Annotated in this window: 109 protein-coding genes, 2 tRNA genes and 5 pseudogenes (2 of these 116 only partly in view); 96 read left to right on the forward strand and 20 right to left on the reverse strand. The window is 42.0% G+C overall.

Annotated elements, in window-relative coordinates; genetic code table 11:
• Together ACGG81_RS05210 and ACGG81_RS05215 are read left to right on the forward strand one after the other, a co-directional pair.
• Positions 1 to 1,065, forward strand: partial view of a DUF4091 domain-containing protein gene (locus ACGG81_RS05210; protein ID WP_016439213.1) — the 3' portion only. The gene continues 624 nt to the left of window position 1, outside the view; the window shows 1,065 of its 1,689 coding nt (coding positions 625-1,689); its start codon lies beyond the left edge, outside the window; its stop codon occupies positions 1,063 to 1,065.
• Positions 1,066 to 1,299: 234 nt separating this feature from the next.
• Positions 1,300 to 2,619 carry a uracil-xanthine permease family protein gene (locus ACGG81_RS05215; RefSeq protein WP_390109960.1) on the forward strand — a complete coding sequence of 440 codons (1,320 nt, stop codon included), beginning with the start codon at positions 1,300 to 1,302 and terminating at the stop codon, positions 2,617 to 2,619.
• Positions 2,620 to 2,721: 102 nt separating this feature from the next.
• On the opposite strand, the gene ACGG81_RS05220 is transcribed toward ACGG81_RS05215, so the two are convergent.
• A complete protein-coding gene (locus ACGG81_RS05220; protein WP_270196268.1) occupies positions 2,722 to 4,050 on the reverse strand; it encodes a hypothetical protein in 1,329 nt (442 codons plus the stop codon).
• Between the two features lie 281 nt (positions 4,051 to 4,331).
• Here ACGG81_RS05220 and ACGG81_RS05225 point away from each other — a divergent pair, with 281 nt between their 5' ends.
• The 6 genes from ACGG81_RS05225 (at position 4,332) to ACGG81_RS05250 (ending at position 12,390) form a co-directional block, all read left to right on the forward strand.
• Entirely contained in the window at positions 4,332 to 5,507 is a 1,176-nt protein-coding gene (locus ACGG81_RS05225; protein WP_016440204.1) for a M20 family metallopeptidase, read from the forward strand.
• A 14-nt stretch (positions 5,508 to 5,521) separates the two neighbouring features.
• Positions 5,522 to 6,919, forward strand: coding sequence for an MFS transporter (locus tag ACGG81_RS05230; protein ID WP_117501360.1), 1,398 nt, complete (start codon positions 5,522 to 5,524; stop codon positions 6,917 to 6,919).
• A 269-nt stretch (positions 6,920 to 7,188) separates the two neighbouring features.
• On the forward strand, positions 7,189 to 7,491 hold the full coding sequence (locus ACGG81_RS05235) for a metal-sensing transcriptional repressor (RefSeq protein ID WP_016439208.1): 303 nt from the start codon (positions 7,189 to 7,191) through the stop codon (positions 7,489 to 7,491).
• Positions 7,492 to 7,502: 11 nt separating this feature from the next.
• Positions 7,503 to 10,049 (forward strand): heavy metal translocating P-type ATPase, encoded by a 2,547-nt coding sequence (locus tag ACGG81_RS05240; protein ID WP_390109964.1) that lies wholly within the window; start codon positions 7,503 to 7,505, stop codon positions 10,047 to 10,049.
• Between the two features lie 55 nt (positions 10,050 to 10,104).
• Positions 10,105 to 11,229: a 16S rRNA (cytosine(1402)-N(4))-methyltransferase RsmH gene (gene rsmH / locus ACGG81_RS05245; protein WP_009262720.1), complete on the forward strand. Its 1,125-nt coding sequence runs from the start codon at positions 10,105 to 10,107 to the stop codon at positions 11,227 to 11,229.
• A 39-nt stretch (positions 11,230 to 11,268) separates the two neighbouring features.
• Positions 11,269 to 12,390 (forward strand): aldo/keto reductase, encoded by a 1,122-nt coding sequence (locus ACGG81_RS05250; protein WP_320852403.1) that lies wholly within the window; start codon positions 11,269 to 11,271, stop codon positions 12,388 to 12,390.
• 123 nt (positions 12,391 to 12,513) lie between these two features.
• Here ACGG81_RS05250 and ACGG81_RS05255 read toward each other — a convergent pair whose 3' ends face one another.
• On the reverse strand, positions 12,514 to 13,194 hold the full coding sequence (locus ACGG81_RS05255) for a hypothetical protein (RefSeq protein ID WP_009262718.1): 681 nt from the start codon (positions 13,192 to 13,194) through the stop codon (positions 12,514 to 12,516).
• A 70-nt stretch (positions 13,195 to 13,264) separates the two neighbouring features.
• Positions 13,265 to 13,945 (reverse strand): DUF4004 family protein, encoded by a 681-nt coding sequence (locus ACGG81_RS05260; protein WP_390109968.1) that lies wholly within the window; start codon positions 13,943 to 13,945, stop codon positions 13,265 to 13,267.
• A 222-nt stretch (positions 13,946 to 14,167) separates the two neighbouring features.
• On the opposite strand from ACGG81_RS05260, the gene ACGG81_RS05265 reads away from it, so the two are divergent.
• The 10 genes from ACGG81_RS05265 (at position 14,168) to ACGG81_RS05310 (ending at position 24,346) form a co-directional block, all read left to right on the forward strand.
• Positions 14,168 to 14,252, forward strand: a tRNA-Leu gene (locus tag ACGG81_RS05265).
• A 71-nt stretch (positions 14,253 to 14,323) separates the two neighbouring features.
• Positions 14,324 to 14,408, forward strand: a tRNA-Leu gene (locus tag ACGG81_RS05270).
• A 204-nt stretch (positions 14,409 to 14,612) separates the two neighbouring features.
• Positions 14,613 to 16,115, forward strand: coding sequence for a polyphosphate:AMP phosphotransferase (pap, locus tag ACGG81_RS05275; RefSeq protein WP_390109970.1), 1,503 nt, complete (start codon positions 14,613 to 14,615; stop codon positions 16,113 to 16,115).
• Between the two features lie 12 nt (positions 16,116 to 16,127).
• Positions 16,128 to 17,135 (forward strand): deoxyguanosinetriphosphate triphosphohydrolase, encoded by a 1,008-nt coding sequence (locus ACGG81_RS05280; protein WP_016439203.1) that lies wholly within the window; start codon positions 16,128 to 16,130, stop codon positions 17,133 to 17,135.
• 71 nt (positions 17,136 to 17,206) lie between these two features.
• Positions 17,207 to 18,982, forward strand: a complete 1,776-nt coding sequence (gene dnaG / locus ACGG81_RS05285; RefSeq protein WP_390109973.1) for a DNA primase — start codon at positions 17,207 to 17,209, stop codon at positions 18,980 to 18,982.
• A gap of 37 nt (positions 18,983 to 19,019) precedes the next feature.
• A complete protein-coding gene (rpoD, locus tag ACGG81_RS05290) occupies positions 19,020 to 20,132 on the forward strand; it encodes an RNA polymerase sigma factor RpoD (protein ID WP_008976133.1) in 1,113 nt (370 codons plus the stop codon).
• A gap of 16 nt (positions 20,133 to 20,148) precedes the next feature.
• Positions 20,149 to 20,865, forward strand: a complete 717-nt coding sequence (locus ACGG81_RS05295) for a tRNA (adenine(22)-N(1))-methyltransferase (RefSeq protein WP_390109976.1) — start codon at positions 20,149 to 20,151, stop codon at positions 20,863 to 20,865.
• Between the two features lie 21 nt (positions 20,866 to 20,886).
• Positions 20,887 to 21,666 carry a Nif3-like dinuclear metal center hexameric protein gene (locus ACGG81_RS05300; RefSeq protein WP_009262712.1) on the forward strand — a complete coding sequence of 260 codons (780 nt, stop codon included), beginning with the start codon at positions 20,887 to 20,889 and terminating at the stop codon, positions 21,664 to 21,666.
• A 13-nt stretch (positions 21,667 to 21,679) separates the two neighbouring features.
• Positions 21,680 to 23,374, forward strand: coding sequence for a nucleoside kinase (locus ACGG81_RS05305; protein ID WP_390109979.1), 1,695 nt, complete (start codon positions 21,680 to 21,682; stop codon positions 23,372 to 23,374).
• A 12-nt stretch (positions 23,375 to 23,386) separates the two neighbouring features.
• Positions 23,387 to 24,346: a glycerophosphodiester phosphodiesterase gene (locus tag ACGG81_RS05310; RefSeq protein WP_009262710.1), complete on the forward strand. Its 960-nt coding sequence runs from the start codon at positions 23,387 to 23,389 to the stop codon at positions 24,344 to 24,346.
• 92 nt (positions 24,347 to 24,438) lie between these two features.
• Here ACGG81_RS05310 and ACGG81_RS05315 read toward each other — a convergent pair whose 3' ends face one another.
• The 6 genes from ACGG81_RS05315 to aroC all read right to left on the reverse strand — a co-directional run bounded on the left by ACGG81_RS05315 (position 24,439) and on the right by aroC (position 31,134).
• Positions 24,439 to 25,335, reverse strand: coding sequence for an RluA family pseudouridine synthase (locus ACGG81_RS05315; protein WP_016439198.1), 897 nt, complete (start codon positions 25,333 to 25,335; stop codon positions 24,439 to 24,441).
• Entirely contained in the window at positions 25,335 to 27,212 is a 1,878-nt protein-coding gene (locus ACGG81_RS05320; protein ID WP_009262708.1) for an extracellular solute-binding protein, read from the reverse strand. Before ACGG81_RS05320 ends, ACGG81_RS05315 begins: the two co-directional genes overlap by 1 nt.
• The gene (locus ACGG81_RS05325) at positions 27,209 to 28,042 is read right to left on the reverse strand and encodes an ABC transporter permease (RefSeq protein ID WP_008976126.1); all 834 of its coding nucleotides are present in this window, start codon (positions 28,040 to 28,042) and stop codon (positions 27,209 to 27,211) included. The genes ACGG81_RS05320 and ACGG81_RS05325 overlap by 4 nt, the downstream gene beginning before the upstream one ends.
• Positions 28,014 to 29,087 carry an ABC transporter ATP-binding protein gene (locus tag ACGG81_RS05330; RefSeq protein WP_008976125.1) on the reverse strand — a complete coding sequence of 358 codons (1,074 nt, stop codon included), beginning with the start codon at positions 29,085 to 29,087 and terminating at the stop codon, positions 28,014 to 28,016. Before ACGG81_RS05330 ends, ACGG81_RS05325 begins: the two co-directional genes overlap by 29 nt.
• Positions 29,088 to 29,149: 62 nt before the next feature.
• Positions 29,150 to 29,689: a helix-turn-helix domain-containing protein gene (locus ACGG81_RS05335; RefSeq protein WP_016440220.1), complete on the reverse strand. Its 540-nt coding sequence runs from the start codon at positions 29,687 to 29,689 to the stop codon at positions 29,150 to 29,152.
• 344 nt (positions 29,690 to 30,033) lie between these two features.
• On the reverse strand, positions 30,034 to 31,134 hold the full coding sequence (gene aroC / locus ACGG81_RS05340) for a chorismate synthase (RefSeq protein ID WP_390109986.1): 1,101 nt from the start codon (positions 31,132 to 31,134) through the stop codon (positions 30,034 to 30,036).
• 117 nt (positions 31,135 to 31,251) lie between these two features.
• Here aroC and ACGG81_RS05345 point away from each other — a divergent pair, with 117 nt between their 5' ends.
• From ACGG81_RS05345 to ACGG81_RS05360, 4 genes are all read left to right on the forward strand, one after another.
• The gene (locus tag ACGG81_RS05345) at positions 31,252 to 33,141 is read left to right on the forward strand and encodes a L,D-transpeptidase family protein (protein ID WP_390109989.1); all 1,890 of its coding nucleotides are present in this window, start codon (positions 31,252 to 31,254) and stop codon (positions 33,139 to 33,141) included.
• Positions 33,142 to 33,158: 17 nt separating this feature from the next.
• A complete protein-coding gene (tgt, locus tag ACGG81_RS05350; RefSeq protein ID WP_008976121.1) occupies positions 33,159 to 34,292 on the forward strand; it encodes a tRNA guanosine(34) transglycosylase Tgt in 1,134 nt (377 codons plus the stop codon).
• Between the two features lie 94 nt (positions 34,293 to 34,386).
• Positions 34,387 to 34,692 carry a preprotein translocase subunit YajC gene (gene yajC, locus ACGG81_RS05355; protein ID WP_008976120.1) on the forward strand — a complete coding sequence of 102 codons (306 nt, stop codon included), beginning with the start codon at positions 34,387 to 34,389 and terminating at the stop codon, positions 34,690 to 34,692.
• Between the two features lie 163 nt (positions 34,693 to 34,855).
• Positions 34,856 to 36,193, forward strand: coding sequence for a polysaccharide deacetylase family protein (locus ACGG81_RS05360; RefSeq protein WP_390109992.1), 1,338 nt, complete (start codon positions 34,856 to 34,858; stop codon positions 36,191 to 36,193).
• A gap of 136 nt (positions 36,194 to 36,329) precedes the next feature.
• Here the strand turns inward: ACGG81_RS05360 and ACGG81_RS05365 are convergent, their stop codons facing one another.
• Positions 36,330 to 37,502 carry a ribose-phosphate pyrophosphokinase gene (locus ACGG81_RS05365; protein ID WP_009262702.1) on the reverse strand — a complete coding sequence of 391 codons (1,173 nt, stop codon included), beginning with the start codon at positions 37,500 to 37,502 and terminating at the stop codon, positions 36,330 to 36,332.
• A 224-nt stretch (positions 37,503 to 37,726) separates the two neighbouring features.
• Between ACGG81_RS05365 and ACGG81_RS05370 the strand changes: the two genes are divergently transcribed.
• The 4 genes from ACGG81_RS05370 (at position 37,727) to ACGG81_RS05385 (ending at position 42,100) form a co-directional block, all read left to right on the forward strand.
• Entirely contained in the window at positions 37,727 to 39,043 is a 1,317-nt protein-coding gene (locus ACGG81_RS05370) for a DUF512 domain-containing protein (RefSeq protein WP_207666980.1), read from the forward strand.
• Between the two features lie 62 nt (positions 39,044 to 39,105).
• Positions 39,106 to 40,434, forward strand: a complete 1,329-nt coding sequence (der, locus tag ACGG81_RS05375; RefSeq protein ID WP_390109996.1) for a ribosome biogenesis GTPase Der — start codon at positions 39,106 to 39,108, stop codon at positions 40,432 to 40,434.
• A gap of 2 nt (positions 40,435 to 40,436) precedes the next feature.
• Positions 40,437 to 41,084 carry a glycerol-3-phosphate 1-O-acyltransferase PlsY gene (gene plsY / locus ACGG81_RS05380; RefSeq protein ID WP_009262700.1) on the forward strand — a complete coding sequence of 216 codons (648 nt, stop codon included), beginning with the start codon at positions 40,437 to 40,439 and terminating at the stop codon, positions 41,082 to 41,084.
• 2 nt (positions 41,085 to 41,086) lie between these two features.
• Entirely contained in the window at positions 41,087 to 42,100 is a 1,014-nt protein-coding gene (locus ACGG81_RS05385) for an NAD(P)H-dependent glycerol-3-phosphate dehydrogenase (RefSeq protein WP_008976114.1), read from the forward strand.
• Positions 42,101 to 42,297: 197 nt separating this feature from the next.
• Here ACGG81_RS05385 and ACGG81_RS05390 read toward each other — a convergent pair whose 3' ends face one another.
• Positions 42,298 to 42,909: a formate/nitrite transporter family protein gene (locus ACGG81_RS05390; protein ID WP_390109999.1), complete on the reverse strand. Its 612-nt coding sequence runs from the start codon at positions 42,907 to 42,909 to the stop codon at positions 42,298 to 42,300.
• 141 nt (positions 42,910 to 43,050) lie between these two features.
• Here ACGG81_RS05390 and spoIVA point away from each other — a divergent pair, with 141 nt between their 5' ends.
• The 13 genes from spoIVA to ACGG81_RS05455 all read left to right on the forward strand — a co-directional run bounded on the left by spoIVA (position 43,051) and on the right by ACGG81_RS05455 (position 58,531).
• Complete coding sequence (gene spoIVA, locus ACGG81_RS05395; RefSeq protein WP_009262698.1) at positions 43,051 to 44,523, forward strand: stage IV sporulation protein A; 1,473 nt, start codon at positions 43,051 to 43,053, stop codon at positions 44,521 to 44,523.
• A 150-nt stretch (positions 44,524 to 44,673) separates the two neighbouring features.
• On the forward strand, positions 44,674 to 45,369 hold the full coding sequence (locus tag ACGG81_RS05400) for a response regulator transcription factor (protein WP_009262697.1): 696 nt from the start codon (positions 44,674 to 44,676) through the stop codon (positions 45,367 to 45,369).
• Positions 45,359 to 46,402 carry a sensor histidine kinase KdpD gene (locus ACGG81_RS05405; protein ID WP_270665984.1) on the forward strand — a complete coding sequence of 348 codons (1,044 nt, stop codon included), beginning with the start codon at positions 45,359 to 45,361 and terminating at the stop codon, positions 46,400 to 46,402. Before ACGG81_RS05400 ends, ACGG81_RS05405 begins: the two co-directional genes overlap by 11 nt.
• 33 nt (positions 46,403 to 46,435) lie before the next feature.
• Entirely contained in the window at positions 46,436 to 47,119 is a 684-nt protein-coding gene (locus tag ACGG81_RS05410; protein WP_008976103.1) for an ABC transporter ATP-binding protein, read from the forward strand.
• On the forward strand, positions 47,106 to 49,718 hold the full coding sequence (locus tag ACGG81_RS05415) for an ABC transporter permease (protein ID WP_390110004.1): 2,613 nt from the start codon (positions 47,106 to 47,108) through the stop codon (positions 49,716 to 49,718). The genes ACGG81_RS05410 and ACGG81_RS05415 overlap by 14 nt, the downstream gene beginning before the upstream one ends.
• 66 nt (positions 49,719 to 49,784) lie before the next feature.
• Positions 49,785 to 50,018: a hypothetical protein gene (locus tag ACGG81_RS05420; protein WP_035102568.1), complete on the forward strand. Its 234-nt coding sequence runs from the start codon at positions 49,785 to 49,787 to the stop codon at positions 50,016 to 50,018.
• Entirely contained in the window at positions 49,990 to 50,670 is a 681-nt protein-coding gene (locus tag ACGG81_RS05425) for a response regulator transcription factor (protein WP_390110007.1), read from the forward strand. The genes ACGG81_RS05420 and ACGG81_RS05425 overlap by 29 nt, the downstream gene beginning before the upstream one ends.
• Positions 50,667 to 51,590, forward strand: a complete 924-nt coding sequence (locus ACGG81_RS05430) for a sensor histidine kinase (protein ID WP_390110345.1) — start codon at positions 50,667 to 50,669, stop codon at positions 51,588 to 51,590. Before ACGG81_RS05425 ends, ACGG81_RS05430 begins: the two co-directional genes overlap by 4 nt.
• A gap of 130 nt (positions 51,591 to 51,720) precedes the next feature.
• A complete protein-coding gene (locus ACGG81_RS05435; protein ID WP_009262690.1) occupies positions 51,721 to 52,416 on the forward strand; it encodes an ABC transporter ATP-binding protein in 696 nt (231 codons plus the stop codon).
• Positions 52,403 to 54,928 carry an ABC transporter permease gene (locus ACGG81_RS05440; protein ID WP_009262689.1) on the forward strand — a complete coding sequence of 842 codons (2,526 nt, stop codon included), beginning with the start codon at positions 52,403 to 52,405 and terminating at the stop codon, positions 54,926 to 54,928. Before ACGG81_RS05435 ends, ACGG81_RS05440 begins: the two co-directional genes overlap by 14 nt.
• A gap of 100 nt (positions 54,929 to 55,028) precedes the next feature.
• Positions 55,029 to 55,787 carry an ABC transporter ATP-binding protein gene (locus tag ACGG81_RS05445; RefSeq protein WP_390110011.1) on the forward strand — a complete coding sequence of 253 codons (759 nt, stop codon included), beginning with the start codon at positions 55,029 to 55,031 and terminating at the stop codon, positions 55,785 to 55,787.
• Positions 55,774 to 57,873 carry an FtsX-like permease family protein gene (locus ACGG81_RS05450; protein WP_009262686.1) on the forward strand — a complete coding sequence of 700 codons (2,100 nt, stop codon included), beginning with the start codon at positions 55,774 to 55,776 and terminating at the stop codon, positions 57,871 to 57,873. Before ACGG81_RS05445 ends, ACGG81_RS05450 begins: the two co-directional genes overlap by 14 nt.
• Positions 57,874 to 58,117: 244 nt before the next feature.
• Positions 58,118 to 58,531, forward strand: a complete 414-nt coding sequence (locus tag ACGG81_RS05455) for an EamA family transporter (RefSeq protein ID WP_009262685.1) — start codon at positions 58,118 to 58,120, stop codon at positions 58,529 to 58,531.
• Positions 58,532 to 58,600: 69 nt separating this feature from the next.
• Here the strand turns inward: ACGG81_RS05455 and ACGG81_RS05460 are convergent, their stop codons facing one another.
• Positions 58,601 to 59,521 carry a helix-turn-helix transcriptional regulator gene (locus ACGG81_RS05460; RefSeq protein ID WP_009262684.1) on the reverse strand — a complete coding sequence of 307 codons (921 nt, stop codon included), beginning with the start codon at positions 59,519 to 59,521 and terminating at the stop codon, positions 58,601 to 58,603.
• A gap of 8 nt (positions 59,522 to 59,529) precedes the next feature.
• Complete coding sequence (locus ACGG81_RS05465; protein WP_009262683.1) at positions 59,530 to 59,904, reverse strand: ArsR/SmtB family transcription factor; 375 nt, start codon at positions 59,902 to 59,904, stop codon at positions 59,530 to 59,532.
• Between the two features lie 178 nt (positions 59,905 to 60,082).
• Here ACGG81_RS05465 and ACGG81_RS05470 point away from each other — a divergent pair, with 178 nt between their 5' ends.
• The 15 genes and pseudogenes from ACGG81_RS05470 to ACGG81_RS05540 all read left to right on the forward strand — a co-directional run bounded on the left by ACGG81_RS05470 (position 60,083) and on the right by ACGG81_RS05540 (position 68,667).
• Positions 60,083 to 60,301 (forward strand): cation transporter, encoded by a 219-nt coding sequence (locus ACGG81_RS05470; protein ID WP_004799061.1) that lies wholly within the window; start codon positions 60,083 to 60,085, stop codon positions 60,299 to 60,301.
• Between the two features lie 99 nt (positions 60,302 to 60,400).
• Entirely contained in the window at positions 60,401 to 62,287 is a 1,887-nt protein-coding gene (locus tag ACGG81_RS05475) for a heavy metal translocating P-type ATPase (protein ID WP_009262682.1), read from the forward strand.
• Positions 62,288 to 62,298: 11 nt separating this feature from the next.
• Complete coding sequence (locus ACGG81_RS05480; RefSeq protein ID WP_270458493.1) at positions 62,299 to 62,598, forward strand: helix-turn-helix transcriptional regulator; 300 nt, start codon at positions 62,299 to 62,301, stop codon at positions 62,596 to 62,598.
• 283 nt (positions 62,599 to 62,881) lie between these two features.
• On the forward strand, positions 62,882 to 63,415 hold the full coding sequence (locus tag ACGG81_RS05485; RefSeq protein ID WP_016439183.1) for a hypothetical protein: 534 nt from the start codon (positions 62,882 to 62,884) through the stop codon (positions 63,413 to 63,415).
• A 50-nt stretch (positions 63,416 to 63,465) separates the two neighbouring features.
• A complete protein-coding gene (locus tag ACGG81_RS05490) occupies positions 63,466 to 63,945 on the forward strand; it encodes a hypothetical protein (RefSeq protein ID WP_016439182.1) in 480 nt (159 codons plus the stop codon).
• A gap of 75 nt (positions 63,946 to 64,020) precedes the next feature.
• A pseudogene (locus ACGG81_RS05495) lies at positions 64,021 to 64,603 on the forward strand (GyrI-like domain-containing protein).
• Between the two features lie 103 nt (positions 64,604 to 64,706).
• The gene (locus ACGG81_RS05500; RefSeq protein WP_016439179.1) at positions 64,707 to 65,282 is read left to right on the forward strand and encodes a hypothetical protein; all 576 of its coding nucleotides are present in this window, start codon (positions 64,707 to 64,709) and stop codon (positions 65,280 to 65,282) included.
• Positions 65,283 to 65,360: 78 nt separating this feature from the next.
• Positions 65,361 to 65,774 (forward strand): DUF6560 family protein, encoded by a 414-nt coding sequence (locus tag ACGG81_RS05505; protein ID WP_016439178.1) that lies wholly within the window; start codon positions 65,361 to 65,363, stop codon positions 65,772 to 65,774.
• Between the two features lie 68 nt (positions 65,775 to 65,842).
• On the forward strand, positions 65,843 to 66,283 hold the full coding sequence (locus tag ACGG81_RS05510) for an ASCH domain-containing protein (protein WP_016439177.1): 441 nt from the start codon (positions 65,843 to 65,845) through the stop codon (positions 66,281 to 66,283).
• Positions 66,284 to 66,305: 22 nt separating this feature from the next.
• Positions 66,306 to 66,758 carry a GNAT family N-acetyltransferase gene (locus tag ACGG81_RS05515; RefSeq protein WP_016439176.1) on the forward strand — a complete coding sequence of 151 codons (453 nt, stop codon included), beginning with the start codon at positions 66,306 to 66,308 and terminating at the stop codon, positions 66,756 to 66,758.
• A 120-nt stretch (positions 66,759 to 66,878) separates the two neighbouring features.
• Complete coding sequence (locus tag ACGG81_RS05520; protein ID WP_016439175.1) at positions 66,879 to 67,232, forward strand: hypothetical protein; 354 nt, start codon at positions 66,879 to 66,881, stop codon at positions 67,230 to 67,232.
• A gap of 82 nt (positions 67,233 to 67,314) precedes the next feature.
• Positions 67,315 to 67,602: a hypothetical protein gene (locus ACGG81_RS05525; RefSeq protein WP_390110018.1), complete on the forward strand. Its 288-nt coding sequence runs from the start codon at positions 67,315 to 67,317 to the stop codon at positions 67,600 to 67,602.
• On the forward strand, positions 67,599 to 67,697 hold the full coding sequence (locus ACGG81_RS05530; RefSeq protein WP_270196677.1) for a hypothetical protein: 99 nt from the start codon (positions 67,599 to 67,601) through the stop codon (positions 67,695 to 67,697). The genes ACGG81_RS05525 and ACGG81_RS05530 overlap by 4 nt, the downstream gene beginning before the upstream one ends.
• A 17-nt stretch (positions 67,698 to 67,714) precedes the next feature.
• Positions 67,715 to 68,296 (forward strand): hypothetical protein, encoded by a 582-nt coding sequence (locus ACGG81_RS05535; protein ID WP_320852386.1) that lies wholly within the window; start codon positions 67,715 to 67,717, stop codon positions 68,294 to 68,296.
• Entirely contained in the window at positions 68,296 to 68,667 is a 372-nt protein-coding gene (locus ACGG81_RS05540; RefSeq protein WP_270196679.1) for a hypothetical protein, read from the forward strand. The genes ACGG81_RS05535 and ACGG81_RS05540 overlap by 1 nt, the downstream gene beginning before the upstream one ends.
• A 134-nt stretch (positions 68,668 to 68,801) precedes the next feature.
• On the opposite strand, the gene ACGG81_RS05545 is transcribed toward ACGG81_RS05540, so the two are convergent.
• From ACGG81_RS05545 to ACGG81_RS05575, 7 genes are read right to left on the reverse strand one after another with little or no spacing between them, the layout of a single operon-like run.
• Positions 68,802 to 69,386 carry an ANTAR domain-containing response regulator gene (locus ACGG81_RS05545; protein ID WP_270196680.1) on the reverse strand — a complete coding sequence of 195 codons (585 nt, stop codon included), beginning with the start codon at positions 69,384 to 69,386 and terminating at the stop codon, positions 68,802 to 68,804.
• Positions 69,387 to 69,418: 32 nt separating this feature from the next.
• Positions 69,419 to 70,630, reverse strand: coding sequence for a glutamine synthetase family protein (locus tag ACGG81_RS05550; RefSeq protein WP_390110022.1), 1,212 nt, complete (start codon positions 70,628 to 70,630; stop codon positions 69,419 to 69,421).
• Positions 70,631 to 70,648: 18 nt separating this feature from the next.
• Positions 70,649 to 71,371, reverse strand: a complete 723-nt coding sequence (locus ACGG81_RS05555; RefSeq protein WP_390110024.1) for a glutamate synthase — start codon at positions 71,369 to 71,371, stop codon at positions 70,649 to 70,651.
• A 1-nt stretch (position 71,372) separates the two neighbouring features.
• On the reverse strand, positions 71,373 to 72,620 hold the full coding sequence (locus ACGG81_RS05560) for an NAD(P)/FAD-dependent oxidoreductase (protein WP_016439169.1): 1,248 nt from the start codon (positions 72,618 to 72,620) through the stop codon (positions 71,373 to 71,375).
• Between the two features lies 1 nt (position 72,621).
• Positions 72,622 to 73,056 carry a 4Fe-4S dicluster domain-containing protein gene (locus ACGG81_RS05565; protein ID WP_016439168.1) on the reverse strand — a complete coding sequence of 145 codons (435 nt, stop codon included), beginning with the start codon at positions 73,054 to 73,056 and terminating at the stop codon, positions 72,622 to 72,624.
• 5 nt (positions 73,057 to 73,061) lie between these two features.
• Entirely contained in the window at positions 73,062 to 74,567 is a 1,506-nt protein-coding gene (locus tag ACGG81_RS05570; protein ID WP_117576265.1) for a glutamate synthase-related protein, read from the reverse strand.
• Positions 74,567 to 75,661 carry a class II glutamine amidotransferase gene (locus ACGG81_RS05575; protein ID WP_016439166.1) on the reverse strand — a complete coding sequence of 365 codons (1,095 nt, stop codon included), beginning with the start codon at positions 75,659 to 75,661 and terminating at the stop codon, positions 74,567 to 74,569. The genes ACGG81_RS05570 and ACGG81_RS05575 overlap by 1 nt, the downstream gene beginning before the upstream one ends.
• Before the next feature lie 218 nt (positions 75,662 to 75,879).
• Between ACGG81_RS05575 and ACGG81_RS05580 the strand changes: the two genes are divergently transcribed.
• The 42 genes and pseudogenes from ACGG81_RS05580 to ACGG81_RS05790 all read left to right on the forward strand — a co-directional run.
• Positions 75,880 to 76,071, forward strand: coding sequence for a hypothetical protein (locus ACGG81_RS05580; RefSeq protein WP_016439165.1), 192 nt, complete (start codon positions 75,880 to 75,882; stop codon positions 76,069 to 76,071).
• Between the two features lie 379 nt (positions 76,072 to 76,450).
• Complete coding sequence (locus tag ACGG81_RS05585; protein ID WP_270472720.1) at positions 76,451 to 78,547, forward strand: glutamine synthetase III; 2,097 nt, start codon at positions 76,451 to 76,453, stop codon at positions 78,545 to 78,547.
• 178 nt (positions 78,548 to 78,725) lie between these two features.
• Positions 78,726 to 79,773, forward strand: a pseudogene (locus ACGG81_RS05590) (ammonium transporter).
• Between the two features lie 380 nt (positions 79,774 to 80,153).
• Positions 80,154 to 81,734: an asparagine synthase B gene (gene asnB, locus ACGG81_RS05595; RefSeq protein WP_120091413.1), complete on the forward strand. Its 1,581-nt coding sequence runs from the start codon at positions 80,154 to 80,156 to the stop codon at positions 81,732 to 81,734.
• 205 nt (positions 81,735 to 81,939) lie between these two features.
• Positions 81,940 to 82,416 carry an Hsp20/alpha crystallin family protein gene (locus ACGG81_RS05600; RefSeq protein WP_016439162.1) on the forward strand — a complete coding sequence of 159 codons (477 nt, stop codon included), beginning with the start codon at positions 81,940 to 81,942 and terminating at the stop codon, positions 82,414 to 82,416.
• Positions 82,417 to 82,719: 303 nt separating this feature from the next.
• On the forward strand, positions 82,720 to 84,003 hold the full coding sequence (locus tag ACGG81_RS05605) for an O-acetylhomoserine aminocarboxypropyltransferase/cysteine synthase family protein (protein WP_270665972.1): 1,284 nt from the start codon (positions 82,720 to 82,722) through the stop codon (positions 84,001 to 84,003).
• A 19-nt stretch (positions 84,004 to 84,022) separates the two neighbouring features.
• Positions 84,023 to 84,802: pseudogene (locus ACGG81_RS05610) on the forward strand (PLP-dependent cysteine synthase family protein).
• 19 nt (positions 84,803 to 84,821) lie between these two features.
• A complete protein-coding gene (locus ACGG81_RS05615; RefSeq protein WP_016439159.1) occupies positions 84,822 to 85,223 on the forward strand; it encodes an RrF2 family transcriptional regulator in 402 nt (133 codons plus the stop codon).
• A gap of 172 nt (positions 85,224 to 85,395) precedes the next feature.
• Positions 85,396 to 86,115 (forward strand): phosphoribosylaminoimidazolesuccinocarboxamide synthase, encoded by a 720-nt coding sequence (gene purC, locus ACGG81_RS05620; RefSeq protein ID WP_120091418.1) that lies wholly within the window; start codon positions 85,396 to 85,398, stop codon positions 86,113 to 86,115.
• A 5-nt stretch (positions 86,116 to 86,120) separates the two neighbouring features.
• Entirely contained in the window at positions 86,121 to 87,557 is a 1,437-nt protein-coding gene (purB, locus tag ACGG81_RS05625) for an adenylosuccinate lyase (protein WP_390110033.1), read from the forward strand.
• A gap of 15 nt (positions 87,558 to 87,572) precedes the next feature.
• A complete protein-coding gene (locus tag ACGG81_RS05630; protein ID WP_320852374.1) occupies positions 87,573 to 88,850 on the forward strand; it encodes an adenylosuccinate synthase in 1,278 nt (425 codons plus the stop codon).
• Between the two features lie 13 nt (positions 88,851 to 88,863).
• A pseudogene (guaA, locus tag ACGG81_RS05635) lies at positions 88,864 to 89,947 on the forward strand (glutamine-hydrolyzing GMP synthase); the annotation flags it as partial.
• Positions 89,948 to 89,970: 23 nt separating this feature from the next.
• A complete protein-coding gene (locus tag ACGG81_RS05645) occupies positions 89,971 to 91,578 on the forward strand; it encodes a CTP synthase (RefSeq protein WP_251390378.1) in 1,608 nt (535 codons plus the stop codon).
• A gap of 27 nt (positions 91,579 to 91,605) precedes the next feature.
• Complete coding sequence (locus ACGG81_RS05650; RefSeq protein WP_330679208.1) at positions 91,606 to 92,889, forward strand: SIS domain-containing protein; 1,284 nt, start codon at positions 91,606 to 91,608, stop codon at positions 92,887 to 92,889.
• Between the two features lie 24 nt (positions 92,890 to 92,913).
• Positions 92,914 to 94,332 (forward strand): amidophosphoribosyltransferase, encoded by a 1,419-nt coding sequence (gene purF / locus ACGG81_RS05655; RefSeq protein ID WP_117576259.1) that lies wholly within the window; start codon positions 92,914 to 92,916, stop codon positions 94,330 to 94,332.
• A 20-nt stretch (positions 94,333 to 94,352) separates the two neighbouring features.
• Positions 94,353 to 95,453: a glutamine-hydrolyzing carbamoyl-phosphate synthase small subunit gene (carA, locus tag ACGG81_RS05660; RefSeq protein WP_016439150.1), complete on the forward strand. Its 1,101-nt coding sequence runs from the start codon at positions 94,353 to 94,355 to the stop codon at positions 95,451 to 95,453.
• A complete protein-coding gene (gene carB / locus ACGG81_RS05665; RefSeq protein WP_117576258.1) occupies positions 95,437 to 98,619 on the forward strand; it encodes a carbamoyl-phosphate synthase large subunit in 3,183 nt (1,060 codons plus the stop codon). Before carA ends, carB begins: the two co-directional genes overlap by 17 nt.
• Before the next feature lie 198 nt (positions 98,620 to 98,817).
• Positions 98,818 to 99,090, forward strand: coding sequence for a hypothetical protein (locus tag ACGG81_RS05670; protein WP_120091431.1), 273 nt, complete (start codon positions 98,818 to 98,820; stop codon positions 99,088 to 99,090).
• Between the two features lies 1 nt (position 99,091).
• Positions 99,092 to 100,279, forward strand: coding sequence for an LL-diaminopimelate aminotransferase (locus ACGG81_RS05675; protein ID WP_016439147.1), 1,188 nt, complete (start codon positions 99,092 to 99,094; stop codon positions 100,277 to 100,279).
• Positions 100,280 to 100,296: 17 nt separating this feature from the next.
• Positions 100,297 to 101,025 (forward strand): NAD(+) synthase, encoded by a 729-nt coding sequence (gene nadE / locus ACGG81_RS05680; protein ID WP_270672002.1) that lies wholly within the window; start codon positions 100,297 to 100,299, stop codon positions 101,023 to 101,025.
• Between the two features lie 616 nt (positions 101,026 to 101,641).
• Positions 101,642 to 102,946, forward strand: a complete 1,305-nt coding sequence (gene ltrA, locus ACGG81_RS05685) for a group II intron reverse transcriptase/maturase (protein ID WP_270665968.1) — start codon at positions 101,642 to 101,644, stop codon at positions 102,944 to 102,946.
• Between the two features lie 455 nt (positions 102,947 to 103,401).
• Complete coding sequence (locus ACGG81_RS05690) at positions 103,402 to 103,554, forward strand: hypothetical protein (RefSeq protein ID WP_270665967.1); 153 nt, start codon at positions 103,402 to 103,404, stop codon at positions 103,552 to 103,554.
• Complete coding sequence (locus ACGG81_RS05695) at positions 103,541 to 104,269, forward strand: recombinase family protein (RefSeq protein ID WP_270665966.1); 729 nt, start codon at positions 103,541 to 103,543, stop codon at positions 104,267 to 104,269. Before ACGG81_RS05690 ends, ACGG81_RS05695 begins: the two co-directional genes overlap by 14 nt.
• A complete protein-coding gene (locus ACGG81_RS05700; protein ID WP_270665965.1) occupies positions 104,270 to 104,803 on the forward strand; it encodes a hypothetical protein in 534 nt (177 codons plus the stop codon). It abuts the gene before it with no gap.
• Positions 104,804 to 105,106: 303 nt separating this feature from the next.
• The gene (locus tag ACGG81_RS05705) at positions 105,107 to 105,271 is read left to right on the forward strand and encodes a hypothetical protein (RefSeq protein ID WP_016439144.1); all 165 of its coding nucleotides are present in this window, start codon (positions 105,107 to 105,109) and stop codon (positions 105,269 to 105,271) included.
• A gap of 30 nt (positions 105,272 to 105,301) precedes the next feature.
• Positions 105,302 to 105,953, forward strand: a pseudogene (locus ACGG81_RS05710) (hypothetical protein).
• A 278-nt stretch (positions 105,954 to 106,231) separates the two neighbouring features.
• Complete coding sequence (locus tag ACGG81_RS05715) at positions 106,232 to 107,071, forward strand: tyrosine-type recombinase/integrase (protein WP_120091263.1); 840 nt, start codon at positions 106,232 to 106,234, stop codon at positions 107,069 to 107,071.
• Positions 107,072 to 107,073: 2 nt separating this feature from the next.
• Positions 107,074 to 108,225 carry an IS91 family transposase gene (locus ACGG81_RS05720; protein ID WP_390107600.1) on the forward strand — a complete coding sequence of 384 codons (1,152 nt, stop codon included), beginning with the start codon at positions 107,074 to 107,076 and terminating at the stop codon, positions 108,223 to 108,225.
• A gap of 324 nt (positions 108,226 to 108,549) precedes the next feature.
• Positions 108,550 to 108,723, forward strand: a complete 174-nt coding sequence (locus ACGG81_RS05725) for an HD domain-containing protein (protein ID WP_390110044.1) — start codon at positions 108,550 to 108,552, stop codon at positions 108,721 to 108,723.
• 37 nt (positions 108,724 to 108,760) lie between these two features.
• On the forward strand, positions 108,761 to 109,321 hold the full coding sequence (locus tag ACGG81_RS05730) for an HD family hydrolase (protein WP_270665964.1): 561 nt from the start codon (positions 108,761 to 108,763) through the stop codon (positions 109,319 to 109,321).
• A gap of 54 nt (positions 109,322 to 109,375) precedes the next feature.
• A complete protein-coding gene (locus ACGG81_RS05735) occupies positions 109,376 to 109,645 on the forward strand; it encodes a DUF5963 family protein (protein WP_155882744.1) in 270 nt (89 codons plus the stop codon).
• A gap of 52 nt (positions 109,646 to 109,697) precedes the next feature.
• Positions 109,698 to 110,027 carry a hypothetical protein gene (locus ACGG81_RS05740; RefSeq protein WP_016439140.1) on the forward strand — a complete coding sequence of 110 codons (330 nt, stop codon included), beginning with the start codon at positions 109,698 to 109,700 and terminating at the stop codon, positions 110,025 to 110,027.
• Between the two features lie 19 nt (positions 110,028 to 110,046).
• Entirely contained in the window at positions 110,047 to 110,802 is a 756-nt protein-coding gene (locus tag ACGG81_RS05745) for a hypothetical protein (RefSeq protein ID WP_120091443.1), read from the forward strand.
• 47 nt (positions 110,803 to 110,849) lie between these two features.
• The gene (locus ACGG81_RS05750; RefSeq protein WP_016439137.1) at positions 110,850 to 111,245 is read left to right on the forward strand and encodes a hypothetical protein; all 396 of its coding nucleotides are present in this window, start codon (positions 110,850 to 110,852) and stop codon (positions 111,243 to 111,245) included.
• Between the two features lie 152 nt (positions 111,246 to 111,397).
• A complete protein-coding gene (locus ACGG81_RS05755) occupies positions 111,398 to 111,754 on the forward strand; it encodes a DUF3592 domain-containing protein (RefSeq protein ID WP_390110049.1) in 357 nt (118 codons plus the stop codon).
• 53 nt (positions 111,755 to 111,807) lie between these two features.
• The gene (locus ACGG81_RS05760) at positions 111,808 to 112,326 is read left to right on the forward strand and encodes a ClbS/DfsB family four-helix bundle protein (protein WP_390110051.1); all 519 of its coding nucleotides are present in this window, start codon (positions 111,808 to 111,810) and stop codon (positions 112,324 to 112,326) included.
• A 24-nt stretch (positions 112,327 to 112,350) separates the two neighbouring features.
• Positions 112,351 to 112,824 (forward strand): hypothetical protein, encoded by a 474-nt coding sequence (locus ACGG81_RS05765; protein ID WP_390110054.1) that lies wholly within the window; start codon positions 112,351 to 112,353, stop codon positions 112,822 to 112,824.
• Positions 112,825 to 113,042: 218 nt separating this feature from the next.
• Positions 113,043 to 113,789 carry a MerR family transcriptional regulator gene (locus tag ACGG81_RS05770; protein WP_390110056.1) on the forward strand — a complete coding sequence of 249 codons (747 nt, stop codon included), beginning with the start codon at positions 113,043 to 113,045 and terminating at the stop codon, positions 113,787 to 113,789.
• 133 nt (positions 113,790 to 113,922) lie between these two features.
• Positions 113,923 to 114,438 carry an MBL fold metallo-hydrolase gene (locus tag ACGG81_RS05775; RefSeq protein WP_336304821.1) on the forward strand — a complete coding sequence of 172 codons (516 nt, stop codon included), beginning with the start codon at positions 113,923 to 113,925 and terminating at the stop codon, positions 114,436 to 114,438.
• 103 nt (positions 114,439 to 114,541) lie between these two features.
• On the forward strand, positions 114,542 to 114,703 hold the full coding sequence (locus tag ACGG81_RS05780; protein WP_336304822.1) for a DUF6440 family protein: 162 nt from the start codon (positions 114,542 to 114,544) through the stop codon (positions 114,701 to 114,703).
• Between the two features lie 30 nt (positions 114,704 to 114,733).
• The gene (locus ACGG81_RS05785; protein WP_336304823.1) at positions 114,734 to 115,165 is read left to right on the forward strand and encodes a hypothetical protein; all 432 of its coding nucleotides are present in this window, start codon (positions 114,734 to 114,736) and stop codon (positions 115,163 to 115,165) included.
• 66 nt (positions 115,166 to 115,231) lie between these two features.
• Positions 115,232 to 115,343, forward strand: the 5' portion of a protein-coding gene (locus tag ACGG81_RS05790) for a TfoX/Sxy family protein (RefSeq protein ID WP_120105189.1). 209 nt of this gene lie beyond the right edge of the window; 112 of the gene's 321 nt are visible here — the first part of the coding sequence; its start codon is at positions 115,232 to 115,234; its stop codon lies beyond the right edge, outside the window.

A 115,343-nucleotide genomic window follows, 5' to 3' on the forward strand; every position in this document is an offset into this window, starting at 1 on the left:
AAATATATTCAGACGATGCGGCGGATGCACCAGAATGTGTTTTTTATTCAGTTGGATGAGAAGTGTGTGACTGCAAGAAAGCCGTATCAGTTTGATTTTGAATATCTGACACCAGAGATTGAAGCGTTTTTTGAAGCGGGAATGCAGTATATGGAACTTGGAGTGCTGCTTGATCGAGGGAAAAAGTCGGATGGCATGCCGGATATGTATACAGAACATTTTACATGTGCGATGGCGAAAGATGTTCCATTTGAGACACTGGAAGGGTATGAACTGACTGTGACCTTTGTAAAAAGTCTTGCAAACTATCTGACAAAACATGGATGGGAGAAACGAGTATTGTTCCATATCCACGATGAACCAGACATTCATTATCAGACGCAGGAAGTATTGGAAGCACGCAAGAGACAGTATTATCTTGCAGCCGGAATTTTAAGAAAATATATTCCGGGGATCCGGATCATTGAAGCAGTGGATTCGGCAGAATTCAGAGGTGGAATTGATATCTGGGTTCCGGGTACTGCCGGATATGAGAAGAAAAAGGAAGAGTTTGACACATTGATCCGTCTTGGAGAAACTGTATGGACGTATGTCTGCTGTGGACCGGAAGGACATTGGCTGAACAGATTTCTCGATTTTGCATTGCTCAAAGGCAGAATGCTGTTCTGGGGATGCGCAAAAAATCGGATTTCCGGATTCCTTCACTGGGGACTGAATCAATTTCCAGGGGAGATGAATCCCTATGAGGGAACGAGTTGCCCGAACCATACGGGAATCGGCACGAATTTTCCATGTGGAGATTCTTTCCTGATCTATCCTGGAAAGGAAGGACCAAGGATGGGAATGCGTCTGGAGGCACAGCGGCGTGGTGCAGAAGATGCTGCATTGTGGCAGATGTTAAGGAAAGTGGATGAAACAGCTCATGACAGACTGCTGGGAAGCGTTTTTACAAATAATTATACATACAAAGATAGTCCGGAGTTGTTTGCCAAAGTGTATGAGGAACTACTTAGTGCACTTCAGAATGCAAAACAGAAAAATACAGATGAAAGATCCAAAGGATAATGGAGCTGAAAATATGTAAAATATGAAAAAGGAACATTGACAACTGCATGGCGTATTTTTTATAATGAAGATAAAAAAGAAACAGCATTCATGCTTACAGAGCGCGTCCGGATATCCGGGTACGCTCTAAGTTGCTGTATGGGTGAAAAAATCAGAGCTATTTTGCCTGTCGAAACCTGTCGTAAGAAGGTTTGAAAAGCACGTTTGTAAGCGAATGGAAGGAGAAAACTACAAATGAAAACAGAAAAGAAGTACGCATCTGTATTTGAGCTGAACGGTGTTCCTAAATTGACACAGGCGTTTCCGCTTGCACTTCAGCACGTAGTAGCGATGATCGTAGGGTGTGTGACACCAGCCATCGTGATTGCAGAGATGGCAGGGCTAAATGAGGGTGACAAAGTAATCTTTGTCCAGGCAGCATTGTTCATCGCGGCGGTTTCCACACTGATTCAGCTGTTCCCGCTTGGAGGCAGAATCGGTTCAGGACTTCCGGTGATTATGGGGGTGAGTTTTGCTTATCTGCCAAGTATGCAGGCGATCGTTGGTAATTTTGATATTGCTACGATTCTTGGAGCACAGTTGATCGGAGGAGTTGTGGCGATCTTTGTTGGAATCTTTGTGACAAAATTAAGGAAGTTGTTCCCGCCTTTGATCACCGGAACGGTTGTCTTTACAATCGGTCTGTCGCTCTATCCGACTGCAGTGAAATACATGGCGGGCGGACAGTCTTCCCCAAACTATGGGGCATGGCAGAACTGGCTTGTGGCATTTCTTACACTGGCTGTGGTTGTAGCACTTAATCATTTTGCAAAAGGAATCCTGAAGCTGGCATCCATTCTGATCGGAATGATTGTCGGATATATCATATCCGGATTTTTTGGTATGATTGATTTTTCAGCAGTGCAGGGTGCAGGGATTTTTCAGATTCCAAGACCGATGTATTTTGGAATGAAATTTGAAACGTCGGCAGTTATGACTCTGGTGATTCTTTTCATTATTAACTCAGTGCAGGCCATCGGAGATCTTTCTGCCACAAGTGGGGGAGGATTGGACAGAGAACCTACAGACAAGGAGCTTTCAGGGGGAATCATTGGATATGGAATTACGAATATTTTAGGTTCTTTCTTTGGAGGGTTGCCAACTGCGACGTTCAGCCAGAATGTTGGAATCGTGGCAACAACAAAGGTAGTAAACCGTGTAGTGTTAGGACTTGCAGCAGGGATTATCCTGCTGGCAGGATTTGTTCCAAAGTCCTCGGCGCTTCTTACAACGATTCCGCAGTGTGTACTTGGAGGAGCGACCATTTCGGTATTTGCGTCCATCGCCATGACCGGAATCAAGTTAGTGGTACAGCAGCCGCTGACCTATCGCAATACTTCGATCGTAGGACTTTCGGTTGCACTCGGTATGGGAATCACACAGTGTTCGGATGCGCTGGCACAGCTTCCAGCATGGGTCACAACAGTATTTGGAAAATCTCCGGTTGTTGTGACAACGATTGCTGCAATCTTGCTGAATGTGATCTTGCCGAAAGATAAGGAAGCAGGGAAATAAACTGTTTTAAGTCTTTCAAAAAAGAACCGGTCAGGATTCAAAAATGAATGAATACGATAAAAATGTAAGGACACCATTAGGTGTCCTTATTTTTGTATGAAATCATAATGTTTCAGAGTTAAAATGAAGTTCATAAACTTTTACAGGTCGTCCTTTGGAGGTGGAAGAATGACTGTATACCATAGTGGCAGCACCTCCTTTTTCCAACTGATTTAAAATACGGTTGGCATTTCTTAAGGTGACACCGAGGTGTTCTGAGAGATCCTGAGAGGTCATCTTATTTGTCCCGGTAATTTGAAGGATGGTATTTAATTTTTGAATGGTCAGAGTAGATAATTTACATTGTTCGGCAATCCGGTATAGCTGCTCGGACATGGTTTTCTGGATTGTAACGCAGTGGCTGCGGTTAAGGGGGCCGATTAGATTCCCATTTTCATCAATGACAAAACTGCCTTTGGCATAGAACGATTCCTTTAAGGCGGCCTCCGCGTGACTGCGGGCTTCTGTGATATTTTTCCCGATTCCATATCCGACTGATACCGGGAAGCCGTAGTCCTCTTTTAATCGGACGCTCAGAAAGGAAGTCTGAAAGTGGTCAGTTAAGTAGTTAATATATTTGGCACTTGTAAATAACTGGAAGCCGGTTGGTGTTTCCTGAAAAATCATATCCAGCGCAAGTTCAGCTTTTAAAGCATACAACGCAGTCTTTAACTGAGCGCGGTCTTTTTCACCAATCTCTGAGGAAGTTCCAGAGATGGTAATTGCAGCAGGGAGGTTTTCGCGGAAGAAAGACAGTTCAATTTGTGCAAGAAGTGTTTCTACCAGTGATTGAAAGACTTCTTTTTCCGGATAGCAATAGATATAAGGGATGTTATGCTGTTCTAGAACCGGAATAATGCTGCTGTATTGGCAGATTAGAAGATCAAACTGATTTTGTTCCCATAGTCGGATTATTTTCTGGGAAGTTTCTTCTTCGATGGAGGAGAGCCTGCCAATGTCCAGAGTTGCAAGCCAGTTGTCTACTGCAGTATTGGTACTTGGAAAATCCATATCATGGAGAAAATATGAAACGGTAGCGTTTTCCTGAATTGGGAGAAGAAAATCAAAAATTACCCGGTCTGTGCGGAGAGTTCTTTGTTCCACAAAATGTTTTAACAGCAGTCGATACATAGAAACCAGATCGGAACCGAAAGAAACCGCGGGTTTCCTATGATCAGGAAGTGCTTTTTCCAAAGCGGCAAGCGCTGCTTTTCCGCTTAACATAAAACCATCAGAGGTAGATTCATATTGTTGATAGATCTGTTTGATATCTTGAAAGCACTTGTATTCTACGATTTCCACATCGCAGTCGAGAGGAAGTTCATCAATTATGTGCTGTACGAAAACGTGCAGAAACTTACTTGTGATAATAATAATTTTTCGCTTGTTCATCATGGAAATCCTTTCGTTTTTGAAGTGTAAAAATGAGGTGATGTAAAAAGTTACATCTCCTAGAAAAGGAAATATCCTATGCTTTATTTTACAAGATAGGAAATTGGAGTGCAAGACTGTTTTGAAAAATGAGAGAAGAATACAGATGTAAAAATCAACAAAAAATATTGACTTATATAGAAAATACTGATACAATTCAACATACAAAGTATTCCATAAGTATTCCATAAATATTCTTTATATCTTCTAAAAAGATATAATAAAAATGAGGAGGTCAGGATATGGATTTTTTTAAGAGAGCAGCAGAATTACAGGAAGAAACGGTGGAAAACCGAAGGTATCTTCATCAAAATGCCGAAGTGGGGCTGGAGTTGCCAAGAACAAAGAAGTACATCATGGAGAAATTAAGAGAATATGGAATGGAACCGCAGGAATGTGGACATGGTGTTGTGGCAATGGTTGGCAAAAAGACAAAAGGGAAAGTCATTCTTTTGAAAGCGGACATGGATGCATTGCCGATGGAAGAACGGAGTGGACTTCCGTTTGCTTGTCCGACAGGGACAGAAGCACATACTTGCGGACATGATCTTAATTCGGCGATGCTGTTGACAGCTGCACGAATGTTAAAAGAGCAGGAAGAGGAGTTGGAAGGAAGAGTAAAAATTGTGTTTGAACCTGCGGAAGAAATTTTTAAAGGCGGAAAAGATATGATTGCCGCAGGCGTTTTGCAAAATCCAGAAGTGGACGCTGCATTGTCCTTCCACATTGGACCGGGGGGACCTCCGGGAGGGTATTTCTTCAATAAAGATGGTGCGACAATGGCATCCTGTGATGGATTCCGAATTAAGATTGCCGGTGCAGGGGCACACGGTGCATATCCACATCTGGCAAAAGATCCTTTGAATGCTGCAGTGAAGATTTATGAGGCTCTTCAGGAAGTTGTGGCGCTGGAGTGTGATCCGGCAGAAACGTGTACATTGACAATTGGTCATATGCAGGCAGGAACTGTTTTTAATATTATTCCGGATACGGCAGTGATGGAAGGAAGCATTCGCACAATGTCCAGAGAGATGAGAAAGCTTCTGGTGACAAGAATGAAAGAAATTGTGAATAAAACTGCGGAAATGTTCCATGTAGAAGCGGAAATAGAAATGCTGTCAGAAGTTCCTCCGCTAATCTGTAATCAGAAATTGGCAGATGAAATGTTGGGATATTTAGATCAGGTACCGGTACCGAATAAATATTCTGTTCCAGGAGTAAAATCAAGTGCTTCTGACGATTTTGCAGAGATTACAGAGCGTGTACCGGGTGTTTATATGTTCCTGGCAGGAGGATTTGCAGATCGCGAAGCAGGAGTAAGCCATAGTCCGGAAGTACAATTTAATGAAGAGGCACTTCTGTTTGGAGCAGGTGCGTTTGCATATTGTGCAAGTGAGTGGTTGAAGAACAATCAGTAAAGGAGAAAAAACGCATGTCGGAAGAAAAGGTAATGATCCCTCTTACGAAGGGAAAGAAAAATGCGGTAATCATTGGATGCGTGTGTCTGATGTTTTCGGTTACTGTTTTTGGAGTTGGTTTTTTTGTCATTCAGGGACCGATATTGGCAGAAATGCATGCATCACAGTATTATTCTCTGCTGACAATTTTTGCATCGCTGGGGTTGGCGATTATGACGCCGATCGGAGGAAAACTTGGTGATTTATTCGGAAGAAGAAATATTGTAGTGATTTCAGGAATCATTTGTGCTGCATGCGGAATCGGCATGAGTCTTGTACACTCGATTCTTCCATTTGCAATCTTCCGTCTGCTGCTTGGAGCTGCACAGGGAGCATTTACCGCAGCACCGTATATTCTGATGCGGGAGATCAATGAGTCAAAAGATGTTCCAAAAGCAATGGGATATCTCGCAAGCGCTATTGCGGTAGGAAGTTTTGGAGGGGGAATCTTATTAGGGGGACTTGCAGATGCAGGTTTTTTAAGATTTGCCTTGATGGTTCCGGCGATTCCGCTTTTAATTGGGGTTGTATTGATTGGAACTTCTCTGCCAAACAAGAAGAAAGATAAAGTTGAGATTGATTTTTCGGGAATTGTTTGTCTGGCCGTTTTACTTAGCGGATTCTGTCTGGCAATGAATTATGGTCCGCTGATCGGATGGGGAAATCTGAAAGTTTTGGCAGGGTTTGCAGTCACAGTCGTTGCAGGAATTATTTTTGTAAAAATGGAAAATAAGGCAGCAGAACCGATCGTACCAATGTATTTATTTAAAAACAGAAAATTTACAACACTTTTGGCGGTTGGATTTGTATGCTATTTTTATCAGACAGCGATGAGCGCTTATGTGCCGTTGGCTGTACAGGATGTTATGGGAGTGTCTGCTGCGGCAGCAGGTTCTCTTCAGCTTCCGAGAACAATTCTGACGATGGTACTTCCAACAATTGCCGGTGTGTGGATTGGAAAGAAAGCGGCAAATAACTGGAAAGCGATGGCGATTGCCACAGGACTTGCAGCACTTCCGTTTATTCCGCTTGGTTTTACAACTGCGTCCACACCATTTATTGTGTATCTGATTTGCATTGGAATTACCGGAATCGCAGAAAGTTTCCGCTCTGTGTCTGTGACACCGGTAGCGCAATCAGTACTTCCGCAAAAAGATCTTGGAGTCGGAACGGCATTGGTTACTTTTGTAAATTCACTCTCCACTTTATTTGCGGCAGCAATCAACGGAGTTGTTTATGGAATGAGTGCAAATAATGTACAAGCAGGTGTGAACAATATTTTCAGAGTTACTGTTATAATTTCGATGGCAGGATTTTTCCTCGTTATATTTGTTGTAAGAAAACAATTAAGCGGTAATGAAAAAGCAAAATAGAAAAGTATTATGAGCGATTGCAAAGCATGAGAATGTGAAAAGCAATCGCTCTTTTTGTTGTACCTCAGCTGTTGTATCAGCAGAGAAAATGGGCATTAAATTCTTTCAGACAAGAAGTCAAAAAAATACTTGCAATATACCCGTCAAGGGTATATAATGCGAGTGTAAAGATACTTCTAACCATTCTTAGTCAATAAAAGAAAATGATAGGAAAAGTGAAGAATACAGCGGATAGAAGTGTATATTTGATTGGAAAAGGAGAGATGATGATGGAAGAACAAAAACAATGTTGTCATAAAAAGAAAGAACGTGCAGAGAAGGAATATCGTGACCTGGTCAATCGGTTAAGCAGAATTGAAGGACAGGTACGGGGAATCAAGCGAATGGTAGAAGAAGATGTCTACTGTACAGATATTTTGATTCAAGTATCGGCAGTCAACGCAGCGCTGAATAGTTTTAACAAAGTGCTTCTTGCAAATCATATCCGCAGTTGTGTGGCGGAAGATATCAGAGAAGGAAAAGAAGAGACGATTGATGAGCTTGTAGGGGTACTGCAGAAGCTTATGAAGTAGGAGGGCAGAGAATGGAACAATACACGGTCACAGGAATGAGCTGTGCAGCGTGCAGTGCGCGGGTAGAGAAGGCAGTGGCGAACGTACCCGGAGTAACAGCGTGTTCGGTGAGTCTTTTGACAAACTCCATGGGGGTGGAAGGAAGTGCAGATCCGGCTGCTGTGATTGCGGCGGTGGAGACAGCAGGATATGGCGCAGCAACAAAGAACGGGAAACAGCAAGATGGCAAAGAGGGAGCAAATGGGATAGCGAAAAACAAGGAGGAAGAACTGCTGAAAGACAGGGAAACTCCTGTTTTAAAGAGAAGGTTGATTGCATCCTTAGGATTTCTTGTAGTGCTGATGTACTTTTCGATGGGGCATATGATGTGGGGATGGTCGGTTCCGAAAATACTGGCAGAGAATCATGTGGCGATGGGATTGCTCCAGATGCTGCTTACGATTGCGGTCATGATTGTCAATCAGAAGTTTTTTGTCAGTGGATTCAAAGGATTGTGGCATCTGGCTCCGAATATGGACACACTTGTGGCACTCGGCTCCGGTGCTTCATTTGTGTATAGTACCTATGCACTCTTTGCGATGACAGAGGCACAGCTTCGTGGAGATATGGAGCAGGTGATGGGGTACATGCATGAATTTTACTTTGAGTCAGCCGCAATGATCCTGGCGCTCATCACAGTCGGAAAGATGCTTGAGGCCAGATCCAAAGGGAAGACTACAGATGCACTCAAAGGGTTGATGCGCCTTGCACCGAAACATGCAGTTGTGCTGCGCAACGGAACAGAAGAAACGGTTTCCATTGAACAAGTAAAAAAGGGAGATGTATTTCTTGTAAGACCCGGTGAAAATATACCGGTAGATGGCATTGTGCTTGAAGGGAACAGTGCGGTGAATGAGGCGGCGCTCACAGGAGAAAGCATTCCGGCAGATAAAAAAGAAGGAGATTTGGTGTCTGCTGCGACGATGAATCAGTCTGGTTTCCTGAAATGTGAGGCCACAAGAGTCGGCGAAGATACGACGCTTTCCCAGATCATTCAGATGGTCAGTGATGCGGCAGCGACAAAGGCTCCGATCGCCAAAGTAGCGGATAAAGTGTCGGGCGTGTTCGTCCCGATCGTCATGGCGGTTGCGGCGATCACTGTCGTTGTATGGCTTTTGGCAGGACAGAGTGTTGGATTTGCACTGGCAAGGGGAATCGCAGTGCTTGTCATCAGCTGCCCATGTGCGCTTGGCCTTGCGACTCCGGTGGCGATCATGGTCGGAAACGGAATGGGTGCAAAGCATGGAATTTTGTTTAAAACGGCAGTTTCTCTGGAAGAGACCGGGAAAACAGAAATTGTCGCACTGGACAAGACTGGAACAATCACAAGTGGAAAACCAGAGGTGACAGATCTTCTTCCGGCAGATGGGATGACAGAGAAAGAACTTCTTCAGATTGCCTATGCACTGGAACAAAAAAGCGAACATCCACTGGCACATGCAATCGTGCAGAGAGCACAGGAAGAGGGTACAGTGGAAACGGTTTCGGTCAAAGAATTTCAGGCAGTGCCGGGGAATGGATTGACTGGAATATGGGAAGGAGTGCCCCTTGCCGGAGGGAATCTGAATTTTATCCGAGAGCAGGCAGACGTGCCGGTACAGATAAAACAGACGGCAGAAGCGTTTGCAGAGGAAGGAAAAACGCCGTTATTCTTTGCAAAAGAAGGAAAGTTAGCAGGAGTGATCGCGGTAGCAGATGTAATCAAGGAAGACAGCTCGCAGGCAATTCGGGAATTACAGAACATGGAAATCCATGTTGTCATGCTGACTGGAGACAATGAACGGACTGCCAAGGCGATCGGGAAACAGGCCGGTGTGGATGAAGTCATTGCAGGAGTTTTGCCGGAAGGAAAAGAAAGTACCATTCGGGCATTGAAAAAGAATGGAAAAGTTGCTATGGTAGGAGATGGGATCAATGATGCTCCGGCGCTTACGAGAGCGGATATCGGAATGGCGATCGGTGCAGGAACAGATGTGGCGATTGATGCGGCAGATGTGGTGCTGATGAAGAGCAGACTGAGTGATGTTCCGGCAGCAATCCGGCTTAGCAGAGCCTCATTGAGAAATATTCATGAGAATCTATTCTGGGCATTTTTCTATAATGTGATCGGAATTCCTCTCGCAGCAGGTGTATGGTATCCGCTGTTTGGATGGAAGCTAAATCCGATGTTCGGAGCGGCGGCGATGAGTCTTTCCAGCTTCTGCGTCGTGATGAATGCGCTCCGGCTGAATTTGTTCCATTTGGAAGATGCCAGAAAAGATAAAAAGAGAAACAGACATAAAAAACAGACAAAAGAGGAGGAATTGACTATGCAGAAAACAATGAAAATCGAAGGAATGATGTGCGGACATTGTGAGGCGACAGTGAAAAAGACACTGGAGGCGATCCAGGGAGTAGAGGAAGCGGTTGTAAGTCATGAAACAGGGACTGCAGTTGTGACTTTGAGTGGAGATGTGTCGTCTGATATTTTAAAAGAGGCTGTCGAAGCGAAAGATTATCAGGTGTTAGAAATCCAGTAAAAAGATTGCGCTGCAGCTGCTATTGGAAAAACAAAAAAGGAAGAGAAGGTAGGATATGAAAGACCAGGATAGAAATGACAGAGAATCTCTGGAGGAGATTCAGGCAGAGACTACTGTGTCGAAGAATCAGACAGAACAAAAGCAACATAAGCGCCGCGTTCGATATAAGGGGACACATCCGCGCAGCTATCAGGAGAAATATAAGGAGCTTCAGCCGGAGAAATATCCGGAGACGATCGAGAAAGTCATTCAAAAAGGAGGGACTCCGGTCGGGATGCACATTTCTATCTGTGTGAAGGAGATCTTGGATTTTCTCCAGATCCAGCCGGGGCAGAAAGGACTGGATGCCACACTGGGATATGGTGGACATACAAAGGAAATGTTAAAGTGTCTGCAGGGACAGGGGCATCTATATGCGCTTGATGTAGATCCGATTGAGTCAGTCAAGACAAAAGAGCGATTGGAGAAAGCGGGATATGGAGAAGAGATTTTGACCATCCGGCAGATGAATTTTGCGGACATTGATCAGATTGCCAGAGAAGCAGGTCCGTTTGATTTCGTCCTCGCAGATCTTGGAGTGTCTTCTATGCAGATTGACAATCCGGAGAGAGGATTTACCTATAAGAAGGAAGGACCGCTTGACCTTCGGCTGAATCCACAGAAAGGGGTATCGGCTGCGGAGCGTCTCAAAGAGGTGACAGAAGAAGAACTGGCAGGAATGTTGTGGGAAAATTCCGATGAGCCTTATGCAGAGGAGATTGCGGCCACAGTGATGGAAAAGTTAAGAAAAGGAGAGCCGGTGGAGACGACGATCCAACTTCAGAAAGCGATTGAAGAGGCGTTATCTTTCCTGCCGGAGCGGGAGCAGAAAGAAGCGGTAAAGAAATCGTGCCAGAGAACATTTCAGGCGCTTCGGATTGATGTGAACAGTGAGTTTGAGGTACTCTATGCATTTATGGAGAAGTTGCCGGCGGCACTGGCACCGGGCGGAAGAGTGGCGATCCTTACATTTCATTCAGGGGAAGACCGGATCGTAAAGAAGGCTTTCAAAGAGCTGAAGCGAGCAGGAATTTACAGCGAGATCGCGCAGGATGTCATCCGTCCTTCAGCGGAGGAGTGTACAAGGAACAGCCGCGCTCGTTCTACTAAAATGCGCTGGGCAGTCAGGGCAAAAGAATAATAGTAATGATATACAGCAGTAGAAAAGGAAGGGATTTTTATGGAAAAAAGAGCATTTGAAAAATTGGGGATCCAAACGTCACTTCTTGGATTTGGATGTATGAGATTTCCATTGACAGCGGATCAGAAGATTGACGAGGCAGAAGCAGAGAACATGATCGACCGGGCAATCGCAGCGGGTGTCAATTACATTGATACAGCATATCCGTATCACAATGGGGACAGTGAACCTTTCGTGGGGAGAGTGCTGGAAAAATATGACCGTGATTCTTACTATCTTGCGACAAAGCTGCCAATCTGGAAGCTGGATACACTGGAGGATGCGAAAAAGGTTTTTGAGGAACAGATGGAACGTCTGCACAAAGATTATGTAGATTTTTATCTGCTTCATGCGCTTGACCGTGCAAAATTTGAGAAGGTAAAAGCGCTTGGGATCGTACCATATCTGGAAGAAATGCGTGCGGCAGGAAAGATCCGTTATCTTGGATTTTCCTTCCATGATGATTATGAAGTATTTGAGGAGATTCTAAATTATTATCCATGGGATTTTTGTCAGATTCAGCTCAATTATATGGATACAGAAATCCAGGCTGGAATGAAAGGATATCATTTGGCAGAGGAGAAAGGCATTCCGGTCATTGTTATGGAACCGGTCAAAGGAGGAATGCTTGCATCTCTTCCGACAGAGATTGAAGAACAGTTGACAAAGGAGCGGGCACAGGCGAGTATTGCATCGTGGGCGCTTCGATTTGTCGGAACACTTCCAAATGTAAAAGTCATCTTAAGCGGTATGAGTACGATGGGACAAGTGGAAGATAATCTTAGTATTTTTGAGACATTTGAGCCGTTATCAGAGAAGGAACAGAAGTTGATCGAGAACACAGCGGATACTTTGAAATCGCGTGTGAAGAACGGATGCACCGGTTGTGCTTACTGTATGCCATGTCCGGCGGGAGTAGATATTCCGGGAAATTTCAGAATCTGGAACGATCAGGCGGTATACCAGAATACAGAACAGACCAAGAAAAAATGGTCTGGAATGGATGAAAAAGCGAAGGCAGATCATTGTATCCGATGTGGAAAATGTGAGAAAGTCTGTCCGCAGAAAATTTCAATCCGGGAAAATCTACAGCAGGTAGCAGAAGAACTGAATACATTGTAGAGAAAAGTAAGTAAAAACAAGCCTTGCAGAGGAAGAGATTGCTTTCCTGTAAGGCTTGTTTTGGTTTTTGTCAAGCGTTGGGATAAAAAGTTTTTCTGTAGAGATAGCGGGTGTGATACTGGATTAGGATAATAATTTCTGTGCACAGTTTCCTTCCACAGTGCCAATCTGACAAGTGCTGTCATAGGAAAGCGTACCGTCGCACTGGATATGATTTACGACACAGCCGTCTGTCAGGAGAATATTTTCAGCGCTGATCGTGTCACACTGCAGACATCCGGCTTCCAGGGTTGTACACTCAATATTTTTTACGTTGCTGAGTTTCCGATGTTTTGCAAAACGAAAGAAGTTAAAGCTGTTGCAGTTTTCGGGAATAAAAGTAATCTGTTCTCCGAACAAGTCATTTAAAGTTGCCATGCCACGAATCTCGACGATGTCAGCATTGACTTCTTCTGAGCTTTTCAAAGAACCAGAAACATAAATTTCATCTGCATAAATTTTCCCCTGCAGGTGGCAGGAACCACTGGCTTTGAGAGAACGGACTTTCATATCGTTTTCAGAATGAAGAGAACCGCTGACATGCAGTGTATTTACCTTAATTTCACTTTGAGAATGAATGGAACCGCTGATGTGCATCTCATTTCCTTCCAGTGTCGCATCCGGACATACTTTACAGGAGCCGCTGACTTTGAAAGTTTCAAAGGTTACCGGGCCTTCAATTGCGCCGCTGCCGCTGATCTTGATCAAGTTATATTCTCCCTGTCCGATTTTTCCGGAACCGCTGATTTTAGTATCCGTCTTCATAAAAGTTTCCTCCTTCTTTGAGCAGTGTCAAATACTGCTTGAAAAATGCTGTTGAAAAGTGATAAAAAATTTAACTGTTTTTGACAGCCTCTTCATCGAATGTAAAAGAAAAGGTGTCTTTGTATTTGAGTTTAATCTCATGGCAGAGTTCCTGGAGAGAAATCTGGCAGACGACCTTGATCCGCTCGTCAAACAAGAGTGATCCTTCCGGGGAAGGATTGAGAAGAAACAGACCATAATGTGCTTCATGTACCGTAAGGAGCAGAAAAGAGGTCTTAATCTCTGTGATATTTGCGGCAGTCGTGGCTACATTTGGAATCAGATCGTATAGTTCTTGTTCCTGGATCAGATTTTGTTCCTTCCACCTGCAAAGGGTGATCATCACGAGTACTTCGATAAAGGTAAAGGTATCCTTGTTAAGAACGTCCATGAAATCTGCTGCAACACGGATATCAATCTCTGTGAAACATTCTAGTTCCTCTTCTGTGAAAACACGGTTTGTAATTTCCGGGGAGAGAAGCTTTGCAAGTTCCTCGAGAGAGTAGCGGTCTTTCAAAGTCTGGATTGCCTGCACCCGTTTTAAAATCTGTTCTTTTGGAAAGAAAGTCTCCTGACCGGTCGGACTGGGTCTTTTCACGAACCATTCTTCTGGAATCAGACCTTCCCGCTTCCAGCGATAGAGCTGTCCGTAGGAAATTCCGGTTGTTTTTAAAAGGTCTTTTTTTGAAAGCTCTTTTTGAGAAATGTCCATATAGCACCTCCTGTTAGAATCAGTTATATCAAAATTTTAATAAAACAATGTGTTACTAAAAAGAAATTAATGAAACATTGTTTTGATATAAATAAATATTAACACAACATTGTTTTGTTGTAAAGAGGAGGATGAAAAATAAAAAAATTGAAAAAAGTGTTGACATTTGTTCTGGTGGATGGTAATATATCGTTTGTACGACGGACATAGAGAAGTTGACATGCAGGAGTGTCGGAATTGGCAGACGAGCAAGACTAAGGATCTTGTGATCAATGCGATCGTGTGGGTTCAAGTCCCATCTCCTGCATTGCTGTTTCAAGTGACCGAGGTACGTTCGGAGTGTATGAGATTGCTCAAAAGTGAATACATATGCGAGATGCAGGAGTGTCGGAACTGGCAGACGAGCAAGACTAAGGATCTTGTGATCAATGCGATCGTGTGGGTTCAAGTCCCATCTCCTGCATGTCAGGCATTTACAGGTAGCTGTAAATGCCTTTTTATCATATTACAGAACAAAAAACTGTGATAAAGGCTCGTGGCAGATGATGGGAAGAGAGGAGTGAAAGAGAAAGGAATTGTACAGAGATGTATAGTTCCTTTTCGCTTCTTTTTCTGAATAATCTGTCTGCACAGTACAAATAAATAACAGTATGAGGAGGAAGCTTGTATGTTGGAGAAAATTGATTTGACAAAGAAACTGGAAAAACAATCCTACCGCGAGAAGATGGAAGCACTGGAACTGGAACTTGGCAGGTTACAGAGGGAATGCCATGCATATAAGATTCCTGTGATGATCGTACTGGAAGGATTCGGAGCGTCGGGGAAGGGCGTCCAGATTGGAAAACTTATACAGGCGCTGGATCCAAGAGGGTTCCGTGTTCATGCAATCACTGGAGAGACAGAGGAAGAACAGAAATATCCATTCCTTCGAAGGTTCTGGATCAAGACACCGGAAAATGGAAAGATTGCGATTTACGATACGAGTTGGTACCGGAGAGTACTTGCGGATCGTTTTTCGGGAAACACAGAGAAGGAGGAGCTGGAAGATTCCTATGCAGCAATCTGTTCTTTTGAAGAACAGCTGACCGCCGGTGGAACTGTGATGATCAAATTGTTTCTCGCAATCGATCAGAAAGAACAGAAAAAGCGGTTTGACAAACTTCTGGAGTCAAAGGAGACTGCATGGAGGGTCTCACGGGAAGATTGGGAGAAAAATGAAAAGTATGATAGCTATGTCCGAATGATCGAGGAGGCGCTGCAGAGAACGGATACAGACTACGCACCGTGGACGATCGTGGAGGCGACAGACCGCAGATTCGCAACGGTCAAGATCTACACGACTGTGATCGAAGCGCTCAAGGAAGCGGTTGCCGAGAAGAGGGCGGAAGCCGGGCGAGAAATTTCACAAGAGACGGAAGAGACAGAAACGTGGGAAAACCGAGAGTTAAAGGAATCGGTGCTTGCGAAAGTGGATCTGACAAAAAGCTATACGGAGAAAGAATACCATAAGAAGAAAAAGAAACTGCAAAAGAAAATCAGGAAGTTGCACGGAGAACTGTACCGTAGACAGATTCCAGTGATCATCGGATTTGAAGGATGGGATGCCGGAGGAAAAGGAGGGGCGATCAAACGCCTGACGGAAAAAATGGATCCGAGAGGATTTACAGTGAATACGACCGCTGCACCAAATGACTATGAGAAGGCGCACCATTATCTATGGCGATTCTGGAAGAATGTGCCGAAGAAAGGACATGTGGCGGTATATGATCGGACATGGTATGGAAGGGTGATGGTAGAGCGGATTGAAGGGTTCTGCACGAAGAAGGAGTGGCAGAGAGCATTCAAAGAGATCAATGACATGGAGGCACAGTTTGTACAGTCCGGTGCGATCGTACTGAAGTTTTGGATGCAGATTGACAAAGAGGAACAGAGAAAGCGGTTTGAAGAGCGGCAGAAAAATCCGAAAAAACAGTGGAAGATCACAGAGGAAGACTGGCGCAACAGAGACAAATGGGATGCCTATGAGGAGGCGGTTAATGAGATGCTGATCCGTACATCTACGCCGGAAGCACCTTGGGTGATCGTGGAAGGAAACTGTAAATACTATGCGAGGATCAAAGTGCTGGAGGCAGTGATCGAAGCAATCGAGAAAAGATTAGAAAGCAGATAAGAAGGTGGACAGATGACGATCAGGGAGCAGATGGAACAAAGAGAACTAGAATATTTAAGTCCTTATGCAGCGATGAGTGTAAACTCCAAAGGCCGTGACAGAGAGGAGATTCCATGCGATATCCGTCCAGTATATCAAAGAGACCGGGATCGGATCTTACATTGTAAGGCGTTTCGGCGACTAAAGCAGAAAACGCAGGTATTTTTGATGCCGAAAGGAGATCATTACCGGACGAGGCTGACACATACGTTGGAAGTATCACAGAATGCCCGGACGATCGCCAAGGCGCTGCGGCTCAATGAAGACCTGACGGAGGCGATCGCGCTTGGACATGATCTTGGACACACGCCGTATGGACATGCCGGAGAGCGGGCGCTGAACCGCGTGTGCCCGAACGGATTCCGACACAATGAGCAGAGTGTCCGGGTCGTGGAAGTGTTGGAAAATCAGGGACAAGGCCTTAATCTTACAAAGGAAGTGAGGGATGGCATCTTAAATCATAAGACTGCAGGACGACCATCCACTCTGGAGGGCCAAATTGTCAGATTGTCAGATAAAATAGCCTACATCGCACACGATACAGACGATGCGATCCGCGGAGGAATTCTGACAGAGGAGAGAATCCCAAAGGAGCTTCGAAAGACACTCGGAGCCTCACCGAGACAGAGGATGAATGCAATGATCCATGACGTGATCACGCAGAGTATGGACTGCCCGGAGATTAGGATGTCGCCGGAGATTGGGGAGGCAACTGCGGAGCTTCGGAAGTTTATGTTTGCGGAAGTCTATCAGAATTCCAGAGCAAAAGCAGAGGAGAAGAAAGCAGTACACCTTGTGGAGCAGCTCTATATGTATTACATAGAGCATATTTCAGAACTACCGGAAAAATATAGAGACAGAATCGAACGAGGAGAAGGCAAGAAAGAGCAAAATGTCTGTGATTTTATTGCGGGTATGACTGATTTATATGCCGTAAAGCAGTATCAGGAAATTTTTATTCCAGAATCTTGGAAAATTTAAAGGAAATGAGAAAGTTTTGTCGAATATTTATAACGTAAGGATTTTGAGACAGTTTTGGAAAGGGGGAAATCATGTATTATTCAGAAGACATCGTGGAAGAAGTCCGCATGAAAAATGATATCGTAGATGTGATTTCCGGCTATGTGAAATTGCAGAAAAAGGGAAGTTCTTATTTTGGACTTTGTCCATTTCACAGTGAGAAGTCCCCGTCGTTTTCTGTGAGCAGGGATAAACAGATGTACTACTGCTTCGGCTGTGGGGCAGGGGGCAATGTCTTTACATTTATTATGGAATATGAGAATTACTCGTTTGTGGAAGCATTAAAAATGCTTGCGGAGCGCGCGGGAGTGGAACTTCCGGAAATGGAATACTCTAAGGAAGCAAAAGAGAAAGCGAACCTAAAGAATACACTTCTGGAGATGAATAAGCTTGCGGCACGGTATTTTTACTCACAGTTAAAAGGGAAAAACGGAGAACATGCTTACCGTTATCTGACAGACAGAGGGCTTACCGATACAACGATCACACAGTTCGGACTTGGATATTCCAATAAATACAGCGATGATCTGTATAAATTTCTCAGAGAAAAAGGATATTCAGACGATTTGATCCGGCAGGCGGGATTGATCAATACGGATGAGAAACACGGAATCTATGATAAATTTTGGAACCGCGTCATGTTTCCAATCATGGATGCGAACAACCGTGTCATCGGTTTTGGCGGGAGAGTCATGGGGGATGGGAAACCGAAATATCTCAACTCGCCGGAGACACTGATCTTTGATAAGAGCCGGAATCTTTATGGATTGCATCGGGCGCGCACATCGCGAAAACCATATTTTCTGATCTGCGAGGGCTATATGGATGTGATCTCACTTCACCAGGCAGGATTTACCAATGCGGTTGCCTCGCTTGGAACAGCGCTGACAGCGGGACATGCCTCTCTGATCAAGCGGTATGTCAGTGAAGTCTATCTGACTTACGACAGTGATGAGGCTGGTACAAAAGCAGCTCTTAGGGCAGTGCCAATCTTAAAGGAAGCCGGGATCAGTGCAAAAGTGATCCGGATGGACCCATATAAAGATCCAGATGAATTTATTAAAAATCTTGGTGCAGAAGCATTTGAACAGCGGATTGGAAAGGCACGCAATGGATTTATGTTCAGCCTGGAGATTTTGGAGCGACAGTATGATATGCATACTCCGGAAGGAAAGACGGAGTTCTACTATGAGGCGGCAAAGAGGCTGGCGCAGTTCGAAGAGGAAATTGAGCGCAACAACTATATCGATGCCGTGGCAGAAGCTTACCATATCGGATACGATAGTCTGCGGAAATTAGTGGCGAAAGCGGCGGTGCAGTCGGGGATGGCGTCACCGGTGGCAAGACCGCGGACGACACATGCAAAAGAACAGCAAAAAGAAGATGGCATGCTTCAGTCGCAAAAGATTCTGCTTACGTGGATGATCGAAGATGAATCTCTGTTTGGAATGATCCGGAAATACATTATGCCGGAAGATTTTACGACGAAGCTTTACCGGACCGTTGCTTTACTGCTCTATGAGCAGTATGAGAAAGGAGAAGTCAATCCGGCAAAAATTATGAACCACTTCACAGATGAGGAGGAGCACCGGGAGGTGGCAGCTTTGTTCCATACGAAGATCAGGGAACTGACGACCAAAAGTGAGCAGGAGAAAGCACTCAAAGAGACAATCATCCGTGTGAAAGAGAACAGCATCGAGACGGCGACAAGAAATTTAGAACCGACCGATATTGTGGGATTACAGCGGTTGATGGAGAGTAAAAGAGCGGTGCAGGATCTGCAAAAACTGCATATTTCCATCAATTAAGGATAAAATAGAAACAGATTATGGAGGATAGACACGAATGGAAGAAAATACATTAAAACTGATTGAGAAAGTAAAAGAACTCATTGCACTTGGGAAAAAGAAGAAAAGCATTCTGGAATTACAGGAGATCAATGATTTCTTTTCAGATATGGAACTGGATTCTGAGCAGATGGATAAGGTGTTTGAGGCGCTTGAGGCGAGCAATATCGATGTGCTTAGAATCGGAGAGGGCGATGAGGACGACGATGATATCGAGATCATGCTCACAGAGGAAGATGAGGTGGATATGGAGAAAATCGACCTCTCAGTGCCGGATGGAATCAGCATTGAAGATCCGGTCCGGATGTATCTGAAAGAAATCGGAAAAGTACCGCTGTTAAGTGCAGAGGAAGAAATCGAACTTGCAAGAAGAATGGAAGAAGGCGATGAAGATGCGAAAAAGCGTCTTGCAGAGGCAAACCTCCGTCTTGTTGTCAGCATTGCAAAGAGATACGTTGGAAGAGGAATGCTGTTCCTGGATTTGATTCAGGAAGGAAATCTCGGTCTGATCAAGGCAGTAGAGAAATTTGACTACAATAAAGGATTTAAATTCAGTACTTATGCGACATGGTGGATCCGTCAGGCAATCACAAGAGCCATTGCAGATCAGGCGAGAACGATCCGTATCCCGGTGCACATGGTAGAGACAATCAATAAACTGATCCGTGTATCCAGACAACTGCTTCAGGAACTTGGAAGAGAACCGCTTCCGGAGGAGATTGCAAAAGAACTTGATATGCCGGTGGACAGAGTCAGAGAAATTCTTAAGATTTCCCAGGAGCCGGTATCTTTGGAAACACCGATCGGTGAGGAAGAAGACAGTCATCTTGGCGATTTCATTCAGGATGATAATGTTCCGGTTCCGGCAGAGGCTGCCGCAGCAACCCTTTTGAAGGAACAGCTGGATGAAGTGCTCAGTACACTGACAGACAGAGAGCAGAAAGTGTTAAGACTTCGTTTTGGTATGAATGATGGACGTGCAAGAACACTGGAAGAAGTTGGAAAAGAATTTGATGTCACAAGAGAGAGAATTCGTCAGATTGAGGCAAAAGCGCTGAGAAAGCTTCGTCATCCAAGCAGAAGCCGGAAGTTGAGAGATTATCTTGACTAGAGAGGAAGGAAAAGTGATGACAGAATTATCAGAACGGCTGCGTGCTGTGGCAGATCTCGTGGATGATGGGATGGTTGTAGCAGACATCGGAACAGACCACGGGTATATTCCAATCGCACTTGTGCAGGAGGGAAGATGTCCGAGAGCAGTTGCGATGGATATCAATATCGGACCGCTTGACCGCGCAAGAGCACATATTCAGGCGGCAGAGCTTTCTGAAAAGATCGATACAAGAAGGTCTGACGGGATGAAAGAGCTAAAGGCAGAAGAGGCAGATTGTGCGATTATTGCCGGAATGGGCGGAGCATTGACGATCAAGATCTTGGAGGAGAGCAGTGCGACAGCAAGAAGTTTGAAAGCGCTGATCTTACAGCCCCAGTCGGAACTTTATAAAGTTCGGGAATATTTGGCAGAGCAGGGGTATGAAATACTTGCTGAAGACATGGTGCTGGAGGAAGGCAAATTTTATCCGATCATGAAAGTGTGTCCGGGAAGTCCGTATACACTGACGAAAGAAGAGGCATGTTATGGAAAAGAACTTCTTTCTCAGAGGCATCCGGTACTCCAAAGCTTTCTTCATAGAGAGCTGGATATGAAGCGAAAGGTATTAAGAGAATTGGACGATAAAAGTGGTGATCATATTTGCCAGAGAAGAGAAGCACTGCAGAAGGAGACTGCATGTGTAGAAGGAATCTTAGGACAGTGGGAATCTGGGGGAAAGAAAAAGAAATAGAAGAAACGGGAGGAAAGAGCGATGCTTTGTAAGGAATTGACAGAGAAAATCGAAGAAGTATATCCGGTTTCGTATGCATGTGAGTGGGATAATGTAGGGCTTCTTGTCGGACGAGCCAACAAAGAGGTGAAAAGCGTTTATCTTGCGCTGGATGTGACCGAGGAAGTAATCCGGGAAGCGGTTCGGGTGAAGGCAGATTTACTCATTACGCATCATCCATTGATTTTTAAGGGGTTAAAGAAAATTTCAGATCAGGATTTTATTGGAAATCGTGTTGTACAATTGCTGCAGCACGATATTTCCTATTATGCGATGCATACGAACTATGATGTACTGCGGATGGCAGATCTTGCGGCCAACCGTCTAGGCTTACAGTCCATAGAGGTGTTGGAACAGACTGAGCCAAAAGAACCAGAGAAAGGAATCGGAAAATCCGGGCAGTTTGCAAGTGCGATGACTGTGAGGGAATGCTGTGAACTTGTCAAAGAGCGGTTTGCCCTTTCGAACATAAAAGTGTTTGGGGATTTGGACAGAAAAATTCAGAGAGTGGCGGTCTGCCCAGGATCTGGGAAGAGTGTAATCGGGGAGGCGATCAGAAAGAAAGCAGAGGTGCTGATTACCGGAGATATTGATCATCATTCTGGAATAGATGCTGAGGCGCAGGGACTTACGATCATGGATGCCGGGCATTATGGAATGGAACATATTTTTATAGAGGACATGAGAAAGTTTTTGGAAGAAAGATTTGAAAAACTGGATATCAAGTGTGCTCCGATCAGTCATCCGTTTTCTGTTGTGTAGCATAGAATGTAAGATGACAGAGAAGAAAGAAGGGAAACAGGTGGAACAACAGAGATATACCGTTCAGGTTGGGAAGGTACTCCGCCAGTATGAAGCGGGGACAACTTATGAGAAGATTTCAGAAGATTTTCAGGCAGAGTATGAAAATGATATTGTGCTTGTTTTTGTAGACAACCGTCTTCAGGAGCTTGGGAAAAAGTTAAAGAAAGACTGTGTATTAAAGTTTGTCACAACCGGTGAGGCAATTGGAAACCAGACTTACAGAAGGAGTATGAGCCTTTTGCTTGTGAAGGCTGTTTATAACGTGGCAGGGCATGAAAATATAGATAAAGTGAGAATCCTCTATTCTGTAAGCAAAGGGTATTATTGCAAAGTAGAGGGGAATGTTGTCGTCAATCAGGATTTCTTAAACCGGGTGACAATCCGTATGCGGGATATCGTAGAAGCAGACATACCGATTAAAAAGAGAAGTGTATCGACACCGGATGCCACAGCGCTTTTTCACCAGTACGGGATGGTGGATAAAGAGAAGCTTTTTGAGTATCGGAGAGGATCGAAAGTGAATCTGTACAGTTTGAATGAGTTCGAAGATTACTACTATGGGTATATGCTTCCGAGCACAAGATACTTGAAATATTTTGAACTGCATTTATATGATGAAGGATTTGTTATCCAAATGCCGGTAGCGTCAGCGCCAAAAGAGGTGCCGCCGTTTGTACCTCAGAATAAATTATTCCAGGTGTTGAAGGAATCTACAAGATGGGGAGATATGCAGGGAATTGAGACGGTCGGAGAGCTGAATGACATTATCACAAAGGGGGATATCCTTGAGGAGATGCTTGTGCAGGAGGCGCTTCAGGAAAGTAAGATTGCCTCGATTGCAGCGCAGATCGCAGCCAGACCGGAAGTGCGTTTTATTTTGATCGCAGGGCCGTCCTCTTCGGGAAAGACTACTTTTTCCCACAGACTGTCTGTACAGCTCAGAGTCAATGGGCTTGTGCCGCATCCGATCGCGGTTGACAATTATTTTGTAGACCGGGAACTGACGCCGAAGGATGAGAACGGTAACTACAATTTTGAATGTCTGGAGGCGATTGATCTAGAGAAATTTAATCAAGACATGACAGATCTTCTGGGAGGAAAGGAAGTACAGCTTCCGACATTTAATTTTAAGACTGGAAAGCGAGAATATATTTCGAGGCCGAAAAAGCTTGGGGCAAATGATGTCCTTGTCATCGAAGGAATCCACTGTCTGAATGATGCGATGACTTATAAGCTGGCAGCAGAAAATAAATTTAAAATTTACATCAGTGCATTGACACAGTTAAATATCGATGAGCACAACCGGATTCCTACGACAGACGGTCGTCTGATCCGCAGACTGGTAAGAGATGCGAGAACGCGGGGAACTTCTGCCCAACAGACAATCCGGATGTGGCCTTCTGTCAGACGCGGGGAGGAGGAAAATATTTTCCCTTATCAGGAAGATGCAGATGTTATGTTTAACTCTGCGCTGATTTATGAACTGGCAGTGTTAAAGCAGTATGCAGAGCCGATTTTATTTGGTATCGACAAAGAGTGTGAAGAGTATACAGAAGCAAAAAGACTTCTGAAGTTCCTCGAGTATTTTGTCGGTGTCGGAAGCGAAAATATTCCGAAAAACTCGCTTCTTCGAGAATTTGTCGGCGGCGGATGTTTTCAAGTATAGCAGGTGACAGTCATGTCAGAATATACATTGAGAGAGCAGAAGCTCAAACGAATGAAGGAACTGCGGCGCAGAAAGGTGCGGAGGCAGAAGATATTTCTCGGATGTACCGCCGGGGCAATCCTCTGTGTGGCTGCAGGGATCTTTGTGTATAGTAGAAGCTATACGTTAGACTTGAAGGCAAGGATACTTCCGGAAACTACAGTGGAAAAAGCAGTACCGCTGCTTGGAGGGAATATAGAACAGGCATTGGAACAGACGACAGAACTTGCAGTAAAAAATAGTGGAACAAAGGTCATTGCACATCGTGGGTACAGTTCTGAGGCACCGGAAAATACGCTTCCTGCCTATGAACTGGCAGCGCAGAGTGGTGCATGGGGAATTGAGGCAGATATTCACCGGACTGCAGATGGGGCATTTGTATGTATGCACGATCCAACTGTAGATCGCATGACCGATGGAACCGGAGTGATTGCGGAGATGACCTTAGATGAGATCCAGATGCTGACAATTGACAGTGGCAGCAACAGTTGGGCATATCCATATGCATGGGTGCCGACCATGGAGGAATTTTTGGAAGTATGTCGACAGAGTGGTGCAAATGCTGTGTTAGATCTTAAGTTTACTTCTGTAGAAGATATTATTTCGCTTGTGCAAAAAATACAGGAACTTGGGATGGAAGATTCCGTGGTATGTCTAAGCGGCAGTCTGGATCAGCTAAAGAAGATCCGGGAATGTTCTGAGATTATCCGTATCAAATATCTGGTGGAGGAAGGGACGCAGGAAACAATCGACCAAATGGCAGAATTGTCCCACAGTGGGATTGCAGCATCCAGAATCAGCAGCGATATGGTAGCCTATGCAAAAGACAAGGGAATCAGTATCAACGTCTGGACATACAATGAAAGCTGGGAAAAGCAAGAGTGGACCAATCAGGAGATTGATTTTCTGACGACGGACGATCTTTCCACTTAGATGGAATATGTAAAAAAGATAGAACTATAGTAAATGAGCGTGGCGTAAAATAAGGGATTTCATAAGAAATCTATTTTACGTCACGCTCATTTTTACGTTGTGGTCTTTTGAAAAATTGCCTGCATATCTTCTGGCAGAGGTGCTGTGAAGGTCAGTGACTGTTTTGTGATTGGATGGATAAAGGAGAGTCGGTAAGAGTGCAGTGCCTGACGGTCTATACAGTGATCCTCTGGATGGTAGAGAAAATCTCCCGGAAGCGGATGCCCAATATATTTCATATGAACACGGATCTGGTGGGTGCGCCCGGTCTCTAGTTTGAGAGAAACGAGAGAATACCCATTTTGATAAGCAAGCCGGTGAAAATGGGTGCAGGCATAATCACCGTGCGCGAAATCGACACAGCGCTCGATGGTAGAACCGTTTGCCCGCCCAATCGGTGCTTCAATCATCCCAGACTCTTCGACAAGACCGGTGGCAGCGGCAAGATATTCTCGATGAATCTCTCGTCTGGCGACCATATTGGACAAAAGAGAAGCGCTGTACATATGTTTGGCAATGATCAGAAGCCCGGTAGTATCCCGGTCTAAGCGGTTGATACAGCGGTAGGTGAAAGGAATGTTCTGAGAAGCAAAGTAGTAAGCAGCAGCATTGGCGAGCGTATTCTCATAATTTCCCTGAGAAGGATGAATCGGCATGCCGGAAGGCTTATTGATCACAAGCAGATCTTCGTCCTCGTATACGATTGGAAATGGAAGAGGCACGGGAACGATGTGCTCTGAGGAAGTTTCTTCCGCGATGGAAATCGTAAGAAGATCTCCACTTTGCAGCACTTCGTGTACCCGTGCCCAGACACCGTTTCGGCAGATGCCGTCAGGTGTCCGCTTTAAATGCGTGATCACCTGACTGGAATACTGCTGTTGCTTTAGGAAAGACTGGATCGTCATGCCGGCCATTTCATGATGGATCGGATAGGTAAATGTCCGTTTCATTATTTTGATTTAATCTCCCTCCATAATTCATTGTATAGCACATCGTTCTCGTCGCCGAGGAACTGGAATGTCTCACACCGTTCTAATTCAGAAGCATCCGGAAATGCGATAGTGCTGTTGCGGATTGCAGGATCTTCGATCAGTTTTCTTGCTTCTATGTTAGGTGTTGAGTAAGTAATGTAGTCGAAGTTCATCTTGGCGATGTCTGGACGGCAGAGGAAGTTGATAAATGCCTCTGCATTTTCTTTGTGCTTTGCATTTTTTGGAATGACCCAGGAGTCGATCCATACGTTGGAGCCCTCTTTTGGAATCACATATTCCAGATCCGGATTTTCCAGCTGGGTATAAATAGCCTCTCCGGAATAGATAACACCAATGGCGGCTTCATTTCCGATCATCTTATCGCGGACCTGGTCAATTACATATGCCTGCACAAGCGGTTTCTGTTCGATCAACAGTGCTTTTGCAGCTTCAAGCTCATCTAGGTCTGTGGAGTTTAAAGAATATCCAAGGTATTTCAGAGCAACAGCAAATGCATCGCGGACACTGTCCTGCATCAAAATATTGTCTTTGTATGTTTCGTCCCAGAGGACAGACCAGCTGTCGATCGGTTCCTTAACCATTTTTTTGTTATAGAGGATTCCGACAGTACCCCAGCAGTACGGAACAGAATATTTATTTTCCGCATCAAACTGGCGGGATTGCTCCATATACTGTGTGCCAATGTTTTTTATATTTGGAATATGATCAAAATTAATTTCTGCGAGCAAGTCATTCTCGATCATGCGCTGGATCATATAGTCGGATGGGCAGACAACATCGTAGGCGATGGCGCCGGACTGCACTTTTGGATACATGATTTCGTTTGTTTCGTATTCTTCATAGACAACCGAGATGCCGGTTTCTTCCTCAAACATAGTGATTACTTCCGGGTCAAGGTATTCTCCCCAGTTGTAGACAATTACCTGATTATCACCACTGACGGATCTCTTTGAACCGTAGAAAAATCCTCCGGCGATGATCACGATTGCCATAACTGCAGGAACGAGGCGCCGGAATACAAAGCGGGCAGCTTTACTTTTTTTGCTGACATATTTTCTGGTGCTGCCTTCTTTGGAAGAAGGAGAAACATTGACGAGAATCAGCAAGATTAGCACGGATACAAACAACAAGGTCGAAAGCGCATACATCTCCGGTTTGATCCCTTTTCGAACTTCACTGTAAATTTTTGTGGACAGTGTGTCCACGCCTGGTCCTTTTGTAAAGTGAGTGATGACAAAATCATCAAGGGACATCGTAAAGGCAAGCAGGAATCCCGAGAAGACACCCGGAAGGATATCCGGGAAAACTACTTTGAAAAATGCATAGATTGGAGAGGCTCCAAGATCCAGTGCAGCTTCATAAGTCCGACGGTTTGTCTGCTTTAATTTTGGCATGACACTTAAGATGACATAAGGAATGTTGAACGTAATGTGTGCCATGAGGATCGTTGCAAATCCAAGTGAAAAGCGGAATGCGATAAATAAGAGCATTAAGGAAATTCCAGTCACGATATCTGCATTTAGCATCGGGATATTGGTGACAGCCATCATCGCTGTACGGACTCTTTTTCGCATTGCCTGAATACCGATCGCGGCGGCGGTTCCGATGAGTGTGGCAATCAGCGCCGAAAGAAGGGCGATGATCAATGTTGTGTAGAGCGCATTCATAATCTGCTCATTCTGAAAAAGGGCAACGTACCATTTTCCGGTAAAGCCCCCCCATTTGGCGCGTGTCTTGGAATTGTTGAAAGACAGCACGACAAGGGTAATGATTGGGGCATAAAGTAAAATGAAAATAAGCCCCAGGTAGATTTTCTGTAATGTATTTTTAATCAAAATGCAGTTCCCTCCCCGTCTTTATCATATTTGGCGATGAGAGCCATACTTAAAATAATGAAGATCATCAGCACGAGTGAAAGTCCGGAGCCGACATGCCAGTTGCTTCCTTGTTTAAATTCCTGCTCGATGACATTTCCAATCAGAAGGATTTTACTTCCACCAAGAAGATCGGAGATGACGAAGGTTGTGAGCGCCGGAACAAATACCATGGTAATTCCGCTGATGATTCCCGGAACGGTCAATGGCAGTATGATTTTAAAGAAGGTCTGACGGTTGTTTGCGCCGAGATCTCGTGCGGCATTGATCACATCTTTGTCAATCTTTACGAGCACGTTGTAGATCGGAAGTACCATAAATGGCAAAAAGTTATAGACCATACCAAGAATGATCGCATAAGGTGTGTTGATGATCGCAAGCTGCGGCAGGTGGAAAAACGACAGAATACTGTTGATCACACCATTCTTTTCTAATAAAGTCTGCCATGCGAGCGTGCGGAGCAAAAAATTCATCCACATCGGAAGGATGAAGATCAATACAATAAAGCTTGTCTGGTTGACATTCATGGAGGCGAGGATCATCGCCAGTGGATATGCCATGACAAGGCAGATTAAAGTACTGATCAGAGACAAAAGAAGCGCAAGTCCGAGCGCTTTTAAGTTCTCCGGTGTTGTAATCTTTGCAAGGTTTGCAAAGGTAAAGGCACCATCCTGATCTGTCAGCCCATAATAGAAGATCATCAGAAGCGGGATGATGATAAAAGATACCGACCAGAATAAGTACGGTCCGGCAAGTAATTTTTTACTCTTCAACTGGAACCGCCTCCTCATCTTCAGATTCTGGCTTTTTCATAATCTGGATATCAAATGGGTCTACTTTGATTCCAACAGTCGTGCCGACCGGAACCATGTCTGTACTATGTACAAGCCAGTCAAAGTTATTTGCGGAAACTTCCATCTCATAGTGAACGCCTTTGAAGATCAGGTGTGTCACGACTCCCTCGAGAAGTCCTTCTTCTGGTTTTACAAGATCAATATCTTCCGGGCGGATCACAGCATCGACTGGTTTGTTTTTTCCAAATCCCACATCAACACATGGGAAATTGACGCCGAGAATTTTTACCAGTTTATCTTCGACCATGACAGCCGGAAGAATATTGCTTTCCCCAATGAAGTCAGCGACAAATGCATTTTCCGGTTCGTTGTAGATATCTTCCGGCGTACCGATCTGCTGGATATATCCCTGATTCATCACGACGATGGTGTCGGACATTGTGAGCGCTTCCTCCTGGTCGTGGGTAACATAGATAAATGTAATTCCGAGTTCGTTTTTCAGACGGATCAGCTCATACTGCATATCCTGTCTCAATTTCAAGTCGAGGGCGCCTAAAGGTTCGTCGAGCAGGAGTACTTTTGGCTCATTGACGATCGCGCGGGCGATAGCGATCCGCTGCTGCTGTCCGCCGCTTAAAGAGTCCGGAGTACGGTTTTCGTAACCATCGAGGTTGACAAGCTTTAGCGCATAGCGGATTTTGTCATTGATATATGCTTTTGATTTCCCTTTGATCTTCAGTCCAAATGCAATATTTTCTGCAATGGACATGTGGGAAAACAGAGCATATTTCTGGAAGACTGTGTTTAGCTGTCGCTTATTTGGCGGGACATTATTGATATTTTTTCCGTCGAAAATAATGTGTCCGGAATCACAGCTCTCAAATCCGCCCAGGATGCGGAGCAGAGTTGTCTTCCCGCATCCACTCGGTCCGAGCAGTGTCAGAAATTCATTCTCCCTGATATATAAGTTGAGTTCATCGAGGACGAGATTGTCCCCGTAGGATTTTGATACATTTACAATATCAATTAATTTGTTAGCCATATGCTCACTCCTCCTTCGTTTTGTTAAATAGATGTTTTGTACATGAAAACAATTAGAAATAATTAAAAACTGGGTGGTGTGCTTACCCAGATAAATTTTGCACCAGTCTTTTTTCCCGCACTGATCGAATGTTCACAGTTCGGGGTAAAATAGAAAGTCTCTCCCTTTTTGGCCGTGTATACCCGCTGCCCGAGATGGATATGGATCACTCCTTGAAGGACATATCCGAATTCCTCTCCCTCGTGGGGTCTGTCTGGGTAAGTGGAGCCTCCGGGGAGTAAGGTGACACGGATCGGTTCCATCATATTCTTCTGTGCATTCGGGATGATCCATTCGATGGTGTTGAGAAGTTCCGCATCTGTTTTTTCAAAGAAATCTTCTTTAGGAAATACGATCTGCTCATCGGAGTCATCGGAGAAGAAATCTTTCAGATTTGTCCCGAGACATTGCAGTAGATCGACCAGCGTTGCAATCGAAGGGGAGGTAAGATCTCTTTCTATCTGGGAGATAAATCCCTTCGAAAGTTCTGCCCGATCGGCAAGTTCTTCCTGCGTAAGTCCTTTCTCCATGCGCAATTCCCTGAGTTTATTGCCTATATTCATATATACGGACATCCTTTCCATACGTATAAGTACTATTATAAATAAACAAAAAGTTTACTATTTCTAAACAAATGTGCCTATATTATTATACTCTATTTCAGGTAATAGTCAATCAGAAAATGAAGAAAAACAGATTTTGTTGAAGGTTATCCGCCTTGATAGGTTATGCAGGTGATAGGGCTTAGAAAAGAATTTCAGAAAAGATTAAGAAAGAATGAAAAGAAAAGTAAAAAAAATTTGTTAAACTGAAGACAGACAAAACGTTCGCGTATAATATTGTCTGAAAGAATATCATACGCGAACGAAAAATATTATTAAAAATAGCTTATAGATTCTTTTGGATCTTATCTTTTGTAAAAGGAAAGAATCTTATCCAGTCTGGAACTCATGTTGGCAAATAACAGATCGATCAGTGTGAGTGCCACCATGGACTCTACGACAACGACTGCACGCGGAACGATGATCGGATCATGGCGTCCGTGAATGGAAAGATCGATATTCTCAGATGTAGTTGTCACAGTCTGCTGTACTTGTGAAATAGAAGGTGTCGGTTTAAATGCAGCGCGCAGGACAATGTCTGAGCCGTCGCTCATTCCTCCGAGGATTCCGCCGGAATGATTTGTCAGCTTTGAGATGGAGCCGTTTTCGCAGGTGAAGGCATCGTTGTTGATACTTCCATGAGAAGTGGCTGCCTGAAAACCGTCACCAATCTCCACACCTTTGACAGCACCGATGGACATAACGGCTTTGGCGAGAGCGGCATCGAGCTTTTCAAAAACAGGCTCACCGATTCCGGCAGGCATTCCGTGAACGGTACATTCAATGACTCCTCCGGAAGAATCCTGTTTTTCCATACATTCTTTTAAGTATATTTCTGCCTGTCCGGCATATGTATTATTAGGCATATACAGAGCATTTTCCATAATCTCAGTCAGATGATATTCAGATGTAGGAACGGTAACAGGTCCGATCGACTTGGCGTAAGCCATGATAGTAATCCCCATTTCTGCGAGCAGTTTGGAGGCAATAGCACCGGCAGCGACACGGCCGATCGTCTCACGCCCGGAAGAACGACCACCTCCGCGATAGTCACGGAATCCATACTTGCTGTCAAAAGTAAAGTCGGCATGTCCGGGACGGTAGCAGGAAGCGATATTTCCGTAATCTTTGGAGCGTTGATCTTGATTGCGGACAATTAATGAAATTGGTGTTCCGGTCGTACGTCCTTCAAATACACCGGAGAGGATTTCTACTTGATCCGATTCGTTTCGCTGTGTCGTGTAGCGGCTTTGACCAGGCTTTCTGCGGTCGAGAAAGCACTGGATTTCTTTCGCGGAGAGTGCAAGTCCGGCAGGACATCCATCGATGACGACACCGATTGCCGGACCGTGGGATTCTCCCCAGGTTGTGATGCGGAATGAATTTCCAAAATAGGAACCAGCCATATATAAAAACTCCTTTCGTGACAAAAATATTACAAACTTTTGTCATTATTATATAGGAAGTTAAAAAAAGTGGCAATGCTTATTTTATACTGTACTTTTAGAAAGGGACGTATTATAATGTTTACTAGATATTGTTTAGAGAAAGGAAATAGATACTATATGGGCGGCACGAATGATAAGAGAAGACGCCAGGGATCTGGGAACAGACATGCAGACGGGCGTGTAGATGACATCGAATACTTCTCCTATCGTCTGGATGATGGTCCGGATGAGGAGAATATAGAAGAGATAGAGAAGAAAGAAAAGAAAAGAAAGAATCCGCGGCCGCGTGCCCAAAGATCTGATCTTCAGAAGGCGCAGTTTACGGCTGAACTTCCAAAAGAGTTACGGACACAAAAGGCAAAGAATCTTGCGCGGAAAGAACTACAGAAGCAGCATGAGCAGAAAAGAAATCATCAGGAAGAATCTGTTAAAAAGAATTCCCAGCACAGGGAGGAGAGCAGAAGATCTTCTGAGATGCAGCTGAAACAGAACGCGAAGAACTCATCAGGAAGCCATTCAGCAAAGCAGGATCATCAGAAAAATGGCAAAAGCAGCGAGAAGAAAGAGCAGATGAAGAAGAAGGTATTGTTTATCGCAGGAGGGATTCTTGGAGCGGCAGCGCTTGTTTACCTTGGATTTGCTTTCTATTTTACAAAGCATTTTTATTTTAATACAACCATCAACGGAAATGATTTTTCAGGTAAGACGGTAAAAGAAGCAGAGTCTTATATGGAGAAGCAGGTACAAGGTTATACACTTACCTTAAAGGAAAATGATGGCGGAACAGAAGTGATCAGTGGAGAGGATATTTCTCTGGAATATCTTCCTGGGAAAGAACTGGAGAAGATTGTAAAAGATCAGAATGCGTTTCTGTGGATTCGGGCATTGTTCCAAAAGGGAAGCGCAGAGGCGAAAGTGGATGTCCAGTACGATGAGGCGGCATTAGATGCATTGATCAGTGGACTTCAGTGCATGAAGTCGGAGAATCAGACACCGTCAGTATCTGCGAAGCCGACATTTGACGGGAATACATTCGTGATTACAAAAGAGGTAGAGGGCACACAGTTGGATCAGGAAATCTTCCGCCAGAAGATCAAGGAGAAGATCAGTGGATTCCAGCATGAGGTGGATCTGGAAAAGGAAGGATGCTACCTTAAGCCAAAATTTACTGAAGATTCACCTGAAGTTGTGGCGGCGAGAGATAAGATGAATTCGTACCTCGGAGGAACGGTCACTTATCAGATGGGAGCGACTCCGGAAGGAATTGACAAGGCAAAGCTTGCAGAGTGGATTACAGTCGATGAGAATATGAATGTCACATTTACGACGGATGGGATTTCTGCATATGTAAGAGATCTCGCATCCAGATATGATACAGTAGGAAAGACGAGAAGTTTTACGACACCAACCGGTAAAGCTGCGACTGTATCTGGCGGTACATATGGATGGAGTATTGATGAGCCGGCAGAGATTGAGCAGTTGAAGGCAGATATTGCCGGAGGAAAGCCGGTACAGAGAGAGCCTATCTATGAAAAACGTGCTGCGTCATTTGGTGCGACAGACTGGGGCAATACGTATGCAGAAGTGGATTTATCTACTCAGCATATGTGGTATATCCAGAATGGAAATGTAGTGTTGGAGACAGATATCGTATCAGGACTTCCGACGCCGGACAGGATAACACCAGAAGGGGTCTACGATGTACTTTATAAAGAAAGTCCGTCTATTCTTGTCGGAGAGAACGATCCGGAGACAGGAGAACCAATCTATAAACAAGAAGTAAGATACTGGATGCAGTTTACCTGGAGTGGAGTCGGATTCCACGATGCGGACTGGCAGCCGGCATTTGGGGGCAGTCTGTATCAGAGTGCCGGTTCTCATGGATGTATCAATATGCCGATTGATAAGGCGGGGCAGCTGCTGAACTTGATCAGTGCAGGAGTTCCGGTTATTTGTCATTATTAAGTCAGAGGAGAAAAAGAATGTATCAATTAATAAAAAGAGATGGTCTTGCCAAAAGAGGGAGACTGAAAACAGTACATGGTGTGATCGAGACGCCGGTATTTATGAATGTGGGAACAGCAGCAGCGATCAAAGGTGCTGTCTCCACAGAAGATCTTCAAGGGATTAAGACGCAGGTAGAGCTTTCGAACACGTATCATTTACATGTGCGGCCGGGAGATGAAGTAGTAAAAAAACTCGGGGGACTGCATAAATTTATGGTGTGGGATAAGCCGATTCTGACAGATTCAGGTGGATTTCAGGTCTTTTCTCTTGCAGGATTGCGAAAGATCAAAGAGGAAGGCGTATACTTCCACTCCCACATCGATGGAAAGAAAATTTTCATGGGACCAGAGGAGAGTATGCAGATCCAGTCCAATTTAGCATCTACGATTGCGATGGCGTTTGATGAATGTCCGTCCAGTGTGGCAGACCGCAACTATATCCAGCACTCGGTAGATCGCACGGTGCGCTGGTTGGAGCGCTGTAAAAAAGAGATGGCAAGGCTGAATAGCCTGGAAGATACGATCAACAAGCAGCAGATGCTGTTTGGAATCAATCAAGGTGGTATTTATGAAGATATCCGCATCGAACATGCGAAACGGATCGCGGAACTTGATCTGGATGGTTATGCACTCGGAGGACTGGCAGTGGGAGAATCCCATGAAGACATGTATCGGATCATTGACGCGACAGTTCCATATCTTCCACAGGACAAGCCGACTTATCTGATGGGAGTTGGAACGCCGGCAAATATTCTTGAGGCGGTTGACAGAGGTGTTGATTTCTTTGATTGTGTTTACCCAAGTAGAAATGGAAGACATGGGCATGTTTACACGAATCATGGAAAGATGAATCTGTTCAATGCAAAATATGAGCTGGATGACAGACCGATCGAGGAAGGTTGTCAGTGTCCGGCCTGCCGCAAATACAGCAGAGCCTATATCCGCCATTTGCTGAAAGCAAAAGAGATGCTTGGTATGCGTCTGTGCGTGCTGCATAATCTGTATTTCTATAACAATATGATGGAAGAAATCCGCACAGCGATCGAGGAAGGAAGATATAAGGAGTACAAGAAGCAGAAACTGGAAGGATTCACACGCGGACAGATATAAACAAATCATAAAATTTCTAAAAATAACTTGATGTCTCAGCAGAAATTGTGTATCATAGCAATAGTGCTTAATTGAGAAGTAGGAGGAATTTAGTATGAATGGTTTATTAGCGTCAGGTGGAGCTGGTGGAATGTTTTCCATTATCTTAGTGTATGCAGTACTGATCGGAGGTATGTGGTTCTTTCTGTTCCGCCCGCAGAGAAAAGAGCAGAAGAGAATTCAGGCGATGGTTGCTTCTATGGAAGTAGGAGATACAGTATTGACAACAAGTGGATTTTACGGTGTACTGATCGATATCACAGATGATGATGTGATCGTAGAGTTTGGAAATAACAGAAACTGTCGTATCCCAATGCAGAAATCTGCAATTATTCAAGTAGAAAAAGTAAACGAAGAATAATTAGAATACCTTTCATTTTGGACGGAAAGCTGTCTGGAATGGAAGGTATTTTTGCTTCGAAAAGGTGTATGAAATGTGCGGGAAATACGATTGCAGTCTGGTGGGAAATTGTGTATACTGAAAAGAGAAAAAGTGTTACAAAAGTTTAGGGGGTACAAAATTTATGAGGCAGATAAAGCGCGCGCGCAAGCGGGAACGCGTTAAAAAGAAACTGATCAGCATTGTAGTTCTTTGCCTGCTGTCGGTCATACTTTTCAGTACGGCAGCGGCTTCTGAAAAGAGTGGACTGGCAGTGATTTCTATGAAGGCGAAGTCGGAGACGATGTACCAGGACAGTGAACTTCCAAAGTTTTCCGTGGATATTCATGGGGAAGGTGCGATGAAGACTACGTTGGATGAAAAAGAGCAGTATACGGCACAGCAGTTTATGGAAAGTCTGACAGAGGGGAAAGACTACACGTTGGAATGTGAATCGGACGGGACAAAAGAAGGAACCTTTCCGGTCAAAATAAAACTTTCAGATGATTTGCAGAAGAAACTAGAAGGGGAACTGTCTCAGTCCGTATTTTTTGAGACACGGGATGGTACGTTGACTGTAAAAAATAAATATGGCGAGTGGGACGGGAAGAAGTTTAAGCAGCCGGACGGAACTTATGTGCAAAATGGATGGGTAGAAGATGACGGAGAGAAATACTATTTTGACGGGGAAGGAAATCTGGTAACCGGAGAACTGCGCATTGGTGTCAAAACTTATCAATTTGCAAAAGATGGAAAATTGAAATCCGAAGAGAGTTCTATTGATCTGAATAAACCTATGCTTGCACTGACATTTGATGACGGACCAGGCAAGCGGACCGGGGAATTGCTGGATCAATTGGAAAAATATAACTCACGAGCAACCTTTTTCATGCTTGGGCAGAATGCACAGAACAACGGGGAGTTGATCAAGCGAATGGCAAAGCAGGGATGTGAACTTTCCAACCATTCGATGACACATGCAAACTTATCTACGATGGATCCTGCGGGAATTTTAGACGAGGTGGATGGTACGAACAGAATCATCAACGGATTTGTTGCAAATGGCACTACAACACTTCGGCCGCCTTATGGGGCAGTCAGTGACACACTGAAACAGACTGTGAAAATGCCATTTATTATGTGGTCTGTGGATACACTGGACTGGCAGACAAAAAATGCAAAAGCGACGGTAGATAGTGTGCTGAATACCGTGAAAGATGGAGATATCGTATTGATGCATGATATTCATTCCACGACGATTGATGCTGCACTGGAGTTGATTCCAAAGCTTGTGGAGCAGGGATATCAGCTTGTGACAGTCAGTGAACTTGCCGAGGCAAGAGGAGTCGTATTGGAGAATGGTCATCAGTATTATTCCTTCCCACAGGGAGCCGCAGAGTCTGGGGAGGCAAAAGTACAGCCACAGGAAGAGGTATTTGAAGGGGAGTATCACCACGAAGAGGTGAACGAACAGCAACAATAAAATGCATCTTTCCGTGTGGGTATGAAAAATAATTGATAAATGGAAAAGTATGACAGTTAGATAAAACGAAGAGGGAGATACACGTTGATTTGTGTGATCTCCCTCTTTTGATACATCGTGGTGGATGCAGTTTTTGTTATCTTTTTTTATAAGTTTCCAACAGTCTGTGGATTTTATCGGTTGGATTTAATACGGAACCGATGGAAATGTCGTGATTCAAGGAATCAATGATCAACGCAAGGAACTTACTCATATCTGCCACAACAAAATATGGCTTTTCAGAAGCCTCTGCAGGCAGGTAAGTGAGGTTTGTCGTGATCACGCGATCGATGTACCCTTTCTCATAGTATTCATCAAATTTTCCCAATCCTTCTGTGAAAAGTCCGAAGGTTGTGCAGATAAATACGCGGTTTGCGTGGCGGTCTTTTAATTGTTTTGCCACGTCTAACATACTTTCTCCGGAAGAAATCATATCGTCGAGGATGATCACGTCTTTTCCACTTACGTCATCTCCGAGAAATTCGTGGGCAACGATCGGATTTTTCCCGTTGACAACTGTAGAGTAATCTCTTCTCTTATAGAACATACCCATGTCTACGCCGAGCACGTTTGAGAAATAGACAGCTCTGTGCATCGCACCTTCGTCCGGGCTGATGATCATCAGGTGATCCTTGTCTACTTTTAAGTCGGATTCTGCACGGAACAATGCTTTCATGAACTGATATGCCGGGCTGAAGTTGTCAAATCCTTTCAGTGGGATTGAGTTCTGCACGCGCGGGTCGTGGGCATCAAAGGTGAGAATATTGCTGACACCCATATCGATCAGTTCTTCCAGTCCGAGTGCACAGTCAAGAGACTCTCGCTTTGTGCGCTTATGCTGGCGGCTTTCATAGAGGAATGGCATGATCACATTGATGCGGTGCGCCTTTCCGGTAGCTGCGGAAATGATACGTTTCAAATCCTGGTAATGGTCATCCGGGGACATGTGATTTAAATGTCCGTTGACAGAATAAGTCAGACTGTAATTGCAGACATCTACCATGACAAATAAATCTGCACCGCGGACAGATTCGTGGATCATTCCTTTTGCTTCTCCTGAGCCGAAACGCGGGCAGGAAGTTTTCAGAAGGTAACTATCCTTTTTGTAGTTTGCGTAAAGTGCAGAAGACTGCATGGATTCCAGGGCACTTTTCCGGAATGTCACGATGTAGTCGTCGACTTTTTGTGCCAGCGGCAGACAGCTTTCCAGTGCTGCAATGCGAAGCGGTGCCGCCGGAAGAGTTTTTTCTAATAATTGAATATTTGGCATAATGGCCTCCGTTAAAAAATTTATTGACATTTCATTTATATCACTTTTTGATCTGTGGGGCAAGAAAGAGGTGTAAAAAATTGCTTTTTCCTTAAAAATCTAGTATGATAAAAGGAAGCCAGAAACAAATATGGCAGAAAACGCATGTTTCGAAAGAGATGTAAAAATTTTGACGAAATACAGGCGGTATTTGTTTGGAAGTAGTAGAATTAGGAGAAGACAATATGAAACATAGACATATCATCCGTTCCGTGGAGGACGGAAGTATTGCGTGGGAACTTGGCGTGGAGCCGGGGGACTGCCTGATCAGTATCAATGACAAGGAAATAGAGGATGTTTTTGATTACCATTATCTTGTAAATGACGAAGAACTTGTACTTCTGATCGAGAAGCCGGACGGAGAAGAGTGGGAGCTGGAGATTGAGAAGGACTATGAGGAAGATTTGGGGATCGAGTTTGAGCAGGGGCTGATGGACGAGTATCGTTCCTGCAGAAATAAATGTATGTTCTGCTTCATCGACCAGATGCCGAAAGGAATGCGAGAGACACTTTATTTTAAAGATGATGATTCCAGACTCTCCTTCCTGCAGGGAAATTACATTACGCTGACAAATATGAGTGATCATGATATTGACCGGATCGTACAGTATCATCTGGAGCCGATCAATATTTCCTTTCATACAACGAACCCGGAACTGCGGTGTAAGATGCTGCACAACCGGTTTGCGGGGGATGCACTGAAGAAGGTACAGACACTCTATGAGGGTGGCATCACGATGAATGGGCAGATCGTGCTCTGTAAAGGAATCAATGACGGCGAGGAGCTGGAGCGGAGCATTCGTGATATGACAGCATATCTGCCACATTTGCAGAGTGTATCGGTCGTTCCGGTTGGATTGACAAAATTCCGCGACGGACTGTATCCGTTGGAGCCATTTACAAAAGAAGAGGCGAAGGAAGTGCTTGCGATCATTCACCGTTGGCAGAAGAAAATCTATGAGGAATATGGAACACACTTTATCCATGCAGGAGATGAATGGTACATTCTTGCCGGGGAGGAGATGCCGGAGGAAGAGCGTTACGACGGTTACCTTCAGCTGGAAAACGGAGTCGGCACTACAAGACTTTTGCAGAACGAGTTTCAGGAGGCATTTGAGAAATTGTCCGGGGATGACAGAGAGACAGAGATTTCCCTGGCAACCGGAAAACTTGCGTATCCGTATTTAAAAAGAATGATTGAGACACTTCAGACAAAATATCCAAATGTGATTGTCCATCTCTATGAGATTCGAAATGATTTCTTCGGAGAGCTGATCACTGTAGCGGGACTGATCACCGGGCAGGATCTGAAGGCACAGCTTTCTGGCAGACCGCTTGGAAGCAGATTGCTTCTGCCGTGCTGTATGTTAAGAAACGGCGAAGAAGTATTTCTTGATGATGTTACCTTAGATCAGCTGAAAGAGGCTTTACAAGTGCAGATAGATATTGTAAAATCAAGCGGACAAGATCTCATCGAAGCAGTTCTGGATGAGAAGATATAGGTGAATTGTCAGAACAAAGACAAAAGAAAATAATAAAATAAGACAGATATAGGAGTGAAACTATGAGTAAACCAGTAGTTGCCATCGTAGGAAGACCGAATGTAGGAAAATCTACATTATTCAATGCGCTGGCAGGAGAGATGATTTCCATCGTGAAAGACACGCCGGGAGTCACAAGGGACAGAATTTATGCAGAAGTAACATGGCTTGATCGGGAATTTACCCTGATTGACACAGGCGGGATCGAGCCGGACAGCAAGGATATCATTCTTGCACAGATGAGAGAGCAGGCGCAGATTGCGATTGATACTGCGGATGTGATCATCTTTATCACGGATGTCAGACAAGGACTTCAGGATTCGGATTCCAAAGTGGCAGATATGCTGCGCCGTTCTGGAAAGCCGGTCGTATTAGTTGTCAATAAGGTGGATAGCTTCCAGAAACTGATGGCAGATGTGTATGAATTTTACAATCTGGGAATCGGAGATCCAATCCCGATTTCTGCATCCTCAAGACTTGGACTGGGAGATATGCTAGATGCAGTCGCTGCACATTTTCCGGAGCATTCTGCAGAGGAAGAAGAGGATGAGAGACCTCGGATCGCGATTGTCGGAAAGCCGAATGTGGGAAAATCTTCGATCATCAATAAGCTGGTCGGAGAGAACCGTGTGATCGTTTCCAATATTGCAGGAACGACAAGAGATGCCATCGATACAGAGATTACATGGAATGGAAAAGAATATGTCTTCATCGACACAGCAGGACTTCGTAGAAAGAATAAGATCAAAGAAGAACTGGAACGATACAGTATTATCCGTACGGTGACAGCTGTGGAGCGGGCAGACGTCGTCTTAGTTGTGATCGATGCGGTGGAAGGTATCACAGAGCAGGATGCTAAGATTGCCGGAATCGCTCATGAGCGCGGCAAAGGTGTGATTATTATTGTAAATAAATGGGATGCCATTGAGAAAAATGACAAGACGATGTATGAGTATGAAAAGAATGTTCGTCAGGTATTGTCATACATGCCGTATGCAGAGATCATGTATGTGTCTGCGAAGACGGGGCAGCGCCTTCCAAAACTGTTCGATATGATCGATATGGTATTGGAGAATCAGACACTTCGTATTTCGACCGGAGTACTCAATGAGATTATGATGGAAGCCGTTGCGATGCAGCAACCGCCGTCAGATAAAGGAAAGAGACTAAAACTTTACTATATTACGCAGGTGGCAGTGAAGCCGCCGACCTTCGTCATTTTTGTCAACGATAAGGAACTGATGCACTTCTCTTACACACGCTATCTGGAAAATAAGATCCGCGAGGCGTTTGGATTTAAGGGAACCTCGTTAAAATTCTTTATCCGCGAGAGAAAGGAGAAAGACCGATAATTATGGAACGTTTGGTCTGTGTGATCATAGGATATGTCTGCGGGCTGCTGCAGACGGGATATCTCTATGGAAAATGGAAACATATTGACATCAGGCAGCATGGAAGCGGTAACGCCGGAACGACAAACACACTGCGGACATTAGGATGGAAAGCGGGAATGATCACGTTTCTCGGAGATTTCTTAAAATGTGTGGTGGCAGTGTGGATCGTACATATACTTTATAGTCAGGCTTACCCAGAGGAATTAGCACTTCTTTCCATGTATGCAGGAATGGGCGCTGTGCTCGGACACAACTATCCGTTCTATTTAAAATTCAAGGGCGGAAAGGGGATTGCGGCGACCGCAGGGTTGATTTTTGCGACAAATCCGATGATGATGCTGATCGCGGCAATCGTTTTCTGGGTAATCGTCGGAATTACCAGATATGTTTCTCTGGGATCTCTTACAATTGTTGTGCTGTTTGTTGTAGAGGTTGTTGTATATGGACAGCGCGGAGGATTTGGACTTTCTCAGGCACATCTGTATGAGATGTATGCGATCGCAGTCTTTTTAATGTTGTCTGCATTTTATAAGCATAGGGCAAATATCAAAAGACTGTTAAATGGAACGGAAAATAAGTTTGGTGCAAAGAAGAAACAGGAGGACTGATTATGGCAAAAGCTGGAGTATTGGGCGCAGGAAGCTGGGGGACAGCACTTGCATTACTGTTGGATAAAAACGGGCATGATGTGACGGTATGGTCGATCGATCAGGCAGAGGTGGAGATGCTTGACCGTGAGCGGGAGCACAAAAGCAAGCTGCCGGGAGTGAAACTTCCGCAGACGATGAAATTTACCAATGAGATTCAGGAAGCAATTACAGATCAGGATTTCATGGTGCTTGCGGTGCCTTCTCCGTTTACGAGGGCAACTGCAAAGAAGATGGCTCCGTTTGTGAAAGAAGGACAGAAAATCGTCAATGTGGCAAAGGGAATCGAGGAAAGCACACTGATGACACTTTCTGAGCAGATTGAGCAGGAAATTCCACAGGCGGATGTGGCGGTATTGTCCGGTCCGAGCCATGCGGAAGAAGTCGGAAGATGTCTTCCGACGACTTGTGTCGTAGGGGCGCGTACAAAAGAGACTGCCGAATATCTTCAGAAGATGTTTATGAATGAAGTCTTTCGTGTCTATACAAGCCCGGATATTCTCGGGATCGAGCTTGGCGGCTCGCTGAAAAATGTCATTGCGCTTGCTGCCGGAATTGCCGATGGACTTGGATACGGGGATAACACGAAGGCTGCTCTGATCACGAGAGGAATTGCAGAGATCGCACGCCTCGGGGTGAAGATGGGTGGAAAGATCGAGAGCTTCACCGGACTGACTGGAATCGGAGATCTGATTGTAACTTGTGCAAGTGTGCACAGCCGGAATCGGAAAGCAGGTTATCTGATCGGTCAGGGAAGGACGATGCAGCAGGCGATGGATGAAGTGCAGATGGTTGTGGAAGGTGTCTATTCTACAAAGGCAGCCGTAAAGCTTGCACAGAAATATGAAGTGCAGATGCCGATCATTGAGCAGGTCAATGCAGTTCTCTTTGAAGGAAAGAGCGCGGCAGAGGCGGTAAAAGAACTGATGCTCCGGGATGGAAAGACAGAACATTCGGATCTGCCGTGGGAAGCATAAGATATTTGAATATTGAAAAAGAAAAAGGATTTCAAACTGTTTTTAGTCAGCAGTGGAATCCTGAATAAAATAAAACTCCTTTTCGTCAAAAGAAAATGAAAAGCAATTCATTTCTTGACGAGAAGGAGTTTTTCGTTGTACCGGATATAGGGATGACCTGACCAGGGAAAGCCCGATCACAGGTGCGATTAACTTATTTAGACTTCAGCTTCTTTTATTTTTGTCAGTCTGTAGAATGCGATTCCGCCAAGACTGTTTCCGACAATTGCCACGAGCAGTGTCAGAAGATAGTCTGCCGGAGAACTTGAGAGTGCGAAGAAGAACATGTTCGCTACACAGTGTTCAAATCCGGCGAGGATAAAGACTGCCACGCACAAAAAGACGGCCAGTGTTCCTAAAATATTTGGAAGCTTTTTAAAGGTTCCGACTGCGATGGACATCAGGATTCCACAGAAAATCGCAAGGATGAATGTGCTTAACAGATTGTCAGACAATTTTAGTTCCACGGCCGGAGCAACTACTTCTTTTAATTTTCCTGCAAGGCGTGTCTGAAGTACGAGAAACGCAAAGAGGTTGGTACCGATGAAATTACCAATCAGTGTCAGAAGTATTTCTCTCCAGTTCTCTTTTGAAAGATAGCCGATCTTACCGGTATATAAGTTCAACTCGAAATTGATGATCGTAAACAGTCCGAGACCGAAGAGGAATGCAGCGACGATCTTATTGTCCATATTTAAGTAGACAGTTCCGCCAAAGCCGATCAGAAATCCTCCGATGATAGATTTTTTTAATGTTGTCAAAATATTCATGTTTCACCTCGTTTGTAGTTATTCCGCAATATTATAGCATAAAAATGCTTTAGGAAAAAGAAAAAAATAAATAGAATAGCAGAGATTCTAAAACTGGTTTTTTTTGCATAGATTGTATCAGCATAGCAAGGGGGTATTCTTATGGAGACGTTTCATTTATACAAAGACATTGAGGCAAGGACAAATGGGGAAATTTATCTGGGCATTGTAGGGCCGGTGCGTACTGGAAAATCAACTTTTATCAAACGATTTATGGACTTGCTCGTACTGCCGAATATGACCGATGCAAACAGTCGGGCGAGGACGAGAGATGAACTGCCACAGTCTGCATCAGGGAAGACGATTATGACAACAGAGCCGAAATTTGTCCCGAAGGAGGCGGCAGAGATCCAGCTTTCACAGGATGTGAAGGCAAAAGTGAGACTGATCGACTGTGTCGGCTATATGGCGGAGGGGGCAACCGGGTATATGGAAAATGATGCAGAGCGGCAGGTGAAGACACCATGGTTTGACCATGAAATCCCATTTACACAAGCTGCGACCATCGGAACAAAGAAGGTAATCCATGAACATGCAACGATCGGGATTGTAGTGACGGCGGATGGGAGTTTTGGGGAGCTAAAGCGGGAGAGTTACGTTGTACCGGAGGAAAAAACGATTCGAGAGCTGCAGTCGATCGGGAAACCGTTCATTGTGCTTGTCAATACACAGAAGCCATATAGTGAAGAGACAAAAAAGCTTGCTGCATCTATTGAAGAAAAATATGGAGTCAGTGCACTTCCGGTCAATTGCGAACAGCTTCGGGAAGATGACATCCATCATATTATCCGACAGATTTTATTTGAATTTCCAATTGCAGAGGTGGAATTTTACATACCAAAATGGGTGGAGATGCTGCCGATGGACCATAAGATCAAGGCAGATCTGCTCGTACATGTAAAAGAAATCATGACGGGGCTTCAGACAATCCGGAATGCAGCGGACGGACTGCCAAAGATTGATAGTCCTTATATTGAAGAGGTCAAGATCGATGAGATTCAGATGGATACCGGAAAGGTGAAGATCCGGATGGAACTGGCAGAGACATTTTATTATGAACTTCTTAGTGAGCTGACTGGAACGAAGATCGGCGGAGAATATGAGTTGATTGGAACGATGAAAAAACTTGCCCAAATGAAAGAAGAGTATGAGCAGGTCAAAGATGCGATGGATGCCGTGCGCCTCAAAGGATATGGGGTTGTCACACCGAAGAGGGAGGAAATCCATCTGGAAGAACCAGTCATCATCAAACAGGGCAGTAAGTTTGGCGTAAAAATTCATTCAGAAGCGCCGTCTATCCATATGATCCGCGCAAACATCGAGACAGAGATTGCACCAATCGTAGGAAGTGAGAAACAGGCAGAGGATCTTGTGCGCTATATCAATGAGACGAGCGCATCAGCAGAGGGAATTTGGAATACAAACATTTTCGGCAAATCGATCGAGGAACTTGTCACAGATGGAATCCGTGGGAAGATTACAAAAATCACCGATGAAAGTCAAGTGAAACTTCAGGATTCCATGCAGAAGATCGTCAATGACAGCAATGGGGGAATGGTTTGTATTATTATTTAAAATGAAAATTAGTATGCTTTACACAATGTAATAAAATAATTTTTGAAATATTGTAAAAAGTACTGGAATATAGTAAAATTATTTCAAAAGTGTATAAAAATACACAAATTTAAAATGGGAAATACAAAGGAAGAGTGAGGAGAGGGGTATATGAAGAAAATACTACTTGTGGAAGATGACATTGCACTTTCTGCCGGGCTTTGCTTTGAACTGGAGGAGGAAGATTATCTGACGGTTGCAGCACACTCTTTGAAGAAGGCGGGACAGTTGTTGGAGACATCAAAATTTGATCTGCTGCTACTGGATGTAGATCTTCCAGATGGAAACGGATTTACATTTTACAAGGAGATTAAAAAACGATATACCGTTCCGGTTATGTTTTTGACGGGAAGAAAAGAAGAGGAGGATGTGTTAGGAGGCTATGATCTCGGTGCAGATGATTATGTGACAAAGCCGTTTTCTCCATCGATACTCAAAAGAAAAATTGCGGTGATCCTGAAACGTACAGGACAAAATGAGAAAAGGGATCAGGGGCAATATGACGATGGATATCTCCGGATTGATTTTGACAAAATGACTGCACAGAGGGGGACAGAAACATTGCTCCTGACGCCGAATGAATATCGGATATTAAAGCTTTTTGTGGAAAATGCGGGGAGGATCCTGACAAGACAGGTATTTTTGGAACGACTTTATGACTGTGATGAAAATTTTATTGATGAGCATACGCTGACAGTCAATATGACCAGGTTGAGAAAAAAGATCGAGGATACATCTCATAAATATATTCAGACCATTTATGGAATGGGATATCTTTTTGCGCGGGGGGAAGGGCATGAGGCATAAAATGTGTGAAACGATGGTGCTGACCCTCGTGCTTGCAGTTGGAGGGATCGCAATTCTTTTCTGTCTGCCTCTGAACCAGCAACTATTTGCGTGTGGTGCAATGATCATCGTATGTACAGTAGTCTTTGTATGCCTGCTGGAAATGATGCTTCTAAGAAAAATGCTTGTAAAACATGCGGAAAAGTTGCTAGACACGCTGGATGATATGATTGCGGAAAAAGAGGAGATCAGTTTTTCGGAGTATCATGATACATTGACTGTAAAGATCCAGGATCGGATGAAACAGTATCATGAAATTATGATCTATACACGGGAGGAGAATCAAAAGGAAAAAGAAATGATTCAGAGTATGGTATCGGATATTGCGCATCAAGTGAGAACCCCGGCAGCAAATTTAAAGATGTTTGCAGAAATTCTTGGGCGGAAAAACCTTTCCGAGGAGAGAAAGAAACAGTTTTTTACGATGATGGAGGCACAGACAGAGAAAATCAATTTCTTGATGGATGCGATGACGAAGATGTCCAGACTGGAGACCGGGCTTGTCTCCTTGCATCAGAAGCGTCAGTCGTTGCTTGATACGCTTGCTGAAGCGATGAGCGAGGTGATGCCGAAAGCGATGAAAAAAGGGATTACTGTCACCGTTTCCTGCCCGGAAGAGACAGAACTGATTCATGACCGGAGATGGACGGTGGAAGCAGTATTCAATCTGCTTGATAACGCAGTGAAATATACAGATCAGGGCGGGAAAATCAAAATAGATGTCAATCAGGGACAATTTTATACGAAGATTAATATCTCTGATACTGGAAGGGGCATTGCGGCAGAGCATCTTAATAAAATCTTTCAGCGATTTTACCGGGAGCCGGAGGCAGAAGGAGAGGAAGGGATCGGTCTGGGTCTGCATCTCGCAAAGGAAATTATTGAACTGGAGAAAGGGTATATCAGTGTGGCTTCGGTTGTGGGGGAGGGGACGACATTTTCTGTCTATCTTCTAAACGAGCCGGATTCCACCGTTCCGAAAAGGAGTGACTGATAAAAGATACAGAGGAAAAGGGGAGGAAGTAATATGATACAGCTACGGACCAAAAACCTGAAAAAGTATTATCAGAGAGGACCACATTTGATCAAAGCGTTGGACGGAATTGATCTGGAAGTAGAGCGCGGATGCTTTCTTGCGGTGATGGGAATCTCAGGGAGCGGAAAATCTACGCTGCTGCATTTGCTTGGAGGATTGGACGAACCGACGGAGGGGCGCGTACAGATTGGGGAAGTTGTCTTAGATCATCTCGATGAGGAAGAGAAAAGTGTCTTCCGGAGAAGAAAGATCGGATTTATTTTCCAGAATTACAATCTGGCGCCGATGCTAAATATTTATGAAAATATTGTATTCCCGCTGACGCTGGATGGAAGAAAGCCGGATGAGGAACTCTTGCGTTCTATCATCTCTTTTTTGCGTCTGGAAGATCTGCTGGATGCCTTTCCGGGGGAATTGTCTGGTGGACAGCAACAACGGGCAGCAATTGCACGGGCATTGATCGCAAAACCCCCAGTTGTTCTGGCGGATGAGCCGACCGGAAATCTGGATACGATCGCAGGCAGAGATGTCATGGCACTTTTGCGGATGATGAGCAAGAAGTATGGACAGACTGTGGTGATGATCACACACAACGAGGAGTTGGCGCAGATGGCAGATCAGATTATCCGGTTGGAGGATGGGAAAATCGTGGGGGAACATCATGCTGGAGAATAATAATGGACGGGCAGTCCGCCAGATTATTTTCCGGACAATCTCGTTTCGGAGAGCCAGAAACACAATTCTTGTATTTCTCATTTTCTGCTGTATGTCTGTGCTTACGTTGCTTGGAATGGGAATTGCTGCTGAATTTGAACATCTGCATGCGACGCTGTTGGAGTGGCAGGGGACAGATGCACATCTGATCTTAGAGGGCGTGACAAAGGAAGAGAAAGAACGGATTCAGATACAGCCACAAGTGAGAAAAATCGGTGCTGCAGATGTGATCGGTGAGGTGAAAAATCCAGAATTGATTTATCGCCGCCCGAAGATGATCTGTCCGGACAAGATGTTTCTGAAGCAGAATCGAAGAGGGGCGTTGCATGGAAGCCTTCCGGAAAAAGAAGATGAGATTGTTGTTGATGAAACGACATTGACCGATCTGGGAGTGAACAAAAAAGTAGGAGAAACTGTCAAACTTGTCTGGGAGAAGGACGGAAAAAAGATGGAGTCCTCCTTTGTTTTATCCGGGTATCTGGAAATGAAAGGTGCAGATGGAAAAAATGGAGATCTATGGTTATCTCATAAATTTGCGCAGAAATTTTCGGGAAATAGGCTTCAAGTGCAGGTAAGGTTTGCACTGCCGTTTGGGATTGCTAAAAACGCAGAGAAGTTAATTTCTACTTGTGGGATCCAGCATGCGGAAGTGGAAATCAACGACGTACAGAAAATCAGTATTTATTTGCGAAATCTGATGGAACAGCAGAATGAAGTGATTATGATGCTGTTTCTCTATCTGGCAGGCTATTTTGTTTTTCGCAGCATGTTTCAGATTGCAGCGGTCACGGATCTGGAATATTATGGGAGGTTAAAGACGCTTGGGATGTCTCCGACACAGATCTGCAAAGTATGGATGGGAAGCGGGATACTTTTATGTGCAGCGGGTGTAGTTCCGGGGATTTTATTTGCGCTTTTGTCTGGAAGAATTGTCTTGACACAGACCGGATGGAATGTATCCATCGAACAGATCCACATCCATGTCTGGCTGCTCGTACTTCAGACTGCTTTCCTGTTTTTTATTGTGTGCAGGTGCAGCAAAAGGGCAGCGAGCATTATTGAAAGCTGTTCGCCGATGGAAGCGCTTCATGTGGTCTGGTGGATCATGCCGTCAGGAAAATACCGAAAGAAGCAGACTGATCGAAAAGAGAAAAGAATTGTCCGAATCAGAGTAGAAAGAAAAAGAAGCCGAAGACGGTTATTTCTCACGAAGATGGGAAAGAGCGGAAGAAATGTGCCATTTTTCCTCGCGGCGGAGTCGTTTTGGAAAAACCGGAAGTGGACCTGGAAGGTCTGTGCAGCGCTTGCAGGAGGAATGTTTTTAATCTTGATGGCTGCCACAAAATATCATTCTTTTGATACGGAAAAATATTTGCAGGAGACATGTATTTCTGACTTTGTCGTGAAAGAAGCTTCTCTGTGTGGGAATGTGGGAGGCATCTATAATGAGAGAGAAAATAAGATTAACGGGCAGATGGAACGGGAGATTCTGGCTCTGGGTGGACTGCAGGAATACGGAGCTGTATTTTCTAAAGAGGTTCCATATGTGCTTCCGAAATCTGTACGAGAACAGATCCGCTCCTTTTTTATAGGAGAGGGAGAAGGACTCTTTCATTATATGGAGCCATATACGCAGTGGCTTCAGGAATATGAGGAGGCGATATCCAGCGGGCAGTGTACGATGAGGATATGGGGGCTTGACCAGGATGTTTTTTCGATGATGGAAGAAACGGACTGGATCTTAGATGGAACATGGGATCCGGAGCAGTTTGCAGAGGGTGGATATGCACTTGCAGTCGGAAGCGATCGTTCTTTCAAGGAGCATCCGAATTACAGTCGAGGGGAACTGGTGGAAGTCGATGGCCGGACATTTAAGATTATGGCGACTGTTTATTTGCCAGATCGGATGACGGAGGGTGGTTCCTACCACATGTTTGTGCCGGAGATTGTGATTCCGGGAACAGATTTCCGGGAGATGTATCCGAAGACCAGTATCCGGAAATTCTATTTTAATGTGAAGGATCAGAAAGAAAAAGATGCAGAGGCGTTGCTGGAATCTTATGAGAATCGCGTTGGGGCGCCGATTGCTGAGGAATCTTCCTATACATTAAAACAGAGTTTTCAAAAGGAGTGCGTCCGTTCTGTTTTTCCAGAACTGGTAGCAGGAGTTTTACTGTTTTTTTTAGGGATTTCCGGATATATCAACACGCAGGCGACAATGACATTGGCGAGAACGAAGGAATTTGCGATTTTCCAGAGCATGGGGATGTCGAGAAGGAAGATTTTCCAGATGATCTTGTGGGAATGTCTTTGTTATGTCCTGATATCGTCAGTGATTGCGGTGACCGTGGGCTGTTTGTACAGTCTGACGATTCTTAAGATGAGTATTCGGCAGGAATTGCTTTCGACCGGATGGGTGATGACATACCGGTTTACACTGTTTCCGCTGCCGTTTCTGATTTTAGCCGGACTTGTCACAGCAGTGTTGCTCGCAGTGTTCTGTTTCTGCCGCAGCGAGAAAAAAAGCGTGGTAGAGCGGATACGGCAAATGGAAATGTAAGAGGACAGTGAAGTATCTTTTCAGGAGGAATACGGAGAAACGAGAGCCTGCAATAGGTGGGAATATTTGTGGATGCAGGAGTGGCTGGATACTTATATAACAGAGCCCGAACGTGCAGAGCGGGCATTAAAGGAACTGGAAAAAGCATTTAATATGGCATATATGCCAAATAAAAATAGGATTGTAGCGGAAAAAGAACAATGCTATAATACAAAAAACAACGACAGACGTCTATTGGATACATCTGTTGTGGGAGGGGTTAAGGAAAGCCATGCAGAACATACTTGTAGTCGAGGATGACAGAGAATTGAATGAAGCATTATGCTATGCGCTGGAGGAGCAGGCCTATCATACAAGCGCGGCATATTCCATACGGGAGGCAAGGGAAAAATATCAGTCATTCACCGGGAAAGAAAAACTGCAGCTTGTGATCCAAGATGTCAATCTGCCCGATGGAGAGGGATTTACTTTTTGTCAGTGGGTGAAAGCACAGCAGGACATTCCGGTTCTTTTTCTTACGGCAAGAGATTTGGAAGAGGACGTGCTGAAAGGATATGATCTGGGAGCAGAGGATTATATCACAAAGCCTTTTTCTATGAAAGTGTTGCTGCGGAAGATTGAGCGGATCTTTAAGCGAACGCAGCCGGAACAGCCGGGAGGGTATGATGACGGATATCTGAAGATCGATTGGGAGCGGGCAAAAGTTATGGTGGATCAGAAAGCATGTGCAATAACACCTACGGAGTTTCGGCTGTTAAAAGTATTGGCAGAAAATCAGGGAAGGCTATTGACGTATGAGATTCTGCTCGAGCAGTTGTGGGACTGTGACGGGCAGTTTGTCGATAAGCATACGCTGGCGGTAAATGTCAATCGTCTCCGGAGAAAGCTAGAGAATACGGAACATAAATATATTTCAAATGTGTATGGGATGGGCTATCAATGGATTGGATGATGGGGATTGGAGGTCTTGTTGTGTTTGCTTCTGCCTTTGTGGCAGCAGGCGCCGTCAGGAAATCCATGAAGATGAAACAAGAAGTGGATTTGTTCGCAGATCAGGTGGAAGAGGCGATTGAACAGATATTGTCGGGAAAAGAGTGGAAAGAAACGACTGAGGTGACAGAAGATACGATGTGGGGAAAATGCGGTGAGAAATTTTGGCAGCTGTATCGAGTATGGAACCGGAAAGAAGCGGATGCCTTACTGGAAAAAAGGCAGATGAAGGCGCTGATTTCAGATATTTCTCATCAGACTAAAACACCGCTGGCAAATATGAAATTGTATCAGGAATTTTTGCAGGAAGAAGCATTGTCTGAAAAGGGGAAGGAGTTTTTAAACTGTCTGGAGGAGCAGACTGGGAAACTGGAATTCCTTTTGCAGAGTATGGTAAAAATGTCAAGGCTGGAAACTGGAATTATTCAGATACAGAAAGAGCGCGAAAATATTTATCAGACATTGACGGCGGCGGTCAGTCAGATTGTTCCCGCAGCGGCACAAAAAGAAATTGAGCTGTATGTGGAATGTGAAGAAAATATGATGTTGGACTACGATAAAAAATGGACGGAAGAAGCGATTTTTAATGTACTGGATAATGCGGTGAAGTATACAAGTGCCGGGGGAAAAATTTGCGTCACGGTAATTTGTCAGGAAATCTTTACGAAAATCAGTGTCAAGGACAATGGAAAAGGCATCCGATTGGAACGGCAGGCAGAAATTTTTACGAGATTTTATCGGGAACCGGAAGTTCATGTGCAGAACGGCGTGGGAATTGGCTTATATCTGACACGCAGGATACTGGAATTGCAGAATGGATATATCGAAGTACACTCTGAAATCGGAAAAGGGTCAGAATTTTGCCTCTATCTTCCAAATTGAAAAAATCACAATTTTGTGACAATGTTAGATTGTGACAGGATTGTGATTTTTCTTTGCTAAGATAAAGATGTGTTCAAAAAGATACATTCGGAAAGATACATATGAAGTACTTAGACGAGGAGGAAAGTAGATGGAAAATTATATTGTGGAAACAAGAAATCTGAAAAAATATTATCAACAGGGAACGAATACGGTAAAGGCTTTGGATGGAGTGGATTTTCGGGTGAAGGCAGAAGAATTTGTAACAATTATCGGGAAATCCGGAAGCGGGAAAAGCACATTGCTGCATATGATCGGAGGGCTGGACGTGCCTACAAGTGGGAGTGTGATTGTAGGAGGTAAAAATCTGGCAGGACTTACGAAAGAACAGCTTGCGATATTCCGCCGCCGAAAAATAGGATTTGTATTTCAGAGTTATAATCTGGTGCAGGATCTGAACGTATATGAAAATATTATACTTCCAATCGAACTGGATGGGAAGCGTGTGGATCAGGAGTTTGTACAAGAAATCATGGAACTGCTTCAGTTGGAGGAAAGGCGGGAAGCACTTCCGAGTACGCTCTCTGGCGGGCAGCAGCAGCGGGTGGCGATTGCGAGGGCATTAGTAAGTAAGCCGACGCTGATCCTTGCTGATGAACCGACCGGCAATCTGGACACAGCCACTGGTCATGATGTGCTGGGCTTACTGAAAATTGTCGCAAAGCAGTTTCGGCAGACGATCGTTTTGATCACCCATGACAATGACATTGCGCAGATGGCGGACCGAATTGTGCGGATTGAGGATGGAAAGATTGTGAAAGGAAGTGAGTTCTATGCTGAAGAATAACAATCAGGCTGTTGTGAAACGGCTGGCAAAGAACAATTTGAAAAGCAATCGAAGACGCAGCTTCTCCATGATTCTGGCAATCATGTTGTCTTCATTTTTGCTATTTAGTGTTTTTACCGTGGGAGCTACCTATTTAAAAATGCAGAGACAACAGAATATCCGTTTGAACGGGGCTGAGTTTGACGCGATCATGTATGGAATTTCAGAAGAACAGAAAGAGATTTTAGAAGAAAATCCAACTGTAGAGCATTATGGTGTTGTAATGGTGTCAGGTGTAGTCGCAGAAACGGAGGCGGACAAGACACCGGGAGTCGGTTTGCTGTATGCAGATGATACTTACTGGAAGAAAATGATGGCACCTGCCAGAAAATTTGTGAAAGGTCATTATCCAGTTGAAGAAAACGAGGTGATGGTGACAGAAGATGCTCTGAAAAAGTGTGGGTTTTCAGACAAGAAAATCGGAGATGAAATTACATTTGTGTATGAGATCAATGAGAAAAGGGAAGCAAAAACCTTTCGAATTTCCGGTATTTGGGATGGATACGGCGATACAGACAATTTTTATATGTCAAAAGCCTTTTGTGACAAGCAGAAGCTGGATGCGGTATATTATGGTCGTTGTCATATTTCTTTTTGTAAAAAATGGATGTCGGATGAAGCGCAGCAGGCTTTTATTGACAGTATGAAACTTAAAAAATCACAGCGGCTATTTTATGTGTATGAGTATGGAAATGCAACCGAAATCTTTCTGGGGCTGGCAGGAATCGCGCTTGTTACAGTGTTGAGTGCCTATCTGTTGATTTACAATATTATGTATTTGTCTGTGGCGGGCAATATCCGGTATTACGGGCTTTTACAGACAGTTGGAATGACCGGGCGTCAGATCCGGCAGTTGATGCAGAAACAGCTTTTATGGATTGGTGGTATCGGAATGCTTGCAGGGATTCTGATCGGAGCAGGGACTTCTTTCTTTCTGATTCCGGTCGTGGTAAAGACATTCGTATCTGGAAAGGAAATGGGAGCAGTGCAGGTAACCTTTCATCCGGTCATCGTTTTATTGACTGTGTTGCTGACTGGATGCACTGTCTGGTATGCAGGAAGAAAACCGACGAAAATTGCAGTGGAAAGCTCGCCGGTCGAAGCGCTTGGGTACCGTGTGGTCTCCAGTGTGAGAAAGAGGCACAAAACACGAAAAGGAAGTCTGATTGTTCGCATGGCATTGGAACAGCTGACACGGAATAAGAAAAAGACGATGGTGACTATGCTGTCACTTGCTGCCAGTCTTTCAGTATTTCTCTGTCTGATCACATTGCTGCACACACAGTCGGCGCGAGAGTATTCCTATAATTACATGGGACTGGATATGGTCTTGAAAAATGATACGATCAACAACATGGTTTTGAATCGTGCCGCAGAAGGAGAAGAACAGATTCAGGGAGTGCATCCGATCTTAAATGAAGAATTCTTAAATGAGATCCGTCAAACAGATGGAGTGAAAGAAGTACTTCCAACTATCACAGTTCCTACAATCGTTCCATGGGAAAAAGAGGTAACAGATGTCTGGATGCGGGAGTTTTATGAAACATGGATGAGTATTCCTTATGAGGACGATATGGAAGAATATCAGCAGCATCCAGAAAATTTTGGATCTTCTTTGGTAGGGATTACGGAGGAAGATTTCCGGGCGCTGAATGCAGAAATGGAACAGCCGGTGGATGAGGAGGCATTTTTGAGCGGCAAGACTTGTATTTTATATAGACATGGATTGTTCGGACTAGATGAAAAGGAGCTGCGCGGGAAGCAGATTTCCTGTGAGGAATATGTACATCCGGAAAATACCCGGACATTTGAAATCGCAGGTATGACAGATGTCGGTGATTATGTATCGCTTCTTGGATTTCCACCTACGATGATCGTCATCGACGATGCAGTCAAAGCGTTTACAGAAAAACCGATCGTTTTCAGAGTGGGGATTCGTTATGCGGAAGAATATCATAAAGAGACTGAGGAGGCAATTCTTTCTAATATAGAAGAAAGCCCCAATAAAACTGATTTTTCATGGGATTCTAAAATCGAGCAGGCAGAAAATGTAAAAGCGGCACAGGGGCACATGATGGAAATCGGATTCGGAATCGTTCTGATACTTGGAATTATAGGAGTCATGAACTATATCAATACTTCTGTCGGAAATATGCAGAGCCGCCAGAAAGAAATCTCGATCATGGAAAGTGTGGGAATGACCGAACGGCAGGTGAAGAAAATGCTTGTGTGGGAAGGTATTTTCTATACAGGCGGGGTGTTGTTCCTGACGTTAACTGTTGGAATTGGAATTACTTATGCAATCTATCAGACGATGAACTATATGGGTGCCAAATTCTGGTTCCCGGCGCTTCCTTTCCTGGGAGCAACACTAATTTTATTCGTAGTGTGTATTGTAGTTCCGGTATGGACCTATCAGAAAATCGAAAAGAGTGGAAGTCTGGTAGAGCGGATCCGCGTATCTGTAGAGTAAAACTCTCAACAATGTTTCAAGATTGTAACATTTCAGTACCTGTGTGGTAACTTTCTTTTGATAAGATGTTCTTAGAAAAAGAAAGAGGAGGAGAGAGCACATGCTGGAGGTTCAAAATTTACATAAATCGTATGTGGTTGGAAAAGATACTTACGAAGTGTTAAAAGGTGTCGATTTTACGATTCATAAAGGAGAGTTTGTTGCGGTCATGGGGCCGTCGGGAAGCGGAAAGACAACATTATTAAATTGTATTTCCTGCTTTATCCCATACGAAAAAGGAAAGGTATTGTTAAACGGCAAAAAACTGGCGCAGTTAAAAGAAGAAAAAATGGCAGAAATCCGTAATCAGGAACTTGGATTTGTCTTTCAGGATTTCATGCTGTTAGACGGACTGACAGTTTTTGAAAATGTATGCATCCCGCAAGTGATTGAAGATGCGCCGTACGAAAAGATGGAAAAGAAGGCAAAGAAGCTGTTAAAGATGTTTGGAATCTGGGAGATTGCAGACAAATATCCGGCAGAAATTTCTGGTGGGCAGAAACAGCGTACTGCCGTGGCAAGAGCGTTGATGAATGACCCGCTTCTGATCCTTGCGGACGAGCCGACCGGAAATCTGGACAGCAGATCTAGTGAGGCAGTCATTGAAGCATTTCTTGCAGCGCAGAAAAATCTGGATGCAACTATATTCATGGTCACGCATGATAGCTTTTCGGCAAGCTATTGTGACCGTGTCATTGTCATGAAAGATGGAAAAATCTATAAAGAGTTGATCGGAACCGGGGATCGGAGAACATTTTTAGATGAACTTCTGACAGAATTAAAAATCATTAATGGTGGTGATGGCAATGAAGATGAGTAGCAGCAGTATTTTCCTGAAACTTCGCAGATATAACAAGAAAAATTATAAGCAGTTACTATTCTGTACCTTTTTTTCGATTTTTCTTGTGACATCCTTTGTCTGTGTACTGTACAGCCCGGTGGTGCAGGCAGGATTTCCAGAGGGCGGAGATTCGCTGAAGATGATCATGATGATTTTCGCACTGGCAGTTCTTGGGTGCCTAATCTTTAATATTTATGCGGCGGGATTATTTTTCCGTACAAAAAGCCGTGAGACCGGAGTGTTTCTTGCACTTGGGATGACGAAGAAACGACTGAAAAAAGAATTGTACAAAGAGCTTTTCCTATCTTTGGGCAAAGGAATCGTATTCGGGATCGTGCTTGGAGCTGCAGCGTCAGTTGGAATTATATGGGTCCTGCTTCACACGTTTCTGAAGGATATTCTAGAGCGGAGGATGTTTTCGGCTGCGGGACTTGGTATCAGTCTTTTCTTTGCGGCGGTGACAGTGCTCATCTTATTTTTTATGGCAGCGCGCTATATGAGGCGGACAAATCTGATGGATATTTTAAATGAAGAGAAAAAAAATGAACCGCTTCAGCTTGTAAAGAAAGGCTATGGAATTGCAGGCGGAATCTTTCTTGTGGTGGGTCTGCTTTTTGGATATGCGGGGCCACAGCTTACCGCCAATTTATTGAAATTTCAGATGCCGGCTATCTGGAATGCAGTCTATCTCGTAGCGGCAGTCGGAATCTATATGCTGTTTGTATTTTTTATCGTCTATCACAAGCGAGGGAAGCAGCCGCAGAAATATTATCATAACCTGATTTCCAACAGTATGATGAAATTTCAGGGAAGACAGACCGTCCGGAATATGTGTATCCTTGCTTTTCTGACCGGTGCAGCACTCTACGCAGGCTCCTATATCCCAGACAAGCTTGTGATGTTTCGCACAATGGCAGATACGCCGGTAGATTTTAATCTGATTTACCGACAGACAGAGCAGGAGATCCAGAAGGAAGACATCGAGGTGATGGCAGACGAATATGGAGTGACGATCACAGATTATCAGGAAGTTTTTCTTGCAGAACTTCAGACATCCGGGGTCGAGAGAGACTGGACAGATGATGGGAAGCTGATCGAAGATTATTATGAGACATATGCCTATGGAGAATTTATCAGTGCATCTGTCTATGAGCAGTATACCGGGACAAAAATGGAGGTAGAGCCGGGAACATTTGCACAGATTATCCTGCCGGAGCAGACAGAAAACTTCTGGGAGAAATATACCGATATGGATCTTGTGACAAATCAGGAAACCGGAGCACAGCTGCATCTGAAATTTGCCAAGACAGTGGAAGACCGCATGTTTTACCGTGCAAATGTACACCGCTATATTTTAAATGACAGCGACTTTCAGACGATCACGGCACAGATGACAGAACAGCGTCAGATGAAACAGATCTTCTTTGATGTGGAAGAGAGTGAAAATGTGTATGATTTTGCAATCGAACTTCGGAAAGAGTATGTCAGACGTGCAGGCAAAGATATGGCAGTGCTGAATGCATATAACGAAGCTGAAGAGGATCGGGCAGAAGCTGCCGGAGAACCTTATCACTATCGGATGACAGAGCCGATGGATCCAGAAAATCCGTATTTATACCATGACTGGAAATTCAATCCGGAGATTCAACCGATCCAGATGAAAACTTATCTTCACGAGAGTGGAATTATGATCTTGACATTTCTCTATGTCTCCTGCATCTGCCTGGCAGCAATCGGCATCATCGCTTATACACGAAGCGTTACGATCGGTGTGCAGAATCAGAAAATGTTTGACGATTTGAGAAAACTTGGTGCGAAAAATACTTATATCATGCGCTGTATCAAGAGCCAGCTCCGGAAAATCTTTGTGCTTCCGACGGCAATCGGACTGTTTCTGATCCTCTCATTTCTGATGATCATCTATATCGGAAATGATAAAAGAATCCAGAGTACGGAGTGGATGTCATTTGGATGTACAGTAGGATTTGCAGTTATAATCTGTATTTACCAGCTGATTGTTTACCGGATGTCATTGAAAAAGCTAAGGGAAATATTAAAATTGTAAAGCTCTTAAAACTGTATACAATTACAATAAGGAAGAAAAAAATCCGGTCAAGGATGTATCTGCGGTATGTAGTGGCAGATCCCTGACCGGGTTTTTCTTGTCAGGAGAAGGATAAGACACTGTCAAGATCTGTTACTACAATATATGAAAAAGGTACAAAAAAGAGTGACGGTTTATTTTGTGTATGGTATAATTTTTGATAAAGAAGCCGCAAATCTGTAAGCGTGAAACGGAGATGAAATTTATGTGGTTTATATTTGCACTACTATCAGCAATATTTGCATCATTGACCTCGATACTGGCTAAGATTGGTATTGATGGAGTAAATTCTAATCTTGCCACGGCTATAAGAACTGTTGTAGTGGTAATGATGGCGTGGGGAATGGTATTTTTGACTCATACACAAAGCGGATTATCAGAAATCAGTCGAAAAAGCTGGGTATTTTTGATTCTATCCGGATTGGCTACGGGAGCTTCCTGGTTATGCTATTACAGAGCGTTACAGATGGGGGAAGCTTCAAAAGTTGTTCCAATTGATAAGTTAAGTGTAGTCATTACCTTGGCACTTGCCTTTATTTTCTTGCACGAAAAATTTACAATGAAATCTTTGATAGGGTGTATTTTAATTGGTGTTGGAACATTAGTGATGGTTTTGTAATTAAATATGAAAGAATATTAGGTATTCATTCAAAACACTGGTTGAAAGCTGTTATATAGCCAATCAATTCTATTTTAATTTGCTTGAGTGAAACATTCGATACTCTGTCGGTAAAACTTTGTAATATTCTTTAAAAACTTTAGAAAATTTGCTTTGGCTTTCATATCCTACTTCTTTTGCAATTTCCTTTATACTTTTTGGTGTTTCCATTAACAAACGGGCTGCAAATTTCATTCTGTGTTCTTTTATATGTGAGGCAATAGAAGTACCATATACATCTTTAAAGACAGATTTTAATGTAGTAGGATTGATAAGATACTTACATGCCATTTCATCTATTGTTATTCGCTGGCTCAGATTATCTAAAAGGTATTTGTGGATATTGCGAATAATTTCAACTTGTTCAGATTGATATTCAGATAATCTGTTTTCTGCATCAATAGATAATTTACTTAGATATAGCAAGAGTTCTATCACCTTTATTCGCCAGTATGCAAGTTGAAATTCTTTTGGCTGATGATAGAATGCTGAAAAGATAGCGTCAGTTTCTTCATTGCCAATGAAAACTGAAAAATTTCCATCTTTACAAAATTTATTAAGTATACTTTCTCCTGTAATACCAGTATTTTTTAACAGTTCTGGTGTTTTTTCTGAAAGGATATTTAAATCAATATAAATTTTGATTCCTTCATAGTATTCATTAGGTAAAGTTATTATCGAAGCAGAACAATATTCCATTGTGTGTAATGAAAAATCGTGTTCACCTAAATAAATGCTATTTCTATTGGCCATTTTCCACCCAATTCTTCCCTTATGACAGTAATTGATTTCTAATATATGTTTTAATGGCTCATGTGTATCAGTTTGTTTTCTGCCAGTCAATGACATAAAAGCAAGATTTATACCTTCATATAAATCATAACTAGCGAGATGATATTTCTGAGAAAATTCTTGATCACTTTTTTCTAATGGTACGATTTCGTTGTTCATAATATTATTTACTCCTTATGTTCAGGGCATGTAATCATTAAAACTTTTTCAATCATTTTATGTAACAATATACTCTGTTCTGTGTTTGATGATTTATAATAAACCTCTTTTCCTATGCGCCTGCTAGAAATCAATCCTTTGTTTCGCAGTACTCTAAGATGATGGGATATGGCAGGGCTTGTCATTTTCATCATTGCAGATATATTTAAGACACATTCCTCACAATGACATAAAAGCCAAAATAAACGAATACGTGTAGGATCACTTAATTGTTTAAATAATTCTGAAACGATTTGAAAGTGTTGGATATCATCAAGCTGTTCTAATAACGCAGTATGATCTGTTTCGTTATGATGGTTATGTGGTAACTTCGTATAAGACATAGACAATTTTCCTTTCTTTTTGCTCTATTTAGAAATGTGTTTCGCCCGTTTAGCAGGTAATCACGTATCTCTATTGATTTTAGGCTACAACAGAATTATACTATAGCTACAACGATTAAACAAGTGCTTAATTGTTAAATGAAAGTTTAAATAGCAATCACGAAAGGAGATATTTATCATGAAAAAAACTTACAAAATCGAAGTTGACTGTGCAAACTGTGCAAATCTTATGGAGGATGCAGCAAAAAAGACAGCTGGAGTAGCAAATGCAACTGTAAACTTTATGACACAAAAAATGATTGTGGAGTTTGAAGATGGAAAAGAACCAAAAGCAGTTATGAATGATGTATTAAAGGCTTGTAAAAAAGTAGAGCCAGATTGTGAGATTGAACTTTAGAAAAAATGCACCCCTATGTAAAAGCAAAAGGGGTGCAAATTTAAAAAGATCATATGAATGATTAAACATATATAAAATAAATACGAGGAGGAATGGGCTGTGAACAAAAAGCAGAAAAAAATGTTGACAAGAATTATTATTGCTGCAGTTATGATAATTGTATTGAATTTAATACAGGTAACAGGCATTGCAAAATTAGTTCTATACTTGGCAACATATTTAATAATCGGTTATGATATTTTAAAGAAAGCTGGAAAAGGAATTATAAATCGACAAGTTTTCGATGAAAATTTCTTAATGGCAGTGGCAACAATAGGAGCTTTTGCATTAGCAATTTACTCTAGGAGTGGAGATTACAATGAAGCAATCGCAGTTATGTTGTTTTATCAGATTGGAGAATGGTTCCAGAGTTATGCCGTTGGAAAAAGTCGAAAAAATATTAGTGCGTTGATGGATATTCGTCCAGATTATGCAAATATAGAAATCAATGGAAAATTAGAAAAAGTAGATCCTGATGAAGTTGGTGTTGATAGCATAATTGTTGTGCAGCCAGGAGAAAAAGTTCCGTTAGATGGTATTGTAATAGAGGGATCATCTAGCCTTAATACAAGTGCATTAACAGGTGAAAGTTTACCTCGTGACGTGAAACAAGGCGATGAAATCATTAGTGGTTGTATCAATATGACTGGTGTTTTGAAAATTCAAACAACAAAAGAATTTGGTGAATCCACAGTTTCAAAAATTTTAGAGCTTGTGGAAAATTCAAGTTCAAGAAAATCCAAATCAGAAAACTTTATTTCTAAATTTGCAAAGGTATATACTCCTGCAGTCTGTTATGGTGCATTGGCATTGGCATTATTACCACCATTGGTACAAATGTTGTTTTTAGGCCAAACAGCACAATGGGGAGTGTGGATTTACAGAGCTCTGACTTTCCTTGTAATTAGCTGTCCATGTGCATTGGTTATCAGTATCCCACTTAGCTTCTTTGCTGGTATCGGTGGTGCTAGTAAAGAAGGTGTGTTGATTAAAGGTTCTAATTATATGGAAACTTTATCACAGGCAAAGTATGTAGTGTTTGATAAAACAGGAACTTTGACACAAGGAGTATTTGAAGTAAGTGCTGTTCATCACAACGAGATGGAAGAAAAGAAACTTTTGGAATATGCTGCTTTGGCAGAATGTGCGTCTTCTCACCCAATCAGTAAGAGTTTGCAAAAAGCCTATGGGAAAGAGATAGACCGTAGTAGAGTTTCTGATATAAAGGAAATCAGCGGACATGGGATTATTGCCAAAGTAGACGGTCATGAGGTGGCTGCTGGAAACAGCAAACTTATGAAACAAATAGGTGTGGATTATTATGATTGCCATAGCGTTGGAACAATCATTCACATGGCAATCGATGGAGAATATGCTGGACATATCGTAATTTCTGATATATTAAAACCACATTCAAAAGAAGTTATTGCGGAATTGAAAAAAGCTGGTGTAGAAAAAACAGTAATGCTTACAGGAGACGCAAAACGTGTGGCAGACCAAGTGGCACAATCACTTGGAATTGATGAAGTATACAGCGAATTACTTCCAGCAGATAAAGTGTTAAAAGTAGAAGAACTACTTTCCACAAAAGCAGAGAAAGATAAACTAGCCTTTGTCGGAGATGGAATTAATGATGCACCTGTATTGACTCGTGCTGATATTGGAATTGCAATGGGTGCAATGGGTTCTGATGCGGCAATTGAAGCTGCTGATGTAGTTCTTATGGATGATGATCCACTAAAAATTTCTAAAGCAATCAAGATTTCGAGAAAATGCCTTAGAATTGTATATCAGAATATCATCTTTGCATTGGTTATCAAATTTGCATGTCTTGGACTAGGTGCAATAGGTATTGCAAATATGTGGTTTGCTATTTTCGCAGATGTTGGTGTCATGATTATTGCAATATTAAATGCTATTAGAGCATTAAGAGTGCATAATTTATAATTTAGATGAAAATGCAAAAACTTATTATAGAAGATTGCTTGCAATTGGTGGAATTTTTCAAAACGCTGGGAGATTTTACAAGACTAAGGATAGTGCTTGAATTAAAAACAAAAAGATGTGTTGGAGAATTAGCGGAAGAATTAGAGATGTCTCATTCAGCAGTCTCCCACCAATTAAATATATTAAAAGCTAATGGTATAGTAAAAAGTCAAAGACAAGGAAAATATATTTACTATATGTTACAAGATGAATATTTACAAAATACTATTGAAAAGTGTAAGACTTTATTTGATAAGGAGTTTTCTTTGTAGTATTCAGCTTTAAATAAGATGATAGAGATAAAAAATGAATAGAAAGGCGAAGTGCTCCAGACACGGCGGTGGGAAAATCTTTTAGATTTTTCCGCCGTTTTTAAGTTGATTTCAAAAGAAAAATAACAAGTGTGGAATTGGAAACAGAGGAAGACAAAGAAGGCAATCGCATAAAATCGGTGCAGTTGTAAGAAATAGATTGAATGTGAAAAATAACCCATGTTATACTTTACTTACAAGCAGGTATTGTAAATATGGTTAGTTATAAAGCAGGATAACTGACATGAAACAACAGATTTACAATACTACACTTTATCTTAGGTTGAGCCGAGATGATGAATTACAGGGTGAAAGTTCCAGCATTACTACACAAAGAAGTATGTTGCGTCCATATGTAAAAGAACCTCATCTCAGTATTGAGGGAACAAAATGGATTATTGAAAACATCTTTTTTCTTACGAGGAGGTGTGCTGCAATGAAAAACAGATGGAAACGAGTAGTGGGAATTGCCATTCCACTTGCTATCATTATTGTTGGGATAAGTTATAACAGTTATATCAGAGTGCATACTTTTACACTTTCAGGTAACGAAACAGTAAAGAGTGAGCAAATACAACCTGTTAATGGAAGAGTAAAAGTAAATGGTACTGTTGATACAGAGGTCAGATTTACAGATGTTGAAACTGGGAAAACTTATGAAATCGATTATATTACATCTGGGGTATCAGAAACACTTCATCTAGAACGAGGAAAATGGTACGAGGTAGAAGGTGCTGGGGAACTTATAGTGAGACCAGTCAATATTCGTATAGAATAACAATTTTCATCAACACGAAGATGAAAATTTGCAGAAAGAGAGTAGCTATCATGAGAAAAAAATATTTCAAAGTAATGTTGGCGGTATTTTTTCTAGTTTTATGTACGTTGGGAACAACAGGTTGTTCTTCCAAAGAATCAGAAGATTCAGGGGCGATCGGCAAGGGCAAACGAATCTTTGAGGAAACAATTTCCCCAAATAAGGATTATGTTGAAAATGAAAAAGATGTTGTCTATCATACAGTAGAAATCTATCAAAATAGCGATAATGTGATTATAGTGACTTCAAAATCCACTTCAGCATTTTTCAAACCATTGCAATATGAAGTGGAATCTGACACAAGTATCACAAAATCAGACATTGATGTAGAGTGGACAACTTCAATGGGAAACTCGGATCCAACAAAGGAAGATCAATTACATATAGCTTCTGTATCTGTTTCGCAAAACGGAAAGCTATTAGACAAGAGAAAAATAAATTTTGCGAACGGAGCTTTTGAAATCATTGAGGATGTAATAGAGAGCAAATAGTCAGATAGTGTTTTCTTATAAACACAACAAATTTGTAAAAACGGTTGAATTAATTAAAGCTTGAAGGAGGAAGTTATGGCATTTGATTTTAAGAAAGAATATAAGGAATATTATATGCCGAAGAATAAGCCGCAGATTGTAGATGTGCCGAAAATGAATTATATTGCAGTGAGAGGGTCGGGAGATCCAAATGAAGAAAATGGGGCATATCAGCAGGCAATCGGTATACTATATGCCGTGGCATATATTCTGAAAATGAGTTATAAAACAGAATATAAGATTGGGGGCTTTTTTGAATATGTAGTCCCGCCGCTGGAAGGCTTTTGGTGACAGGACCGTTATCCGTTTGCCGGATTTTGTTTCCAAAGCAGATTTTGCCTGGGCGGTAGAGACAGCGGGTAAAAAGAAAAAAATCGATTGTTCCTCAGCAGAATTTCTGACGGTTAATGAAGGATTATGCGTTCAGATTATGCACCTAGGTTCTTTTGACAAGGAACCTGAAACAGTGGTACTGATGGACGCGTATATAGAACAGAATGGTTATGTTAATGACATTAATGGGGAGCGGCTGCATCACGAGATCTATATGTCAGATGCAAGAAAAGTTGCCCCGGAAAAGTGGAAAACAGTTATTCGGCATCCCATTAAAAAGGTGTGAGAAATTTTTTCTACTTTATAAGGTTTATTAGATAACAGAAAAAGAATGATATAATGTAAAATAATGTTTGTTGAAGTTTATTTGATTTCAGAAGGCAGGAAAAATGTACACACTGGTAAGAAAAGAAGAGAAGAAAAATCGAAAATATGAACATCTCTTTTATATACGAGAAAAGCCTCAATTAGTAGGTTATACAAATTATAGGGATACTACAGAAAGATTTGAATGGAAAATAGTTGATGAACATATATGGGAATGGAAACAAACAAATAGAAATTACAGAGTATTAGATTACATTCCTATCGTTAATACAGCGAAAGCTTTTTTCTTAGAATTAAAATACAAAATATACAAAGATAAAGAGGAAGTTGGCAAAGCATTTTTTTACGGGGTTTCAAAAAACAAAAATGAACGTGATTTTTTTGTTATCAATGATAAAAAATATTTTTGTTGTCCAGGAAATACAGATTTGGTTCGTCCTCTAAAAAAATATTTGTGGACAATAGAGAATATAGAGCATCAATGTGTTGCAAAGATTGAAAAAAATTCTAACAATTCAGTATATGTAATCGAAAAATTAGATTTGGAATTAGAACTTGAATGGGTTATTTTGGCGGTTATGCACATGGACATGGCTGTATTTTCACGTGAGGGCAGAGGACCGGTTACGGCAGGATAAAATGAAATGCATTCCTATTTGAAACGGTTTACCTCGTTATTTTCCTTAACAATAAAAAGAAACGGTGGAGTGATAACTATGGGAGTTATAAAATCACTTTTTGAAATATTTATACAGACTATACCATATTTAGCTGTATTTCTGTTCGGGTTGGCTGCGGTAGCAAGTGCTATTCAACAAGATGATTTATTTCCGCCACTCACTTTTAGTATCTTTTTTACGATTTCTTTCATTGGATCAGTGAATATGATGATGTGGAAACTCGAAGTGAACGAAGATGAAATTACATGGCGTTCAACTTTTGGGAGAAAGAGAACTTTTCGTTTTGAAGATATTACGCAATGTGAGAGAAAGAAAGGTTCTATATGTGTCTATGTCAAAGGACAAAAATTATTTACCATTGACAGTAATATCGACAAAGAAGAATTTATGGCAGATATAAAAAGGAGAAAAATACCTATAAAATCTTCTTGGGTAAATAAGTATAAATGACAAAGATCTTATAGTTTATATTTAGAATAAGAAGCATTAAAAATTTGAATTGATGGGGAGGTATTATTATGACGGGAAAAGAGCTTTGGGAAGCCTTTATCAGAAATAACAATCTTTCAGATTGTGGGTATGGGGCATTTGCATTTGGCATTGAAGCAGATTTACTTGCTCATTTAGTAGTGATTGGAGAGAAAACAGCTACTGCTTCAGCTTATCCTCTGTACAAATTGGAAAATGAACCTTTGCCAAAAGTAGGAGCGTATAGTGTTGTTTTAGACTCTAACGACAATGGCGTATGCGTTATTCAAACCCATAAAGTGACTGTTGTCCCATTTAGCGAGGTAACAGCAGAACACGCATATAAAGAAGGTGAAGGAGATAAATCTTTAGATTATTGGCGAGAAGTGCATGAAAAATTCTTTGCCGAATGTCTGAATGAAGTAGGACTGAAATTCACTTCTGATATGAAAGTTGTATGTGAAGAATTTTCTGTCGTTTTCAAAGAGTAAGTATGAAGGAGCGGAGTTAAAAATGGAATTTAGAAAAATTGACAAATCTAATTACTGGGATTGTATATCGTTGACCGTTGATGACAGCCAAGAGGGATTTGTCGCAGACAATAAACAGTCATTGGTTGAGGCAGCTTACGAGGATGTACTTTATACTTTGGGCATTTACCACAAAGAAACGATGGTGGGATTTGTGCTGTATGATTATGACGATACTTTTTCTGGATGGTCTATGAGTCGTTTTATGATTGGTAAGCAGTTTCAAGGAAAAGGTTATGGAAAAATGGCAGCACGAGCATTTCTTGATTACTTCAAAGAAAAACATAATGCTGACAAACTGTATATCAGTGTATCATTGGAAAATACAGTGGCACGCAAAATGTATGCGTCTATCGGATTTGAGGAAATCAAAGAGGTTGAATATACATTCTTGGGTATGCAATTCAAAGAAATGCAAATGGTAAAAGAATTATAACAGACTGACAAATCCCAGTTTTTGCAAAGCAAATACATATGATAGGAAAGAGCATTATGTTATTGGATTTAAGCTTTTGGAAATATGAGGACTCTGTAAATTATCAACTATAGGATATATATGTTAATTTGCATTGCTTGTGGCAATGGCTGTTGTCGGTGTGGATCATGGCTGGTCTGGAATGAAACAGTTAGTCAGGTATTTACAACCGGAGTAAAGGAAATTACAACGGAACCTGCATTTTACAATAATGTAGTAGAGTTTAACGGTTCCTATTACAAGGTAGGCGGTAAGCAACTTGAGGTAAGGGATTTGAAGGTAGAAAATGATAACTTCTACATTCTCACATTGGCGGAGATTGCAAAAGAGTTAAACAGACGAGGAATGAGAAATGCAAATATTCTCTTATCCGTAGGGTTGCCTCTTACAAGATTTGGAGCAGAGAAGCTGGACTATCGACATTATGCCCATTGAAGATTCTGCACCGAATGAAGCTGAGTGCATCACAATCAGGAAAGGCTTGATTAAGTGCATGAGGACAATCAACGAGGAATGTATGAGGCAGTATGGTAAGGAGCTTTCGGAGGAAGATATACAGGAAATTATGAGAACCGGAAAACATGAGAGACTTCCTCAGAAGTATCTGACCATCGTGGAAGAATGCCTCAGAGCTTATGTAGATAAGGTTTACAATATTCTTTTGGAGCATGGCTACAACCTTGAAGTGACAGAGATTGTATTTGTCGGTGGGGGAGCTGCTGTCATGAAGCGTTTTGGAAACTATGACGGTAATAATATCCAATACATATTCTGCAGTTTGCAAAGATGGCAGAAGTTAATATGATTTATTATGAAAAGGATTACTATGCAGTTCCGGATACAGGGGCGGAGAAAGCGTATGAATTGTTAAGGCAGGCACTTTTAGCACAAAAAAGGTAGCAATCGCAAAAATAGTGATGGGAACAAATGAAAAACTTCTTGTGCTGTACCCTACAAAGGAAGGGATTATTGTTAAAACCTTGTTTTATTATGATGAGATTGCTGCCATTCCTAAGAGCGTTCCAAGGATGAAGTTGGATGGGTTCCGATGTCTGGCTTATATAGATTACGGTATGGTGGATCTTCGTAATAAACGCAATATACGAATGCTCCCACGGTTCCCAGAACTGAAAGAAATCAGTAAAAATGTAGGAGGACGATGCATATTAGATGGCGAAATCGTTGTTTTGACAAATGGAGTTCTAGATTTTTATCGCCTGCAAAAGAGGACGCTGCTCACAGACAAATTCAAGATAGAGATGGAAGCATTGCGCTATCCGGCATCCTTCGTTGCCTTTGACTGCATTTATATAGAAGGAAAAGAACTGATATGGACACCCCTGATGGACAGGAAAGAACAATTATCCCGGATTGTGAATGAGGATTCGAGAATATCGGTGTCCAGATATGTGGAAGGTTCGGGGACTGCGCTTTATATGGCGCAGAGGCGAGCAAACTGGAAGGCGTTGTTGCAAAAAGAAAAGACAGCTTTTATCTGATGGGGAAACAAACGAAGGACTGGATCAAATTCAAACGGATGGCAGACGAGGACTTTGTAGTAGCAGGATATATCAAAAAAGGCGGACATATGTATAGCCTTGTTCTGGCAAAATACAAAGGTAATACACTGATTTTCAGAGGGTATGTAACATCTGGCGTGACAAAAGAAGCAATAGATACTTTGGAAGTGACTGGCAAGAATCCATTCCTTTTGATGCCTATTGGGGAACATGATGTAATCTGGGTGAAGACGAACCATGTATGTGTTGTGGAATATATGCCCAATCTCATTAATTCGCTAAGACAGCCAGTATTTAAGGGTTTTCGTGATGATGTCTTACCGAAAGAAGTACAGGCATCAGAAGCATAAAATAAGAGAAACAAATTGGTAAGAGTCGATAAATGAAAAAGAATGCACACCATTATGTACGGAGTGTATCCTTCAAGTGGAACGCAATGGAGATAGAAAGGGAGAAGTTTTACCATTGCAAGGTTAAAAGGGGATTAAGTATAAGTTTTGATGATTTCTTCGGCAATGGTTCGCTTTGCAATACAGCGATCCATTGCCTGTTTTTCTATGTAACGGTGAGCATCAGGTTCGCTCATGGAGAGTTCACTGATCAAAATCCATTTTGCCTTGTTGACCAGACGGATTTCAGCCATTTTTTCTTCGATGGACAGAGACTTCTTTTCAAATTGTCTTAGTCGTTCTCTGGCACTTTCCATCCAGTTAAGGGCATGTAGCATAGTTGGTTTTGAGGTTGGCTTTGGCAAAGTGAAGACGCCGTACTCAGCAACCTTATCGTGGATACCGGCATGAACATCACTTTTTACCAAAAGCAACACAGCGGACGGTTTGGTAGTACAGGTGTCAATTGCAAAACGAGTACCCACATCATCAGGCAAAGGGGCGTTGATGATAACAAAATCAAATGTTTTTTCGGCAAGTGCCCGTTTGGCGGCACTGACACTTGTAACATTATGGATAGGGTAGTATCTTGTTTCGGGGAGCAGGTCAGCAAAGGCAGAGGTGAAACTATCTGTTGCAGACACGATGAGTATATTGTAAAAACGTTCTCTTAAACTCATTTTACACCTCCTCCTTTTTTCGTTGGTTTGAATTATTTATTGCAATAAATATCTAAGATAGCATCTGGTATATGTTCTTTTATGAAATTACTGTTTATGGCTGCAGCACATGCGGATTTAAAATCGCCGGGCAGCTGCTCAAATTTTGCCAGCGTATCTGCATCTGCTTTATACAGGTTCATATCAGCGGGACCTGGTAATTCCAGTTTATTCTGAATGCCATCCATAATTGCATAAATCAGCAGGGCAAATGCAAGATAAGTATTTGCGGATGGATCTGGAGAGCGAAGCTCCGCACGTTGGTATTTGCCTACAGCAGCAGGAACTCTGACAAGCTGGGAACGGTTCTCGCTGGACCAGGAGATATATCTTGGAGCTTTATTGCTGCCAAAACGCTGATAAGAATTTTCTGTCGGGTTTAAAAACACAGTCATATCAGAAACCTTATCCAAAATACCTGCAATTATATAATCCATATAGTCTGTATTATCAGAGGATTTTACAGATATATTGATATGGAATCCGTTTCCCGGTTTATCTTCCAGCGGCTTCGGACTGAAATCAGCAAAAAGCCCATTACGTCTGGCAATTGTTTTCACAACAGTTTGGAAGGTCATGGCATTGTCAGCAGCAGTCAGTGGATCGGAATAGCGAAAATCAATTTCGTTTTGTCCCGGTCCTTCTTCGTGGTGAGAACTTTCAGGCTGTATTCCCATCTGTTCAAGTGTCAGACATACTTCTCGGCGGATATTTTCGCCTCTGTCTTCCGGGGCAATATCCATATAGCCTGCGCTATCATAAGGCTCTTGGGTCGGGGTTCCATTATCATCCAGAGTAAACAGGTAAAATTCCTGTTCAGCACCAAAGAAGAACTGGAGTCCTGCGTTTTGGGAATCCTGAATTGCTTTTTTTAAAATAGAACGGGTGTCACATTCAAATGTTTTTCCGTCTGGGTGGGTAATGTTACAGAACATTCGTACCACACGGCCATGCTCTGGTCTCCATGGCAGGGGCATAAGTGTGTCTGCATCCGGATGGAGGAACAGGTCGGAATGGTTTTCATCGCCAAAGCCTGCGATGGCAGATGCATCAATGGCAATTCCACATTCAAAAGCGCGAGGAAGTTCCTCCGGCATGATGGATATGTTTTTCTGTTTGCCAAATACATCACAAAAGGCGAGGCGGATGAATTTTACATCTTCTTCCCGCACATATTGCATTACCTCTTCTTTTGAATACTTCATAAGCCTACCTACTTTCTTTTAATTTGCTACATACATTTGTTTATATGGGTTTTTACTGTCTGGTGTAATGACTGTAAAAGGAGCGGATAAAAGTTCGTCCACAGAATATCCGAAGTCTGCACAGTATTCGGACAGATATTCCTGGATTTCCTCTAAATCCTCTGGGGCTGCACATCTTGCAGTTACCTGTTCCGGAAAGCGGATATCCTCACAGTTGCCGCGCAAGAACATTTTACCGCCGTGCATTCCGGTACATGGGAAATTGCCTACGATACGTTTGGCGTCTGTGTGAAGTCCAAGGACGATAATTACGCCGCCAGCCTGATATTCCCCAAGAAAGCTTCCGGCACACCCACCGATGATCATGACTGGAATCTTTTCCTTGTACGCTTTCATATGAATTCCGGCACGGTATCCTGCATTACCTTGTACATAAATTTTGCCGCCGCGCATGGCATATCCGGCGGCATCACCAATATTGCCATGGATCAGGATCTTCCCTTCATTCATGGTGTCGCCTACTGCATCTTGAGCATTGGCATTTACGGTAATATTGGCATTGTTTAAATATGCGCCCAGTGCATTTCCCGGAATTCCATTGATTGTAAGATTCCGATCAGACATACCGGCAGCAATGAATCTCTGACCGCAACAGCCTTCAATCGTACAGTCGTTGTCTGTCCCACGCAATGCTTCATTTACAGCTCTGTAATCTAAATTTGTAGCATCAATGATTTTCATATTATACCACACCTCCAAAAAATTGTTTACGCTTTTCTACGGAAAATGCTGTAGAAGTAGCAGTTTTTTTCAACATTTCAAAATCAATGGAACTTAAAGGAATACGTTCTCTGATTAAAGAAGTATAAATTCCAGCCCGTTCAGTTGCCCCGATAAGGATAAATCCGGTTAAATAGTCACCTCTGGTAAACAGACGTTTTAAAGTTCCTTCTGACTTTTCCTCATACAGTTCGCAGCCCTGTTCAGCGGTATAGTAGCTTCCGGCGGTCATGGCATGTAATCCAAAGAAACCGATGGAGTTCATAGGGATTCCTTTATCGAAAACAGAAGAACCGCCTGCCATATTGATGCCAGCACAATTTCCTTGCATATAAGCATTTGGCAAAATGGCAAGGACACGTTTATCGTGGAACGAAATGTCTTCGCCTTCCGTACAGTCGCCAGCGGCATAAATATCAGGAATGGAAGTTTCCATTTTGTTGCTGATTAAAATGCCACGGTTCACTTCACCACCAATTCCTTTTATCAAAGAAGTGTTTGCACGAACACCGACAGCAAGGACTAAAACATCGAAACGAACGGTTTTTCCGCTTTTCATAAAAGCAGTATTTTTATCGAAAGATATTGCACTGTCATTTAACATAAAGTTAATTCCATTTTGTTCCAGATGTTTTTGCATTATAGCTGCGCAGTCAGCATCAAGGATACTGGAAAGCACACGGTCTGCAAGGTCGCATATCGTAATACTGGAAACACGGTCTTTTAAACCTTCGGCACATTTTAAACCGATGAGACCGGCACCTACGATCAACACATCCGAATTTTCATTGATGGAAGCTTCCAGTTCCAGCATATCATCTATCGTCATAAAGGAATGCTTCTGTTCCACTGATTCCAGACCCGTAAAAGGAGGTACAAAAGGAGAGGAACCAGTGGCAATGCAGAGTTTATCATAAGGAATCACGGTATCATCGTTTAGGGCTATCTGTTTTGTGGAAGGATCAATTTGCGCAGCTTTCTTTCCATAGAGAACTTCACATCCCATTCTTTCATAAAAATTCTTATCACGATATGCCATTTTCTCCAGATTCGTTTTGCCTTCCAAATAATAGGAGATTAGTGGGCGGCAGTATACAGGATGCGGTTCTTCTGAAATTACGATGATCTTGCCCGCTGCATCTTCTTTTCGGATACCTTCAATGCAGCCCACAGCAGCAACACCATTTCCAATCACAACATATTGAGCCATTCTACTCACCCCTTTCTTCATAGACGATTGCCCGGTTCGGACAGCCTTTTACACAGGCTGGTTCACCGCAGGTATTAGCAATGCAAAGTTCACATTTTTGCATAATGCCTTTTTCATTCGGTGCCAGTGCCCCATATGGACAGACCAGAACACAGGTAAGGCATCCCACGCATTTGTTCTGGTCTATATGGACAACTCCGTCAATCTTTGAGATTGCACCTGCAATACAGCTTTTTATGCATAATGGATCGGTACAGTGTCTGCAGGAAACGGCGTAACAGATTTTTTCGCCTTCTTCAATATGGATACGAGGAAAGATTGGCTTTCCTTTTAATGCTTCTGTCATATCTGGTTTGCCGGAATTGGCAAAAGCACAATTATATTCGCATAAATGGCATCCGAGACACCATTCTTCTTTTACATAGATTCGTTTCATTTTTATCAATCTCCTGCATGAGAGATACCAAGTATCTCAAGCTCTTTTTCTGTCAGACCAATGCCACGCAGCATCAGACGGTTTCCTCGTAAAGCCTCGATGGAATTGATGCCCATGCCACCCATCAGTTCTTTGATTTCGTGTTTCCATGCGGTCATAAGATTCATCAGGCGTTCGCTTCCCATTTCAGGATTCAGTCTCTTTACAAGCTCTGGACGCTGGGTTGCGATTCCCCAGTTACATTTACCGCTTTGGCAGGTTCGGCAAAGGTGGCAGCCAAGAGCCAGAAGGGCAGCGGTAGCCACATAACAGGCATCTGCACCAAGTGCAATGGCTTTTACCACATCAGCAGCACTCCGGATACTTCCGCCGACTACCAGTGATACATTGTTTCGGATACCTTCGTCACGAAGTCTTTGGTCAACGGAGGCAAGTGCTAACTCGATGGGAATACCAACATTATCCCGGATTCTGGTAGGAGCGGCTCCTGTACCGCCACGGAAGCCATCAATGGCGATGATATCAGCTCCGCTGCGGGCAATACCACTTGCAATGGCAGCAATATTGTGAACGGCTGCGACTTTAACGATGACAGGTTTCTTATATTCTGTAGCTTCTTTCAAAGAGAACACAAGCTGACGCAAGTCCTCGATGGAATAAATATCATGATGCGGAGCCGGTGAAATTGCATCAGAGCCTTCCGGAATCATGCGGGTACGTGATACATCCCCGACAATTTTTGCACCGGGGAGATGTCCGCCAATGCCCGGTTTTGCTCCTTGTCCCATCTTAATCTCTATGGCAGCACCTGCTTTCAGATAATCCTCATGAACGCCGAAACGTCCGGAAGCCACCTGTACGATGGTATTCTCGCCGTAGCAGTAAAAATCTTCATGAAGGCCGCCTTCCCCCGTGTTATATAAGATGCCAAGCTCAGTAGCTGCCAGTGCAAGGGATTTATGAGCGTTGTAGCTGATAGAACCATAACTCATGGCAGAGAACATGACAGGCATGGAAAGCTCCAGCTGCGGCGGCAGTCTGCAGTCTAATTTTCCGTCCTCTGTACGACTCACTTTTTGGGGCTTCTTTCCGAGGTAAACTCTGGTTTCCATCGGTTCCCGCAAGGGATCAATGGAAGGGTTTGTTACCTGTGATGCATTGATCAGGATTTTATCCCAGTATACAGGCAGTGGTTTGGGATTACCCATGGAAGATAAAAGGACGCCGCCACTGTTCGCCTGCTTATAAATCTCCTTAATCGTATCGTTTGACCAGTTTGCGTTTTCGCGCAGAGTACAGTCACTCTTTACAATTTTTAGTGCTCTGGTCGGACAAAGAGAAACACATCGCTGGCAGTTGACACATTTCGATTCATCGCACTTCATAATTTTATGTTCTTCGTCATAACTATGTACTTCATTGGCACATTGTCGTTCGCATACCCGACAGGCAATGCATCTGTTTTCATTTCTGATTACTTCAAATTCCGGATAGATAAATTCTACGCTCATTAAAATGCACCTTCCTTTACTTTTACAATGACTGGTTCACCACCGGCAGGAGACCATATGTTTTCGGCATTCGGTTCCATGGTTCGGATGGCAGCCTCTTCACTGGCAATGAATACCTTGTCGTCTTTTTCCCCGACTACCATAGAACGCAGTTTCAACCGGTCATTCAGTGCCATCAGTCCGCCATCAAATCCTAAAACGATAGAGAAAGGACCGGTCACAAGCAGACTTGGGAACATGGTTCTAAGATAGGTGTGTTTTTTCTGGTCTTCCAAATCTGTTTTTGCTGCAATGGTACTCCAGAATGGGGCAGCAATGACACTTGCAGCTTCACCAAGGGTAAGTCCCTGTACACGGAGCAGATAATCTATAATATAGGTAATGACTTCGGTATCGGTCTGGAGCGTACATTTGTAGCCAAACATTTCGATAAATCGGCGGTTCGCATCATAAGAGGAAATTTCTCCATTATGTACGATAGAATAGTCAAGCAGCGTAAACGGATGTGCGCCGCCCCACCATCCGGGAGTGTTCGTTGGATAGCGTCCGTGGGCAGTCCAAGAGTATCCTTCATATTCTTCCAGTTTATAAAAAACACCCACATCTTCCGGGAAACCTACCGCTTTGAAGGTTCCCATGTTCTTGCCACTGGAGAAAACATAAGCACCGGACATTTCGGCGTTGATCTTCATAACAGTTCTGGCAACAAATTCCTTTTCGTCCAGCTGTAAAGAAACCAGCACGGATTTTAGTGGAGCAACAAAGTATCTCCATATAATCGGTTCATCTGTAATAGCCGGAATCTTGCGGGTCGGAATAATTTCGGATTGGATGATTTCAAACCGTTCTTTTAAGAAAGCTTCACATTCTTTTCTTGTGTCACGGGTATCAAAGAACATATGTAATGCATAGAACTCTTTATATTCAGGGTAAATGCCATAACCGGCAAAGCCTCCGCCTAATCCGTTGGAACGGTCATGCATGGGCTTCATGGAATTTATGATCATTTCACCGGACATCTTGTTTCCTTCTTTGGAAATGACTGCTGAGATTGCACATCCGGAAGGAATTCTCACTTGACCTTCAGTTTTCATATATCATATACCTTCCTTTCAGAATAAATAGAAAAACAAAGGCGTCCATTTTAAGGGCAGAAAAAATTCTACTCTAAAAATGAACGCCTTTGCTCATATTCAATATATATACAGCAGATGGTAAGTTTTGTCAAGAAACAATGTATTTCACCTCGCAGTTGTTATTTTTTCATACTTGCTATATAATAATTCAAAAAATGAGGATACGAGGTGAAAATATGAAATCGCGCAGTGCAATAACGCTTATTGGAAGTGGCATGCCAGAAGTAAAGGTATGCGATATTGTTAATGGTAAACCTAAAGTTAAGCGAATTGAAAGAGAAGATTGTATAGAGTTTGTTCGAAAATATTCCTTGTTTCATAAAGAAATAAAGCGATACGATAAAAGAACTTTTGAACAATTGCAATAAGATTAAACTTATATGAATTAAAATTGGAGGAGTAATTATGTTTTCTCTGGCGTTCTATAAATCGGCAGATGGAATGACCTGGAAAAAGTCGAGTCGGGAAAAGGATGAGTGAAAAATTAAAAAAAGGGATTGACAAATGATTTTTCCGGGTGTATTATCCAACACGTAAAGGCAAAGGCGTCTTTGAGATGAAATTCTCAGAGGCGCTTTTTACTTTATAAAATTAAAATAGATGCAATTTGATTCAAAAGGCAAGGGCGTCTTGAGTGTTGCTAAAGCATCCGTAGGAAGCTGCCGGTGGCAGGTTCTGCAGGTGCAGGGAAAAGTACCATGAAAGACAACCTTGCCTTTTTATTTTCAAATTGGAAGGAGTGACATTATGAAGAATGTTTCAGAATTTTTTGGATGTAAAGTTTTTGACGACAGAGTGATGAAAGCAAATTTGTCAGCAAAGGTTTATCAATCTTTGAGAAAAACCATTGACGAAGGTGCAAAGCTTGATATTAGCGTGGCCAATGCAGTTGCAGCAGCTATGAAAGATTGGGCAGTTGCAAATGGAGCTACTCACTATACACACTGGTTCCAGCCTCTTACCGGCGTAACAGCAGAAAAGCATGACAGCTTCATTTCTCCATCCCCGGACGGCGGCGTGATTATGGAATTCTCCGGAAAGGAACTGATCAAAGGCGAACCGGATGCATCTTCTTTCCCATCTGGAGGACTTCGGGCTACTTTTGAGGCAAGAGGATATACAGCATGGGATCCTACCTCGTATGCGTTTATCAAAGGGAAAACATTATGTATTCCTACAGCGTTCTGTTCCTATGGCGGAGAGGCATTGGATAAAAAAACTCCGTTGCTTCGTTCTATGGAAGCTTTGAATAAGCAGGCGCTTCGTATTCTTCATCTGTTTGGAAATGATGATGTGAAATGTGTCCGTACATCGGTAGGACCGGAACAGGAATATTTCCTCATTACAAAGAAAATGTATGAACAGAGAAAAGATCTTCGATTTACAGGACGCACTCTTTTTGGTGCGAAGCCGCCAAAGGGACAGGAGATGGATGATCACTATTTTGGCGTGATTAAGACAAGAGTTGCGGCTTATATGGAAGAACTGAATGAGGAACTCTGGAAACTGGGAATTCTGGCTAAGACAGAACATAATGAAGTGGCTCCGGCACAGCATGAGCTTGCCCCTATTTATACGACAACAAATATTGCGACAGACCATAACCAGTTAACCATGGAGATCATGCAGAAAGTGGCAGCAAAGAATGGACTTGTATGTCTGCTTCATGAAAAGCCATTTGCCGGAGTAAACGGTAGTGGAAAACATAATAACTGGTCTCTTGCGACAGATAAAGGCGTGAATCTGTTATCTCCGGGAGAGACACCGTATGAAAATGCACAGTTTTTATTATTCCTGTGTGCAGTGATCAAAGCAGTGGACGATTATCAGGATCTGCTCCGCCTTTCTGTTGCAACGGCAGGAAATGACCACAGACTTGGTGCGAATGAAGCACCTCCGGCAGTGGTATCTATTTTCCTTGGAGATGAATTAAATGCGGTGCTTGAAGCGATTGAAACGGATACTCCATACGCAGGAACGAAAAAGGCACAGATGAAGCTTGGTGTGGATGTGCTTCCAAAATTCAACCGTGATACTACAGACCGTAACCGTACATCACCTTTTGCATTTACCGGAAATAAATTTGAGTTCCGTATGTTGGGTTCTTCTAACAGCATTGCATGTGCAAACATCATGCTGAACAGCGCAGTAGCAGAAAGCTTGAAAATTTATGCGGATAGACTGGAAAAAGCGGAAAACTTTGAAGATGCATTACATGCAATGATTCGAAAGACCATCAAAGACCACAAGCATATCATTTTCAACGGAAATGGTTACGATGATACATGGATCAAGGAAGCAACGGAAGAGAGAGGGCTTCTCAACTACCGTACAACACCGGATTGTATGCCGCACCTGCTGGATGAAAAGAATGTACAGATGCTGACAGGCCATAAGGTATTTTCTAAAGCTGAGCTGAAATCAAGATGTGAGATTATGCTGGAAAACTATTGCAAGACAGTGCTGATTGAGGCAAATACCATGATTGATATGGCAAAAACAGAGATTGCTCCGGCGGTAAGTGCATATGTACTGGAGCTTGCCAATACAGCAGCAGCGAAAAAAGCAGTTGATGCTTCTATTTCCTGTAGTTATGAAGCGGGGCTGCTGAAGAAACTGGCAAGACTGGAAGACCAGATTGCGGTTAAAGCCGATGAACTGGATGATGCAGTGATGAAGATTAAGGAGGCCGGAGACATTGAATCAGAATCTTATATGATTCGTGATGTTGTCTTAAGTAAAATGGGTGAACTCCGAGTTGCCTGTGACGAGGCAGAAACAATGACAGCAAAAAAATACTGGCCATTCCCAACCTATGGAGATTTACTGTTTGGCGTAAAATAACGTATCAGCAGGAAAGGTCGCTTGCGTATTTTCACCTGATACGTTAGCGATAGAATCGAAGATTCTAGAGCATAAAAAAATACAGAAAGAAGGAATGCTTATGACTTACAGTGCAGTTAACACAATTTGGGTATTGATTGGAGCAGCATTAGTGTTCTTCATGCAGGCGGGATTCTCCATGTGTGAAGCCGGATTTACCAGAGCAAAGAATACAGAAATATTTTGATGAAGAACCTGATGGATTTTTGTATCGGTACACCAGCCTTTTGGCTGGTAGGGTTCGGGCTGATGTTTGGCAGCGGCTCTGCGATCATAGGAACCTTTGATCCATTGATTCGTGGAGATTACAGTCACATTTTGCCGGCGGGGGTTCCGTTATGGGCATTTGCAATCTTCCAGACTGTTTTTGTGCGACATCTGCAACAATCGTGTCCGGAGCAATGGCTGAGAGAACAAAATTCAGTGCATACTGCATTTATTCAGCAGCGATTTCTCTTTTAATCTACCCGATTTCAGGGCACTGGATTTGGGGCGGAGGATGGCTTTCACAGATGGGCTTTCATGATTTTGCAGGTTCTACAGCCGTACATATGGTAGGCGGTATCTGTGCATTGATCGGAGCCAAAATTTTAGGACCTCGTATCGGAAAATATGGTAAAGATGGAAAATCACGAGCTATCCTCGGACATAATCTTACTTTTGCAGCACTTGGTATATTTATCCTCTGGTTCTGTTGGTTTGGCTTCAATGGTGCATCTACTATAGGTATGGACAGCGATGCTTTGATGGAAACAGCAGGAAGAGTATTTTTCAACACAAATATGGCAGCTGCGGTAGTTTGCTGTACAACTTTAATCTTCACATGGCTTCGTTATAAAAAGCCGGATGTTTCCATGACATACAATGCAGCATTGGCAGGACTCGTTGGTATTACGGCAGGCTGTGATGCAGTAAGTCCGGTTGGTGCTGTATCTGTTCATTGTGTATGTGGTGCAACCGGAACAATCCTTACAGGATTATTTGCAACAGGTGTAACAACAGAAGCAGGGCTTTTCTATGGAGGCGGCTTACACTTCCTTGGAGTTCAGGTGGCAGGTGTTCTTTCTGTAGCAGCATATGTTGCGGTTATTATCGCGATTGTATTTTTAGCGATCAAATATACGATTGGTCTTCGTGCTGATTATCGAGGCGTACAGGTCGAAGCAAATCTGCTTCCAAAAGTATAGGTGGATATCGTAGTCAGTGCAGTTCCGGTTCGTAAAGTCATTGAAACAGCGAAGAAGGATTTGATGCCCTTCAGGACGTAGAATAAAATCAGAATGGATAGAAACTAAATATTGTAAAGGCATTTGAGAAAAGAGAAGTAGTACAGGTGATCACTTACAGCGAAGGTGGAACAGTGAGAGCCACGCAGCAGAGCCTGTATGAATAACACTTTTTAAGCTGCAATCCGAACAGGATTTCCTTAGTAGGTGCGACGTTACGTCAAGCGTTAATGGCAGAACCATGAAAAGGTTTGGAAATGAGACAAAAGATAGGTGGCACCGCGAGCACAGCACTTGCCCTATAGAATGCTGAATTACTAGATTTACGGAGGTAGATTTATATGTGTTCTATTATGGGTTATTGCAGCCGCAGTGCTGCCTTTGATGTTTTTATGAAAGGATTTGAGAAGACCATATCAAGAGGTCCGGATGATACACGTGTGGTTGAAACAGGTGATGGCCTTCTTGGATTCCACAGATTATCAATCATGGGATTAACTCCATCCGGTATGCAGCCATTTCAGTATGGGAACAGTTATGTGGTCTGTAATGGAGAAATTTATGGATTTGAGAAGCTGAAAGAAGAACTGTCAGTAAAATATACATTTGAAAGTGAATCGGACTGCGAGATACTTTTGCCGTTATATCAGGAATACGGTACAGACATGTTTGACATGATTGATGCGGAGTTTGCCTGCATCATCTACGATGGGGAAGCAAGAGAATTTATCGCGGCAAGAGATCCGATTGGAATCCGTCCATTGTATTATGGATATGATAAAGAAGGTGCTGTTATATTTGCCAGTGAAGCGAAAAATCTGGTAGGACTTGCGGAGAAGATCATGCCGTTTCCACCGGGACATTATTATAAGGGCGGTCAGTTTATCTGCTACTGTGACATTGCTAAAGTAGATACGGTTTGTCATGATGATCTGGAGACAGTCTGCAAGAGTATTCATGATAAGCTTGTGGCTGGCGTGGAAAAACGTCTTGTAGCTGATGCAAAGGTAGGCTTCCTGCTTTCCGGCGGACTGGATTCTTCTTTGGTGTGCGCGATTGCAGCAAAGAAAAGTAAGGAACGGATTAAGACATTTGCGATTGGTATGAGTGAAGATGCCATTGACTTAAAATATGCAAAACAGGTGGCAGATTATATTGGAAGTGATCATACAGAGGTTTATATGACACCGGATGAAGTGCTTTCTTCGCTGGAAACAGTCATTCAGTTGTTGGGAACCTATGATATTACCACAATCCGTGCATCCATGGGTATGTATCTGGTGTGTAAGGCAATCCATGAACAGACCGATATCCGTGTCCTTTTGACCGGTGAGATTTCTGATGAATTGTTTGGTTATAAATATACGGACTTTGCACCGGATGCGAGAGCCTTTCAAGAGGAATCACAGAAACGAATCCATGAACTTCATATGTATGATGTTCTCCGTGCGGACCGTTGTATCTCCGTAAACTCGCTGGAAGCAAGAGTTCCGTTTGGTGATCTGGATTTTGTAAAATATGTGATGGCAGTAGACCCGGAATTAAAGCTGAATACTTATGGAAAAGGAAAATATCTGCTCCGTCATGCGTTTGAACAGGGTGGTTATCTGCCGGATGAGATTCTTTGGAGAGAAAAAGCTGCATTTTCAGATGCTGTTGGACATTCCATGGTTGATTATTTAAAGGAATATGCACAAAAGCAATATACAGATGCAGAATTTGAAAGAAGATGTAAAAGCTATACCCATGCCAGACCATTTACAAAAGAATCCTTATTATATAGAGAAATTTTTGAAAAGTATTATCCGGGTCAGGCTGAGATGGTTGCAGATTTCTGGATGCCGAACAAAGAGTGGGAAGGATGCGACGTAAATGATCCTTCTGCAAGGGTACTATCTAACTATGGTGATAGCGGAAAATAAAATGAAGTAATGGAAAAATCGAGGCACTCAATCTTGATTGAAAAGACACAAAAAATTCACATAATATGTTAGCGCTCACGCTTGACGAGTGCTAACAAAGGTGCTATAACATAATTAGAAACAGGAGAAAGAAAGAACCACGAGTTCATGATTCTTCCTAAACATCCCCAGTTTCAAAATATAATTTGAAAAAGGAGCGATGATTATGTTAACACCTAGTATTTTTGGAGAAAATTTATTTGACGAGTTCTTTGATGATTTCTTTGATTTTCCGGTATTTGATGATCGGGCAATGAAGAAAGCACAGAAAAAACTGTATGGTCGTCATGCTGCAAACATGATGAAAACAGATGTGAAAGAACAGGATGATCATTATGAAGTGGATATCGATCTTCCGGGATTTAAGAAAGAGGAACTTTCACTAGAACTGAAGAATGGATATTTGATGATCAATGCAGCGAAAGGTCTCGATAAAGAGGAAAAAGAAGAAAAGACGGGAAGGTTTGTCCGTCGTGAACGTTACGTAGGCAGTATGAGCAGATCGTTCTATGTGGGCGAGGATATCAGACAGGAAGATATTCATGCGAAGTACGAAAGTGGAGTATTAAGACTGTCTATTCCAAAACAGGAAGAGAAAAAAGCACAGATAGAAGATAAAAAGTATATTGCTATTGAAGGATAAATGCCTTTCATAAAATGATAGTAATGTGAATTTGGCCCGGAGTCATTATGGCTTCGGGCTATTTATATGGAACGATTAACAGAGATATGGAACAAGAATTTTGAAATACCTATTGACATGGTAGGTAAATAATGGATGTAATACAGAAAACAAAAACCTACTTGAACGGTAGGCAATAAGGAGCTTGTTATGGGATTTTATTTTGAAAAGCTTGTACGAGAAAACTTTCGTTTTGGTCGAATGTGACAATCCGCAGTAAGTTAATTGAAATCATTGAAATTTATAAACGAAAGGAACTATATTATGTCAAAATACAGATTTGAAACACTTCAGCTTCATGTAGGACAGGAGGCTCCGGATCCTGTTACGGATGCACGTGCAGTGCCTATTTATGCAACCACTTCTTATGTTTTTCACGATTGTGCCCATGCGGCAGCACGTTTTGGACTTACAGATGCCGGAAATATTTATGGACGCTTAACGAACTCTACGCAGGATGTTCTGGAAAAGCGTGTTGCTGCCTTAGAAGGTGGTGTTGCTGCTTTGGCACTTGCTTCAGGAGCAGCTGCAATTACATATACCTTGCAGGCTCTGGGACAAAATGGTGGACACTTTGTTGCACAGAAAACGATTTATGGCGGCAGTTACAACCTGTTGGCACATACACTTCCGGGGTTCGGAATCACAGCTTCCTTTGTCAATATACATGATCTTGATGAAGTGGAAGCTGCTATTGAGGAAAATACAAGAGCGATTTACATAGAAACGCTTGGCAATCCGAACAGTGATATTCCGAATATTGACGCATTGGCTGCACTTGCCCATAGACATGGCTTACCTCTTGTGGTAGATAATACTTTTGGTACACCGTATTTTATTCGTCCAATTGAACATGGGGCTGATATTGTGGTACATTCTGCTACAAAATTTCTTGGAGGTCATGGAACTACTCTTGGTGGGGTCATTATAGATTCAGGCAAATTTGATTGGACTGCTTCAGGTAAGTATCCAGCCATCGCTGAACCGAATCCAAGTTATCATGGCGTTGCTTTTGTAAAAGCTGCAGGGCCAGCAGCCTTCGTTACTTATATCCGTGCAATTCTGCTTCGTGATACAGGAGCAACCATTTCTCCTTTTGCAGCGTTTTTTTTATTGCAGGGAATCGAAACACTGTCGCTGCGTCTGGAGCGTCATGCAGAAAATACGAAGAAGGTGGTAAAATTTTTAAACGCTCATCCACAGGTTGAAAGAGTGAACCATCCATCTCTTCCTTCCCATCCTGATTATCCGCTTTATCAGAAGTATTTCCCGAATGGTGGAGCATCTATTTTTACATTTGATATTAAAGGGGGAGTGGAAGAGGCTTACAGGTTTATAGATCATCTGCAGATTTTTTCATTACTTGCAAATGTAGCTGATGTGAAAAGTCTTGTGATTCATCCTGCGACTACAACACACAGTCAGCTTTCGCCGGAGGAACTGGCTGAGCAGGAAATTAAGCCAAATACAATCCGGCTTTCTATTGGAACAGAACATATAGAAGATATTATCAATGATTTACAGCATGGGTTTGATGCGGTAGAATAAGTAAAGGAGAGTGTTTGAGATGTCAAGAGTATATACTTCGGCAGAGCAGCTGATTGGAAAGACACCACTTTTGGAACTCACTCGTATTGAAAAAGAATATGAGTTGCAGGCAAAAATTTTAGCCAAGCTGGAATACTTTAATCCAGCTGGCTCGGTAAAAGATCGTGTGGCAAAAGCAATACTGGATGACGCTGAGAGTACAGGCGGATTAAAGCCTGATACAGTAATTATTGAGCCAACTTCCGGCAATACAGGTATTGGTCTCGCTTCTGTTGCAGCTGCCAGAGGGGATCGCATGATTCTTGTAATGCCTGATACCATGTCTGTAGAGCGACGTCAGCTTATGAAAGCATACGGAGCGGAACTTGTGCTTAGTGAAGGGGCGAAAGGCATCAAGGGAGCCATTGCGAAAGCAGAAGCGCTGGCCAATGAAATACCGAATAGTTTTGTTCCTGGATAATTTGTGAATCCTGCAAATCCCAAAGCCCATAGGGAGAGTACAGGCCCTGAAATATATGAGGATACAGATGGTAATGTGGATATCTTTGTAGCAGGCGTAGGTACCGGAGGTACAGTGACAGGTGTTGGTGAATATCTGAAAGCACAAAATCCGGATATTAAGATTGTGGCTGTTGAGCCGGCATCTTCAGCAGTGCTTTCTACAGGCATTTCTTCCGGAGCAGCCTTATGGGCGGCAATCCAGCTTGCCAAAAGAGCCAAAAATAAAGGAAAAACAATTGTTGTATTGATGCCGGATACAGGAGATAGATATTTATCAACACCTCTATTTGCAGAATAAGGAAAGAAGGAACAAAGGAATGATGATCTCAACAAGGGGAAGATATGCTTTGCGTGTATTGCTTGATCTTGCAGAAAATCAGAATGAAGGTTATATAGCAATGAAGACAGTTGCCCATCGACAGGAGCTGTCTTTAAAATATATCGAGAGAATTATGTCTGTACTTTCTAAGAACCATTATGTGGAAGGGGTACAGGGGAAAGGCGGCGGATACCGTCTGGCAAGGGAACCAAAAGATTATAGGGTTGGAGATATATTAAGACTTGCAGAAGGGGAACTGGTTCCGGTTGCATGTCTGGAATGTAATGCAAAAACCTGTAAACGTGCAGATACATGTAAAACATTGCCGATGTGGAAAGAATTTCATCATATGGTAAATCATTATTTTGATAATATTACTCTTTTGGATCTAATGAAATAGATCGATGAAAGTAGGGATTTTTAGATAAAATGGATTGACAAGATAAAATTTAAGAGGTAAAATAGTGTGCGTAAAGGCAAAGGCGTCTTTAAGTTTAAAATGAACTTAAAGGCGCTTTTGCCCTTTTTGCGTTCAAAAATGCAGGAAATGACTTTATTGGAGGAAGAATGAAATGCAAAAGTGTGAACAATTATATGAAGGAAAAGCAAAAAAGGTTTTCTTAACGGATGATCCGGATGTCCTGATTGTTTCTTATAAAGATGATGCAACTGCCTTTAATGGCTTGAAGAAGGGAACAATCGTTGGGAAAGGTGCGATCAATAACCGTATGACCAATCTGTTGTTTCAGAAAATTGAAGCAGAAGGTGTGCCGACTCATTTTATTCAGGAATTAAATGACAGAGAAACCGCAGTGCGCAGGGTGGAGATTGTTCCGTTGGAAGTAATTGTGCGAAACGTGGCTGCCGGCAGTTTTTCTAAAAGATTGGGTGTGGAAGAGGGAACGGTACTTGCTGAGCCGACGATTGAATTTTCTTATAAGAATGATGAACTGGGAGATCCGCTGATCAATTCCCATTTTGCAAAAGCATTACAGCTTGCGACTGCAAGTGAGATCAAAACGATAAAGGATTATGCATTTAAAATTAACGAAATTCTGAAAGTGGAATATTTAAAAGCAGGCCTTCGTCTGATTGATTTCAAGATAGAGTTTGGCCGTTTTCATGGCAAGATCATTCTTGCAGATGAGATTTCTCCGGATACTTGCCGCTTATGGGATGTGGAAAGTGGAGAAAAAATGGATAAAGATCGTTTCCGCAGGGATTTAGGAGGCGTAGAGGATGCGTATATTCAGGTGGCAAAACGATTAGGATTAGAGATGGAGAGTAAATAGATTTTATGAGAACAGATATTTATCAATCACCTTTATGTGAACGTTATGCAAGTAAAGAAATGCAGAGTATATTTTCCAATGATAGAAAATTTTCCACATGGAGAAAACTCTGGGTGGCACTTGCGGAAAGTGAAAAGGAACTGGGACTTCCTATCTCTGATGAGCAGATTGAGGAAATGAAAGCTCAGATTGACAACATTGATTATGAAAAAGCAAGACAATACGAAAATGAGCTTCGTCATGACGTGATGGCACATGTCCATACCTTCGGGGATGCCTGTCCTGAAGCGGCGGGAATCATACATTTAGGAGCAACTTCCTGTTATGTGGGGGATAATACGGATATTATCCTCATGCAAAGTGCGCTCTTACAGATTAGAAATCTTTTGTTAAATGCCATAGAAGCCCTTAGCGAATTTGCCATGGAATATAAGGCATTACCAACTCTTGCATATACTCATTTTCAGGCAGCTCAGCCAACAACGGTAGGAAAAAGAGCCTGTCTTTGGATGAATGATCTGGTGTTTGATATCGAACAGCTTGATTTTCAACTGAATAACTTAAAACTCCTTGGCTGTAAAGGAACCACCGGGACAGGTGCCAGCTTTTTGGAACTGTTCGATGGGGAAGAAACAAAGGTGGAACAGCTGGAGCAGAAAATCGCAGAAAAAATCGGTTTTTCAAAGTGTCAGAGTGTCAGTGGACAGACCTATACACGAAAAGCTGATTTTGCGGTTTTACAGGTATTGTCCGGAATTGCACAGAGTGCATCAAAATTCTCCAGTGATATCCGTTTACTCAGCCACTTAAAAGAGGTGGATGAACCATTTGAGGAAAAACAGATCGGTTCTTCTGCCATGGCATATAAAAGAAATCCAATGAGAAGCGAACGTATTGCATCACTGGCTCGTTTCGTGATTTGTGATTTACAAAATACTGCTATTACAGCAGCTTCACAGTGGTTTGAACGCACATTGGATGATTCCGCAAATAAGCGCCTGGCTGTACCGGAAGCATTTCTGGCCACAGATGCCATTTTAAATCTGTATATCAATGTAATCAGGGGGCTGAAGGTCTATCCGGCAGTTATTAAGAAGCATCTGGATGCAGAACTTCCATTTATGGCGACGGAAAATATCCTGATGTATTGTGTAAAAGCCAAAGATGGGGACAGACAGGAACTTCATGAAGCAATCCGTAAACATTCTATTATGGCAGCGGAACAGGTAAAACTCTATGGAAATGAAAATGATTTAATAGAACGTATCAAAAATGACGATAGCTTTGGACTTTCTGCCATAGAACTGGAAGTTTTGCTTGACCCGGTGAAGTTCACCGGAATGGCAGAATATCAGTGCGAGAAGTTTGTAACAGAAACCGTGAAACCATTACTGGAAAAAAATAAGCAGCGTGTGAACGTGGAAGCGCAAGTGAATGTCTGAAAGGAAGGAATGCATATGCTTACATCAATTGTTGGAACAAACTGGGGCGATGAAGGAAAAGGCCGTATGGTAGATCTTCTCAGCGAAAACTATGATATTGTTGTTCGTTATCAGGGCGGAAATAATGCGGGTCATACCGTGATCAATGAAAAAGGAAAATTTGTCATGAATCTGATGCCGTCCGGAATCTGCCGTGAAGATACGGTCAATATTCTGGGACCGGGCATTGTGATTGACCTGGAACATTTGTACGGGGAAGTGCAGAAACTGGCAGAAAAAGGTGTGGAAGTAACGCCGGAACATTTAAAGATCAGTGACAGGGCAACCATCTGTATGCCATATCATAAGCTGATGGATTGTCTGGAGGAAGACCGACTGTTAGATAAGAAATTTGGATCTACCAGAAGAGGTATATCTCCGGTATATGCAGACAAATATATGAAAAAAGCACTGCGTATGGGTGATTTGCTCCATCTGGAAGCATTAAAGGAACGCCTTGGTGGTCTTGTGGAATGGAAGAACCTGACTGTGGAAAATGGATATGGTCATGCACCAGTGCTGGCAGATGAAATGTTTCAGTGGTTAAAAGAATACGGAGAGTTCTTTGTTCCTTTTATCTGTGATACGACGGAATACCTTGGAGACGCTATTGAAGAGAGAAAATCCATTCTGTTTGAAGCACAGCTTGGGGCACTCAGGGATATAGACTTTGGCATTTATCCATATACCTCTGCATCCACAACCCTTGCTTCTTATGCGCCAATCGGAGCTGGCGTACCTTTTGCAAAGCTGGATGAAAGCATCGGTATTATGAAAGCATACTCAAGCTGCGTGGGAGAAGGACCTTTTACCTGTGAACTGTTTGGAGAGGAAGCGGAGCAGCTTCGTGCGGCAGGGGGCGAATATGGTGCAGCAACCGGAAGACCGAGAAGAGTCGGAGGCTTTGATGTGGTTGCTTCCAGATATGGGACAAAGATGCAGGGCTGCAGCTATGTGGCACTTACAAAGCTGGATGTGCTTTCTTATATGGAAAAAATCCCGGTATGTACAGCGTATGAGATTGATGGAAACAGAGTAGACACATTTCCATCCGGTATCGAAGAACTTAAATGTGCAAAACCGATCTATGAATATCTTCCGGGATTTCAGTGTGATATCAGCGGATGCAGAACAGTAGATGATCTTCCAAAAGCGGCATTGGAGTATATCCGTTATATTGAAAAGGAAATCGAGTGCCCGATTAAGTATGTGTCTGTCGGCGCCGAACGTGATGCCTATATCACAATGTTTTAGGAGAAAAGGAAAGATGCAGAATCAGAAAGTACTAATTTTGAATTTTGGCGGTCAGTATGACCAGTTGATTGCCAGGAGGGTGAGGGAATGCAACGTCTATTGTGAGGTTAAGCCTTATACCATGACCCTTTCTGAGATTCGGGCATTTGACCCCATAGGCATTATCTTCACTGGAGGACCGGACAGTGTATATAAAGAAAATTCTTATCATCCGGCAGAAGGTATTTTTGAGCTTGGAATACCGATTCTTGGTATCTGCTATGGATGTCAGCTCCTTGCCCATCATCTTGGAGGAATGGTTACGGCAGCAGAAAATGAAAACGCCAGAGAGTATGGAAAAACACTTACTTTCTATGATAATTCCTGTCTGCTGTTTGACGGACTGGATGAGGAGAGTATTTCATGGATGAGCCATGGCGACTACATGAAGAAAGTACCCGACGGATTTAGGCTGGTTGCCCGTAGCGGGAAATGCCCGAATGTAGCCATTTGTGATGAAAACAGAAAATATTATGGTGTACAGCTCCATCCGGAAGTAAATCATACAGAAAATGGAACTACCATGATCCGAAACTTTTTATATAAAGTCTGTGGTGCAGTGGGTGACTGGACGATGGAAAGTTATATGTATCGCTGTATCGAAGAAATCAGAAGCAAAGTAGGGAATGATAAGGTGCTTTTGGCTCTATCGGGGGGCGTGGATTCCTCTGTGTGTGCAGCCTTGTTTGCGGAAGCAGTGGGTTCACAGCTCACCTGTGTTTTTGTGGATCACGGTCTTCGTATTTGAGGAAGAAGGCAAAAAAATTGGCAGGACGGACTATCTGGCACAGGGAACTATTTATCCGGATGTGATTGAATCCGGCAAAGAAAATGCAGAAACCATAAAGAGCCATCACAATGTGGGCGGCCTGCCGGATTTTGTTGATTTTAAAGAGATTATTGAACCATTGCGTTTGCTGTTCAAGGATGAAGTAAGAGAACTGGGAAGATAGCTTGGGATTCCGGAATATATGGTTATGCGCCAGCCGTTTCCAGGTCCCGGACTTGCAATCCGTGTTCTCTACGATATTACAAGCAAACCGCCGGCAATGGTGGAGTTTGAGTAAGGAAGTGAAAGATTATGACTAAATATATATTTGTGACTGGAGGTGTAGTATCCGGTCTGGGAAAAGGGATTACCGCCGCTTCTCTTGGACGTCTTTTAAAAGCAAGGGGCTTAAAAGTGGCAGCACAGAAGTTAGACCCATATATTAACGTAGACCCCGGAACCATGAGCCCGTATCAGCATGGCGAAGTATATGTAACCGAAGATGGAGCAGAAACGGATCTGGACCTGGGGCATTATGAGAGATTTATTGATGAAGATCTGAATCAATACTCCAATCTGACGACTGGAAAGGTTTATTGGAATGTATTAAACAAGGAACGAAGAGGAGAATACTTAGGTTCCACGGTTCAGGTGATTCCCCATATCACAAATGAGATTAAGGAATTTGTGTACCGTGTAGGAAAAAAGACGGATGCAGATGTAGTGATCACGGAGATTGGAGGAACCATTGGGGATATTGAATCCCAACCATTTCTGGAAGCAGTACGTCAGATTTCATTGGAGGTTGGCGGGGAGAACAGTTTATTTATCCATGTGACGTTAGTCCCTTATTTGAGTGGCTCTGAAGAACATAAGTCAAAACCAACGCAGCACTCTGTCAAGGAGCTTCGAGGAATGGGTATCAATCCAAATATTATAGTGCTGCGTTCTGATAAACCATTGGAAGAATCCATCTTTCAGAAAATTTCTCTTTTTTGCAATGTGAAACCGGATTGCGTGATTGGGAACAGGACGTTACAGAACCTCTACGAAGCACCGCTGATGTTGGAAAAGTCCGGATTCTCAGATGTTGTTTGCAGAGAACTTCACATTGATGCGCCGAAACCGGAGCTGGAAGATTGGGAACAGATGGTGGAACGCATCCGAAACCGTTCCCGGGAAGTCCACATCGGTCTGGTTGGAAAGTATGTAAAGCTCCATGATGCATACCTGTCTGTGGCAGAAGCAATGAACCATGCAGGGTATGAACTGAATACGTTTGTGAAAATCCACTGGATTGATTCAGAAAATATCAGGTCGGACAATGTAAAGGAAATATTGGAAGGTCTGGATGGGATCATCGTTCCGGGCGGATTTGGAAATCGTGGTATCGAAGGAATGATCCTGTCAGCAAACTATGCCCGTGAAAATCAGATTCCTTACTTTGGTATCTGTCTAGGTATGCAGATTGCCGTCATCGAATTTGCAAGGAATGTTCTGGGACTTAAATGTGCTCATTCGGGTGAATTTGATGAACAGTGTGCCCATAAGGTCATTGATTTTATGCCGGGACAGAGTGAGGAAATTGATAAAGGCGGTACGCTCCGTTTGGGAAGCTATCCATGCAGCATTAAAGCCGGAACGAAAATGGAACAATGCTATGGTAACAAACTGATCCATGAGCGCCATCGCCATCGCTATGAGTTTAATAATAAATATCGTGAGGAACTGATGAGAGCAGGACTTGTGATCAGCGGTACTTCTCCGGATGACAGACTGGTGGAAACCGTAGAACTTAAGGAGCATCCGTTTTTTGTAGGCGTACAGTTTCATCCGGAATTTAAGAGCCGCCCAAATCAGTCTCATCCACTGTTTAAAGGATTCGTTTCGGCAGCTTTATTAAAAAGAAACGCTGATTAAGTCGAAACGAAAAGAGGAGTAGAAAAAATGTGTGGAATTATTGGATTTGCAGGAAAGACAGAAGCTGTTCCGATATTGCTTGATGGTCTGGAACGACTGGAATACAGAGGATATGATTCAGCAGGAGTTGCGGTCGTATCAGCGGATGGGAGATTACAGGTAAAAAAGAGCAAAGGACGTCTGTCTGTTCTGCGGGAATTGCTGGACTCTCAAAATCCTTTGTCGGGGAATATCGGCATTGGTCACACCAAATGGGCAACCCATGGGGAACCAAATGATACAAATGCACATCCCCATGTTGGGCAGGAAGGAAAGATTGCGGTTGTCCATAATGGCATCATAGAAAATTATCTGGAGATCAAAAACTCTCTTATCCGTAAAGGAGTCGTTTTTTCTTCTGATACGGATACAGAGGTAATCGTCCAGTTACTGGAATATTATTATAGGAAGAAATCCAATCTGATGGATGCAGTGTATGCGGTTTTAAATCGTATCAAAGGTGCTTATGCTATGGGCATTCTCTGTTCTGATTTTCCGGGACAGATGGTTGCAGCAAGAAAAGACGCCCCTCTGCTGATTGGTTACGGTCAGGAGGGAAATTACATTGCCTCTGATGTTACTGCACTTCTTGCACATACAAGGACAGTTACTTATATGGAAGATGATGAAGTGGCAGTCATTACGGCAGATGATGTTCAGATCTTTGACAGAGACAGATTTCTGCTGGAAAAAGAAAAACATTTGATTGAGTGGGATGTTTCCGCAGCAGAAAAATATGCGGCAATTATCAGGGAGCTTCAAGATTTACCTGAAAAGATAAGTGTTGTTATGAATGATCTGGATCTTTATCAGAAAGCGGCATCCAGATATTTCAACAATAACAGTGTTTTCTATATTGGTCGTAATCTGGACTATGCACTGGGTTTGGAGGGCTCTCTAAAGCTGAAAGAGATTTCTTATATTTATTCAGAATCCTATGCGGCAGGAGAACTGAAACATGGAACGATTTCTCTGATAGAACCGGGAACACTGGTGGTTGCTATGGTAACCTATGAGCCGCTGGTGGAAAAATCCTTGTCCAATATTGTTGAAGTAAAATCCAGAGGAGCAGAAGTAATCGCAATGACGACAGATCAGACAGCAGAGCTGATTAGCAGTCAGGCATCCGAAATGTTTGTGATACCAAAGACCCATTCCCTTTTGCAGCCGGTTCTCGGAGTGATTCCTTTGCAGCTTTTTGCCTATTATGTTGCACTGAATCGCGGCTGTGATATTATAAGCCAAGGAATCTGGCAAAATCGGTCACAGTAGAATAATACGCAGGAGGAAAAGAGTATGGCGATTCATGAAGAATGTGGTGTATTCGGTGTGATGAGTACACAAAAAGAAAATGTGGCAGGGATTACCTATTATGGATTGTATGCCTTGCAGCACAGAGGACAGGAGAGCTGCGGGATCGTTGTGAATGATGATGGTGTGTTTTCTTCCTATAAAGATCTGGGCCTTGTAAGCGAAGTGTTTTCGAAAGACACATTATCTCATTTGCCGGAAGGGACTATGGCAGTGGGCCATGTAAGATATGGAACAACCGGCGGGACAACACGAAATAACTGCCAGCCCATTGAAGTCAACCACCAGAAAGGAAAGATGGCACTGGCACATAACGGAAATTTGAGTAATGCATTGGAGCTGCGTGATAAGCTGGAGTTATCAGGAGCCATTTTTCATACCACCAGCGATACAGAAACCATTGCTTATGTGATTACAAGAGAAAGGCTGATGACACCGAGCATAGAAGAAGCGGTAAGCAACACCATGAATTTACTGGAAGGGGCTTATTCATTAGTTTTGATGTCAGCTACAAAGATGATTGCTGCAAGAGACCCATATGGATTCAGACCACTTTGTTATGGACAGATGCCGGATGGAGCCTATGTAGTGGCATCAGAAAGCTGCGCATTATCAGCGGTAGGCGCAGAATTTGTCAGAGATCTGCTTCCGGGTGAGATTCTGGTGTTTAGTCAAAATGGAGTGGAATCAAGGAAAGAACACTGCGGTAAGCAGAAAAAGAAAACCTGTATCTTTGAGTATATCTATTTTGCAAGACCGGATTCTGTCATAGATAGTGTATCTGTCCATGAATCACGAATGAGAGCAGGCGAGCTGCTCTCAGAAAGTTATCCGGTGGACGCAGATATTGTGATCGGAGTTCCGGACAGCGGACTGGATGCAGCGCTTGGATATGCAAATAAATCCGGCATTCCTTATGGGATAGGACTGATCAAAAATAAATATATTGGAAGAACATTCATTTCTCCGGGACAAAATGAACGTTTGGATAAAGTCAGGATTAAGCTTTCTCCTGTGAAAAATGTAATCGATGGAAAACGAGTCGTTCTTATTGATGATTCTATCGTAAGAGGTACAACCAGTAAACGTATTGTAAAGCTTTTGCGTGACGCAGGAGCGAAAGAGATACATATGAGAATCTCGGCTCCCCCATTCTTACATGCCTGCTATTATGGCACGGACATTGACTCAGAAGAAAATCTGATTGCATGCCATCATAGCATGGAAGAGATCGCAGAGATGATCGGAGTGGATTCTTTGGGATATTTGGAGGTGGAGAAGCTGAGTAAGCTGATTGACAGCGAGGATTATTGTGCTGCCTGCTTTAACGGAGAATATCCAACCAAAATTCCGGCAGATCTCCGTAAAGACCGTTTTGAAAGGAAACTGTCTGAACGGGTTTAGATAGAGGGGTGACATATATTATGAAAAAATTTGACAGAAAACTGATTTTCCCAGATGGCAGTGAGTATTATGGATATGGTTTTGGTTCCTTTGATGAAAGAATCACGGAAATCGTATTTAATACCTCTCCAGTTGGGTATCAGGAAATCATCTCTGATCCGTCCTATACCTACCAGACTGTTGTGATGGCATATCCGCTGATTGGTAACTATGGGATTGCAGAAGAAGATTTTGAAACAGAAACACCGACGATTGGAGGATTGGTTGTAAGGGATTATAACGATCAGCCATCCAACTTCCGCAGTAAATATACATTATCCGAAATCATGGAGAAATACCGGATTCCGGGAATTTATGGAATTGATACCAGAAAGCTGATACGTTCTATTCGTGATTTGGGAAGCAGAAAAGTATTGATTACAGATGCTGATACTTCTCTGCAGGAGGGACTTTGCAAATTGAGTTCCTATGATATACCAAAAGATGCAGTAGCTTTTGTGAGCAGAAAAGAGATTCAGCAATATAGGATTCCGGATGAGAAATATCATGTGGCCGCCATTGATTGTGGAATGAAGCAGAATATTGTGAGGAGTTTTAACAGACGAGGCTGCAATGTGACGGTATTTCCATGGAATACCTCTATGGAAGAAATAGAAAAAATGAAGCCGGACGGAATCTTTTTATCTAATGGTCCGGGAGACCCGATGGATGTGCAGCCGGTCATAGAACTGGTGAGAGGCTTACGGGGAAAATATCCGATCTTTGGAATCTGCCTTGGTCATCAGATCATTTCCCTTGCATATGGGGCAAGGACCTATAAGTTAAAATTTGGACACAGGGGAGGAAATCATCCGGTAAAAAATCTTCTGACAGGAAAGATAGAGATTACCTCCCAGAACCATTCCTATGCAGTGGACAGGGAAAGTCTTGCGAATACCCGATTGAAAGTAACGCACCTGAATCTGCTGGATCAGACAGTAGAAGGTGTTGCCTGTGAGGAGGACAAGGTGTTTAGTGTGCAGTATCACCCGGAAAGCGCACCGGGCCCGCAGGACAGCGGTTATCTGTTTGAACAGTTTATAGAAATGATGGAGGGAACAAAAGATGGCGAAAAGAACTGATTTGAAGAAAATACTTGTCATTGGTTCCGGTCCGATTGTGATTGGTCAGGCGGCAGAATTTGACTATGCAGGGACCCAGGCATGTCTTGCACTGAAAGAAGAAGGGTATGAGGTTGTCTTATGCAACTCCAATCCGGCAACGATTATGACAGATACCACCATTGCAGATAAGGTGTATATGGAACCGTTGACATTGGAATATGTTGCAAAGATTGTCCGTCATGAGCGTCCAGATGCCATCGTACCGGGAATTGGTGGTCAGACCGGACTTAATCTGGCAATGCAGCTTGAGAAAAAAGGCATTTTAAAAGAGTGCCGTGTGGAGCTTTTGGGAACCAGCAGTGAGAGCATTGAAAGGGCAGAGGACAGAGAACTCTTTAAAGAGCTTTGTGAAAGCTTAGGAGAGCCGGTGCTTCCGTCTGTCATTGCCAATACGGTGGAGGAAGCCATAAAGGCTGCTGAGAATATCGGATATCCGGTGGTGCTTCGTCCGGCATTTACCCTTGGCGGAACCGGCGGCGGCTTTGCAGATGATGAGCAGGAGTTCCTGGGATTGATTAAAAATGCCCTTGCTTTGTCACCGGTTCATCAGGTGCTGATAGAAAAAAGTATCAAGGGCTTTAAAGAAATTGAATATGAAGTGATCCGTGATGCCAATGACACAGCAATCACGATCTGCAATATGGAAAATCTGGACCCGGTAGGAATCCACACGGGAGATTCCATTGTGGTATGTCCGTCACAGACACTGACGAATAAAGAATATCAGATGCTCCGTGACAGTGCTTTGAAAATCATCCGTGCCTTGAAGGTGGAGGGAGGCTGTAATGTACAGTTTGCACTTGATCCGGATTCTTTTCAGTATTATCTGATAGAGGTAAATCCGCGCGTATCCCGTTCCTCTGCATTGGCATCAAAGGCAAGCGGATATCCGATTGCAAGGGTATCGGCAAAAATCAGTGTGGGAATGACTCTGGATGAGATTATGCTGGTAAATACGCCTGCATCCTTTGAACCGGCACTGGATTATGTGGTAACAAAAATGCCGCGTTTTCCATTTGATAAATTTACCGATGCAAATCAGAAGCTGGGTACACAGATGAAAGCAACCGGGGAAGTCATGAGTGTTGGCAGAACCTTTGAGGAGAGTCTGTTAAAAGCAATCCGTTCTCTGGAAACAGGCGTAAATCATCTGTATATGGAAAAGTTTGAAAAAGAAGATAAAAAGGCTTTGATGGAATATATCAAAATCGGCACAGATGACCGTATCTTTGCCATTGCCCGGTTGCTCCGAATGGGCGAATCGGTTTCCGATATCAGGGAGCAGACACGCATTGACCGTTTCTTCCTTGATAAGATGAAAAAAATCATTGATATGGAGAAAGAATTGAAGCAGTGTACCGGTAACAGAGAGCTTTTGTATCAGGCAAAGAAGGCAGGCTTCTCAGATAGAGCAGTTGGGTGGCTGTGGAATATGATGGAAACGGACATTTATGAAATGCGTAAGACACATGGCATTTTCCCAGTCTATAAAATGATTGATACCTGTGCATCGGAATTTGAAAGCTATGTTCCTTATTTTTATTCTACTTATGAGGATGAAAATGAATCGATCGTGGAAGACAGGAAGAAAATCATTGTATTGGGCTCCGGTCCTATTCGTATCGGTCAGGGCGTGGAGTTTGATTATTCCACGGTACATGCAGTGAAAACCATTAAAGAAGCCGGATATGAGGCGATCATCATCAATAATAATCCGGAAACTGTGTCTACGGATTATACCACATCCGACAAGCTGTATTTTGAGCCTCTTTGCGTAGAAGATGTTATGAATGTGATCGAAATGGAGAAGCCGGATGGAATTATTGCATCACTTGGCGGTCAAACTGCAATCAACCTGGCAAATCCACTGCAGGAACGTGGGGTGAAGCTGATTGGCACGGACTGTGCTGCAATCGAAAAAGCAGAAAACAGAGATGCTTTTGAAAAGCTGTTGTCAGAGCTTTCTATCCCACAGCCGAAAGGACAGGCTGTAACGAATATAGAAGATGGCGTAAAAGCGGCAGAAGAGATCGGTTATCCGGTGCTGGTACGTCCAAGCTTTGTACTTGGCGGAAGAGCCATGCAGATCGTGGCAAAGGAAGAACACCTGCGGCACTATCTGAAAACTGCGGTAGAGATTGATGAAGATAAACCGGTATTGGTAGACAAATACATCTGTGGGAAAGAAGTCGAAATTGATGCCATTTGTGACGGTACGGACGTATTTGTTCCGGGAATCATGGAGTTGGTAGAAAGGACAGGGGTTCATTCCGGCGATTCCATCAGTGTATATCCGACGTTTAGCATTTCAGATAAGGTAAAGGCTACGATTTTGGACTATGCGAAAAAACTAGGTATTGGCATTGGCATTGTGGGACTGTTTAATATCCAGTTTATCGTGGACAGACAGGAGAATGTATCTATCATTGAGGTAAATCCGCGTTCTTCAAGAACAGTTCCATTTTTGTCAAAAGCAACCGGATATCCATTGGCTGATATTGCAACGAAAGTCATTCTTGGAAAGAGCCTGAAGGAGCAGGGGATTACTGTGAGCTATCCCGAAGAAAAGAAGAGGTGGTATGTGAAAGTGCCTGCATTTTCCTTTGCAAAGTTAAGTGGTATGGATGCTTACCTGTCACCCGAAATGAAATCAACGGGAGAAGCAATCGGATATGATAAGAAGCTTCACAGGGCAATGTATAAAGCCATGATTGCTTCCGGTATTCGTGTACAGAATTATGGAACAGTCATTGTGACGCTTGCAGATGAGGATAAAGACGAAGCCCTTCCGCTTATCAGACGCTTTTATGATATGGGCTTTAATATAGAAGCAACCTCTCTTACGGGAGAGCATTTGAAACAGCATGGAATCCGTACCCGTATACTGGGGAAACCATCGGAAGGAAGCAGTGAGATACTGGATGCGATCCGTGCAGGATACGTCAGCTATGTCATCAATACCCGTGCAATTCTTTCCGGTGTTCATTATGAAGATGGTGTTGCAATCCGAAGTGCGGCAACACAGAACAATATTACCATGCTGACATCTCTGGACACGGTAAAGGTACTTTTAGATGTGCTGGAGGAAGTGACCATTGGTATATCTACGATAGATGCTGAATGAAAGGATTGCCTGGAAAAAATGCTTCATGTAATACAGCGATATTCGGTTATGCTTGTTACAGGAAATATGGTTGCCATAGACAAACGGGGAAACAGGAGTAAGAAAACTTTTGATTGATTACAGGCAAAAGACTCCTGTAACTATATGCTAAATATCTCCAGAATATTTGGAGGGAAGGCATCTTATTATGGATGTGCCATGGCATTCAAGAGGGAATTGAAAGAAGTTATCTTAACGTTTCCAAAGTATATGGAATCCCATGATACATGGATTGCCATGGCAGCAAATTTATTGAAAAGCAGCGTTCATTTGGAATATACCGTCTTAGAACACAGGCTGCACGGAAATAATGTGACAAAATCTCATAGAAAACTTGGAAAGAGACTTCATTCAAGAATTCTTTTTGCAAGGGCATTGGGCGAATTGTCCATCAGAATTATTAGATATCGAATCATACAGGGAGGAGAATAACATGATCAGACCAAATATGCATTACAGCGAATTAAAAGATTCCTATCTTTTTTACAATATTGCTCAGAAAACCAAGGCTTATGTAGAGCAGCATCCGGGAGTAAAGCTTTTAAGAATGGGTATTGGAGATGTTTCACTGCCATTATGCGATGCCGTAATCAAGGCATTGCATGAGGCTGTGGATGATCAGGCTTCAAAAAGCAGTTTTCATGGATATATGCCTGAGTGTGGTGCCTCATTTTTGAGGGATACGATTGCAAAGTATTATGAAAACAGAGGCGTTTCTTTGTCCTCAGACGAGGTGTTTGTTTCAAGTGGAGCAAGCGATGAGCTTGGGGATATTTTAGACTTGTTTGAACGTTCCGGTTCTGCATTGGTGATTGAGCCGGCTTATCCTGCGTATGTGGATGCGAATGTGATGGCAGGAAGGAAGATTGTCCATCTGGCTTCCGGGGAAGAAAATAGCTTTTTGCCTGAGCCGAGCGAAGAAATAAAAGCAGACTTACTCTATATATGCTCACCAAACAATCCTACCGGAGCCGTTTTTTCACGTAATCAGCTTCAGGCATGGGTAGATTTTGCCAATGAGAATGGTTCCGTGATTCTCTTTGATGCAGCATATGAGGCTTTTATTGAGGATGAAACTCTTCCGCATAGTATTTTTGAACTGGATGGAGCAAAAACATGTGCGATTGAAATCTGCTCGCTGTCCAAGACTGCCGGTTTTACGGGAACCAGACTTGGATATACGGTAATACCAAAAGCATTGAAACGGAGTGGAATGAACCTGAATGAAATGTGGGTACGCAATCGTACAACAAAGACAAATGGTGTGTCTTACATTATTCAGAAAGGTGGGGCAGCAGTTTTTACGGAGGAAGGACAGAAACAGATTCACGAAAATATCCGTATTTATAAGAAAAATGCAAAGGTGCTGATGAAAGCGCTTGATCAGCTTGGAATCTGGTATTGCGGAGGAAAGAATGCTCCATATATCTGGATGAAGTGTCCAAATGGAATGGGAAGCTGGGAGTTTTTTGATTATCTGTTACATGAAATTCAGGTTGTGGGAACACCGGGAGAAGGGTTTGGAGCCTGTGGAGAAGGCTATTTCCGGTTTTCAACTTTTGGCTCACCGGAAGATACAAAAGAAGCGGCAGAAAGACTTGTAAAGCTGCTTTCAAAATGAGAAAAGAGGTGCAGGAGATGTTCGATGCAGGAAAGGTAACAAAGGACTGTATTGACTGGATCAGAGATTTTTTTGAACAGAACGGACAGGACTGTAATGCAGTTGTAGGAATTTCCGGTGGAAAAGATAGTTCTGTTGTAGCCGCTTTATGTGTGGAAGCACTGGGAAAAGAGCGTGTTATCGGAGTCTTGATGCCGTGTGGGGAACAGGGGGATATTGATATGGCGTACAAGCTTGTGCAACATCTGGGTATCAGATACTTTATAGTAAATATAAAGGAGTCTGTTGATGCAGTTACAAAAAGTATCGGGATTTTGCCGGAAATTTCTGTACAGACAAAGACCAATCTTCCAGCCAGAGTGCGTATGACAACATTGTATGCAGTATCACAAAGCATGAATGGCAGGGTGGCAAATACCTGTAATTTGTCTGAGGACTGGGTAGGATATGCAACCCGCTATGGAGATGGTGCTGGTGATTTCAGCCCACTGTGTAATTTGACTGTTACAGAGGTTAAGAAGATCGGAATGGAGTTGGGACTGCCTGCTGAATTGGTTGAAAAGACTCCTAGTGATGGACTTTGCGGGAAAACAGATGAGGAAAATCTGGGGTTTACCTATGCAGAGCTGGATGAGTATATAAGACATGGCGTTACAAAGAATATGGAAACAAAGGCACGGATAGATTCGCTGCATCATAGGAATCAGTTTAAAATTGAGCCGATGCCAGGATTTGTATATAAATAACTGAATATTAACAGCGTTCTGAAGAAAACGGGTGGTGACTGATAGTTGCCATCCGTTTTCTGGGTGCGCCTTGCGGCGCACGTCGCTAATGGATGAAAGTTGTGTGTTCTGCAAGCTGTTATCAGCTTGCCAGTGAAAGTCTGGTCAAGGTAATCGCCAGTGAGCCTTGTAGCGAACCTCCAATGCTTTTGGATGACCGACTGTGTTGAAGCGAGGTATGCCTGTGAGAAACAGGTGCAAAATAGCAGTCCGTAACATAAAGTGAATCCTGTAGCATCGTTACGTTAGCCCTGTAAGGGACAAGAGGGAGTCGAGTCACTGACTTTCTGACGAAGACCATGGAAGATGTGGGGATACTGGAGTACAGCATTGAGGAACCCTTCGGTGTAGAGGGAGCGGAATGTTATGAAAGTTGATAACGGAACAGAAGAGATCTCATACCATCATATAACCACAAGTATGTAACTGAGGATATAAGCACGCATGCGAAATTTCTTGAGAAGTGGTATGAGAAGTCGGAGGAGCCCATAGTATCTATGAACTATTGGTAAGAAAAACAATGGGAGAAAAGGGGCTCTGCTTTAATCAAGATTAACGGGAAGGTAAGTGATAGTGCATGCCAAATATTGGACAACAACACTCAACAGAAAAATCACGACAACTTCAACGTAATCTATACCTGACAGCCAAAAAGGATAAGCAACGCAGATTTCATGCGTTGTATGACCGTATCTTTCGCCTGGATATTTTGTGGCGGGCATGGAAAGAAGTGCGAGAAAACAAGGGGAGCGCTGGGATTGACGGCATTACCTTTGAAATGATTGAGGAATACGGAGTAGAAGAATACTTGTTGGATATTCAAGAGGATTTAAAGAATAAGAAATACAGACCTAAACCGGTAAAGAGAGTATACATTCCAAAACCGGATGGGAAGCAAAGACCATTGGGGATTCCGACTATTAGAGACAGGATTGTGCAACAAGCCTGTAAGATAGTGATAGAACCTATCTTTGAAGCAAATTTTCTGGATAGTTCTTATGGATTCCGTCCTAAAAGAGATGCAAAACAGGCTACAGAAAAAGTGAAAAAAGAATTATATAAAAACTGGTATGTAGTAGATGCGGACATACAGGGATACTTCGACAACATCAATCATGAAATACTACTGGGATTATTAAATCGTCGCATCAGTGATAGAAGGGTCATTAAGTTATGCAGACAGTGGTTACAGTCAGGAGTCATTGAAAATGGGAAATATTATCCAACGGAAAAAGGCTCACCGCAAGGAGGAGTCATTAGTCCGTTGTTAGCAAATATCTATCTTCATGTATTGGACTCCTACTGGGAAAATCATAAAGAACTGGGCGTCATAGTCAGATATGCAGATGATGCAGTGATTGTGTGCAGAACAAGAAAAGATGCAGAATTAGCGTTTGAGCATCTGAAAAGAATAATGGCTAAGTTGAAACTGACATTGAATCCGCAAAAAACAAAGGTTATAGATATGAATAAGGAGAGCTTTGACTTTCTTGGATTCCGTTACCAGAAGTTTGGTAAAACCAAAAGCGGACGAAAGTTGCCTTATATGATGCCTAGTAAAAAGGCGATGAAAAAGGTGAAGGACGCAATCAGAGTAATTACTTGCAGAAAGTCAGCCTATGAGGGTCTGGAGCAAAAGGTGGAGAAATTAAATCCACTTATAAGAGGATGGAGAAATTACTTTCAGCATGGAAACTCAACAAAACGATTTAAACAGCTTGATGAATACGTGTGGATGAAGCTATGGAGACGGGTGTATTACAGGCGAAAGCAGAAGAAATACAGAGAGCATGTGTTGTATGGATTTCGAAAGTGGTATGCAACCAGTGGAATAGAGTACTTTTATTATCTAAATAAGAAAAGATATGTGGCGGTCTTTTGAATGCTGCGGGAAGAAGATTATCGGAAAGCCGTGTGAGGGAGAACCTTATGCACGGTTTGAGGTGGCAGGCGATGGAAACGGAAACTACCGCGCCATCGCTTGACCCTACCCTAATCCGCCCTAGTAGTGGGAAGGATACAGCCAAGACCAAGGGTGTCCTATTCATGGCAAGACTATGATTAACGTGAGGGGAATCTGAAGGAAGGTGGAGGCAAATCTCTGGTCTGACGAACAGAAATCACATCAGGCTATAGTTAAGGATAAGGTTGCACAACAAACCTAAGTCCAATAACTACTCGGAATTAACTGTAGTAAATGTGGCAGATATATGGAGAGAAAGGTGTGGAGGAGCAGCTTAAGAAAGAAAAAGGCTGTGCATTTCACAAGCGGAACTGGCAGAACGAGCGGATGTATCTGTAGACACAATAAAAAGTATTGAAAATGGAAGACGGGCAATGAGTCTGGATACATATTTGAGGGTTGTTCAGGCGTTAGAGACAACACCGCTTGCGCTTATGAGTCAGGAACAGCCAGAACAGTATATTGAGCGTTTTATTTTTATGATGAATCGACGGAACGAAAGAGAAATAGAGTTTGATTCGCATTGAGAATAACCATGAGGCTATCATTAACAGACGGGATTTTGATTTAGCCCAGGAACTTCTTAAATTAGATACCAGATGTTCGCCGGGAGAGAATAAGGTATATCCATTGTCTGGCGTTCTGGTATGTGGGGACTGTCTTGACAGTATGGTGCGTAAGACGGTTCCGGCGAATGGAAAGCAGTATGTATATTATGTATGCTCTACCAATAAGAAAAATAAAAATCATTGTTCCTCACACCGTATCAGCGAAGCAGATTTGATGGATGCAGTATTAAAGTCTATTCAGCTTCATGTAAGTGAAATGTTGGGTGTTGCTAAGATGTTGAATGAGCGAGGTGTTCCGGCTCCGTCTGAATTTCAGAATATGCAAGGTTATCAGAAAGAATGGAGCCGATATAGTGCAAAATGCTATTGGACAGATGATAGAATTCGGAGCATGATAAAAGATGAAAGATATACCGGGACAATGATTTCATTAAAAACTACTTCCTTTACGGTCAGAGGAAAGCGTGTAAAAACACCACCTTCTGAATGGGTAAGAGTAGAAGATACGCATGAGCCTATTGTATCTTATGAGCTTTTTGTAAAGGCAAATACAATGTTTCGGCAGATGGAATTTAGGTTGAGTGGTAAGTCCGGTAAAAATATCTATCATTGTGGATATTGTGGCAGGAAAATGCAAAAGGATAAAAAATTCCTCAGATGTCATCAGAGATAAGTGGTAAAAGAATGCAAATGCCGAAGTGCAGTTATAAGCTTTGAAGAAGCAGACCAGACGGTTTTAGCGGCACTAAAGCAGCAGATACAGTTGTTTATCAAAGCAGCTGAACTATCCAAAGAAGCAAAGAAAAAGGTGACTTCATATTCGGAAAGAGCAGAGATTACTACTTTGATAAAGTCCATTGCCACATTGAAAAAGACTTGGATGCCACTCTATGAACAGTACACAGATGGTAAGTTATCCAGAGAAGATTTCCTTATGGAAAAGAAGAAATATGATGAAGAAACTGCAAGATTGGAACAACGGTTGCAGGAGCTTCAGAGCAGACAGGAAATACAGCAGGAAAATCATCAACAGATAGAAAAGAATATCAGTCAGTTGAAATGTTACGCTGATCAGATGGAACTTACGGAAGAAATAAAAGAGAAGCTGATTGACAAAGTGAAAGTATATTCCGATAATAGAATAGAAATCTGTTGGAAGTTTGACAGCGGTTTTTTAGATACGCAGACTATGCATAAGTGTGGTTGATATACGGATTTGTGCAGAAATAAAAAAATTATAATTTTTTTTAGTCCTTACTTGACAGAAGAACAAACAATATCTAAATGGGAGAACGGAGTTTCCCAAACAAAAGGATATTAAGGAATAACCTGTGTTTACCTGCTTGCAGAATACTGTTGTATAAGAGAATGACACTTGAAATATAGTGTCTTTTTCTATATATAATGAATTTTAATTAGATAACTGAAAAAGAATGACTGTTCATTTTTAGCGTGATATAATTTATGTTAGAGAGAATGATAAATTTGAAAGGTGTAAAGGAGACCAACTATGAAAGATAAAAGCATTTTAATCAGTGTGGGAATTATTATTTATATTGTTATGTCTGGAATTGATAGATTTGTTTATCATATACCTAATGTTATTTATATTCCAGTAGCAATTCTCGGTATTGCTTTAATTTTAATTGGCTTTTTCAAGGATAAATCTAAATAACAAAATTTGAAGTTGCGAGGATGAACATTTATGAAAGGAAAAAGTAAAAGTGGAGTTTCAATAATAGGTGGTGCAGATGGTCCAACAAGTATTTTTATAGCTGGTAGAGCACAGAAAAGACCTCTAAAAGTAAGGATACGAAGTATTCTCTACAGATTTAAACGTAAGAGAGCAGAGAAGAAAGTATGTTGCAGGCGAACATACTCTTGATGAGTTAGTACAATATGCAAAGAATAGCTACAATCTAATTGAAACTAATTCATCTGAGAGAAAATATATTGAACAACAAAACAATCTAAAGGAGAGTTTGATTTTACAGCATAAACCAGAAATTTTAGGTGAAATGAAGGATATTCCAAAGCCGAATATTTACAACGAAAAATCTATTAGAGAATATCTTTATAAAATAGAGGCACGAAGAGAAATGATTGCCGAAATGCCAGATAATGTAATTCCTATGAACTTCCATCTATATGAAATAAGAATAGGTGATGATTCTCTTGAAATGAATATAGATTATATTTGGAATATATTCGCGATATCGTATTCTGGAAATAAGAAAGTAATGAAACAATTTCAAAAAATTTCAAAAGATTTGTATATCTTTTATGGTGTTAGTGAAGATGATATTAAGAAAAAAACAGAAAGATATTTATCGTTGGTAACAGTATTAAGTTCATAAATTCCAATTGAACAAAATCGCTGCGCGATGGCCTTCCAAGGCTATTGCACAGTTTCTTACTTTAGTTTTCTAAAAAAGCAGTGACAGGATTCTCCCAAGATAGTATTGTTTAAGTACCACCAAAAACAAACTTCAAATACGGGCTTAGTTCCCTACCACTGCCTATGAAAAGAATACCATTTTTCCACCGTTTCTACAAGCGGTTTTATCAAGCGAATGCTCCTCCGTAAAGGCATGTGGAACTTATAAAATTTCATTTATTTTACGGAGGATATTTTATGTACGAAGATATTTATAATCAAATCAAACTCGCTGCGGAAAAGAAAAATTTAAAGCCATCCACAGCTAATGCCTACTGTCATACGATTAGACATTTTTTAGATTATACAGGGAAGCCATGGGATGAACTGATTATTGATGACGCGGATGCTTTTTTAACTGCAAAAAGGTTATCTGGAGTCATGCCGGAAACTTATAATCATTATTATTCTGCTATACGTTTTATGTATAAAAGAATCTTAAAACTATACTGGGACGAAGATGAAATCGCCCGCATGAAACGCGATCGGGCTCTTCCTGTTGTTCTTTCAAAGGATGAAATCAATTCTATTCTTGATGCAACTAAAAATTTGAAACATAAAGCAATGATTGCAACCATGTATTCTGGTGGACTTCGTGTATCAGAAGTGGTACATCTGCACTATGACGATATATCCAGAAGTAATAAGTCTATTCATATACGCAATACCAAAAACCGAAGAGACCGATATACTATTCTTGCCGACCGTACACTGGATTTACTTACAGAATACTGGTTTCAATGCGGTAAACCAAGGGATATACTGTTCCCAAGTCAATGGACTCACAATTACCTTGATATTTCAAGTGTAAATCAATTCTTAAAAATAAGTGCAAAAAAGGCTGGCATTACGAAACATTTTTCTTCTCATACTTTCAGGCATAGTTTTGCAAGCCATCTTTTGGAAGCGGGTTGTGACATTAAATATATTCAAGCATTATTAGGACATACAGACCCAAAATCCACAGAAATATATCTTCATGTGAGTAACAAAACACTATTGGGAATTAAAAGTCCTTTTGACGTGCAGGAGGATTAGGCATGGAAAATCCAACTGTACAGGATATATTTCACTCTTTTTATCTCAAATATCTGGACAGATATACACCTTCTGCGGAACAGGCAAAAGTTTCACACTCCATTATGAACTGCAAGACCGGCGCTTATGGAGCAAATGTCAGTGTTTGTGAAGATTGTGGCCATCTTCAGATTCACTACAATTCCTGTCGTAACAGATGCTGTCCTATGTGTCAAGCTCTTCCTACCGAAAAGTGGATGGATGCCCAACGGGAAGACGTTTTGGAAGCACCTTACTTCCATGTGGTATTTACAGTCCCTCAGGAACTGAATCCTTTAATCTATTGTAACCAGAAGCTCCTGTATAATGCCTTGTATCATTCTGTCTCTTCCACGATAAATGAACTTGCTGAGGATGAAAAATATCTGGGTGCAAAGGTCGGATACATCTGTATCCTGCATACATGGGGATCTGAAATGAATTTCCATCCCCATATCCATGTCATTCTTCTCGGTGGTGGATTGACTGCTAAGAATCAGTGGCGCGATAAAGGTGAAGAGTTCTTTTTCCCTGTTAAAGTGTTATCTAAACTTTTCCGTGGAAAATATCTGGATGAACTGAAAACTTTATGGAAAAATAAAAAACTTCAATTTCACGGAAGCAGTGAAAAATACCGGAATCACTATGCCTTCAAAGAGCTGATAAATATCTGCTATGAAAAAGACTGGATTCCACACTGTAAGAAAGCCTTTAACGGTGCACAGTCTGTTATTCATTACCTTGGTAAGTACATACACAGAATTGCTATCAGTAATCGCCGTATTATCCGCATGGATGAAGATACTGTCACATACTATGTGAAGGACTACCGTGAAGCAGGTAAATGGAAAGAATTGACTATCCCCGGAGTTGAATTTATCCGTAGATTCCTTATGCACGTACCACCGAAACGATTTGTCCGGATCAGACATTATGGTCTGCTGTGCACCCGAAGCAAAACCAAACAACTTACACTATGTAGAAATCTTCTTGGCTGCAGGCAATATCTGTCTCGACTGAAAAATATGAAAACAGCTCAAATATTGGAAACACTTTATGGAATCAAGGTTTCTGTTTGTAAATGCTGTGGAGGACATCTCGGAACCCCTCAGCAACGGATACCTTTACGGATTTAAAAACCAATAATTAAATATTTTTACGAAGCCGCAGAAATGAGGCCTGTTTGTTGTGGAAAAATATCTTTTTCTATAAAGAAATCTGATACAATATTTTAATCAAAACAGTTTTTTTCTACAAAAGAAACGAATTGAAACTCCATATATTCCGGCTATCCGGACACGACTTTGTTCACTATAGAAAAATCGAAATTGGTGCAAACGACAGGGCAGTTTATCAGCAATCTATAAGCTGCTTTATCGTTTACACCAACTTCGATTGGTTTCTAATCAATTTAGAAAGCTGATAAAAATAGGAAATCAGGATTTGAAGGAGAAATTAAGATGGAAGAAAAAGAATTATTGCAGGCATTGGCTGTAGCAGAGAGGTTGAAAGATACGACTAGACATTGTTATACATCGAAAGGACGTCAGGAAAGTGTTGCTGAACATAGTTGGATGATGACTCTTATCGTTGGTAACAGTATTAAGTTCATAAATTCCAATTTAGAAAGCTGATAAAAATAGGAAATCAGGATTTGAAGGAGAAATTAAGATGGAAGAAAAAGAATTATTGCAGGCATTGGCTGTAGCAGAGAGGTTGAAAGATACGACTAGACATTGTTATACATCGAAAGGACGTCAGGAAAGTGTTGCTGAACATAGTTGGATGATGACTCTCATGGCATTTTTTATGAAAAATGAATTTCCAGATGCCGATATAAATAAAATTATCCAAATGTGTATTATACATGATCTAGGGGAATGTTTTACGGGTGATATTCCTACATTTAGAAAAACAAAAGAACATGAAGATACAGAAGAACATCTGCTGAATGCCTGGATAGATACATTGCCGGAAGTAACTAAAAAGGAAGTGAAAGACTTGTATAAGGAAATGGCAGAAAAGCAGACAATCGAAGCCAAAATCTATAAAGCAATTGATAACCTGGAGGCGTTGATCCAACATAATTTTTCTGATATTTCGACATGGTCTGAAAATGAGTTTGAATTAAATTTAACCTATGCGGATGACAGAGTGGGCTTTTCCCAATGCTTGTCTGATTTGAGGCAACAAATTAGACAAGATACTATGAAGAAGATTTCCAAGTGCTGATATTTTAAATTAGAATCTGATGAGGTAAAAATAAATGAAGAAAAAATAAAAATCATAGTTGTGTTGGTAATTGGATTTGTAGTCGCAATAATATTGATGAGTGTCGCAATTTATTTTGGAGACATTAATGTATATAGCACAAGTGTAGATACATTGCCTGTTAAAATATTTGGAATACCTATTTATGAACTGACAAAATCAGGAACAAAGTACATTGGCAAAACAATAGAAATTTATATGGGAGTAGTGTGTGGTATTTGTATGTTTCTTAGCGCTATTGCTGAAGAACTTATCAGTAGAATCAGTAGAGTAAAACATAAATAAATTCCAGTAATATGGAGAGATGAATTTAAATTTGTGAAATCGAGGATATGATATGGGCGGACGAATGATAGGATTTATAGTATGGGCAATCGTTGGTTGTATTCTGATTGGCATAGGAGTATGTGCTTATTTTTCAAAAAAGACGGTTGCTTTTTGGGCGAACATGAAGGCTTTTCCAGTAAGAGATATAAAGGGATATAATCATGCACTGGGTAAATTGTTTATTTTCTATGGAATGCTTTTTGTTGTGTTAGGAATGCCTTTATTAAGTGCTCAAAATACTCCATATATTTTGCTGTCAGTATTTGGTGTAATGATTGAAACGATAGTATTTATGGTAATTTATAGCTTGTTTATCGAGAAGAAATATAAAAAACAGTAGGACAAGGAAGTGATATTCCATGAAAAAATTTTTGAAAATATTGTTCATCCTTATTGGAATCGTTTTTCTGATTTTTGTAGTTCTGATAGGTATTGGATTATTTGTTGATTTTGAATATGATGATCACATTGAAAATGGTCGTTATACTTATATTCCAGAGGAGGAAAATAAAGATAATGAGTATGTAGCATTTACGATGAGTGATTATGATAAAAATGATTCAGAGCTTACCTATTACGACTCTATTGAAAAAGCTATTTTACATTCTGCTCTGAAAGAAGAAAATGAGGAACTTTCCGTTCCGGATGATTTTCTTAATCATGTGGATGAAACTTTTCATATATGGAATGGTGAGCAGTATGATACGATTTTTTATCGGGCGGGAACAAACGATGATCCGGTGCAGGGATTCGTATTCGCACGCTTAAAAAAGCAAATACAAAATGGAAATACACGCTATGCGTTTATCACTTCCACACAAGTTACTGCGAAGCCGGACAGTAGATATAGCTCAGATTTTCATAAGTTTCTTCATTCTATTTTAACATTGAGTGATTTTCAACAAGACTTAAATCCAAACTATCCGGATACTCGTTTTGTGTTTGGATATGCGCATGAAAAAGAAATCTATACATTAGAAATTGAAGGACAAAAGCCGGACGGTGTCATTGAAATTGATGAATATGGCAGAGTGACCTATATGTGGTATTACAATGATTTAAAGAGCGATAAGAGAGGCGACTGCCTGAGTTATTCCATAGATGTACCTGAGTAAAATGCCGGTTTACCGGTATTGGTAAGAAAAAGGAAAGGATATCCAGTATGAAAAAAGAGAAAAAACAGATTTTATATATTTTCACATTTTTGATTTTAGGGTGCGTGATCGGCTATTTTGTAGCAGTTACGCAGATGAAACAAGTCAATGATCCCGAATATATTGCATTTTGGGCAAGTCAAGACATGCCGGTTCCGGAACCGATCGGATTTCCGCGGAGCATCATTTCGTTTGGAATGCTTTTTTCCGGGATACCTGCGGGATTGATATTTTTCTCCCATATCGCTAAAAAGTGGCTGACTTCAGCTGCTCCTAAAATTATTATTGGGTTTCTTACCTGGCCTATTTACACACTTGCCGGGGCAGTCGGGGCAATTCCACTCGTTGTTTATTTGATTTACCGGTTATGGAAAGGACGGATATCATATCAAAAATACAAATAGCATGGTTAGGATTTCTATTGGTTGGAGGGGTAGGAGTACTTTTCATTTTCTCTGGAGTGATGATAACTTTTGTGACAAGAAAACAAACGAAGCAGTGTATGAAAAAGATAGAAGGCACTGTTGTGTAATACCAGTTTCCGGGTGGCGGAAGTATGAATCCGATCGTGGAATATGTTGTGGATGGAAATCGTTACACAGCAAAGAAAAAATTTCGTGGGATATTGACAAAGAGGATATCTGGACTATCCGTACATGTAGCGTCAGGCGTCTATGAAGATGAAAAAGGCTGGCTGCATATAAAAACGGGAGCGATTGCAAACTTGCGTGAATTAGCAGAACAGCTGTGGCCTATTGGCAGCAAGATGACCGTTTACTATAATCCCGATCATCCGAAAAGATGTTATGTGGACAGACCTGTTCTGGGAAGCACGATATCTGCTGTATTTATTGTAACGGGTCTGATCATACTAGTTTTAAGTGTGTTACTATTTGTGCTGATCCAATTATAAATTTAAAGAGATATCATGTTATTAAACAGATTAGAATTTAAGGAGAAGATATTTTGAGAACATACAAGGATAAAGAAGAATTAAAAAATGAAATCAATAAAAGTTTTGAAAAGTATATTTCCGAATTTGATGATATTCCGGAATCTTTAAAAGATAAGAGAGTAATTGAAGTGGACAGAACCCCGGCAGAAAATCTTGCTTATCAGGTTGGATGGACGACATTAGTTTTGAAATGGGAAAATGATGAGAAACAAGGAAGAAAAGTGCAGACCCCATCCGAACTATTTAAGTGGAATCAGCTAGGCGATTTATATCAATGGTTTACGGATACTTACGCATATTTATCATTAGCAGAATTAAAAGATCAATTAAAACAAAATATTGCATCGATCCATACCATGATTGATTCAATGAGCGAGAAAGAACTATTTCAGCCGCATATGAGAAAATGGGCTGATGATGCTACAAAAACAGCGGTATGGGAAGTCTACAAGTTCATTCATGTTAATACGGTTGCGCCTTTCGGAACTTTTCGAACTAAGATTAGAAAATGGAAAAGGGTAGCACTGTAAATAAGAATATCAGGTGGTGATAGAATGAATTTTGCCATATTTAGATTATTTACAAGAGTTTCATTATTTGTTATAGCTTTCATGGCTTGTATCGTTTATCTAATTAAAAAGAGAAAGTTTGTGTATTCGATATTTTTTGATAAAGAAGTGATAGAAAAAGATTATACTGGAAAAAATGATATAAAAATTCTTCGATTGGCTAATAGCCTTCTTATGATAGTTACTATTCTCTTGATCTTATATTTGAAAGATGTTGCTTTAGATATGCCTTATATCATAAACAAACAGTATTGTTATGCGGAAGGATATGTCATGGAACAATCTCATGGCGGTGCGAATCTATCTTCGGAAAGAAGAAGTATTTTTCTACATGACAAAGTGACAGACGAGGAAATAGAAATTACTATATTTTCGGGATATATTGATAAAAATGAATATCTAAGAATAGAATATCTTCCATATACAAAATATGGGGCTATTCAGGCTGTGGAGAACTAAAGCGTAGCAGTGTAAAATAGGAATGGTCGATTTTTGTATAATCATATTTTACTATATCAATTATTAGTTTGAGGGCTCTTATTGTTTGTTCGCCTTCTCTGACATGAAAAAAAATTAAGCGGAAATGGTGTGGTTTTGAAAAAATACTTGACTGTAAACCTTGTTTATAGCTTATTCTTAAGGTAATAAAAAAGAGTTGCTTGAAAGGGGTGAATAATATGACGATAAAAGAAGTAGAAGAACGAACAAGTTTATCACGTTCTAATGTCCGTTTTTATGAAAAGGAAAAACTCATTGAGCCTTCCAGAAACGAAAAGAATGGTTATAGAGATTATTCTGAAAATGATGTGGAAAATATAAAGAAGATTGCATATCTACGTACATTGGGAATTTCTATCGAGGATATACGACGTATTATGTCTGAGAAAGTAACATTGCAGGAAATGGTTAAAAAGCAGAATGAAGTATTAAAAAATCAGATGATTGATTTGGATAAGGCGAGATTCATGTGTGAAAAAATGTTGGAGGAAGAAAGCATTAGTTATGAAAAATTACAGGTGGAACAATATGTAACAGAATTGGAAGATTATTGGAACGACCATCAGGTTGTTTTCAAATTAGATTCGGTCAGCTTTTTGTATATATGGGGGAGTATGCTTACTTGGACAATTATTATTGTACTATGCTTGATGATTGGAGGATTCTCTTATTCTAAGTTACCGACAGAAATTCCAGTACAATGGAGTAATGGAGTGGCAACATCTCTGGTAAATAAAAACTGGATTTTTATTTGTCCGATTTTATGCATCATAATCCGCTATCTACTAAAGCCTTTTATCTATGTAAAATTACAGATGAACAATTATTATGGAGAAATTGTAACAGCGTATTTGACAAATTATATGTGTTTTATTGTGTTGTCAATAGAAATTTTCTTGATACTGTTTACTTTCGGGGGGGGGTAAAAAGTATTGTTCTGCTGCTATTTGTGAACACGGTAGTTTTTATTGGATTGTTAGTAGTTGGTTTAACTAAAATGGATTTGCGAGGAAAAGAGTTTTTATGATCCGGAGTTATTACCTGAAAGGTGGGACAAAAATGAAATCACATTGGCATCATGACCACATTTTTGGTGTGCATGCCATCAATGGAATCAGTATTGCTCACGATAAAACAAATGAGTTTCTAAAAGATCAGCAAAAACAGGCAAAGGACCTCAATTATATCAAAATACTAAAAAAGCAAGATGTTCATTTTGAAAAAGAACATTGTGGACAGGATAAATTAAATATTGTGCTGTCAGATATAGCATTTTCTGATAATATACCGTTGGATTTGAGCGGCATCACAGCTCAAATTTTTCATACGGTTTCTTCACATTCAGATGACACCACTTGTGTTTATGTATTTGAAGAAAAGGTGTTGTTTTTAGGGGACATCACCAGAGCAGATTTTTTTGATAATGGATACATGGACAAAGATCGGGTTCAAGATTTGATACAGACGATTCAATCAACAGATTATTATTGCTGTATTTTAGTCACTGTGAACCACTTGCGAAAGAAGAGTTTCTTTTCTATTTGGAAAATATACTCTAATTGTTTTTTGTTGTAGAGTTTAGCATTTAATGTAATGGTAATAGAAAATCAAGTGAATAAAAAGTGGAGAATTTAAAGAATCATATATAACAAATTAGAATTTTTAAGGAGGAATACTTATGGATCGTTTTAAGAAGATTTATCAACAAGGTACGATTGATGTAGTGGAAATTTGGGTTGATACAGAAACCGGTGTGAATTATGTTTTCCATAGAAACGGAAATGCAGCGGGATTTACACCATTACTTGATAAAGACGGCAAACCAGTAGTAAGTAAATAGTGCTACAATTTTGAATTTGGAGGTATAGCGGTGTACGAAAATTATAGTAGACAATCATTGCCAACAAAAGAGTATCGGGAATTATTAGGTAGTGCTCTATGTGTTTTTAGTTCAAATAATGGATTTATAATAGAAAATATCATTAACACAGATGATTCATTTAATTGGTATGATTTGATTGATAAAGAATCAGGATTGCTTAGGAAATGTATATCAGATACTATTTCTAATAAAACTGGAAATAAAGAAATTGAAAACTTATTTTTAGAAATTGTGAATATGAGAAATAGGATTATACATGGATTTAGAATTACATCAAAACAAGGTGAGCAAGTACTTGCAACAAAAACTCTTAAAAAGGACGGAAATACTCAATTTGAAATAACGATAGAATATTTGATGGATTTTATATTGAAAAATGAAAAACTAGGTGATTTGCTCCACGAATATAGAGGATATTAGTCTGTGAAATTCCAGTCTTACGAAGAGCGTGGAAGTACACATGAATTTGACTTTGGAGGTTTAGCAGTGGCATCAAGTAAAGAATATTTAGAATTTGTTTTAGGGCAGTTATCGGATCTGGAAGAAATTACTTATCGATCTATGATGGGAGAATTTATTATTTACTATCATGGCAAGA

The sequence above is a fragment of the Faecalimonas umbilicata genome (assembly GCF_042846195.1).
GTDB classification, from domain to species: Bacteria; Bacillota; Clostridia; order Lachnospirales; family Lachnospiraceae; genus Faecalimonas; species Faecalimonas umbilicata.

Coding starts and splice junctions, on each gene's coding strand:
- purC (WP_120091418.1), top strand. CDS start 85,396: ATGCAAAAGTGTGAACAATTATATGAAGGAAAAGCAAAAAAGGTTTTC.
- ACGG81_RS05315 (WP_016439198.1), bottom strand. CDS start 25,335: ATGAAACGGACATTTACCTATCCGATCCATCATGAAATGGCCGGCATG.
- ACGG81_RS05645 (WP_251390378.1), top strand. CDS start 89,971: ATGACTAAATATATATTTGTGACTGGAGGTGTAGTATCCGGTCTGGGA.
- ACGG81_RS05485 (WP_016439183.1), top strand. CDS start 62,882: ATGAAACAACAGATTTACAATACTACACTTTATCTTAGGTTGAGCCGA.
- ACGG81_RS05520 (WP_016439175.1), top strand. CDS start 66,879: ATGTTAATTTGCATTGCTTGTGGCAATGGCTGTTGTCGGTGTGGATCA.
- ACGG81_RS05705 (WP_016439144.1), top strand. CDS start 105,107: ATGAAAGATAAAAGCATTTTAATCAGTGTGGGAATTATTATTTATATT.
- ACGG81_RS05465 (WP_009262683.1), bottom strand. CDS start 59,904: ATGTCTTATACGAAGTTACCACATAACCATCATAACGAAACAGATCAT.
- ACGG81_RS05280 (WP_016439203.1), top strand. CDS start 16,128: ATGACGATCAGGGAGCAGATGGAACAAAGAGAACTAGAATATTTAAGT.
- purB (WP_390110033.1), top strand. CDS start 86,121: ATGAGAACAGATATTTATCAATCACCTTTATGTGAACGTTATGCAAGT.
- ACGG81_RS05415 (WP_390110004.1), top strand. CDS start 47,106: ATGCTGGAGAATAATAATGGACGGGCAGTCCGCCAGATTATTTTCCGG.
- ACGG81_RS05615 (WP_016439159.1), top strand. CDS start 84,822: ATGATGATCTCAACAAGGGGAAGATATGCTTTGCGTGTATTGCTTGAT.
- ACGG81_RS05540 (WP_270196679.1), top strand. CDS start 68,296: ATGGGGAAACAAACGAAGGACTGGATCAAATTCAAACGGATGGCAGAC.
- ACGG81_RS05370 (WP_207666980.1), top strand. CDS start 37,727: ATGAAACATAGACATATCATCCGTTCCGTGGAGGACGGAAGTATTGCG.
- ACGG81_RS05690 (WP_270665967.1), top strand. CDS start 103,402: ATGAGTCTGGATACATATTTGAGGGTTGTTCAGGCGTTAGAGACAACA.
- ACGG81_RS05305 (WP_390109979.1), top strand. CDS start 21,680: ATGACAGAGAAGAAAGAAGGGAAACAGGTGGAACAACAGAGATATACC.
- ACGG81_RS05745 (WP_120091443.1), top strand. CDS start 110,047: ATGAAAAAATTTTTGAAAATATTGTTCATCCTTATTGGAATCGTTTTT.
- ACGG81_RS05530 (WP_270196677.1), top strand. CDS start 67,599: ATGATTTATTATGAAAAGGATTACTATGCAGTTCCGGATACAGGGGCG.
- ACGG81_RS05310 (WP_009262710.1), top strand. CDS start 23,387: ATGTCAGAATATACATTGAGAGAGCAGAAGCTCAAACGAATGAAGGAA.
- ACGG81_RS05440 (WP_009262689.1), top strand. CDS start 52,403: ATGCTGAAGAATAACAATCAGGCTGTTGTGAAACGGCTGGCAAAGAAC.
- ACGG81_RS05450 (WP_009262686.1), top strand. CDS start 55,774: ATGAAGATGAGTAGCAGCAGTATTTTCCTGAAACTTCGCAGATATAAC.
- ACGG81_RS05500 (WP_016439179.1), top strand. CDS start 64,707: ATGTACACACTGGTAAGAAAAGAAGAGAAGAAAAATCGAAAATATGAA.
- nadE (WP_270672002.1), top strand. CDS start 100,297: ATGTTCGATGCAGGAAAGGTAACAAAGGACTGTATTGACTGGATCAGA.
- ACGG81_RS05570 (WP_117576265.1), bottom strand. CDS start 74,567: ATGAGCGTAGAATTTATCTATCCGGAATTTGAAGTAATCAGAAATGAA.
- dnaG (WP_390109973.1), top strand. CDS start 17,207: ATGTATTATTCAGAAGACATCGTGGAAGAAGTCCGCATGAAAAATGAT.
- ACGG81_RS05410 (WP_008976103.1), top strand. CDS start 46,436: ATGATACAGCTACGGACCAAAAACCTGAAAAAGTATTATCAGAGAGGA.
- ACGG81_RS05750 (WP_016439137.1), top strand. CDS start 110,850: ATGAAAAAAGAGAAAAAACAGATTTTATATATTTTCACATTTTTGATT.
- ACGG81_RS05575 (WP_016439166.1), bottom strand. CDS start 75,661: ATGAAAACTGAAGGTCAAGTGAGAATTCCTTCCGGATGTGCAATCTCA.
- ACGG81_RS05470 (WP_004799061.1), top strand. CDS start 60,083: ATGAAAAAAACTTACAAAATCGAAGTTGACTGTGCAAACTGTGCAAAT.
- ACGG81_RS05240 (WP_390109964.1), top strand. CDS start 7,503: ATGGAACAATACACGGTCACAGGAATGAGCTGTGCAGCGTGCAGTGCG.
- tgt (WP_008976121.1), top strand. CDS start 33,159: ATGTATCAATTAATAAAAAGAGATGGTCTTGCCAAAAGAGGGAGACTG.
- ACGG81_RS05545 (WP_270196680.1), bottom strand. CDS start 69,386: ATGAGTTTAAGAGAACGTTTTTACAATATACTCATCGTGTCTGCAACA.
- ACGG81_RS05775 (WP_336304821.1), top strand. CDS start 113,923: ATGAAATCACATTGGCATCATGACCACATTTTTGGTGTGCATGCCATC.
- ACGG81_RS05755 (WP_390110049.1), top strand. CDS start 111,398: ATGAATCCGATCGTGGAATATGTTGTGGATGGAAATCGTTACACAGCA.
- ACGG81_RS05490 (WP_016439182.1), top strand. CDS start 63,466: ATGAGAAAAAAATATTTCAAAGTAATGTTGGCGGTATTTTTTCTAGTT.
- ACGG81_RS05480 (WP_270458493.1), top strand. CDS start 62,299: ATGCAAAAACTTATTATAGAAGATTGCTTGCAATTGGTGGAATTTTTC.
- ACGG81_RS05435 (WP_009262690.1), top strand. CDS start 51,721: ATGGAAAATTATATTGTGGAAACAAGAAATCTGAAAAAATATTATCAA.
- ACGG81_RS05580 (WP_016439165.1), top strand. CDS start 75,880: ATGAAATCGCGCAGTGCAATAACGCTTATTGGAAGTGGCATGCCAGAA.
- ACGG81_RS05535 (WP_320852386.1), top strand. CDS start 67,715: ATGGGAACAAATGAAAAACTTCTTGTGCTGTACCCTACAAAGGAAGGG.
- purF (WP_117576259.1), top strand. CDS start 92,914: ATGGCGATTCATGAAGAATGTGGTGTATTCGGTGTGATGAGTACACAA.
- ACGG81_RS05515 (WP_016439176.1), top strand. CDS start 66,306: ATGGAATTTAGAAAAATTGACAAATCTAATTACTGGGATTGTATATCG.
- ACGG81_RS05260 (WP_390109968.1), bottom strand. CDS start 13,945: ATGGACATTTCTCAAAAAGAGCTTTCAAAAAAAGACCTTTTAAAAACA.
- ACGG81_RS05675 (WP_016439147.1), top strand. CDS start 99,092: ATGATCAGACCAAATATGCATTACAGCGAATTAAAAGATTCCTATCTT.
- ACGG81_RS05730 (WP_270665964.1), top strand. CDS start 108,761: ATGGAAGAAAAAGAATTATTGCAGGCATTGGCTGTAGCAGAGAGGTTG.
- ACGG81_RS05400 (WP_009262697.1), top strand. CDS start 44,674: ATGAAGAAAATACTACTTGTGGAAGATGACATTGCACTTTCTGCCGGG.
- asnB (WP_120091413.1), top strand. CDS start 80,154: ATGTGTTCTATTATGGGTTATTGCAGCCGCAGTGCTGCCTTTGATGTT.
- ACGG81_RS05510 (WP_016439177.1), top strand. CDS start 65,843: ATGACGGGAAAAGAGCTTTGGGAAGCCTTTATCAGAAATAACAATCTT.
- ltrA (WP_270665968.1), top strand. CDS start 101,642: ATGCCAAATATTGGACAACAACACTCAACAGAAAAATCACGACAACTT.
- ACGG81_RS05390 (WP_390109999.1), bottom strand. CDS start 42,909: ATGAATATTTTGACAACATTAAAAAAATCTATCATCGGAGGATTTCTG.
- ACGG81_RS05505 (WP_016439178.1), top strand. CDS start 65,361: ATGGGAGTTATAAAATCACTTTTTGAAATATTTATACAGACTATACCA.
- ACGG81_RS05365 (WP_009262702.1), bottom strand. CDS start 37,502: ATGCCAAATATTCAATTATTAGAAAAAACTCTTCCGGCGGCACCGCTT.
- ACGG81_RS05235 (WP_016439208.1), top strand. CDS start 7,189: ATGGAAGAACAAAAACAATGTTGTCATAAAAAGAAAGAACGTGCAGAG.
- ACGG81_RS05555 (WP_390110024.1), bottom strand. CDS start 71,371: ATGAAAATCATTGATGCTACAAATTTAGATTACAGAGCTGTAAATGAA.
- ACGG81_RS05255 (WP_009262718.1), bottom strand. CDS start 13,194: ATGAAGACGGATACTAAAATCAGCGGTTCCGGAAAAATCGGACAGGGA.
- ACGG81_RS05220 (WP_270196268.1), bottom strand. CDS start 4,050: ATGAACAAGCGAAAAATTATTATTATCACAAGTAAGTTTCTGCACGTT.
- ACGG81_RS05300 (WP_009262712.1), top strand. CDS start 20,887: ATGCTTTGTAAGGAATTGACAGAGAAAATCGAAGAAGTATATCCGGTT.
- ACGG81_RS05405 (WP_270665984.1), top strand. CDS start 45,359: ATGAGGCATAAAATGTGTGAAACGATGGTGCTGACCCTCGTGCTTGCA.
- ACGG81_RS05600 (WP_016439162.1), top strand. CDS start 81,940: ATGTTAACACCTAGTATTTTTGGAGAAAATTTATTTGACGAGTTCTTT.
- plsY (WP_009262700.1), top strand. CDS start 40,437: ATGGAACGTTTGGTCTGTGTGATCATAGGATATGTCTGCGGGCTGCTG.
- rsmH (WP_009262720.1), top strand. CDS start 10,105: ATGAAAGACCAGGATAGAAATGACAGAGAATCTCTGGAGGAGATTCAG.
- ACGG81_RS05335 (WP_016440220.1), bottom strand. CDS start 29,689: ATGAATATAGGCAATAAACTCAGGGAATTGCGCATGGAGAAAGGACTT.
- ACGG81_RS05445 (WP_390110011.1), top strand. CDS start 55,029: ATGCTGGAGGTTCAAAATTTACATAAATCGTATGTGGTTGGAAAAGAT.
- ACGG81_RS05650 (WP_330679208.1), top strand. CDS start 91,606: ATGTGTGGAATTATTGGATTTGCAGGAAAGACAGAAGCTGTTCCGATA.
- ACGG81_RS05250 (WP_320852403.1), top strand. CDS start 11,269: ATGGAAAAAAGAGCATTTGAAAAATTGGGGATCCAAACGTCACTTCTT.
- carA (WP_016439150.1), top strand. CDS start 94,353: ATGAAAAAATTTGACAGAAAACTGATTTTCCCAGATGGCAGTGAGTAT.
- ACGG81_RS05630 (WP_320852374.1), top strand. CDS start 87,573: ATGCTTACATCAATTGTTGGAACAAACTGGGGCGATGAAGGAAAAGGC.
- ACGG81_RS05525 (WP_390110018.1), top strand. CDS start 67,315: ATGAGGCAGTATGGTAAGGAGCTTTCGGAGGAAGATATACAGGAAATT.
- aroC (WP_390109986.1), bottom strand. CDS start 31,134: ATGGCTGGTTCCTATTTTGGAAATTCATTCCGCATCACAACCTGGGGA.
- yajC (WP_008976120.1), top strand. CDS start 34,387: ATGAATGGTTTATTAGCGTCAGGTGGAGCTGGTGGAATGTTTTCCATT.
- carB (WP_117576258.1), top strand. CDS start 95,437: ATGGCGAAAAGAACTGATTTGAAGAAAATACTTGTCATTGGTTCCGGT.
- der (WP_390109996.1), top strand. CDS start 39,106: ATGAGTAAACCAGTAGTTGCCATCGTAGGAAGACCGAATGTAGGAAAA.
- ACGG81_RS05725 (WP_390110044.1), top strand. CDS start 108,550: ATGGAAGAAAAAGAATTATTGCAGGCATTGGCTGTAGCAGAGAGGTTG.
- ACGG81_RS05425 (WP_390110007.1), top strand. CDS start 49,990: ATGCAGAACATACTTGTAGTCGAGGATGACAGAGAATTGAATGAAGCA.
- ACGG81_RS05345 (WP_390109989.1), top strand. CDS start 31,252: ATGTTTACTAGATATTGTTTAGAGAAAGGAAATAGATACTATATGGGC.
- ACGG81_RS05670 (WP_120091431.1), top strand. CDS start 98,818: ATGGCATTCAAGAGGGAATTGAAAGAAGTTATCTTAACGTTTCCAAAG.
- ACGG81_RS05550 (WP_390110022.1), bottom strand. CDS start 70,630: ATGAAGTATTCAAAAGAAGAGGTAATGCAATATGTGCGGGAAGAAGAT.
- ACGG81_RS05360 (WP_390109992.1), top strand. CDS start 34,856: ATGAGGCAGATAAAGCGCGCGCGCAAGCGGGAACGCGTTAAAAAGAAA.
- ACGG81_RS05780 (WP_336304822.1), top strand. CDS start 114,542: ATGGATCGTTTTAAGAAGATTTATCAACAAGGTACGATTGATGTAGTG.
- ACGG81_RS05430 (WP_390110345.1), top strand. CDS start 50,667: ATGATGGGGATTGGAGGTCTTGTTGTGTTTGCTTCTGCCTTTGTGGCA.
- ACGG81_RS05330 (WP_008976125.1), bottom strand. CDS start 29,087: ATGGCTAACAAATTAATTGATATTGTAAATGTATCAAAATCCTACGGG.
- ACGG81_RS05770 (WP_390110056.1), top strand. CDS start 113,043: ATGACGATAAAAGAAGTAGAAGAACGAACAAGTTTATCACGTTCTAAT.
- ACGG81_RS05560 (WP_016439169.1), bottom strand. CDS start 72,620: ATGGCTCAATATGTTGTGATTGGAAATGGTGTTGCTGCTGTGGGCTGC.
- ACGG81_RS05225 (WP_016440204.1), top strand. CDS start 4,332: ATGGATTTTTTTAAGAGAGCAGCAGAATTACAGGAAGAAACGGTGGAA.
- ACGG81_RS05740 (WP_016439140.1), top strand. CDS start 109,698: ATGGGCGGACGAATGATAGGATTTATAGTATGGGCAATCGTTGGTTGT.
- ACGG81_RS05295 (WP_390109976.1), top strand. CDS start 20,149: ATGACAGAATTATCAGAACGGCTGCGTGCTGTGGCAGATCTCGTGGAT.
- rpoD (WP_008976133.1), top strand. CDS start 19,020: ATGGAAGAAAATACATTAAAACTGATTGAGAAAGTAAAAGAACTCATT.
- ACGG81_RS05230 (WP_117501360.1), top strand. CDS start 5,522: ATGTCGGAAGAAAAGGTAATGATCCCTCTTACGAAGGGAAAGAAAAAT.
- ACGG81_RS05565 (WP_016439168.1), bottom strand. CDS start 73,056: ATGAAACGAATCTATGTAAAAGAAGAATGGTGTCTCGGATGCCATTTA.
- pap (WP_390109970.1), top strand. CDS start 14,613: ATGTTGGAGAAAATTGATTTGACAAAGAAACTGGAAAAACAATCCTAC.
- ACGG81_RS05765 (WP_390110054.1), top strand. CDS start 112,351: ATGAATTTTGCCATATTTAGATTATTTACAAGAGTTTCATTATTTGTT.
- ACGG81_RS05720 (WP_390107600.1), top strand. CDS start 107,074: ATGGAAAATCCAACTGTACAGGATATATTTCACTCTTTTTATCTCAAA.
- ACGG81_RS05455 (WP_009262685.1), top strand. CDS start 58,118: ATGTGGTTTATATTTGCACTACTATCAGCAATATTTGCATCATTGACC.
- ACGG81_RS05585 (WP_270472720.1), top strand. CDS start 76,451: ATGAAGAATGTTTCAGAATTTTTTGGATGTAAAGTTTTTGACGACAGA.
- ACGG81_RS05460 (WP_009262684.1), bottom strand. CDS start 59,521: ATGAACAACGAAATCGTACCATTAGAAAAAAGTGATCAAGAATTTTCT.
- ACGG81_RS05605 (WP_270665972.1), top strand. CDS start 82,720: ATGTCAAAATACAGATTTGAAACACTTCAGCTTCATGTAGGACAGGAG.
- ACGG81_RS05215 (WP_390109960.1), top strand. CDS start 1,300: ATGAAAACAGAAAAGAAGTACGCATCTGTATTTGAGCTGAACGGTGTT.
- ACGG81_RS05385 (WP_008976114.1), top strand. CDS start 41,087: ATGGCAAAAGCTGGAGTATTGGGCGCAGGAAGCTGGGGGACAGCACTT.
- spoIVA (WP_009262698.1), top strand. CDS start 43,051: ATGGAGACGTTTCATTTATACAAAGACATTGAGGCAAGGACAAATGGG.
- ACGG81_RS05325 (WP_008976126.1), bottom strand. CDS start 28,042: ATGAGGAGGCGGTTCCAGTTGAAGAGTAAAAAATTACTTGCCGGACCG.
- ACGG81_RS05715 (WP_120091263.1), top strand. CDS start 106,232: ATGTACGAAGATATTTATAATCAAATCAAACTCGCTGCGGAAAAGAAA.